Source organism: Kribbella sp. VKM Ac-2571, assembly GCF_004362255.1.
GTDB lineage: Bacteria > Actinomycetota > Actinomycetes > Propionibacteriales > Kribbellaceae > Kribbella > Kribbella pratensis.
The window spans coordinates 1-111,020 of sequence record NZ_SNWS01000010.1 but is presented as its reverse complement, the minus strand read 5'-3'; the positions used below and the strand labels follow the sequence as shown (position 1 = coordinate 111,020).

117 protein-coding genes, 1 pseudogene and 1 riboswitch (1 of these 119 running past the window's edge) are annotated in these 111,020 nt (G+C 68.3%); of the genes and pseudogenes, 60 read left to right on the top strand and 58 right to left on the bottom strand.

What is annotated here, in order from left to right; translation table 11 throughout:
- Positions 1-891, top strand: the 3' portion of a protein-coding gene (locus tag EV651_RS22560) for an ROK family transcriptional regulator (protein ID WP_133787215.1). It extends 363 nt beyond the left edge of the window; 891 of the gene's 1,254 nt are visible here — the last part of the coding sequence; its start codon lies off the left edge, out of view; the stop codon is at positions 889-891.
- 9 nt (positions 892-900) lie between these two features.
- Here the strand turns inward: EV651_RS22560 and EV651_RS22555 are convergent, their stop codons facing one another.
- Positions 901-1,893, bottom strand: a complete 993-nt coding sequence (locus EV651_RS22555; RefSeq protein WP_133787214.1) for a folate-binding protein YgfZ — start codon at positions 1,891-1,893, stop codon at positions 901-903.
- Between the two features lie 190 nt (positions 1,894-2,083).
- Here EV651_RS22555 and EV651_RS22550 point away from each other — a divergent pair, with 190 nt between their 5' ends.
- A complete protein-coding gene (locus EV651_RS22550; RefSeq protein ID WP_133787213.1) occupies positions 2,084-2,905 on the top strand; it encodes an LLM class flavin-dependent oxidoreductase in 822 nt (273 codons plus the stop codon).
- 155 nt (positions 2,906-3,060) lie between these two features.
- On the opposite strand, the gene EV651_RS22545 is transcribed toward EV651_RS22550, so the two are convergent.
- Positions 3,061-4,440: a cation:dicarboxylate symporter family transporter gene (locus EV651_RS22545; RefSeq protein ID WP_133787212.1), complete on the bottom strand. Its 1,380-nt coding sequence runs from the start codon at positions 4,438-4,440 to the stop codon at positions 3,061-3,063.
- A 130-nt stretch (positions 4,441-4,570) separates the two neighbouring features.
- On the opposite strand from EV651_RS22545, the gene EV651_RS22540 reads away from it, so the two are divergent.
- Together EV651_RS22540 and EV651_RS22535 are read left to right on the top strand one after the other, a co-directional pair.
- Entirely contained in the window at positions 4,571-5,827 is a 1,257-nt protein-coding gene (locus EV651_RS22540; protein ID WP_133787211.1) for a sensor histidine kinase, read from the top strand.
- The gene (locus EV651_RS22535) at positions 5,820-6,497 is read left to right on the top strand and encodes a response regulator (protein WP_133787210.1); all 678 of its coding nucleotides are present in this window, start codon (positions 5,820-5,822) and stop codon (positions 6,495-6,497) included. Before EV651_RS22540 ends, EV651_RS22535 begins: the two co-directional genes overlap by 8 nt.
- On the opposite strand, the gene EV651_RS22530 is transcribed toward EV651_RS22535, so the two are convergent.
- Positions 6,494-6,988: an FABP family protein gene (locus EV651_RS22530; RefSeq protein WP_133787209.1), complete on the bottom strand. Its 495-nt coding sequence runs from the start codon at positions 6,986-6,988 to the stop codon at positions 6,494-6,496. The two genes, EV651_RS22535 and EV651_RS22530, sit on opposite strands and share 4 nt — an antisense overlap.
- A gap of 165 nt (positions 6,989-7,153) precedes the next feature.
- On the opposite strand from EV651_RS22530, the gene EV651_RS22525 reads away from it, so the two are divergent.
- Positions 7,154-7,516: a DsrE family protein gene (locus tag EV651_RS22525; protein ID WP_133787208.1), complete on the top strand. Its 363-nt coding sequence runs from the start codon at positions 7,154-7,156 to the stop codon at positions 7,514-7,516.
- A 58-nt stretch (positions 7,517-7,574) separates the two neighbouring features.
- Here the strand turns inward: EV651_RS22525 and EV651_RS22520 are convergent, their stop codons facing one another.
- Together EV651_RS22520 and EV651_RS22515 are read right to left on the bottom strand one after the other, a co-directional pair.
- Positions 7,575-9,473, bottom strand: coding sequence for a hypothetical protein (locus EV651_RS22520; protein ID WP_133787207.1), 1,899 nt, complete (start codon positions 9,471-9,473; stop codon positions 7,575-7,577).
- Complete coding sequence (locus tag EV651_RS22515; RefSeq protein WP_238157125.1) at positions 9,473-10,030, bottom strand: hypothetical protein; 558 nt, start codon at positions 10,028-10,030, stop codon at positions 9,473-9,475. The genes EV651_RS22520 and EV651_RS22515 overlap by 1 nt, the downstream gene beginning before the upstream one ends.
- Before the next feature lie 162 nt (positions 10,031-10,192).
- Between EV651_RS22515 and EV651_RS22510 the strand changes: the two genes are divergently transcribed.
- Together EV651_RS22510 and EV651_RS22505 are read left to right on the top strand one after the other, a co-directional pair.
- Complete coding sequence (locus tag EV651_RS22510) at positions 10,193-11,344, top strand: molybdopterin-dependent oxidoreductase (protein ID WP_133787206.1); 1,152 nt, start codon at positions 10,193-10,195, stop codon at positions 11,342-11,344.
- Positions 11,341-11,781, top strand: coding sequence for a hypothetical protein (locus tag EV651_RS22505; protein WP_133787205.1), 441 nt, complete (start codon positions 11,341-11,343; stop codon positions 11,779-11,781). Before EV651_RS22510 ends, EV651_RS22505 begins: the two co-directional genes overlap by 4 nt.
- Here the strand turns inward: EV651_RS22505 and EV651_RS22500 are convergent.
- Positions 11,724-12,548, bottom strand: a complete 825-nt coding sequence (locus EV651_RS22500) for a 3-keto-5-aminohexanoate cleavage protein (protein ID WP_133787204.1) — start codon at positions 12,546-12,548, stop codon at positions 11,724-11,726. The genes EV651_RS22505 and EV651_RS22500 overlap by 58 nt on opposite strands.
- Positions 12,549-12,640: 92 nt before the next feature.
- Between EV651_RS22500 and dtd the strand changes: the two genes are divergently transcribed.
- Positions 12,641-13,066 (top strand): D-aminoacyl-tRNA deacylase, encoded by a 426-nt coding sequence (dtd, locus tag EV651_RS22495; protein WP_133787203.1) that lies wholly within the window; start codon positions 12,641-12,643, stop codon positions 13,064-13,066.
- 157 nt (positions 13,067-13,223) lie between these two features.
- Here the strand turns inward: dtd and EV651_RS22490 are convergent, their stop codons facing one another.
- The 7 genes from EV651_RS22490 to EV651_RS22460 form a co-directional block, all read right to left on the bottom strand.
- A complete protein-coding gene (locus tag EV651_RS22490) occupies positions 13,224-14,450 on the bottom strand; it encodes a choice-of-anchor P family protein (RefSeq protein WP_133787202.1) in 1,227 nt (408 codons plus the stop codon).
- 315 nt (positions 14,451-14,765) lie between these two features.
- Entirely contained in the window at positions 14,766-15,062 is a 297-nt protein-coding gene (locus EV651_RS22485; RefSeq protein WP_131294190.1) for a DUF1416 domain-containing protein, read from the bottom strand.
- Position 15,063: 1 nt separating this feature from the next.
- A complete protein-coding gene (locus tag EV651_RS22480; RefSeq protein WP_133787201.1) occupies positions 15,064-15,912 on the bottom strand; it encodes a sulfurtransferase in 849 nt (282 codons plus the stop codon).
- 12 nt (positions 15,913-15,924) lie between these two features.
- Complete coding sequence (locus tag EV651_RS22475; RefSeq protein ID WP_133787200.1) at positions 15,925-16,383, bottom strand: DUF4395 domain-containing protein; 459 nt, start codon at positions 16,381-16,383, stop codon at positions 15,925-15,927.
- A gap of 285 nt (positions 16,384-16,668) precedes the next feature.
- Positions 16,669-17,517 (bottom strand): RDD family protein, encoded by an 849-nt coding sequence (locus tag EV651_RS22470; protein ID WP_166658710.1) that lies wholly within the window; start codon positions 17,515-17,517, stop codon positions 16,669-16,671.
- A gap of 60 nt (positions 17,518-17,577) precedes the next feature.
- Complete coding sequence (locus EV651_RS22465) at positions 17,578-18,009, bottom strand: thioredoxin family protein (protein WP_133787198.1); 432 nt, start codon at positions 18,007-18,009, stop codon at positions 17,578-17,580.
- Between the two features lie 45 nt (positions 18,010-18,054).
- Complete coding sequence (locus EV651_RS22460) at positions 18,055-18,468, bottom strand: HIT family protein (protein ID WP_133787197.1); 414 nt, start codon at positions 18,466-18,468, stop codon at positions 18,055-18,057.
- 43 nt (positions 18,469-18,511) lie between these two features.
- Here EV651_RS22460 and arfB point away from each other — a divergent pair, with 43 nt between their 5' ends.
- Genes arfB through EV651_RS22440 form a run of 4 tightly spaced genes read left to right on the top strand, consistent with a single transcriptional unit; the run spans position 18,512 to position 20,745 of the window.
- Positions 18,512-18,925, top strand: a complete 414-nt coding sequence (arfB, locus tag EV651_RS22455; protein ID WP_238157124.1) for an alternative ribosome rescue aminoacyl-tRNA hydrolase ArfB — start codon at positions 18,512-18,514, stop codon at positions 18,923-18,925.
- 31 nt (positions 18,926-18,956) lie between these two features.
- Positions 18,957-19,577, top strand: coding sequence for a hypothetical protein (locus tag EV651_RS22450; protein ID WP_133787195.1), 621 nt, complete (start codon positions 18,957-18,959; stop codon positions 19,575-19,577).
- Positions 19,574-20,140, top strand: a complete 567-nt coding sequence (locus EV651_RS22445; RefSeq protein ID WP_133787194.1) for a hypothetical protein — start codon at positions 19,574-19,576, stop codon at positions 20,138-20,140. The genes EV651_RS22450 and EV651_RS22445 overlap by 4 nt, the downstream gene beginning before the upstream one ends.
- Positions 20,137-20,745: a hypothetical protein gene (locus EV651_RS22440; protein WP_133787193.1), complete on the top strand. Its 609-nt coding sequence runs from the start codon at positions 20,137-20,139 to the stop codon at positions 20,743-20,745. Before EV651_RS22445 ends, EV651_RS22440 begins: the two co-directional genes overlap by 4 nt.
- Here the strand turns inward: EV651_RS22440 and EV651_RS22435 are convergent.
- On the bottom strand, positions 20,708-22,072 hold the full coding sequence (locus EV651_RS22435; RefSeq protein WP_238157142.1) for a hypothetical protein: 1,365 nt from the start codon (positions 22,070-22,072) through the stop codon (positions 20,708-20,710). The two genes, EV651_RS22440 and EV651_RS22435, sit on opposite strands and share 38 nt — an antisense overlap.
- A 62-nt stretch (positions 22,073-22,134) precedes the next feature.
- A complete protein-coding gene (locus EV651_RS22430; RefSeq protein ID WP_133787192.1) occupies positions 22,135-22,374 on the bottom strand; it encodes a MoaD/ThiS family protein in 240 nt (79 codons plus the stop codon).
- Between the two features lie 160 nt (positions 22,375-22,534).
- Here EV651_RS22430 and EV651_RS22425 point away from each other — a divergent pair, with 160 nt between their 5' ends.
- Positions 22,535-23,248 (top strand): response regulator transcription factor, encoded by a 714-nt coding sequence (locus EV651_RS22425; RefSeq protein WP_133787191.1) that lies wholly within the window; start codon positions 22,535-22,537, stop codon positions 23,246-23,248.
- 23 nt (positions 23,249-23,271) lie between these two features.
- Here EV651_RS22425 and EV651_RS22420 read toward each other — a convergent pair whose 3' ends face one another.
- Positions 23,272-23,580 carry a hypothetical protein gene (locus tag EV651_RS22420; protein ID WP_133787190.1) on the bottom strand — a complete coding sequence of 103 codons (309 nt, stop codon included), beginning with the start codon at positions 23,578-23,580 and terminating at the stop codon, positions 23,272-23,274.
- 118 nt (positions 23,581-23,698) lie between these two features.
- A complete protein-coding gene (locus EV651_RS22415; protein ID WP_133787189.1) occupies positions 23,699-25,501 on the bottom strand; it encodes a bifunctional UDP-sugar hydrolase/5'-nucleotidase in 1,803 nt (600 codons plus the stop codon).
- A gap of 143 nt (positions 25,502-25,644) precedes the next feature.
- Between EV651_RS22415 and mshD the strand changes: the two genes are divergently transcribed.
- The 3 genes from mshD (at position 25,645) to EV651_RS22400 (ending at position 28,324) form a co-directional block, all read left to right on the top strand.
- Positions 25,645-26,553 carry a mycothiol synthase gene (gene mshD, locus EV651_RS22410; protein WP_133787188.1) on the top strand — a complete coding sequence of 303 codons (909 nt, stop codon included), beginning with the start codon at positions 25,645-25,647 and terminating at the stop codon, positions 26,551-26,553.
- A gap of 218 nt (positions 26,554-26,771) precedes the next feature.
- On the top strand, positions 26,772-27,401 hold the full coding sequence (locus tag EV651_RS42490; RefSeq protein WP_238157123.1) for a DUF6318 family protein: 630 nt from the start codon (positions 26,772-26,774) through the stop codon (positions 27,399-27,401).
- A 335-nt stretch (positions 27,402-27,736) separates the two neighbouring features.
- Positions 27,737-28,324 (top strand): PKD domain-containing protein, encoded by a 588-nt coding sequence (locus tag EV651_RS22400; protein ID WP_238157122.1) that lies wholly within the window; start codon positions 27,737-27,739, stop codon positions 28,322-28,324.
- A 158-nt stretch (positions 28,325-28,482) separates the two neighbouring features.
- On the opposite strand, the gene EV651_RS22395 is transcribed toward EV651_RS22400, so the two are convergent.
- On the bottom strand, positions 28,483-29,541 hold the full coding sequence (locus EV651_RS22395; protein WP_238157121.1) for an alpha/beta hydrolase: 1,059 nt from the start codon (positions 29,539-29,541) through the stop codon (positions 28,483-28,485).
- 128 nt (positions 29,542-29,669) lie between these two features.
- Here EV651_RS22395 and EV651_RS22390 point away from each other — a divergent pair, with 128 nt between their 5' ends.
- The 9 genes from EV651_RS22390 (at position 29,670) to EV651_RS22350 (ending at position 39,368) form a co-directional block, all read left to right on the top strand.
- The gene (locus EV651_RS22390; protein WP_133787185.1) at positions 29,670-31,829 is read left to right on the top strand and encodes an RNA degradosome polyphosphate kinase; all 2,160 of its coding nucleotides are present in this window, start codon (positions 29,670-29,672) and stop codon (positions 31,827-31,829) included.
- A gap of 20 nt (positions 31,830-31,849) precedes the next feature.
- Complete coding sequence (locus EV651_RS22385; protein WP_133787184.1) at positions 31,850-32,728, top strand: NUDIX domain-containing protein; 879 nt, start codon at positions 31,850-31,852, stop codon at positions 32,726-32,728.
- Positions 32,729-32,887: 159 nt separating this feature from the next.
- Entirely contained in the window at positions 32,888-33,352 is a 465-nt protein-coding gene (locus tag EV651_RS22380; protein WP_165546713.1) for a bifunctional nuclease family protein, read from the top strand.
- A 217-nt stretch (positions 33,353-33,569) separates the two neighbouring features.
- Positions 33,570-34,700: a phosphate ABC transporter substrate-binding protein PstS gene (gene pstS / locus EV651_RS22375; RefSeq protein WP_133787183.1), complete on the top strand. Its 1,131-nt coding sequence runs from the start codon at positions 33,570-33,572 to the stop codon at positions 34,698-34,700.
- Positions 34,701-34,988: 288 nt separating this feature from the next.
- Positions 34,989-36,053: a phosphate ABC transporter permease subunit PstC gene (gene pstC / locus EV651_RS22370; protein ID WP_133787406.1), complete on the top strand. Its 1,065-nt coding sequence runs from the start codon at positions 34,989-34,991 to the stop codon at positions 36,051-36,053.
- Positions 36,050-36,970: a phosphate ABC transporter permease PstA gene (gene pstA / locus EV651_RS22365; protein ID WP_133787182.1), complete on the top strand. Its 921-nt coding sequence runs from the start codon at positions 36,050-36,052 to the stop codon at positions 36,968-36,970. Before pstC ends, pstA begins: the two co-directional genes overlap by 4 nt.
- 20 nt (positions 36,971-36,990) lie before the next feature.
- Entirely contained in the window at positions 36,991-37,767 is a 777-nt protein-coding gene (gene pstB / locus EV651_RS22360; RefSeq protein ID WP_133787181.1) for a phosphate ABC transporter ATP-binding protein PstB, read from the top strand.
- A gap of 194 nt (positions 37,768-37,961) precedes the next feature.
- Complete coding sequence (locus EV651_RS22355; RefSeq protein ID WP_133787180.1) at positions 37,962-38,855, top strand: RDD family protein; 894 nt, start codon at positions 37,962-37,964, stop codon at positions 38,853-38,855.
- Between the two features lie 24 nt (positions 38,856-38,879).
- Entirely contained in the window at positions 38,880-39,368 is a 489-nt protein-coding gene (locus tag EV651_RS22350) for a hypothetical protein (protein ID WP_133787179.1), read from the top strand.
- Positions 39,369-39,374: 6 nt separating this feature from the next.
- Here the strand turns inward: EV651_RS22350 and EV651_RS22345 are convergent, their stop codons facing one another.
- The gene (locus EV651_RS22345) at positions 39,375-39,800 is read right to left on the bottom strand and encodes a DUF2752 domain-containing protein (protein ID WP_238157120.1); all 426 of its coding nucleotides are present in this window, start codon (positions 39,798-39,800) and stop codon (positions 39,375-39,377) included.
- A gap of 54 nt (positions 39,801-39,854) precedes the next feature.
- Here EV651_RS22345 and EV651_RS22340 point away from each other — a divergent pair, with 54 nt between their 5' ends.
- Positions 39,855-40,490, top strand: a complete 636-nt coding sequence (locus EV651_RS22340) for an RDD family protein (protein WP_133787178.1) — start codon at positions 39,855-39,857, stop codon at positions 40,488-40,490.
- A 2-nt stretch (positions 40,491-40,492) separates the two neighbouring features.
- On the opposite strand, the gene EV651_RS22335 is transcribed toward EV651_RS22340, so the two are convergent.
- The 3 genes from EV651_RS22335 to thiC form a co-directional block, all read right to left on the bottom strand.
- On the bottom strand, positions 40,493-41,050 hold the full coding sequence (locus EV651_RS22335) for a hypothetical protein (protein ID WP_133787177.1): 558 nt from the start codon (positions 41,048-41,050) through the stop codon (positions 40,493-40,495).
- Positions 41,047-41,646 carry a transposase gene (locus tag EV651_RS22330; protein ID WP_133787176.1) on the bottom strand — a complete coding sequence of 200 codons (600 nt, stop codon included), beginning with the start codon at positions 41,644-41,646 and terminating at the stop codon, positions 41,047-41,049. The genes EV651_RS22335 and EV651_RS22330 overlap by 4 nt, the downstream gene beginning before the upstream one ends.
- Positions 41,647-41,786: 140 nt before the next feature.
- Positions 41,787-43,409 carry a phosphomethylpyrimidine synthase ThiC gene (gene thiC / locus EV651_RS22325; RefSeq protein ID WP_133787175.1) on the bottom strand — a complete coding sequence of 541 codons (1,623 nt, stop codon included), beginning with the start codon at positions 43,407-43,409 and terminating at the stop codon, positions 41,787-41,789.
- Positions 43,400-43,536: riboswitch (TPP riboswitch) on the bottom strand. (Overlaps the previous gene by 10 nt.)
- A 40-nt stretch (positions 43,537-43,576) precedes the next feature.
- Here thiC and EV651_RS22320 point away from each other — a divergent pair.
- Together EV651_RS22320 and EV651_RS22315 are read left to right on the top strand one after the other, a co-directional pair.
- A complete protein-coding gene (locus tag EV651_RS22320; protein WP_133787174.1) occupies positions 43,577-44,323 on the top strand; it encodes a 1-acyl-sn-glycerol-3-phosphate acyltransferase in 747 nt (248 codons plus the stop codon).
- 125 nt (positions 44,324-44,448) lie between these two features.
- Positions 44,449-44,979: a hypothetical protein gene (locus EV651_RS22315; RefSeq protein WP_238157119.1), complete on the top strand. Its 531-nt coding sequence runs from the start codon at positions 44,449-44,451 to the stop codon at positions 44,977-44,979.
- An 87-nt stretch (positions 44,980-45,066) separates the two neighbouring features.
- Here the strand turns inward: EV651_RS22315 and EV651_RS22310 are convergent, their stop codons facing one another.
- The 7 genes from EV651_RS22310 to EV651_RS22280 form a co-directional block, all read right to left on the bottom strand.
- Positions 45,067-46,065: an inorganic phosphate transporter gene (locus EV651_RS22310; protein ID WP_133787173.1), complete on the bottom strand. Its 999-nt coding sequence runs from the start codon at positions 46,063-46,065 to the stop codon at positions 45,067-45,069.
- Positions 46,066-46,067: 2 nt separating this feature from the next.
- The gene (locus EV651_RS22305; RefSeq protein ID WP_133787172.1) at positions 46,068-46,700 is read right to left on the bottom strand and encodes a DUF47 domain-containing protein; all 633 of its coding nucleotides are present in this window, start codon (positions 46,698-46,700) and stop codon (positions 46,068-46,070) included.
- A gap of 138 nt (positions 46,701-46,838) precedes the next feature.
- Positions 46,839-47,147, bottom strand: coding sequence for a DUF202 domain-containing protein (locus EV651_RS22300; RefSeq protein ID WP_133787171.1), 309 nt, complete (start codon positions 47,145-47,147; stop codon positions 46,839-46,841).
- Between the two features lie 8 nt (positions 47,148-47,155).
- Complete coding sequence (locus EV651_RS22295; RefSeq protein WP_133787170.1) at positions 47,156-47,488, bottom strand: YidH family protein; 333 nt, start codon at positions 47,486-47,488, stop codon at positions 47,156-47,158.
- On the bottom strand, positions 47,485-48,759 hold the full coding sequence (locus EV651_RS22290; RefSeq protein WP_133787169.1) for a glycoside hydrolase family 3 N-terminal domain-containing protein: 1,275 nt from the start codon (positions 48,757-48,759) through the stop codon (positions 47,485-47,487). The genes EV651_RS22295 and EV651_RS22290 overlap by 4 nt, the downstream gene beginning before the upstream one ends.
- A gap of 1 nt (position 48,760) precedes the next feature.
- Complete coding sequence (locus EV651_RS41480) at positions 48,761-49,174, bottom strand: MarR family winged helix-turn-helix transcriptional regulator (RefSeq protein WP_238157118.1); 414 nt, start codon at positions 49,172-49,174, stop codon at positions 48,761-48,763.
- Complete coding sequence (locus EV651_RS22280) at positions 49,062-50,126, bottom strand: DMT family transporter (RefSeq protein WP_133787167.1); 1,065 nt, start codon at positions 50,124-50,126, stop codon at positions 49,062-49,064. Before EV651_RS22280 ends, EV651_RS41480 begins: the two co-directional genes overlap by 113 nt.
- Before the next feature lie 38 nt (positions 50,127-50,164).
- Between EV651_RS22280 and EV651_RS22275 the strand changes: the two genes are divergently transcribed.
- Positions 50,165-50,785, top strand: a complete 621-nt coding sequence (locus EV651_RS22275; protein WP_133787166.1) for a TetR/AcrR family transcriptional regulator — start codon at positions 50,165-50,167, stop codon at positions 50,783-50,785.
- Here the strand turns inward: EV651_RS22275 and EV651_RS22270 are convergent.
- Positions 50,782-51,447, bottom strand: a complete 666-nt coding sequence (locus EV651_RS22270; RefSeq protein WP_202870460.1) for a potassium channel family protein — start codon at positions 51,445-51,447, stop codon at positions 50,782-50,784. The genes EV651_RS22275 and EV651_RS22270 overlap by 4 nt on opposite strands.
- Positions 51,444-51,950 (bottom strand): acyl-CoA thioesterase, encoded by a 507-nt coding sequence (locus EV651_RS22265; protein WP_133787165.1) that lies wholly within the window; start codon positions 51,948-51,950, stop codon positions 51,444-51,446. Before EV651_RS22265 ends, EV651_RS22270 begins: the two co-directional genes overlap by 4 nt.
- A gap of 365 nt (positions 51,951-52,315) precedes the next feature.
- Between EV651_RS22265 and EV651_RS22260 the strand changes: the two genes are divergently transcribed.
- Complete coding sequence (locus EV651_RS22260) at positions 52,316-53,263, top strand: hypothetical protein (RefSeq protein ID WP_133787164.1); 948 nt, start codon at positions 52,316-52,318, stop codon at positions 53,261-53,263.
- Positions 53,264-53,311: 48 nt separating this feature from the next.
- Here EV651_RS22260 and EV651_RS22255 read toward each other — a convergent pair whose 3' ends face one another.
- Positions 53,312-53,935: a flavin reductase family protein gene (locus EV651_RS22255; protein WP_133787163.1), complete on the bottom strand. Its 624-nt coding sequence runs from the start codon at positions 53,933-53,935 to the stop codon at positions 53,312-53,314.
- An 87-nt stretch (positions 53,936-54,022) separates the two neighbouring features.
- Between EV651_RS22255 and EV651_RS22250 the strand changes: the two genes are divergently transcribed.
- Positions 54,023-54,991 (top strand): phosphotransferase, encoded by a 969-nt coding sequence (locus EV651_RS22250; RefSeq protein WP_166658708.1) that lies wholly within the window; start codon positions 54,023-54,025, stop codon positions 54,989-54,991.
- Between the two features lie 39 nt (positions 54,992-55,030).
- Here EV651_RS22250 and EV651_RS22245 read toward each other — a convergent pair whose 3' ends face one another.
- Positions 55,031-55,507 (bottom strand): VOC family protein, encoded by a 477-nt coding sequence (locus EV651_RS22245; protein ID WP_238157141.1) that lies wholly within the window; start codon positions 55,505-55,507, stop codon positions 55,031-55,033.
- A gap of 374 nt (positions 55,508-55,881) precedes the next feature.
- On the opposite strand from EV651_RS22245, the gene mgrA reads away from it, so the two are divergent.
- Positions 55,882-56,916: an L-glyceraldehyde 3-phosphate reductase gene (mgrA, locus tag EV651_RS22240; protein ID WP_133787160.1), complete on the top strand. Its 1,035-nt coding sequence runs from the start codon at positions 55,882-55,884 to the stop codon at positions 56,914-56,916.
- Here the strand turns inward: mgrA and EV651_RS22235 are convergent.
- The gene (locus tag EV651_RS22235; RefSeq protein WP_133787159.1) at positions 56,885-58,978 is read right to left on the bottom strand and encodes an autotransporter-associated beta strand repeat-containing protein; all 2,094 of its coding nucleotides are present in this window, start codon (positions 58,976-58,978) and stop codon (positions 56,885-56,887) included. The two genes, mgrA and EV651_RS22235, sit on opposite strands and share 32 nt — an antisense overlap.
- Before the next feature lie 139 nt (positions 58,979-59,117).
- On the opposite strand from EV651_RS22235, the gene EV651_RS22230 reads away from it, so the two are divergent.
- On the top strand, positions 59,118-59,771 hold the full coding sequence (locus tag EV651_RS22230) for a hypothetical protein (protein ID WP_133787158.1): 654 nt from the start codon (positions 59,118-59,120) through the stop codon (positions 59,769-59,771).
- Between the two features lie 221 nt (positions 59,772-59,992).
- Here the strand turns inward: EV651_RS22230 and EV651_RS22225 are convergent, their stop codons facing one another.
- A complete protein-coding gene (locus EV651_RS22225) occupies positions 59,993-60,961 on the bottom strand; it encodes a TAXI family TRAP transporter solute-binding subunit (protein WP_133787157.1) in 969 nt (322 codons plus the stop codon).
- Entirely contained in the window at positions 60,958-62,952 is a 1,995-nt protein-coding gene (locus EV651_RS22220; protein ID WP_238157117.1) for a TRAP transporter fused permease subunit, read from the bottom strand. The genes EV651_RS22225 and EV651_RS22220 overlap by 4 nt, the downstream gene beginning before the upstream one ends.
- Before the next feature lie 148 nt (positions 62,953-63,100).
- Here EV651_RS22220 and EV651_RS22215 point away from each other — a divergent pair, with 148 nt between their 5' ends.
- On the top strand, positions 63,101-63,766 hold the full coding sequence (locus tag EV651_RS22215) for a response regulator transcription factor (protein WP_012918592.1): 666 nt from the start codon (positions 63,101-63,103) through the stop codon (positions 63,764-63,766).
- 3 nt (positions 63,767-63,769) lie between these two features.
- On the top strand, positions 63,770-65,143 hold the full coding sequence (locus EV651_RS22210; protein ID WP_238157116.1) for a HAMP domain-containing sensor histidine kinase: 1,374 nt from the start codon (positions 63,770-63,772) through the stop codon (positions 65,141-65,143).
- A gap of 32 nt (positions 65,144-65,175) precedes the next feature.
- Here EV651_RS22210 and EV651_RS22205 read toward each other — a convergent pair whose 3' ends face one another.
- Positions 65,176-66,291 carry a TAXI family TRAP transporter solute-binding subunit gene (locus EV651_RS22205; protein WP_133787155.1) on the bottom strand — a complete coding sequence of 372 codons (1,116 nt, stop codon included), beginning with the start codon at positions 66,289-66,291 and terminating at the stop codon, positions 65,176-65,178.
- 191 nt (positions 66,292-66,482) lie between these two features.
- On the opposite strand from EV651_RS22205, the gene EV651_RS22200 reads away from it, so the two are divergent.
- Together EV651_RS22200 and EV651_RS22195 are read left to right on the top strand one after the other, a co-directional pair.
- On the top strand, positions 66,483-69,497 hold the full coding sequence (locus EV651_RS22200) for a glycoside hydrolase family 38 C-terminal domain-containing protein (protein ID WP_133787154.1): 3,015 nt from the start codon (positions 66,483-66,485) through the stop codon (positions 69,495-69,497).
- A gap of 117 nt (positions 69,498-69,614) precedes the next feature.
- On the top strand, positions 69,615-70,940 hold the full coding sequence (locus EV651_RS22195) for a cytochrome P450 (RefSeq protein ID WP_133787153.1): 1,326 nt from the start codon (positions 69,615-69,617) through the stop codon (positions 70,938-70,940).
- A gap of 159 nt (positions 70,941-71,099) precedes the next feature.
- Here the strand turns inward: EV651_RS22195 and EV651_RS22190 are convergent, their stop codons facing one another.
- Entirely contained in the window at positions 71,100-71,600 is a 501-nt protein-coding gene (locus EV651_RS22190) for a DUF5709 domain-containing protein (RefSeq protein ID WP_133787152.1), read from the bottom strand.
- 147 nt (positions 71,601-71,747) lie between these two features.
- Between EV651_RS22190 and EV651_RS22185 the strand changes: the two genes are divergently transcribed.
- A complete protein-coding gene (locus EV651_RS22185; protein WP_238157115.1) occupies positions 71,748-72,902 on the top strand; it encodes an aromatic acid exporter family protein in 1,155 nt (384 codons plus the stop codon).
- Positions 72,903-72,972: 70 nt separating this feature from the next.
- Positions 72,973-73,095: a hypothetical protein gene (locus tag EV651_RS43000; protein ID WP_255512232.1), complete on the top strand. Its 123-nt coding sequence runs from the start codon at positions 72,973-72,975 to the stop codon at positions 73,093-73,095.
- A gap of 228 nt (positions 73,096-73,323) precedes the next feature.
- Here EV651_RS43000 and EV651_RS22180 read toward each other — a convergent pair whose 3' ends face one another.
- On the bottom strand, positions 73,324-73,767 hold the full coding sequence (locus EV651_RS22180; RefSeq protein ID WP_133787150.1) for an OsmC family protein: 444 nt from the start codon (positions 73,765-73,767) through the stop codon (positions 73,324-73,326).
- A gap of 7 nt (positions 73,768-73,774) precedes the next feature.
- Positions 73,775-74,935, bottom strand: a complete 1,161-nt coding sequence (locus EV651_RS22175) for a phosphatidylinositol-specific phospholipase C1-like protein (RefSeq protein WP_133787149.1) — start codon at positions 74,933-74,935, stop codon at positions 73,775-73,777.
- Positions 74,936-75,146: 211 nt separating this feature from the next.
- On the opposite strand from EV651_RS22175, the gene EV651_RS22170 reads away from it, so the two are divergent.
- The gene (locus tag EV651_RS22170) at positions 75,147-75,764 is read left to right on the top strand and encodes a TetR/AcrR family transcriptional regulator (RefSeq protein ID WP_133787148.1); all 618 of its coding nucleotides are present in this window, start codon (positions 75,147-75,149) and stop codon (positions 75,762-75,764) included.
- A gap of 30 nt (positions 75,765-75,794) precedes the next feature.
- On the opposite strand, the gene EV651_RS22165 is transcribed toward EV651_RS22170, so the two are convergent.
- Both EV651_RS22165 and EV651_RS22160 read right to left on the bottom strand, forming a co-directional pair.
- On the bottom strand, positions 75,795-76,193 hold the full coding sequence (locus EV651_RS22165) for a DUF3592 domain-containing protein (protein WP_238157114.1): 399 nt from the start codon (positions 76,191-76,193) through the stop codon (positions 75,795-75,797).
- 195 nt (positions 76,194-76,388) lie between these two features.
- Positions 76,389-78,245 (bottom strand): DUF5107 domain-containing protein, encoded by a 1,857-nt coding sequence (locus tag EV651_RS22160; protein ID WP_133787147.1) that lies wholly within the window; start codon positions 78,243-78,245, stop codon positions 76,389-76,391.
- 35 nt (positions 78,246-78,280) lie between these two features.
- Here EV651_RS22160 and EV651_RS22155 point away from each other — a divergent pair, with 35 nt between their 5' ends.
- From EV651_RS22155 to EV651_RS22145, 3 genes are all read left to right on the top strand, one after another.
- The gene (locus tag EV651_RS22155; RefSeq protein ID WP_133787146.1) at positions 78,281-79,936 is read left to right on the top strand and encodes an FAD-binding dehydrogenase; all 1,656 of its coding nucleotides are present in this window, start codon (positions 78,281-78,283) and stop codon (positions 79,934-79,936) included.
- A 2-nt stretch (positions 79,937-79,938) separates the two neighbouring features.
- The gene (locus EV651_RS22150) at positions 79,939-80,478 is read left to right on the top strand and encodes a hypothetical protein (protein ID WP_133787145.1); all 540 of its coding nucleotides are present in this window, start codon (positions 79,939-79,941) and stop codon (positions 80,476-80,478) included.
- A gap of 80 nt (positions 80,479-80,558) precedes the next feature.
- Positions 80,559-81,728, top strand: a complete 1,170-nt coding sequence (locus tag EV651_RS22145) for a tannase/feruloyl esterase family alpha/beta hydrolase (protein WP_133787144.1) — start codon at positions 80,559-80,561, stop codon at positions 81,726-81,728.
- Here the strand turns inward: EV651_RS22145 and EV651_RS22140 are convergent.
- Together EV651_RS22140 and EV651_RS22135 are read right to left on the bottom strand one after the other, a co-directional pair.
- Positions 81,712-82,632, bottom strand: coding sequence for a serine protein kinase RIO (locus EV651_RS22140; RefSeq protein WP_238157113.1), 921 nt, complete (start codon positions 82,630-82,632; stop codon positions 81,712-81,714). The genes EV651_RS22145 and EV651_RS22140 overlap by 17 nt on opposite strands.
- Before the next feature lie 162 nt (positions 82,633-82,794).
- Complete coding sequence (locus EV651_RS22135) at positions 82,795-83,508, bottom strand: NIPSNAP family protein (RefSeq protein WP_133787142.1); 714 nt, start codon at positions 83,506-83,508, stop codon at positions 82,795-82,797.
- 166 nt (positions 83,509-83,674) lie between these two features.
- Here EV651_RS22135 and EV651_RS22130 point away from each other — a divergent pair, with 166 nt between their 5' ends.
- From EV651_RS22130 to EV651_RS22120, 3 genes are all read left to right on the top strand, one after another.
- Complete coding sequence (locus EV651_RS22130; RefSeq protein ID WP_238157112.1) at positions 83,675-84,469, top strand: sigma-70 family RNA polymerase sigma factor; 795 nt, start codon at positions 83,675-83,677, stop codon at positions 84,467-84,469.
- Between the two features lie 71 nt (positions 84,470-84,540).
- A complete protein-coding gene (locus tag EV651_RS42480) occupies positions 84,541-85,404 on the top strand; it encodes a hypothetical protein (protein ID WP_238157111.1) in 864 nt (287 codons plus the stop codon).
- Between the two features lie 47 nt (positions 85,405-85,451).
- Positions 85,452-86,366: a Ku protein gene (locus EV651_RS22120; protein WP_133787141.1), complete on the top strand. Its 915-nt coding sequence runs from the start codon at positions 85,452-85,454 to the stop codon at positions 86,364-86,366.
- Here EV651_RS22120 and EV651_RS22115 read toward each other — a convergent pair.
- The gene (locus EV651_RS22115; protein WP_133787140.1) at positions 86,363-87,013 is read right to left on the bottom strand and encodes a hypothetical protein; all 651 of its coding nucleotides are present in this window, start codon (positions 87,011-87,013) and stop codon (positions 86,363-86,365) included. The two genes, EV651_RS22120 and EV651_RS22115, sit on opposite strands and share 4 nt — an antisense overlap.
- 166 nt (positions 87,014-87,179) lie before the next feature.
- On the opposite strand from EV651_RS22115, the gene EV651_RS22110 reads away from it, so the two are divergent.
- Positions 87,180-89,270, top strand: a complete 2,091-nt coding sequence (locus tag EV651_RS22110) for a thiamine pyrophosphate-dependent enzyme (protein ID WP_238157110.1) — start codon at positions 87,180-87,182, stop codon at positions 89,268-89,270.
- On the opposite strand, the gene EV651_RS22105 is transcribed toward EV651_RS22110, so the two are convergent.
- On the bottom strand, positions 89,263-89,739 hold the full coding sequence (locus EV651_RS22105; protein ID WP_133787138.1) for a DUF1992 domain-containing protein: 477 nt from the start codon (positions 89,737-89,739) through the stop codon (positions 89,263-89,265). The two genes, EV651_RS22110 and EV651_RS22105, sit on opposite strands and share 8 nt — an antisense overlap.
- A gap of 87 nt (positions 89,740-89,826) precedes the next feature.
- Here EV651_RS22105 and EV651_RS22100 point away from each other — a divergent pair, with 87 nt between their 5' ends.
- Genes EV651_RS22100 through EV651_RS22085 form a run of 4 tightly spaced genes read left to right on the top strand, consistent with a single transcriptional unit; the run spans position 89,827 to position 94,093 of the window.
- Positions 89,827-90,408, top strand: a complete 582-nt coding sequence (locus EV651_RS22100) for a hypothetical protein (protein ID WP_202870459.1) — start codon at positions 89,827-89,829, stop codon at positions 90,406-90,408.
- A 30-nt stretch (positions 90,409-90,438) separates the two neighbouring features.
- Positions 90,439-91,983 carry an aldehyde dehydrogenase family protein gene (locus tag EV651_RS22095; RefSeq protein ID WP_133787137.1) on the top strand — a complete coding sequence of 515 codons (1,545 nt, stop codon included), beginning with the start codon at positions 90,439-90,441 and terminating at the stop codon, positions 91,981-91,983.
- Positions 91,984-92,009: 26 nt separating this feature from the next.
- The gene (locus tag EV651_RS22090) at positions 92,010-93,167 is read left to right on the top strand and encodes an FAD-binding oxidoreductase (protein WP_133787136.1); all 1,158 of its coding nucleotides are present in this window, start codon (positions 92,010-92,012) and stop codon (positions 93,165-93,167) included.
- Positions 93,167-94,093 (top strand): ornithine cyclodeaminase family protein, encoded by a 927-nt coding sequence (locus EV651_RS22085; RefSeq protein WP_133787135.1) that lies wholly within the window; start codon positions 93,167-93,169, stop codon positions 94,091-94,093. Before EV651_RS22090 ends, EV651_RS22085 begins: the two co-directional genes overlap by 1 nt.
- On the opposite strand, the gene EV651_RS22080 is transcribed toward EV651_RS22085, so the two are convergent.
- The 7 genes from EV651_RS22080 to EV651_RS42475 form a co-directional block, all read right to left on the bottom strand.
- Complete coding sequence (locus tag EV651_RS22080) at positions 94,090-94,833, bottom strand: SDR family NAD(P)-dependent oxidoreductase (protein WP_133787134.1); 744 nt, start codon at positions 94,831-94,833, stop codon at positions 94,090-94,092. The two genes, EV651_RS22085 and EV651_RS22080, sit on opposite strands and share 4 nt — an antisense overlap.
- A complete protein-coding gene (locus EV651_RS22075) occupies positions 94,830-95,309 on the bottom strand; it encodes an SRPBCC domain-containing protein (RefSeq protein WP_166658707.1) in 480 nt (159 codons plus the stop codon). The genes EV651_RS22080 and EV651_RS22075 overlap by 4 nt, the downstream gene beginning before the upstream one ends.
- On the bottom strand, positions 95,306-95,620 hold the full coding sequence (locus EV651_RS22070; RefSeq protein WP_238157109.1) for a helix-turn-helix transcriptional regulator: 315 nt from the start codon (positions 95,618-95,620) through the stop codon (positions 95,306-95,308). Before EV651_RS22070 ends, EV651_RS22075 begins: the two co-directional genes overlap by 4 nt.
- A gap of 77 nt (positions 95,621-95,697) precedes the next feature.
- On the bottom strand, positions 95,698-96,357 hold the full coding sequence (locus tag EV651_RS22065; RefSeq protein ID WP_133787131.1) for a hypothetical protein: 660 nt from the start codon (positions 96,355-96,357) through the stop codon (positions 95,698-95,700).
- A 110-nt stretch (positions 96,358-96,467) separates the two neighbouring features.
- Entirely contained in the window at positions 96,468-97,814 is a 1,347-nt protein-coding gene (locus EV651_RS22060) for an aromatic amino acid lyase (protein ID WP_133787130.1), read from the bottom strand.
- Positions 97,814-98,482, bottom strand: coding sequence for a hypothetical protein (locus EV651_RS22055; protein WP_238157108.1), 669 nt, complete (start codon positions 98,480-98,482; stop codon positions 97,814-97,816). The genes EV651_RS22060 and EV651_RS22055 overlap by 1 nt, the downstream gene beginning before the upstream one ends.
- Positions 98,479-98,826, bottom strand: coding sequence for a hypothetical protein (locus tag EV651_RS42475; RefSeq protein WP_238157107.1), 348 nt, complete (start codon positions 98,824-98,826; stop codon positions 98,479-98,481). Before EV651_RS42475 ends, EV651_RS22055 begins: the two co-directional genes overlap by 4 nt.
- Before the next feature lie 63 nt (positions 98,827-98,889).
- Here EV651_RS42475 and EV651_RS22050 point away from each other — a divergent pair, with 63 nt between their 5' ends.
- Positions 98,890-99,594, top strand: a complete 705-nt coding sequence (locus tag EV651_RS22050) for a hypothetical protein (RefSeq protein WP_133787129.1) — start codon at positions 98,890-98,892, stop codon at positions 99,592-99,594.
- Here the strand turns inward: EV651_RS22050 and EV651_RS22045 are convergent.
- The 3 genes from EV651_RS22045 to EV651_RS22035 all read right to left on the bottom strand — a co-directional run bounded on the left by EV651_RS22045 (position 99,591) and on the right by EV651_RS22035 (position 101,155).
- A complete protein-coding gene (locus tag EV651_RS22045; RefSeq protein ID WP_238157139.1) occupies positions 99,591-99,968 on the bottom strand; it encodes a pilus assembly protein CpaE in 378 nt (125 codons plus the stop codon). The genes EV651_RS22050 and EV651_RS22045 overlap by 4 nt on opposite strands.
- A 94-nt stretch (positions 99,969-100,062) precedes the next feature.
- The gene (locus EV651_RS22040; RefSeq protein WP_133787127.1) at positions 100,063-100,431 is read right to left on the bottom strand and encodes a hypothetical protein; all 369 of its coding nucleotides are present in this window, start codon (positions 100,429-100,431) and stop codon (positions 100,063-100,065) included.
- Positions 100,432-100,450: 19 nt separating this feature from the next.
- Complete coding sequence (locus EV651_RS22035; RefSeq protein ID WP_133787126.1) at positions 100,451-101,155, bottom strand: M15 family metallopeptidase; 705 nt, start codon at positions 101,153-101,155, stop codon at positions 100,451-100,453.
- Between the two features lie 177 nt (positions 101,156-101,332).
- On the opposite strand from EV651_RS22035, the gene EV651_RS22030 reads away from it, so the two are divergent.
- The 3 genes from EV651_RS22030 (at position 101,333) to EV651_RS22020 (ending at position 104,774) form a co-directional block, all read left to right on the top strand.
- The gene (locus EV651_RS22030) at positions 101,333-102,691 is read left to right on the top strand and encodes a sensor histidine kinase (protein ID WP_238157106.1); all 1,359 of its coding nucleotides are present in this window, start codon (positions 101,333-101,335) and stop codon (positions 102,689-102,691) included.
- Positions 102,688-103,428 (top strand): response regulator transcription factor, encoded by a 741-nt coding sequence (locus EV651_RS22025; RefSeq protein WP_166658733.1) that lies wholly within the window; start codon positions 102,688-102,690, stop codon positions 103,426-103,428. The genes EV651_RS22030 and EV651_RS22025 overlap by 4 nt, the downstream gene beginning before the upstream one ends.
- Before the next feature lie 239 nt (positions 103,429-103,667).
- The gene (locus tag EV651_RS22020; protein WP_133787124.1) at positions 103,668-104,774 is read left to right on the top strand and encodes a winged helix DNA-binding domain-containing protein; all 1,107 of its coding nucleotides are present in this window, start codon (positions 103,668-103,670) and stop codon (positions 104,772-104,774) included.
- On the opposite strand, the gene EV651_RS22015 is transcribed toward EV651_RS22020, so the two are convergent.
- On the bottom strand, positions 104,771-105,136 hold the full coding sequence (locus tag EV651_RS22015) for an MmcQ/YjbR family DNA-binding protein (protein WP_238157105.1): 366 nt from the start codon (positions 105,134-105,136) through the stop codon (positions 104,771-104,773). The genes EV651_RS22020 and EV651_RS22015 overlap by 4 nt on opposite strands.
- A gap of 43 nt (positions 105,137-105,179) precedes the next feature.
- Between EV651_RS22015 and EV651_RS22010 the strand changes: the two genes are divergently transcribed.
- The 5 genes and pseudogenes from EV651_RS22010 to EV651_RS21990 form a co-directional block, all read left to right on the top strand.
- Complete coding sequence (locus tag EV651_RS22010) at positions 105,180-106,256, top strand: esterase family protein (RefSeq protein WP_133787123.1); 1,077 nt, start codon at positions 105,180-105,182, stop codon at positions 106,254-106,256.
- Entirely contained in the window at positions 106,216-106,962 is a 747-nt protein-coding gene (locus EV651_RS22005) for an esterase family protein (protein ID WP_133787122.1), read from the top strand. The genes EV651_RS22010 and EV651_RS22005 overlap by 41 nt, the downstream gene beginning before the upstream one ends.
- Positions 106,963-107,115: 153 nt before the next feature.
- Positions 107,116-108,351 (top strand): RimK family alpha-L-glutamate ligase, encoded by a 1,236-nt coding sequence (locus tag EV651_RS22000; RefSeq protein WP_133787121.1) that lies wholly within the window; start codon positions 107,116-107,118, stop codon positions 108,349-108,351.
- Positions 108,352-108,355: 4 nt separating this feature from the next.
- Positions 108,356-109,225, top strand: a complete 870-nt coding sequence (locus EV651_RS21995; RefSeq protein ID WP_166658706.1) for an amidohydrolase family protein — start codon at positions 108,356-108,358, stop codon at positions 109,223-109,225.
- 13 nt (positions 109,226-109,238) lie between these two features.
- Positions 109,239-110,570 (top strand): annotated as a pseudogene (locus tag EV651_RS21990) (DUF222 domain-containing protein); the annotation flags it as partial.
- Positions 110,571-110,756: 186 nt separating this feature from the next.
- On the opposite strand, the gene EV651_RS42470 reads toward EV651_RS21990, so the two are convergent.
- Complete coding sequence (locus EV651_RS42470) at positions 110,757-110,960, bottom strand: transposase (protein ID WP_370353213.1); 204 nt, start codon at positions 110,958-110,960, stop codon at positions 110,757-110,759.
- Positions 110,961-111,020 lie beyond the last annotated feature (60 nt).

Genomic DNA, 111,020 nt, shown 5'->3' with positions numbered 1-111,020 from the left:
TACGTCGTCGACGGCATCGTCCGGGCCGTCGACGCGGCGGTCGGGGCGGACGGCATCAAGCGCGACCAGATCATCGGCGCCGGCGTGAGCCTGCCCGGCCAGGTCAGGCCGGACGCCGGGGTTTCGGTCTTCGCACCGAACTGGGACTGGCACGACGTCACGATCGAGGCGTTGCTCGCGGAACGCCTCGGCCTGCCGGTGTACGTCGACAACCCGCTGAAGGCCGTCGCGCTGTCGGAACTGTGGTTCGGCGTCGGCCGGGTGACCAAGAGCATGGCGGTGGTCAATCTCGGCACCGGGGTCGGCGCCGGCATCGTGATCGACAGGTCCTTGCTTCGCGGCGAGGCGAACAACGCGGGCGAGTGGGGACATACCTTGCTCCAGCTGGACGGCCGGCGCTGCCGGTGCGGCCGGCTCGGCTGCGTCGAGGCGTACCTGGGCGTGCAGGGACTACAGACCACACTGTCGGAGATCGACCAGGACCATGCCGCGCTGCGGGAGCCGCAGCAGCGCGGGTTCGTGGATGCCGTCGCCGACGGGCTGGCGCGGGGTGACAGTGCGCTTGACGAGCTTGCCCGCCGTACCTCTCACTACCTGGCAGCGTCGCTCGGTGACCTGGTGAACCTGCTGAACATCGCGCATATCACGCTGACCGGGTGGACCACTGCGGCCTTGGGCGACTGGCTGATCCCCGCGGTCCGCGCAGAGCTGCCGGATCACGTCCTGCCGGGGTCCCTGCCCGACCTCACCGTCGAGGCGTCCCGTGTTCCCGGCAATCCGGTCGCCCTCGGCATGGCCGCGTTCAGCCTCGAACGGTTCCTGGGCACGCTAGGCCTGGCCAGCCCCGCCAGCATCCCGTCCCCCGGCCGCCGCCTGCGCTCGCCCGTCTAGGTTTGCGGCTTACAGCCGGGCGCGAACGTGCAGGCCGGCCTCGGGGTCGACCAAGAGCTCTTGGGTCGCGGTCACGGTCGGCTGGTCCTCGGCGACGATCTCGAGCACGGCGGCCGGGTCGACGTTGCGCTTGATCAGGGCGAGGGCGATCGGGCCGAGCTCGTGGTGGCGGGCCGCGGAGCCGATCACGCCGACCTGCTTGTCCCCCACGCGGACGGCGTACCCGTGGGCCGGCAGGTGGTCGACGGAACCGTCGAGCAGCAGACGGACGATGCGGCGCGGCGGGCGGCCGAGGTTGTGGACCCGCGCGACGGTCTCCTGGCCGCGGTAGCAGCCCTTGTCCAGATGTACGCCGACACCGAGCCAACCGAGCTCGTTCGGGATCGCGCGCTCGTCCGTGTCGAGCCCGAACCGCGGCGCGCCCGCCTCGATCCGGAGCGCCTCGTACGCCCAGATCCCGGCCGCGGCACCCTTCAGCCCAGCCAGCTCGGCCCGCGGCAGGAACACTTCGTGCCCACCCAGCGAGTCAGCACCGCTACGGGTCAGATGCTCTCCTTCGGGAGCGCCTGGCCGCCAGATGATCGCGTAGTCGTCGGTCACGTCCGCGATCTCGACGCGGGACATGAACACCATCTTCTGCAGCCACTCCACCAACGCGGGAGCCGCGCCCGGCTCGGTGTGCAGCCAGAACGTCTCCCCGTCGTCGACGCCGTACATCACGTGCTCGACGTGCCCGGTCGGAGACAGCAGCAGCGCGGTCGTCGACGTACCGGGTTTGAGGCCTTCGAAGTACTGCGTGGTCAGTGCGTGCAGCCACGTCAACCGGTCCGGGCCGGTGATCGTGACCACGTCGCGGTGCGACAGGTCGACGAACGCCTCACCCGCGACCAGGGCCCGCTGCTCACGCAGGTCCGAGCCGTAGTGCGCCGCGACGCCGGCGTCGAGTCCGTCGGCCTCGACCGCGCCGGGCCGGTCCAGCAGGGGGCTGCGCATACGTGACATGTCACCAGAGTACGTCGGTCGGCGTACGGCGAACGCCTCCCCTCGTGGGATGTGGACAGACCCCCGCTGTCGCGATTCTGGAGTCATCCAACGACGGAGGGAGCAGGGCAATGAAGGAGCGAAGCGAGTTCATCATCAAACACAGCGCGACACGTGCCTCGTCCGCGCCCGCAGCGAAGCGAGGACGTGGATGAGTATGAGGCAGTTCCGGTTCGGTGTGGCGGGAAGTCCGACGACCGGTGAGGAGTGGGTGAAGACGGTTCGGCAGGCGGCGGATCTCGGGTTCCAGACCGTGCTGATGCCGGACGGACTGCAGCTCCCGGCGCCGTTCTCCTCGCTGGCGATGGCGGCCGCGGTCGCCGACATCCGGGTCGGCACCTTCGTCGCGGCCGCGCCGCTGCGGACGCCGCGACAGGCCGCCTGGGAGGCGCACACCCTGACCGTGCTCACCGACGGGCGGTTCGAGTTCGGCATCGGCACCGGCCGTCCGGTCGCGGAGCAGCAGACGGCCGAGGTCGGTCTGCGATGGGGGACGGCGCGGGAGCGGCGCGAGCAGGTCATCGAGACCCTCGACCTGCTGCGCGAGCTCGACGGCGAGCGACGTACGCCGATCATGCTGGCCGCCGGCGGGCCGAAGGCGCTCGCGCTCGCGGCCGAGCGGGCCGACATCGTCTCGCTGGCCAAGGACGCGACCACTCCTCGCTCGGAGGTTGCGGCCGTCGCGCGTGAGTTGCGTGAGTTGGCCGGGGCCCGCGCCGACGACATCGAGCTGGCGATGAACCTGCTCGCCGCCGGGACCCGCCCGCTGCCGCCCTGGACCAAGCGTGCCTCCGGCGTCGACCCCGACGAGCTCGAGGCGATGGACTCGTTGATGCTGCTCCGCGGCACACCGCAGGAGATGGCCGACGAACTCCTGCGCCGCCGCGACCAGATCGGCGCCAGCTACATCAGCGTCAACTCCGGCTACCTGGAGGACTTCGCACCGGTCATCGAACTGCTCGACGGGAAGTAGCGGACCGCCAGGCCATCACAATTTGGCGCCGCCGCGCACTCCGCCGGTTGGGGCGCCCGCGAAAGGGCGATTGTGATGGCCTGGGGATCCGCAAGTACAGCGCTGCCCGCCGGTCTGTGGTCCGGCGGGCAGCGCGTGGGAGGGGTGGGGATGGTCTAGCTATCGGACTGGCGAGCTTCGACGGCGGCGGGGGCGGGGGCGGGGGCGTCGCCGGCGTGGGTGTCACCGGCGGCGAAGGCGACCTCGTCGAACGGGTCGTTGCCGGCGAACACCTGCTCGGCCTGGTTCTTGTCGAACTCGCCGACCCAATGCCCGACCAGGACGGTCGCGACCGCGTTGCCGGCGAAGTTCGTCAGCGCACGGGCCTCGGACATGAACCGGTCGATGCCGACGATCAGACCGACGCCGTCGACCAACTCCGGGCGGTGCGACTGCAGACCGCCGGCCAGCGTCGCCAGGCCCGCACCGGTCACACCGGCGGCACCCTTCGACGCGACGATCATGAACAGCAGCAGGGAGATCTGCTGACCGAGCGAGAACGGCGTGTCCATGGCCTCCGCGATGAACAGCGACGCCATCGTCAGGTAGATCGCCGTACCGTCGAGGTTGAACGAGTACCCGGTCGGAACGGTGATACCGACGACAGACTTGTCGACGCCGAGGTGTTCCATCTTCCCGATCAGCCGGGGCAGGGCGGTCTCCGACGACGAGCTGGACACGATGAGCAGGAACTCGCGACCGAGGTAGCGCAGCAGCTGGAAGATCGAGATCCCGGTGACCATCCGCAGAATGGTGCCCAGGACAACGATCACGAACAGCAGACAGGTGATGTAGAAGGCCAGCATGATCTTCAGCAGGCTGACCAGCGCGGTCGATCCGGCCGCGCCGACGACGGCCGCGAGCGCGCCGAACGCACCGATCGGCGCCGTCCACATGATCATCGCCAGGATCTTGAAGACCAGCCGCTGGATGTGACCGATGCCGACCAGGATCGGCTGGCCTTTCGAGCCCATCGCCTGCAGCGCGAACCCGACGAGCAGCGCGACCAGCACGGTCTGCAGCACCTGGCCCTCGGTCAGCGAGGACAGCAGCGACTTCGGGATGATGCCGAGAATGAAGTCCGTCGTACTCTCGTGCGCGCCGGCGGCCTGCTTCTGGCCGGCCTCGCGGAGCTTGTCGGTCAGGTTCAGGCCCGAGCCCGGCTGCACGAGGTTGCCGACCAGCAAGCCGATGGCGAGGGCGACCGTCGACATCACCAGGAAGTAGACGAGCGCGAGACCGCCGACCTTGCCGACGCTGGCGGCCTGGCGGACCGAGCCGATCCCGATCACCAGCGTGCAGAAGATGATCGGGCTGATCAGCATCTTGATCAGGTTGACGAAGCCGGTACCGAGAGGTTTCAGCTCGACGGCGAAATCGGGGAACAGCAGGCCGACACCGATGCCGAGCAGGGCGGCGACGATGACGGCGATGTAGAGGAAATGGGTCCGGTCGTTGCGGACCGGAGTCGGACGGGGTTCGGTCGGGCTCGACATTGGTGGGACTTCCTTATCGGCCTGGCGGAGGGGTTGTGGGTAACTGTGACGTGACGCACAGGAGAAGTGCGCATTTCGTTCATATCGTTCGCAGTACGGGTCAGGGGCGGATTAGGGGCAAACTGTCCGCATGCGACACCGTCCGTGGGAGCTGCGCCGCCAGGTTCTCTGGCTGCAGAGCGTCACGGTCGCCGTCCTGATCGCGATGGTCTGGATCGTGATGGTCAGCCGGTCCCGCGCCCAGGCGGTCCGGGACGCGGCGGCCTCCGGTCTGTCCGCACCGAGCTGGTGGGAGCTGGCCTGGATCGACCTGCGCTCGATGCTCGGGATCGCGAGCCTGATGCTCGGCGTCGCGATCGCGGGTAACGCGCTCGTCACCTGGCGCGTACGTCGCGCGACGCGCGGCATGGGCACGCAGTCGCTGGCACGGATGCTCGACTTCTACGAAGGCGTCCTGCACGCGGCCCGCGAAGGACTCATCCTGCTGGACCTCGACGGCCGGGTGCAGCTCGCGAACGACGAGGCGCTGCAGCTCCTCGGCCTGCGCGAGGTTGCACCCGGTACGCCGTTGGAGGAGCTCCCTCTCGGTGCAGCTCTCGCCGAGTTGCTCGAGACCGGGCGGACGGCGTACGACGAGCTGCACCTCGGCGCGCAAGGCGTCGTCGTCGTGAACCAGCAGCCGTCCGGGCGCGGGCGGATCGTCACGCTGCGGGACCACACCCAGTTGCAGCGGCTGCTCGGCGAGCTGGACGCCGTACGGAGTCTGGCGGAATCGCTGCAGGCACAGAATCATGAGGCGTCGAATCGGCTGCACACCGTGGTCAGCCTGATCGAGATCGGGAAACCGGAACGGGCACGGGAGTTCGCTGTGTCGGAGCTGCAGTTCGCACAGGCGATGACGGATCGGGTCGTCGGCACGGTCGGCGATCCGGTGCTGGCCTCGCTGTTGCTGGCGAAGTTGTCGCAGGCACAGGAGCGCGGCGTCGTACTGGCCCTCGATCTCGGGCACGAGGCGCTGAACACCCGGCTGCCGGCGCAGGACGTTGTCACCGTGGTCGGGAACCTGCTGGACAACGCGATCGAGGCGGCACGGGGCGGTCCGGCGCCGCGGAAGGTCGAGTTCCGGGCGGCGACGACCGCGGACGCGGTGGACCTGATCGTGACGAACACGGGTGCCGCGTTGGGGTCGGTGGAGTTGGCGCACATGTTCGAGCACGGGTGGACGACGAAGGCCGAGCCGGGGCACGGGCTGGGGCTTGTACTAGTGCGGAGCACGGTCGAGCGGTGGCAGGGTTCGCTGATGGTCGATCCGGATTCCGAGCTGGACGAAGTACCCGCACTGACCGTGCGGGTCCGGTTGCCGCGGGCGGTGGGCGCGAGTGCCTGACCTACGCGTACTCGTCGTCGAGGACGATCCCGTCGCGGCGGAAGCACATCGCACGTACGTCGAACGCCTGCCCGGCTTCACCTGCGTGGGAGTCTCCGGTACGGCGGGGCGCGCGCTGCAGGTGCTTGCGCGGGGCAATGTCGACGTGGTGCTGCTCGACATGCACCTGCCGGACGGGCACGGACTGGACGTCGTACGGCGGATGCGGGCCGCTGGCAATCAAACGGATGTGGTCGCGGTGACGTCGGCGCGCGAGGTCGCGGCGGTGCAGGCGGCCGCGCGGATCGGGGTCGTTCAGTACGTGCTGAAGCCGTTCGCGTTCGAGACGTTGCGGGACCGGCTGTGGGCGTACGCACGCCAGCGCCGCGCGGCCGAGGCCGGCCAAGTCGTCGCGGACCAGGAAGAAGTGGACCGGCTGTTGCATCCGGCAACGACCTCGTCGGTGCCGAAGGGGCTGGCGGGAGGTGTGCTCGATCGCGTCGTACAGCTCCTCGCCGATCGCGAGGGCTGGACCGCGGAGGAGGTGGCGACGTCGCTCGGCACCTCGCGGATCACCGCCCGCCGGTACCTGGAACACCTCGCCGATCAGGGGCAGGCGCTCCGAACCCAGCGCTACGACGGCCGCAGCGGCCGACCGAAAGTCGAGTACTCCTGGGTGTCGGAGAGTTAGGACCGGACGAGGGTCGCCCAGAGGTGGGGCTGCAGGGCCTGGCCTTCGGCGGCCATGTCGTAGGCCCACAGGAGCTCGCCGTTGACGAGACCGTAGAGGCGATGGCCCGCGGTGACTTCCTTGGCCGTGACGGTGCGCGCCACCACATCGGTCTGCAGCTCGATCTTCGCGCCGTCGATGTCGCCGTACCAGATCTCGGCGATGCCGGTCGGGTGCGCGAGGATGACCTCAACCTTGTTGTCCGGCTGCGGACGCCAGAACCCGGTCTCGACGGCGAGCGGACGCTCCTTGGTGCCGTCCTCGCCGACCACGAACGTCTGGCTGACGTAGTGCAGGTACGGCTTGCCGTTGTGGGTGAAATCGATCTGCTGCCCGAACTCGAACTTCTCGATCGTCGGGTAGTCACCGTGCCCGCGGCCCTCCCAGCGACCGAGCAGCCACGCGAGCGGGATCAGGTCCGGGTGCAGGTCCTGCGGGATCTCGAACGCCATCGGGTCACTCAGTTCGCACTACGGCCGCGATACAGCCGGTAGACGACGAACGCCGAGAACCAGCCCATGAACACACAGACCAGGACCAGCAGCGTGGTGAAGACGACGTGCAGCACGTTGGTCAGTCTAGAGGATGGGTACGGCGGTTTCGGCTACGGTGGCGTGATGTCCCGCACGCTGGTGATCAAACTGACCGCAGGCGCCGAGGAACCCGAGCGCGCCAACCAGGCCTTCACCGTCGCCGCCACCGCGGTCGCGGCCGGCGCCACGGTCTCCCTGTGGCTGACCGGTGAGGCCGTCTGGTTCGCGGTCCCCGGGCGCGCGGAAACCTTCGAACTCCCGCACGCGGCACCCCTCGCCGACCTGCTCACCGCGGTCCTCGAAGGCGGCCAACTCACCGTCTGCACCCAGTGCGCCAAACGCCGCGACCTCAACGACGCCGACCTCCACCCCGGCACCCGAATCGCCGGCGCCCCCGCCTTCACCGAAGAAATCCTCACCGACAACACCCAAGCAATCGTCTACTAACAGCACAGTCCGCGGACTCGGAGAGCCCGCGGACTGTGCTGTTGGTTGTAGTAGGTGATCAGCGTTCGCGGCCTTCGCCGCCGCTTCGGCCGTCGTCGCCTCGGCCGCCGCGGTCGCGGTCCTGGCCGCGCTGCGCGGCTGGGGTGCCGGGACGGTCGGTTGCGAGAGCTGCCTTCTTGGGGTCGACCTTGCTGAGCGGCTCCTGGTCGCCTCGAGTGTGGTGGAACTGCGCCTGCTCGTGGGGCGGGAGATCCTTGCCGGGACCGCGCTGCTGCTTGTCCCCCTGGGCCTCTCGCGCCTCGGCGATCGCCGGGTCCTCGGCCGCCCGCTCCGGCGGACGCCACTGCGTGCCCTGCGCCTGGCTGGTCGATGGGCCCTCGGTGCCGGCCGACGCTTGGTTCTGGTCCGCGAACTGGACTCCCTCGGGTCCGACGGTGAAGGTCTGCCCCTCGACCCGGTCGAGGTTGACCGCCTGCGCCGACTGGGACCCGCCCTGCTCCTGGCCTTCTACATCCGGGGCGGACTGCTCCTGTCCCTGCTGCCCGCCGTTGATGGTCACACTCGGGCCGTTCTCGCCGGTCTGGTAGACGGTCCCGTCCCACTCCTGGTCGGCGTCAAGCTCAAGGTGCGAACCGTCCCGCTCGGTGTCCCACTCGACCACCCGCTCGTTGGTCGCGCCGGGCGAGCTCTGTTCGGCTGACTGATCGACGCCCTCCTGCTCCGCAGCAGGCTCCGTCTGGCGCACGTTGTCCGCCTCAGCCGACGGCTCGTCCACCGCCCTGTCCGCGTCAACCCCCGACTCCTCGAGCGCGTTGTCCGCCTCGGCCGACGGGTCGTCCACCGCGTTGTCCGCGTCGACTCCCGGCTCGGCTAGCTCGTTGTCCGCGTCGAGCGTGGGGTCCGTCTGCTGGCCGTCCTGCCCGAGGTCGTCCTGCTGGAACCGCTCGTTGTCGAGCGCCCCCTCCCCCGCCACGTACGGATTGACGCCCTCCTGCTCCGCGGCAGGCTCGGTCTGGCGCAGGTTGTCCGCCTCGGCCGTTGGGTCGTCCACCGCGTTGTCGGCGTCAACCCCCGACTCCTCGAGCGAGTTGTCCGCGTCGAGCGTGGGGTCCGTCTGCTGGCCGTCCTGCTCGAGGTCGTTCTGCTGGAACCGCTCGTTGTCGAGCGCCCCCTCCTCGGTCACGTACGGGTCGACGCCCTCCTGCTCCGCAGCAGGCTCCGTCTGGCGCACGTTGTCCGCCTCAGCCGACGGGTCGTCCACCGCGTTGTCCGCGTCAACCGTCGACTCCTGGTCGGCCTCGAGGTCCTGCTGCTCCTGCTGGTCCTCGGCGTTCTCCTCGTCCTGCTCACCGACGAGTTCCGAGGCCCCAGCCACAGCGCCGGCTGCCGCCCCTGCAGTGACCGGGTCGACACCGTCCTCGCGGTTCTTCTGGCTCTCCTGCTCTTCCCGCTTCCGACGCTCTTCGTCCGCCCGTTCGCGCTCCTGGTCACGTTGCCGGGCCGCGTCGTCCGCAGCGTTGTCGTTGTCGACCTGCTGGTCGTCCTCGGTCTCACGCTCCCGCGAGTCGGGAATCTTGTCGTTGTCGACGTCGGACAGCTCCCTGATGTCCCTGTCCGAGATGCCGTCGTTGTCGCGGTCGTCGTTCCGCTCGGCGTCCTGATCCCGCTGCAGCTCGTCGACACGGTCGCGCAGGTTCTCGTTCTGCGACCCGAGATCCCGGACCTCTTCCTCGGCTCGCGCGGCCTCGCGCTCCAGCCGGGCGGTGCGATCGCGGACGTCTTCGTTCGGACGGTCGGGGCCCCAGCGGTCCCGGATGATTACCGTCTCGATCCCCACCCGGCGCCGCTGCGACGAGGTCAGGAGCCTCCAGACGTCTCTCCCGACGTCCTTGAAGCGCTTCAGCTCCCTGGCGATGATGCGCAGGAGGTCTTCCGCTTCCAGTTGATCCTCAGCCATCAGGCCACCTCGCTGGCATAGACGGAATATCCGAAGCCGGCCGCGGTGTCCTCCGGCCCCGGCTGGGACGCGTACAGGTGGAACTCGGCTCCGGGTCGCAGCCAGACCGCCAGGTGCCGGCGGCGGCCGCGCCACTCCGGCGGAATGCGCAGGTCGTCGCCGGGCCCGACGTACACCGGCGGACCCCAGTAGCGACGGGCGATCTCGAGCTGGCCCGGCCAGTGCGCGTCGAGGCCTTCCTCGGCCTGCGGCAGCTCCGACGAACCGATCTCGTACGCCGACCAGCCGCTCCGCGGCGACTCCGGCAGTACGGCGTCCGGCAGCACGAGCATCACCGTCTCGCGCTGGGTGACCAGGCCCCAGGTGTACCGATCGGGATCGATGGTCCCCGGCGCCCAGGGACGCCAGCCGGTGGCGTCGGTGACGCGGTTGACCAGGGCACGGATCGCGTCCATGCCGGTGGCCGGCGGTCCCCAGATCGGTCGCCAGTCGACAACCTCGGCCAGATCGGCCATCGCCCGCTCGTCATCGTCGAACGACCGCTCCTGCGTCTTCACTCCGCCACTCCTTCCATCAAGTTTGCCCAGAGTATGCCCCGACCGGTGCCACCAACTCCGGTACAGACGCGGACCTGTGGATAACTGGTTCCGGGTACGCCGTTCGCGAGCAGTAACCGCCGTACGCCGTCCACACGTCTCCGGCTGGGTTCTAGTAGAAACATGAAGCTCCCGGCACCTCCGACGGAGAAGTCGTTCCCGTCGCCGCTGCACCACCCGCGGGTGGCGACGGTCATCGGCCGCTGGCTCGCGGTCGCCGTGACGGTCTGCTTCCTGACCGGCCTCTACAGCCACTTCGCCCAGGACACCCCGAGTTGGCTGCCGATCCCCAGCCGTCCGTCCTCGCTGTACCGCGTGACTCAGGGACTGCACGTGCTGAGCGGGACCGTCGCGGTTCCGTTGCTGCTGGCGAAGTTGTGGACTGTCTACCCGAAGCTGTTCGCGAAGCCGCCGTGGCCGCCGAGCCGAAAGGCGCTCGCGACGCTGCTGGAGCGGGCGTCGATCCTGGTGCTGGTTTCGGCGATGGCACTCGAGCTGTTCATCGGCTTCATCAACACCCTGCAGTGGTACCCATGGCCGTTCCCGTTCCGGCAGACCCACTACGCGCTGGCGTGGATCATCATCGGTGCCCTGCTGGTCCACCTGGCCGTCAAGCTCCCGTTGATCCGCGCGAACTGGCGGCGTACGGCCGAGAAGGTGCCGGACTCTTTGCCGCCGGCAATCACCGGGCTCACCCGGCGCGGGCTGTTCCGGACAGTGGCCGGCGCCGCGACGCTCGTCGGCATCACGTCGGTCGGGCAGTCGGCCCCGGCGTTCGGTCCTGTCGCCGTCCTGGCGCCGCGGAAGCCGAACCTCGGGCCCCAAGGCCTGCCGGTGAACCGTACGGCGGAAGCCGCCGGCGTCAACGGAATCGACGACAACTGGCGCTTCATGATCACGGGACCGCAGCAGCTGTCCTACTCGCTGGACGAACTACGGGCGCTGCCGCAGAGCCGGTCCGAGCTGCCGATCGCCTGCGTCGAGGGCTGGAGCCAAGGCGCCCGCTGGGAAGGCATCCGGATCCGGGACCTGCTCGAACTGTCCGGAGCCCCGGCGCATTCGAGAGTTCGGGTCGTCTCGATGGAGAAGGGCGGGTTCTATGCGACAAGTGAGCTGCCACCGGATTTCGCCGCCGATCCGCTGACGCTGCTCGCGCTCCGGCTGAACGGCGGTGAGCTTGCGCTCGACCACGGGTTCCCGGCGCGAATCATCGCGCCCAATCGCCCCGGGGTCCTGCAGACCAAGTGGGTGCATCGACTGGAGGTCATCTCGTGAAGACCCGGATCGGTTTGGCCGTCGCCGGTGTCGGTGTCGGACTGTGGGGACTCTGGCTGCTGCTCAACGCCCTGGACCTACCAGCGCTGATCCGGCTGCCGATCTGGCTGGGCGGGGCCGTCGTGGCCGACGACTTCTTGCTGGTGCCACTGACCGTCGGCGTCGGCTGGCTCTTCGCTCGATGGTCGGCCGGGCCCGATCGGCACCGTACGGTCGGCCCGGTGCGGACGACCTTGCTGTACGTCGGGATCACCAGCCTGATCGCCGTACCGCTGTTACTGCGGCAGGGCAAAGGTTCGAACCCGACCGTGCTCGCCCGCGACTACCTCCGCGACTGGCTATTGCTAGAGGCAACGATCATCGTTGCCGGGATCGCCGGCTACTTCTTCACGTTGAGAAGGTCGCGGGCCTCGTCCGGGGACATCGGCGGGCGCTGAGCGAGCGTCGCCAGGGCGGCGGCGCGTTCCACCAGCTCGGCGTTGTGCGTGACCGGGTGGCCCTTCGCCAGCGTCAGCGTGTCCTCCATGCCGACGCGGAGGTTGCCGCCCTTCGACAGTGCGGCCAGCGCGACCGTCAACGACGTACGACCGATGCCGGTGGCGGACCAGGACGTGACGGCGTCGGGGAGCGCGTTGACCGCGGCGACGAGTGCGTCCGCCGTACCGGGCATGCCGCCGGGGACGCCCATCACCAGGTCGCAGTGCACGCGTCCGCCGTACGGCAGGCCGTACTTGTCGAGGAGCCGGTGCAGCGCGGCGACGTGGCCGAGGTCGAACAGCTCGAACTCGGGAACGACCTCGCGCTCCTGCGTGAGCTGGAACAGCTGCGTGACGAACGGCCACGGGTTCATGAACACGTCGTCGCCGAAGTTGACCGTGCCCATGGTCAGCGAGCAGGAGTCGGGTACGGCGTCCAGCACGCGGAGGCGATCCTCGTACGGATCGGTGACGGCACCGCCCGTCGAGAGCTGCACGATCAGCGCGGTGTTCTCCCGGACCGCCGCGACGGTCTCGGTCAGCCGGCCGAGGTCAAGCGTGGGCTTGTGCTCACCGTCGCGGATGTGGATGTGGATCATCGCCGCTCCCGCGGCCTCGCAGCGCTTCGCCGTCTCGACCAGCTCGTCGAGCGTGGTCGGCAACGCCGGACAGTCCGCCTTCGCGGTCTCGGCACCGGTGGGAGCAACAGTGATCAGTGTCGACGCCATGGACGAATCCTGCCAGATCGCATCTCGAAACGGATATTTGCCGGTCGGAGGGTCCGATGACCGGACGATCTCCCGCACGAGAAGATGTTGTCATGAGAGCCGTAGTACAGCGAGTCAGTCGGGCGTCGGTCACGGTGGACGGCGAGGTGGTCGGGGCGATCGACGGGCCCGGGCTGCTGGTCCTGCTCGGCGTCACCCACGACGACAGCCCCGAGAAGGCCGCCGCGCTGGCCGCGAAGATCTGGACCCTCCGCATCCTCCACGGCGAACGCTCCGCCGCCGACGAACAGGCCCCGATCCTCGCCATCAGCCAGTTCACGCTGTACGCCGACACTCGCAAGGGTCGCCGCCCCTCCTGGAACGCCGCCGCCCCCGGCCCGGTCTCCGAGCCGCTCTACAACTCCTTCTGCACCGCCCTCGAATCCCTAGGCGCCAAAGTAGAACGAGGCACCTTCGGAGCCCACATGAACGTCACCCTCACCAACGACGGCCCCGTGACCATCGTCCTCGACGCCTGAGCTCAACTTTGAGAAGCCATCGACCAAAAATCCGCTCCGGAAATGGTCGGTGGCTTCTCAAAGTTGGGCGCAAACAACCGGCCCCCGGATCCTTGCGGGATCCGGGGGCCGGGAGTTCTGGGTCGGTGAGGTTCGACTCAGAGCGTGTCTGCTGAGATCAGCTGACGACGCCGGCGGCCGAGTGCGCGACGACAACCTTGGTGTTCAGGCTGTAGACGTCGACGACCAGCGCGTTGACCTCGATGTAGCGCTTCTGCCGCATGACCTGGTTGAAGGTCAGGCGAGCGATACCCGGGATGTCCAGGGTCTTGTTCTCGCCGGTCGGGACGGCGTAGCTCTTGCCGCCGACCTTGATGGAAGCGATCGTCGAGGACGAGCTGACGCCGCCCTTGCCGTCCTTGGTCTTCCACGCCGAGGCCGAGGACTCGATGGCGCCGATGGACAGGCTTCCGACCTTCACGCCCGCGACGTGCGAGGTGAAGTTGATGTAGGACTTCTCCGTGCCGATGGCGCCGTTCTTGGTGGTGTAGACACCGCCGACGTAGGCGACCTTCGGGATGTTCAGCTCGCCGACCGCGACCCGGACCGTCTTGCCCTCAGTGCCCTGGCAGGTGGTCTGGAGCGACGTGGCGTCGGAGACGACCAGCTTGTCGGCCGTGGCCTTGGTGCCGTAGGCCGAACCGATCACCAGTGCGGTCGCCGGCTTGGAGATCTCCGCGCGGGTCTTCAGCACCGCGACGTCGACGCCCTGCGGGATGTACTGGTTCTTCACCGTCGCGTGCAGCACGACCGCCTGCGCGTACGAGTAGATGCCGGACGCGGTCTTCACGCCGCCGACGCGGTTCAGAACGATGTAGCCCAGGCCCGGTACGGCGACCTTGGTGTTCGGCTTGGGGTTCAGCAGCGACGGCACCGTGACCGCGCCGATCCGCACGCCCGCGAAGGTGGTGCTGCCGGTGTAGGACAGCTGGCCCTTCGAGTACTTCGACGTGGTGGTGGTCTTCACGCCGGTCAGCGTGAGCAGGTTGCCGACGCGGATGTCGGCGGCCACCGCGTTGCTGGTGACGCCGGTGCCGCTGGCGTTGTTGAAGCTGTGCGTGTCGGTCTTCACCGAGCGCGCGATCGCCTGCCCGTTCACGTTCGCCGTGGCGATGTCGTTCTTGTCAGCCTTGTTGGCGTCCGTGGTGCAACCGAACTTGCTGATCACCTGCGGGCCACTGTTCGCCAGCCCGGATTGAACGTCGGTCCCGTACGCGTAGCCGCTGTAGCCGAAAACCGGCGAGGCGGACGCGGAACCCGACGTCAGCGCAATCGTAGAAGCCACGCCGACTACCGCCGCAACTCCGACGGCGGCGAGCTTCTTGTATCCGATGCGGGGTCGCATTGACCCCTCCTCCCTGAGTGATGACGTGACCCGAAGTGCGGGTCAGGACACAGACACAACTCAGCCGACTGCGGTAGGTGACGAGCCGACCGCGCTCCGAGACCAAACCGTTACCTTGCCGCTCGTTCCACGAGATTTCGCGGTCCCAGCCGTAACCCGGCTGCGATGACCCGGAAATCCTTGACCGGTTGGCGATCCCGGCACCTGTCCGGGCATGCCGAAGGGCCCGGACGCGCAAGGTCCGGGCCCTTCGGTGCTTACTTCAGGGTGGGCCACCGTCGGGTGGGGGTGGCACCATCAGTAACGATCGACTGCTCAGACGGTGACGGCCACTTCCGCGACCTCGCCGTACTGCGCGACCACCTGACGGTCGACCGGGTCGGCCTTCGGGGCCAGCGTGCGCAGCGTCCAGCTGCCCGGCGCCGCGAAGAACCGGAAGTGTCCGGTCGCCGAGGTCGGGACCTCGGCCGTGAACTCACCAGTGGAGTCCAGCAGCCGCACGTACGCGCCGCCGACCGGCTCCTCGCCACGCAGCACCTGGCCCTGGATCACGGCCTCCTTGTCGACGTCCACGCCCTTGAGGTCGAGTCCGCCCTGCTTGGCTCCGCACATGTCAGGCCTCCCCGGGCTCGTCGCCGAGAGCAACGGGTACGCCGACCAGCGAACCCCACTCGGTCCAGGAACCGTCGTAGTTCTTCACGTTCTCCTGGCCGAGGATCTCGTGCAGCACGAACCAGGTGTGCGCCGAGCGCTCACCGATCCGGCAGTAGGCGATGGTGTCCTTGCCGAAGTCGACGCCGGCGTCGGCGTACAGCTGCTTGAGCTCGTCGTCGGCGCGGAACGTGCCGTCGTCGTTGGCCGCCTTGCTCCACGGGATGTTCGCCGCGGTCGGGATGTGACCCGCGCGCTGCGCCTGCTCCTGCGGAAGGTGCGCCGGCGCCAGCAGCCGCCCGGCGTACTCGTCTGGGCTCCGCACGTCGACGAGGTTCTTCACACCGATGGCCTCGTTGACCTCGTCACGGAAGGCGCGGATCGTCAGGTCCGGGTCCTTCGCCTTGTACTCCGTGGCTTCGCGCTTCACGACCTCGTCGGTCAGCTCGCGGCTGTCCAGCTCCCAGCGCTTGCGGCCGCCGTCGAGCAGCTTCACGTCACCGTGGCCGTAGAGCTTGAAGTACCAGTACGCGTACGCCGCGAACCAGTTGTTGTTGCCACCGTACAGCACGACCGTGTCCTCGTTCTTGACGCCGCGGTCGGACAGCAGCGCCTGGAACTGGTCCTTGTTGACGAAGTCCCGCCGGACCGGGTCCTGCAGGTCGTCCTTCCAGTCCAGCTTGATCGCTCCGGCGATATGGCCGGCGTCGTACGCCGAGACGTCTTCGTCGACCTCGATCAGGACGACACCGGCGTCGTTCTTGTGCTCTTCGACCCAGTCGGCCGAGACGAGCGCGGATTCCCTGCTCATGTGTGCTGCCTCTCAGTTGGTAGCGGTGGTTGGCGTACGAATGCGGTGGATCAGCAGATAGGCCTCGCAGCCGAGGCAGAGCCCGACGGCCGCGTTCACGAACGCGGCGACCAGGGCGAATCCGGTGGCGACCACTCCCAGGACGGTCACGCCGTTCAGGTACCCGACCAGACCGGCGACCGCGAAGACGAGGCCGACCAACTGGGCGAACCGCGGCGGGGCCGCGTCCTCCAGCTCCTTCGGCGGGCCCAGCCGGGGCCGGACCAGCCGCTTGAACAGCAACCCGTACGGCGACGCGCTCACGCCGAACGCGACCGAGATCGCGAACACCACGGCTTGCACCGCGAGCGGCCAGGGGTTGTTCAGTACGAGCGTCAGCGCCAGGACGACCGTGGTCACGCCGGCCGCGAACCGGAGACCGCGCGGATCGACCTGTTGTGCCGCCTGTTGTGCCGTCTGTTGTTCGGACATGACGACTCCCGGTGAAGGAGGATGTCGAGCCGGAACCCGCCCGGGTCTGCGGGAGGCGACGTACGCGGAACCGTGCTCAGCAACCGGTTCCGCAGCGCTCGGGACGCCGCCTGGTCAGCGGCGACGACACAGCGATGAGCGGACGCGGCAGTTGTCCACTGCCCGTCGCTTCGTCAGCCATGTCGTGTAAACCACGTCACGAGAGTACGGAACCTGGGCAGGCACGCCACCCGTGGTCCCATCACGTGAGACAACTGATCAAACTGTGGACTCCACGCCCTGGAGTCAGACGCGGACCACGTTGGTCGCGGCGATCTTGTCGTGCAGCGCCTGCTTCTTGTCGTCCCAGAGCGGCCAGAGGTAGTTGAGCAGCAGCGCGAGGGAGGCGAAGAGGCCGACGACCGGGATCGAGCTCGCCATGTTCAGCACCAGGACGAGGGCGGATCGTTTCGCGGCGGCACCGCGCGGCGGCTTGCCCGGCACGTCCCGCAGCCGGACCGCGATCCCGGTCGCCATCTTGCCGGGAGTGCGGCCCTTCGCGACCAGGAACAGGTACTCGTAGACGAACACGACCAGCGCCCCCAGCAGGGAGGCCGGGATGGCCCACTTGAACACCTCGGGCGGCATCGAGACCGGAGTCGAGCTACCGGCACGAGCGGCGTCCAGGACGTCCTCCACCCAGGAGTTCATCACCTTGCTGGACTGGTAATAGAAGTACCCGGTCAGCGGCAAGGCGATGAACCAGGCGATGATCGAGTCGATGATGCGCGCGAACACACGGCGCCACCAACCGGACAGCATCTGACCGTCCGGGGTCATGCCGGACCCCTGGTAGCCGAAACCCTGGCTGCTCTGCGGGTACGCCGGGTAGCCGCCCTGCTGCGGGGCCTGCTGGCCGAACTGCGACGGTGACTGACCCGGCGACTGAGCCGATCCGCCGCCGTACACCTGTCCGTGCTCCGCGGGCTGCCCGTACTTCGGGAGGTCCTGCGTCTTCGACTGGCCGAACTGCCCCTGGAACGGGGGTGGGCCCTCCTGCGGGCGACGCTGATCCGTCCAGGCGTTGCCGTCCCAGTACCGCTGCTGGGTCGGGTCCTCAGGGTCGTCGTACCAACCTGCTACTTGGGAGCTCACCGGGAGAGTCTTGCCTAAGTCCCGGTTCATTGGCCATCCGGTGACACCTACCGGACGCTGTCAGCTCGGCTGGCGGTCGATCGCGACGGCCAGCGCGGCGATCACGTCCGGCTTCCGCGGTGCTCCGCTGGCCCGCTTCACGACGGCTCCGGTGCTGTCGAGCACCAGCGTCGTCGGCGTACGCAGGATGTCGAGCCGGCGTACCAACTCCAGGTGGGACTCGGCGTCCAGCTCTACGTGACGTACGCCGTCGACCATGCCCTCGACCTCGGCCAGCGTCCGCCGCGTGACACGGCACGGCGCACAGAACGCCGACGAGAACTGCAGCAGCGTCGCCCGCTCGCCCAGCTCCCCACCCAGCTCGGCGGCCGTCACGCGCTCCACGTCGTCCTCACTCTTCCCGCGAAACCGCCCATCGACCCAGGCCTTGAGCACACTGAGCACCACGCCGGCCACTACCGCCGCTACGAGTACCCACAGCCCCAGGCTCACAACTACCCACGGTACGTCGCCCCGTTCACAGTTCAACCGCCCGTTTCACGTGCTGAGAAGCACCTGCGGATCCACAGCGAGGCGGTGGACCGAACGTCCGGTCGGCCAAGGCAGGCAGTCGTCGCCGTCGCCCGGGTACCGCGGGACCACATGCAGGTGGAGGTGGTCGACACTGCGGCCGGAGCCCGGCCCACTGGCGTTCAGCACGCACACACCCGTCGCCCCGAGCCTCGCCACCATCTTCTGCGCGATGCGCTGAGCCAGGTCCATCACCAGAGTCAGGTCACCCGGCTGCGCGTTCAGGAGACCTGCGGTGGTGTGACGCCGCGGCACAACCAGGGTGTGCCCCGGAGCGATCTCCTCACCGGGCAGCGGGAGAAACGCGACCGCTGAGTCCTCTTTGGCGATCCAGCGGGCCGAGTCGGCAGAGATCAGGCCGCAGAAGACACAGGCATCCATCTGGTGATTGTGCTCCGGTCTAATAGGTCCTGTGGAGAGTGGAGTGACTGTGCGGGCGGGGGTGGTGATTCCCGAGGCCGAGTTGGCGTGGCGGTTCTCACGGTCGAGCGGACCGGGCGGGCAGTCCGTGAACACCACCGACAGCCGGGTCGAGCTGAGCTTCGACGTGGCGGGTACGTCGGCGTTGAGCGACGTACTGAAGACCCGAGCGCTCGAGCGGCTCCAGTCGCGGCTGGTCGACGGGGTGGTGACGATCGCCGCGTCGGAGTACAAGTCGCAGTGGCGCAACCGCGAGGCCGCCCGGGAACGGCTGGCCGTGCTGATCCGGGAGGCGATCGCTCCGCCGCCCCGGAAGCGGCGGCCCACCAAGCCGAGCAAGGGGTCCGTACGGCGCCGGCTCGACAACAAGAAGCGCCGCGGCGAGACGAAGCGACTCCGCGGACGGCCGGACGACTGAGACGGCCCTACTGCTGGTTACGCTTGCCTGCGTGCAGGAAACGGGGAGCGGGGGGCAGGAGCCGGAGGAGCTTCCGGAGTTCCAGGATCTCAAGGTGCGTGGCCGCTCGGTGCGGACGTGGACGATCAGCGCCGCCGCCGTACTGCTGGTGATCTCGGCGGCCTTCGGCGGGCTGAAGAAGGCCGGTGACGAGACTCCGCAGGTGGACGCCGGTACCGCGATCGACGCCGGCCAGTTCGAGGTCACCGTCCAGCGGGTCGTCACCGTGAAGGACCTGAAGCCGCTGTTCACCCCGGACGACGGCGGGGTGCTGATCGCGGTGGTGACCAAGCTCAAGGTCACCGACGACACCGGCACGACACCGCCGTCGGACCTGATCCGGCTGATCGGCGTACCCGGGGTGCAGGACACCGACCCGCCGCTCGGCACCACGAACCTTCGCGACGCGACCATGGACCCGGTGCTCACCCCGGACGCCGCCGAGGACGTCGCGTACGTCTGGAAACTGCCGAAGGCGAGCCGGTTCCCGACCGAGGTCAAGCTGACCGTGCAGGGCTACAAGCACGAGGACGAGTCGATCCTCGACCACCACGAGAAGTGGCTGCCGGACAAGATCGCCGCCGAAAGCACAGTCGCGGTGAAGGCCAAATGAGCCGGAAGAAACTGCTCAACGTCGGGCTGACGCTCGCCGTACTGGTCGCGATCGTCGGCTTGTACCGATTCACGCCGACACAGCAGGACATCCAGCAGCCGACCTCCGTGAAGGGCATCGTCGGGCGCGCGGTGCACACGCCGCGCTTCGACCTGACCGTCGACGACGTACGGGTCGGGAAGAAGCTCCGGATCCCGCGTTCCACGCCGGACCGCGACTCGCTGACCGCCTTCGTGGTGATCGACGCCGGCGTCACCGCGAAACGGGAGCCGATGCACATCTTCGGCGTCAAGATCCGCTCCGCCGACGGCATCACGTACCTCGGCTCCAACCGCAGCGGCCTCGACCGCGTCGACCTGACCGGCACCGAGTTCGCGCCCGACATCTCGGTCCGCGGCTCGTTCGTTGTCGAGATGCCGGCCGACAAGGTGCCCGGGGCAACATTGCTGGTGACGGAGAAGTCGATCCTGAACGACCTCGAGCCGCAGGTCACCGTGCCACTCGGCGACGACGCTCCTCAGGTACAGGACGTCGTTGACCTGACCGCTGCGAGCGAAACATGAGTGGTGCGCGCCGGGCTCGCCGTGGGTGGTTCCGGAAGAACACGGCCGCGCTGGCGACGCTGGTAGTGGCGATCCCGCTCGCCGGCTGGTGGACCACGCGCAGCGACTACAAGTCCTGGTACAGCAACGAGCCGCGCGATCCCGTCACGGTGTCTGCGGGCGGTACGTCGTACAACGGAGCTACTTGGTACGCCGCCAGCGTCGAGGAGAACCCGCAGCCGTCGGAGAAGGGTCTCGATCAGGACGCGCTACCCGAAGGCACCACGCGGATCCGGGTGTACTTCCGGCTGCAGGTCGACGACCTGTCCGCGCTCGAAGGGCTCGGCGGCTGCCAGGTCCATCTGCGGGCGCCGGACGGCCGGATCTGGGACGAGACCAGGATCGCCGACGACTACCAGGATCGTCCGACCGGCTGCAGTGGCGGCTCCGACGACGAGCCGTCGAGCTGGCGTGGCGCCGCGGCGCAGTACTACCTGAAGCCGGTCGCCGGGAAGCCGTTCGAGACGGTCGCGGTGTTCGTCGTACCGTCGTCCGTCGCCGGCAGCGTGCAGCCGACGATCACGTGGGCTACGAAGCTGCCTCAGTACCTGGCATTCCCGAGGTAGCGGCGCTCAGGTCGGTGACACCGTGGTCGCCGGCCGACTGCTCGTGGACCGCGCGGGTCCGCGGGGTCAGGTAGCCGGCCAGGCCGCCGATCATCCGGTCGTAGGCCGCGGCGAGCAGGCTGACCTGCAGCATGATCTTCAGACCGTCGGTGACCAGGTTCAGCGGCTCGTCGACGACCTGCCAGAACTGCAGCGTGTGCGGTCCGAGGACCCACACCTTCAGGGCGATCCACACGCCGCTCGCGGCGAACGTGACGACCGCCCAGGCCAGGAAGTACCCGAGCATCGGCCGCAGACCGGAGCGGACCACCAGCCGGAACGCCTCCAGGACAGGAGTCCAGCGGTCCTTCCAGTCGGCCATCACCGAGTTCCCGGCGACGCGGACGATCCGCGGCGTCTGCTGCCAACGGTGCGTGATGCGGTCGAACCGCCACCGCGGTTTGTCGAGCTTCCGCACGACGCGGCCGTAGATGATCGCCGTCATGGTGATCCACATCAGCGGAAGCACCGCGGCGTCCCAGAGGTCGGCGATACCGGCGGTGAGGAACCCGGTGACCGCGTCCCAGACCTCACGGACCTGGTTGACGCCCAGCACATGGTCGAGCACCCAGGCGTATCCGTCGTGCAGCCACTGCCAGACCTGGCGCTCCTTCAGCCACGTCATCGGCGGCGGGATGACCGACGTGGCCTGGTACGCGACGACAAAGATCCACAACGCCTCGAGGTACGTGACGAACAGCTTGCGGACCGGGCCTTCCTTGTCCTTCCGCCACTTCTTGAACGCGAAGCGGAGCAGGTACGCCGTGACGCCCAGGCCGATGAACAACCAGGTGGACAGCGACTGCAGCCCCTCCGATGGCTGCGGAACCGTACCGCCGCCCAGGACGGTGGCCGCGGTCTCGTTGACCTTGTGGACGGCCAGTTGGTACTCGTAGTCGAGCGCCTCGTTCTGCAGGAACTTGTAAGCGGCGTAGAAAGCCAGGAACGGGAGGAGCGCCGCAGCGAGCGCATCGAGCGGCCTGTGTTCATGGCCGGGCTCTACACCGTCCGGGGCAAGCATGCCCTCGGCAACGGCCCTGCGGTGGAACGGCAGCTCTCCGCGGAGGACCAGGAACATCGTCACGTACATCGCCAGCGAGACGACTACGAGCAGCGCCAGTACAGCGATGCCGGCTGCCTCAGCTCTGGCGCCTGCCTGGACGGCTACCCACTGCAGGCCGCGGTGCGCCAGCTGGGCCACCAGAAACACCGCGAGAAGGCGCGGCCACGCCTTGCCGAACAGAACCCCCGCACGCCCCACCGTAGTGAGCAGCGTCCCCGACTCCATCGCCACGGCGACGAATGTACCTGGCGAGAAGTCCTAGCGCCTGTCCTTGTGCCTGGCCTTGCTCAGCCGCCGGCGAAGGGTGGTAGGGCGTCGACGAGGGCGCCCTGGGTGAGCGGGGTGCCCGGCTCGGCGCGTTCGCCGTCCAGGAGGAAGGTGCAGATCGACAGCACCCGTGCCAGCTCCGGCCGGTCGGCCGACACCGTCGTGACCAGGTCGCGGATCGAGCCCGCCTCGGCGGTCGCCGACGACTCCCCGGCGGCCGAGCGGGCGGCAGCGAAGTACCTGATGGTCACTTCCGGCATCTGGTCCGCGCCTCACTAATCGGTTAAGTCTCGGCTATTATGTCAGCTTGCTGTTAGACCCAGTGTGTCCCAGGCCCCCGGCAACGACGCCGCCGGGGCCTGCCGTGCACGAGGCCCGGATCGCAGCCACCGGATCCGACGATCAGCACAAGGAGACAGCGTGAGCACGTTGCTTCTGCTGACGAACGCCCTGCAGGCCTCCACCGAGGTCCTGCCGTCGCTCGCCCTGCTCCCCCACCAGATCCGGATCCTGCCGACCGAGGTCTCCGCGCTGGTCGACGCGCCGGACGCCGACGCCGTGCTGCTCGACGCCCGCCGCGACCTGGTCGCCGTCCGGAGCGCCTCCCGGCTGATCCGCACGACCGGTATCGACGTACCGCTGATCCTGGTCGTCACCGAGGGCGGCCTGACCGCGGTCAACGCCGACTGGGGTGCGGACGACGTACTGCTCGACACCGCCGGCCCGGCCGAGATCGAGGCCCGGCTGCGGCTCGTCATCGGCCGTCTCGCTGCGACCCGCAACGACGAGCCCGAGTCCACGCTGATCCGCAGCGGCGACGTCGTGATCGACGAGGCGTCGTACACCGCGAAGCTCAACGGCCGGGCGCTCGACCTGACGTACAAGGAGTTCGAGCTCTTCAAGTTCCTCGCGCAGCACCCGGGCCGGGTGTTCACCCGGGAGCAGTTGCTCCAGGAGGTCTGGGGCTACGACTACTTCGGCGGTACGCGGACGGTCGACGTGCACGTACGGCGTCTGCGCGCGAAGCTCGGCCCCGAGCACGAAGCCCTGATCGGCACCGTCCGGAACGTCGGCTACCGCTTCGTGGTCCCGCCGGCGCCCGCGTCGCGCGAGCCTGCCGAAGTGACGTCCTGAGGTTCTTGGCCTGAGGTTGCTGGTCAGAAGAAGAACTTCAGCAGGGTGAAGGCCAGTGCGGCCGCCGTGCCAAGGGCCGCTTTCCAGGACCCGATGCCCTGCCGGAACGCGGCCACGAACACTCCGATCGTGATGGGCACCAGCATCACCAGCAGGGTGACGCCGGCCGCGTGAACCCCGACGTGCGACTGCGCCGTCAGGATCAGCCCCACCACGAACGCCAACGTCAGCCCGAGCCAGCTGGTGATCTGCACCGGCCCGTCCGCGCTGCGATGCCCGCGATGCGAAGTCCTGGGAGCCCGCCGGTGCGAGGTCGGAGCAACGTGCGCCATCGCTCACCTTCCGTAAGTGCCTGAGTACGCAAGGTACCAGGATCACTGACCAGAAGAAAAAAGCCGGTACGCCGCCTGGGAGACGGCGTACCGGCTCTCGTTCAGTCCGCCGTTGCGGTCAGGAACCGACGGAGATGCGGTCGGTCGCGACCGGCGTGTACGGGTCGTGAGCGGTCAGGTAGTTGGCGAACGCATCGATGTCCAGCCCACCGAAGTACTTGTTGGTCGCGGTGGTGAACGCCGGGAAGCCGTCGCCGCCGTCCGACAGGAAGTTGTTCGTGACGATGCGGTACGTCGTACCGTCGACGAGCGGCTGCCCGCCGATCTTGATCGAGCCGGCCACCACCTTCGAGCCCGCCGCGGCGGCCGGGTTCCAGGTGTAGGTGATGCCCGCGACCTGGAGCACCTTGAACTTCGGCGCGTCCGGGCCGTTCAGTCCGGAGAACTGCTGCTCCAGCAGGGCCTTGATCTGCGTCCCGGTCATATCCATCGAGACCAGGAAGTTGTTGAACGGCTGCACGGTGAAGGCCTTCCCGAAGGTCACCTCACCGTTGTTCGACGCCAGGTCGGCGCGGATGCCGCCCGGGTTCATGAAGGCCACGACCGGGGTCTTCGCACCGGTCACGACGCTCGGGTCGGCCAGCTGCGCGTCGGCGATCAGGTTGCCCAGCGGCGACTCGAGCGAGTCGTCGGGCGTCCGCACCACCGACGGCGTGGTGAGGTGACCGATCACCTTGTTCTCGATCGGGGCGACGAGCTGCTTGTACTTCGCGATCAGGGCCGCGGTCTTCGGGTCCTGCACGACGTCCTGGGTGATGATCTGGTTGTTCGCCAGCGTGTTCACCCGGTCGACGTCGCCGGTCGCGTTGTCGATGCTCAACCGGACGTCGGTCACGAGCCGGCCGAACGACGAGGCGCTGGTGACGAGCCGCGGGTTGTTGTCCTTGTCCGGCAGGGAGCAGTTGTAGCCCTGGTGGGTGTGGCCGGAGATGATCGCGTCGATCTCCGGGTCCAGGCCGGCGTTGATGTCGACGATCGGGCCGGAGATGCCCGGGCAGCTGTTGTACGCCTTGGCATCGACCGGGAAGCCGCCCTCGTGCAGCAGCACGACGATCGACTCCACGCCCTTCTTCTTCAGCACCGGGACCAGCGCGTTCGCGGTCTCGACCTCGTCCTTGAAGGTCAGCCCCTCGACGCCGGACTTGGTCACGATGTTCGGCGTGTTCTCCAGCGTCATACCGATGAAGCCGACCTTCTTGCCGTCCTTGAAGGTCTTGATCGTGTACGGCGCGAACAGCGTCTTGCGGGTGTTCTCGAAGAACACGTTCGCGGAGAGGTACTTGAACTTCGCGCCCTCGAACGGGTGCGCCGCGTCCGGGCAGGAGTTCTGGTTGTTCGCCCCGTCGCCGTCCGGCAGGCAGCCGCCGGTCTGCATCCGGAGCAGCTCGTGCCAGCCCTCGTCGAACTCGTGGTTGCCCACCGACGCAGCCTCGAGTCCCATCCCGTTCAGCGCTTCGATCGTCGGCTCGTCGTGGAACGCGGCCGACAGCAGCGGCGAGGCGCCGATCAGGTCACCGGCGGCGACCGTCACCGAGTCCTCCCCCTTCGCCTCCGCGGCCGCCCGGAGCTGCTTCAGATGGGTGGCAAGGTACGCCGCGCCGCCCGCCGGGATGCCGTTGATGTTGCCGCTGGACCCCGTCGCGGGCTCCAGGTTGCCGTGGAAGTCGTTGATCGCGAGCAGCTGGATCTGGCTGTGCGTCGGCTTCGGCTTGCTCGCCTGCGTCGCGTCCTGGGTCGCGGCTCCTGCCTGGCTCACGGATCCCCCCGCGGCCAACGCGAGCGCCACGGCCGTCCCGGCGGCGAGCAGTCCGACCGCCCGCCGTCCCCCCAACCGTGCCCTGCCTCGTGCTGTGATGGCCATATCTACTCCATCTACTCCGTCGTCTCGGTCACCGCTGTTTGCGGTGCCGCGAAATCCTCCGCGGTTCCGGGAAAGTTACCCGTGACGACGCGCCCTCGCCAGGACCTGAGCATGAACTGAACCGGACCTTTTACGGTATTCAGGTGACCCTCGAAGCCGTACCCTCACCGTTGCCCTCGGCCACTGCCGCCGCCGTCACGGAACTCGCCCGCGCCGCAGCACACAGCGACGGCGTCAACCCGCTCTCCGAACGCACCCTCCTGCACCTCGACGGCGAACACCCCGGCGACGTCCACGTCCTCGCCTACGAAGGCGATCCGGGCACCATCGAGGTCAGCGGCCTGCAGAGCGCCCGCAACCTGGTCGGGTACGGCGCACTGTCCCCCGACGGCTCCGCCGAACTCTTCGTCGCCCCGCCCGCCCGCCGCCAAGGCTTCGGTACGGCGCTCCTCCGCATGCTCCTCGACCACGGTGGTGCCCGTACTCGTGTCTGGGCCCATGGCCGCCGCCCCGGCTCCGACGAACTGGCCCACCGCCTCAACCTCGAAGTCACCCGGGAGCTCTACTTCCTCCGCCGTACCAGGGCTGACCTGCCAGAACCCGTCTGGCCCGACGGCATCGACGTACGGACGTTCGTCCCCGGTCAGGACGACGCCGCCTGGCTGAAGGTCAACGCGGCCGCCTTCGCCGACCACCCCGAGCAGGGCAGCTGGACGGCCGCCGACCTGGCAGAGCGCCTCCAGCAACCGTGGTTCGACCCCAACGGCTTCTTCCTCGCCGTCGACTCCACCACCGGCGCGATCGCCGGCTTCCACTGGACCAAGGTCGAAGACGGCATAGGCGAGGTGTACGTAGTAGGCGTCTCCCCCACCCACCAGGGCCAAGGCCTAGGCAAGGCCCTAACCCTCCAAGGCCTCCACCACCTCCAAACCACCCGCAACCTGGACGAAGTCGTCCTCTACGTAGACGGCACCAACACCGCAGCCAGAGCCCTCTACAACGCCCTCAACTTCGAGACCGCCGCCCTGGACGTCCAATACGCCCCCGCCTGACCCCCTGTGAACGACGTCACAACGAAGTCACCCACTCACTCCACGTCATAAACCCGACCCACCCCCGTCCCACCACCAACCAGGAGCCGCCCGAGCCTCTAACCCCCCAGCCGGACGGCTCCTGGCCCCACCCCCGTTATCCACAACCGCATCTTTTGACATCGAACCCAGCCCCACCCCGCCGTTACGATCGTGTCGACTACGGAGGGCTGACACACGTGACACACCGCAACAGGCCAACGCTCAAACTCCTGGCCTGCCTAGCCACCACCACACTCTTAACTTCCTGCGGCCAGGGAAGCCCCGAGGCAGGCCACCCCAACACGGCCCCACCACAGACGTCCTCGGCTGGCACGGCTCCCTCGCAAACCACGTCGGTTACACAGGCAAGCACCCCAGCAAGTACCGTTCCGCCGTCCCCGCCGATACGGCCGACAACAGCGAACGGACTCTCGTTAGCGGCTGCGGAAGAGTTCATCCGTCATTACATCGACCTGATGAACTATGCGTCTCAGACTGGTAATGCAGCGCCACTACTCGCCGCGAGCGATGCTGGCTGCGTGGGCTGCAAGCAATATGCGGGCTTCGCGACGAAGGTCAACGCCGCGAATGGTGGCCTTAGCGGGGACTATCTGGAGCGAGTAGCCGAGGTCAGCGAATTGATTCGCGGAAACGGTGGCCGTCTGCGTGGCTCGGCGGCTGTCACGGTCGGTGTGTACACGACGAAAGATTCGCCATCGGCTGTTCCTGCGACCAGCAAGGCGGCCAAATATACGGAGCAGGTAGCACTTTCTCCGAGCAAGGGGAACTGGGTCATGTTTGAGATCGAGCTCCAAGATCGCCGCTGATGCGTAAGACAAGCGTTCTACTCGTGGGCGTCCTGGCTGCGCCGATGCTCCTGATCGGAAACGCAGCGCACGCAACGCTGGAACGGCCACCCGGCCTCGTTGTCGCCGTTTCAGCTCCGCAACCAACTAAGCCGAAACCGACGAAGAAGGCGCCTAAAGCCACGGCGTCGACGGAGCGGGACCGACTGCGCATCGCAGCCGCGGAGCGGGAGCAACGATCACGGCTCGGTAGTGTTCTGCCAAAACCCGGAGCTACGACGCCGACGTCTACGACAACGCACAAGAGGCCGCAGAAGGAAGACCGGCGTGGACCTGACGCACGACGCGACCTCCGAATGAACGCCGGCATGTGCAAACCCTGGGATATGCGAGGAAAAGTCGAGGGGCCCAACGTCTGCACCCCCGACAAACCGGACGACACAAAGACGACGAAACGGGTGTTGCCGCGCTTGGTAGTACTGCCGCGGCCCCAGGATGTCAGGTGGGAGGAGGTTCGGTCGGAGACGAAGGACCTGACCTTTCCAGGGCTCTCGGTGAAGGTGCAGCCTAATGGGCGGACTCTGGTGAATCTGGACACCATCGTCTACACCGACGAGAACAAGGTCTCGACCGCGACCGTCACCCTGCTCGGATTCCCCGTGGTTGTCCAGGCAACGCCGGTCAGTTACACCTGGAACTTCGGTGACGGTAGCCCGGCGCTCACCACGAGCACGCCCGGCAAGCCGTACCCGTCGAAGGAGATCACCCATAAGTACCTGAAACGTGGTGCCGTTGGGCTCACCTTGACGACCGGTTACGCAGCGCGTTTCAACGTTGCCGGCACCGGTTGGCAGTACGTCGACGGCACCATTCCCGTCACTGGCCCAACCACTCCGCTGCAGGTCCGGGAGGCGGTGCCTGTCCTCGTAGACCCCGACCGCTGACCACGGGCCCTCTCGACAGACTTCGCCTCCCAGAGTCCGGACGGCGGTTCCCGACGGGCCGAGGGGGGCGGGTGGTTGGGGAGGGTTTCTGTCCGATTTGGGCAGGAAAACCTCCCCAGCTCGGCTCAGGAAGCGGGCGGGCGGTTGTCCGCGGGTGGTTAGTGGAGGGCTTCCTTTAGGTGGTTTGTGAGGTGGGTGTGGGCTTGGCGGGTGGTGCCGGGGACGGTTAGTAGGTTGGTGTGGCCGTGGGGGAGGGTGGGGTGGTGGGCGTGGGTCAGGTCGTTGCCGGCCGCGGTTAGGGCGGTGGCGTATTCGAGGCCTTCGTCTCGGAGGGGGTCGAAGCCGGCGGTGGTGAGGTAGGTGGGTGGGAGGCCGGTGAGGTCTTCGGCTCGGAGGGGCGAGACGATCGGGTCGGGGCGGAGAGTGGGGTCGGGGGTGTAGAGGTCGCGGTACCAGATGATGTCCTCCTCGGTGAGGATGAAGCCCTCGGAGAACAGGTCTCGGCTGGGGCGGCGCGCGACCAGGTCGACGGCCGGGTAGAGAAGGACCTGGAGCGCCGGCTGTGGGAGGCCGCGGCGCACCGTCTGCTGGGCGACGACGGCGGCCAGGTTGCCGCCTGCGCTGTCACCGCCGACGGCGACCAGACCGGGATCCGCGCCCAGGTCCTCGGCGTGGTCGACGGCCCAGGTGAACGCGGCGATCGCGTCCTCAGCGGCGGTCGGGGCGGGGGCTTCGGGGGCGAGGCGGTAGTCGACGGAGAGCACCCGTACGCCGGCGTCGGCGGCGATCGAGCGGCACAGCGCGTCGTGGGTACCGAGGTCGCCGACCACCCAGCCGCCCCCGTGGAGGTACACCAGCAGCCCACGGCCTGCGTCGCCACGGGGGATGTAGAGGCGGGCCTCCAGTTGGCCCGCGGCGCCGCGGACGGTCAGGTCGGTGACCCGGAGCAGGTCGGCGGGGGTGCCGGTGATCAGCTTGCAGAGGTTGCGGAAGCGCGTCCGGGCGGTCGCCGCGTCGGTCTTGGTTGTGCGTGGCAACAGGTTGTCGATGCGCAGGAGCAGCTGTACGTCGGGGTCCAGGGTGTTGCCGTCGATCTGGATCGGGGCGCCGGCCAGCCGTCGGCGGACAGCGGCGGGCAGCGCGTACACCGGAGTGAGGGCGTTCGCTTGTACGGCGGCCACCGTGTCACGCAGTACCGAGTCCAGTCGTAGGTTCACAAGGTGTGACGCTAGCAACCAGGTAGCAACCAGGTGTTGAAAACTGTCCCCGGAACCGGTCGACGGACATCGAAAAGGTCACATCCGGCAACGCGCGGACGGCTACCCGTTGTTAACCAAAGGATGGGATGCTGAGCGGTGTGGCTGGAGACTTGCTGGCATCGCACAACAGGGAGTACGACGTTGAACCGCCGTACGACATCAGTGCGGTCGGTGACCTCCCCGCGGACCGGTTCTCCGACCGGGAACTGAGCTGGCTCGCGTTCAACCAGCGGGTCCTGGAGCTCGCCGAGAACGACGGGATCCCGCTGCTCGAGCGGGCCAAGTTCCTCGCCATCTTCGCCAGCAACCTGGACGAGTTCTACATGGTCCGGATCGCGGGTCTGAAGCGCCGGATCGCGGCCGGGGTCGCGGTGAAGGCGGCCAGCGGCCTGCTCCCCCGCGAGGTTCTCGACCGCAGCCTGGCGAGGAGCCGGGAGCTGATGGACCGGCAGGCGGAGACGTGGCGGAAGTCGGTGCAGCCGGCGCTGACCGAGCAGGGCATCGACATCCTGCGCTGGGACGAGCTGGAGCACAGCGAGCGCGAGGACATGACCCGGTTCTTCCGGGAGCGCGTGTTCCCGGTGCTGACGCCGCTGGCGGTCGACCCGTCCCACCCGTTCCCGTACATCTCCGGCTTGAGCCTGAATCTCGCGGTCGTGGTCCGCAACCCGGACACCGGCGGTGAGCACTTCGCCCGGGTGAAGGTGCCGCCGCTGCTGCCGCGCTTCGTGAACGTCGCCGAGGGCCGGTTCGTGCCGCTCGAGGACGTGATCGCCACCCACCTCGGCCAGCTGTTCCCGGGGATGGAGGTCACCCAGCACCACACGTTCCGGGTGACACGCAACGAGGACCTCGAGGTCGAGGAGGACGACGCCGAGAACCTGCTGGCCGCGCTCGAGAAGGAGCTGCTGCGCCGCCGGTTCGGTCCGCCGGTCCGGCTCGAGGTGGAGGAGTCGATCGATCCGCAGGTGAAGGCGCTGCTGCTGTCCGAGCTGGGCGTCACCGAGGCGGAGGTGTTCGAGCTCCCGGGCCCGCTGGACCTGCGTGGCCTGTTCACCATCGCCGGCCTGGACCGGGCCGAGCTGAAGTACCCGGCGTTCGTGCCGTCGACGCATCCGCATCTGGCCGAGGTGGAGACCTCCAACCCAGCGGACATGTTCCACGCGCTCAAGCAGCGCGACGTGCTCGTCCACCACCCGTACGACTCGTTCTCCACCAGCGTCCAGCGCTTCATCGAGCAGGCCGCCGCGGACCCGCACGTCCTGGCGATCAAGCAGACGCTCTACCGGACCAGTGGTGACTCCCCGATCGTCGACGCGCTCATCGACGCCGCCGAGGCCGGCAAGCAGGTGCTGGTCCTCGTAGAGATCCAGGCGCGCTTCGACGAGCAGGCGAACATCAAGTGGGCTCGTCAGCTCGAGCATGCCGGCTGCCACGTGGTGTACGGCGTGATCGGCCTCAAGACGCACTGCAAGCTGTCGCTGGTCGTCCGTGACGAGCCGGACGGTCTGCGCCGGTACGCGCACATCGGCACCGGCAACTACCACCCGAAGACGGCCCGGCTCTACGAAGACCTGGGTCTGCTGACCAGCGACAAGGTGGTCACCGAGGACGTCGCGCTTCTCTTCAACCACCTGTCCGGCTTCGGTCGCAGCGCCGGCTACCGGCGGATCCTGGTGGCTCCTCAGTCGGTACGGCGGGGGCTCCTCGAGCGGATCGACCGCGAGGTGCAGCACCACCACGCCGGCCGCCCGGCGCGGATCCGGATCAAGGTGAACAGCCTGGTGGACGAGGCCCTGTGCGACGCGCTCTACCGGGCCTCACAGGCCGGCGTACCCGTCGACTTGTGGATCCGGGGCATCTGCACGATCCGGCCCGGCGTACCCGGTCTGTCGGAGAACATCCAGGTCCGTAGCATCCTGGGCCGGTTCCTCGAGCACAGCCGGGTGTTCCTGTTCGAGAACGGCGGTGAGCCGGAAGTATGGATCGGCTCGGCCGACCTGATGCACCGCAACCTGGACCGCCGGGTGGAGGTGCTGGTGCAGTTGAAGCAGCAGGACCACGTCAACGAGCTCGGCGAGATGTTCGACCTGGCGCTGGACGACGGCACCGGCTCCTGGTGGCTGCAGTCGGACGACACGTGGCAGGCCCGCCTCAGTGGGCCGGACGGTGAGCCGCTGCGGGACATGCAGGAGCGGCTGATCGCAACCCGCGGGCGGCGGCGGGCGTCCGAACCGATCGGTTAGCCACGTCTTAGGGTGATTCCATGACTAACCCGGCGACGGTTATCGCCGCGGGTGGTGTCGTGTGGCGAGAGCGCCGCGGCACCCGGCAGGTGCTGCTGGTGCACCGTCCCCGGTACGACGACTGGTCCCTCCCGAAGGGCAAGCTCAACGCGCAGGAGCACGTGCTGCTCGGTGCGCGCCGGGAGATCGAGGAGGAGACCGGACTGCAGGTCACCCTCGGCCCCCCGCTCGGCGTGCAGCGGTACCCGATCCGCAAGAACGGCGGGACTGCCCAGAAGCTGGTGCACTACTGGTCCGCCGTACCTGTCAGTGACAGCGACTTCGAGCCGAACGACGAGGTGGACCAGGTCAGTTGGCTCCCGGTCGACAAGGCCCGCGGCAAGCTCAGCTACCCGCGTGACGTGGACATCCTGGACGCACTCGACCAGGCGGTGTCTGTTGTAGCCACTGTCGTCGTGGTGCGGCACGCGGAGGCTCTGAAGCGGAAGGACTGGGACGGCAAGGACACCCTCCGTCCGCTAACCAGCGACGGTACGGCGGTCGCGCAGCGAATGACCGGCGTACTGGCCGCACTGGGCGCCAACCGGATCATCAGCAGCGACGCGGAACGGTGTGCCGCGACAGTCGCGCCGTACGCCGCCTTGCTGGACCGACGCATCCACCTGTGGCCGGAGATCTCCGAACGCGGGTACGACGCCGACCCGGACGGACTGCGCGGTCTGGCCGGGCGGGTGTGGAAACCGGGCAAGGTGACGGTCGTCTGCTCGCACCGGCCGGTCCTGCCGGCCCTCGCGCGCGAGCTCGGCCTGAAGGTCGGCAAGTTCTCCCCAGGTGCGTTTCTGGTCGCGCATCGGCTGGCCGACGGCCGGCTGGTGCACGAGCGCTTCGGTGCCCCGTGAGGCATCGGGTAGCCGCCGCGACACGGCTCGGTGACGATCCAGGCACAGCCGACGGGGTACCCGGGTGACACTGGAGGCGACGGGTATGTTCCTACCCGAGGAACCGGCGCCCCACCGGGTGCCGGTCTGAGGAGAGGTTCGGGGCGCACCATGACGATGATGCGAGAACTGACACTGATCGGGATCCGGATGGAATCGCCCAACCGGGCCCCGGTGATGATGCTGCGGGAGACCGAGGGCTACCGCTACCTGCCGATCTCGATCGGCTCGGTCGAGGCCACAGCGATCGCCTACGAGGAGCAGGGCCTGCGCCCGTCGCGGCCGCTCACCCACGACCTGATGCGCGACCTGATCGAGGCGTTCGGCGTGCACATCGAAGCCGTCGAGATCGTCGAGCTGCGCGACGCCGTGTTCTATGCCGAACTCGTGCTGGCCAACGGCGCCCGGGTCTCGGCCCGACCGAGCGACTCGGTCGCGCTCGCGGTCCGTCTCGGTACGCCGATCCGCTGCACCGAAGAGGTACTGCGAGAAGCCGGCGTCGCGACCCCCGAGGAGGAACAGGCCGAACTGGAACGCTTCCGGCAGTTCCTCGACGGCGTCGCCCCGGAGGACTTCTCCAGCTGACGTTACCGAAACGTGAGCAAGCAGCCGTTGAGATCGACGGAGAGTGACGGCTCTTAACTCAGTTCATCTAATGGCTGCCTGTCGGCACGCCAGCCGTCGCGCACGCTACCGGAACCGTTCACCGCTCGTTCACCAGCGACGGACCGGTCGGTCACCTGATCTCCCTACCGTCTGTGGAAGTTCAGAAGTCTGATTCCCGCAGAAGGGCAACACTCTCGTGTCCGTCAATCGCCTGTTCCGCGTCGGCTCCGTCGCCGTGGCCTCCCTCGGCGTCCTCGCCCTGAGCGCCTGTGGCAGTGACCCCGAGCCGGCCGGTTCGTCGAGCCCCGACTCCTCGACGTCGTCGGCCGGCGCCGAGTGCCCGAAGGGCACTCTGAACGCCGAAGGTTCCTCGGCGCAGAAGAACGCCATCGAGGAAGTCATCAGCAAGTACAACGAGAAGTGCGCCGACGTCACGGTGAACTACAACCCGACCGGCTCCGGCGCGGGGATCAAGCAGTTCAACGCGGGCCAGGTCGACTTCGCGGGCTCCGACTCGGCCCTGAAGACCGAGCCGAAGGACGGCGCCCCGGCCGAGAGCGAGGCGGCCGCGAAGCGCTGCCAGGCCAACCCGGCACTCAACCTGCCGATGGTGATCGGCCCGATCGCGATCGCCTACAACCTCGACGGCGTCAGCAAGCTGGTCCTCGACGGCCCGACCGCCGCGAAGATCTTCGCCGGCACGATCAAGACCTGGAACGACCCGGCGATCGCCAAGCTGAACGCGGGCGTCACGTTGCCGTCGGCACCGATCTCGGTGTTCTTCCGCTCCGACGAGTCCGGAACCACCGAGAACTTCACCAAGTATCTGAAGGCCGCGGGCGGTGGCGCGTGGACCAAGGAGCCGGCGAAGAAGTGGGCCGGCACGGGTGCCGGCAAGGAGAAGTCCGCCGGCGTCGCCGAGGGCGTGAAGAGCACCAAGAACGCGATCACGTACGTCGAGTGGTCCTACGCCGTCGACAACAAGCTGGGTGTCGCTCAGATCGACGCCGGCGCCGGACCTGTCGAGCTGTCGGCCGACTCCGCCGGTAAGGCCCTGGCCGCCGCGAAGGTCACCGGCACCGGCAACGACCTGGCCATGAAGCTGGACTACGCGACCAAGGCCCCGGGTGCGTACCCGATCATCCTGGTCACCTACGAGATCGCCTGCAGCAAGGGCCTCCCGGCCGAGAAGACCGCACTGGTGAAGAGCTTCCTGAGCTACTTCGTCAGCAAGGACGGCCAGGCGTCGCTGACCGACCTGAACTACGCGCCGCTCCCGGCCGAGATCCAGACCAAGGTCGAGGCCGCCATCCAGGCGATCAGCTGATCGAGACGCAGTACTGATGCGAGCCCCGGCCGATCCGAGTCATCGGAGCACGCCGGGGCTCGCCTCGTCAGTCAGACCCAGACGTGACATCACGACTCAGGCGCTTGGAGCAGCATCGAAATGAGTAGTCCAGACGGCACGGCACCGCCCGACCGGCCGGACGGCACCGCCGCCGAAGAACCGAAGATCGAGGATCTGGTTCACGAGGACGCCGGACCGACCCCGCGGTTCGGCGGCCTGGCCGCGGAACACGCCGAGCACGAAGCGGCACAAGCCGACGCCGAGGTGATGACCGAGTCCGGTGTCGAGGCCGCGGGTACGACGACCGCGACCGTGACCCCGACGGAGACCGGCGGCAAGCTCGAGCTCGGCCCGGTCGGGCACCTCGGCGACCGGCTGTTCGGCGGGCTCGCCCGCGGCTCCGGCGGCCTGGTGGTCCTGATCGTCGCCTTCGTCGGCATCTTCCTGCTGGCGCTGGCGATCCCGGCGCTGATCGATGACAAGAGCAACTTCTTGTTCTCCCGGATCTGGGAGCCGGGCGGCGACCAGCCGCGATTCGGCATCGCGGCGCTGTTCTACACCACCGTGATCAGCTCGATCATCGCGATGCTGATCGCGGTCCCGATCGCGATCGGCGTCGCGCTGTTCGTCACGTACTACGCCCCGAAACGACTGGCCGCACCGGTCGCGCACGCGGTCGACCTGCTGGCCGCCGTACCGTCGATCATCTACGGCCTGTGGGGCATCCTGTTCTTCGCGCCGATCCTGCGCCCCGTGATCAACGGCCTGTCCACGGCGCTCGGCTGGATCCCCTTGTTCGAGAAGCCGCCGGGCGACAACGTCGGCGTGGTCTTCACCGCGTCGGTGGTGCTGGCGATCATGATCCTTCCGGTGGTCACCGCGATCAGCCGGGAGATCTTCGCGCAGACGCCGATCGCGCACCGCGAAGGCGCGCTGGCGCTCGGCGCGACCCGCTGGGAGATGATCCGGTTGTCGGTGCTGCCGTACGGGCGTTCCGGTGTGGTCAGCGCCTCGATGCTCGGCCTCGGCCGGGCGCTCGGTGAAACCGTCGCCGTACTGATCATCCTGTCGGTGCCGAACGGCACCGACCCGTGGAACTCGTCGATCTTCGCCGGCGGCGAGACGTTCGCGTCGAAGATCGCCAACAACGCCGCCGAGTTCGACTCGCCGGAGAAGACCGGCGCGTACATCGCGGCCGGCCTGGTGCTGTTCGTCGTCACGTTCCTGGTCAACTCCGCGGCCCGGATCATCGTCGACCGCAGCGCCCCCGGCACCAAGCGCCCCCGCCGCAACCGCCGTGCCGGCGCCGCCACCGAAGGAGCCGCAGCATGAGTGTCGTGGCAGAGAACAAGCCGGCGTACGACGGGAAAGTCCTGGACCTGACCGGGAAGTCGGGCGCCCGGGCCTTCAAGAACACGCTGGCCACCGTGCTGATCGTGCTGGCCTTCGCGGTCGCGATGATCCCGCTGCTGTGGATCCTGTGGACCGTGGTCAGCAAGGGTTATCACCTGCTGCTGAGCGCGGACTGGTGGAGCCAGTCGCAGCGTGGCATCACGGTCCGGCGGGCCGGCGGCGGCGCGTACCACGCGATCATGGGCACGCTGATCATGGCCCTGATCACCGCCGTGATCGCGGTCCCGATCGCGATTCTCGGCGCGGTCTACCTGGTCGAGTACGGCAAGGGCACGCGAGCCGCCAAGGTCGTGAGCTTCATGATCGACATCCTCACCGGTGTCCCGTCGATCGTCGCCGCGTTGTTCGTCTACGCGGTCTGGATCACCGTGTTCGGCTTCAACCGCGTGGGTTTCGCGGTGTCGTTGTCGCTGGTGCTGCTGATGCTTCCCGTCGTACTGCGGTCCACCGAGGAGATGCTGAAACTCGTGCCGGACGAGTTGCGCGAGGCGTCGTACGCGCTCGGCGTACCGAAGTGGAAGACGATCCTGAAGGTCGTCGTACCGACGGCGTTCGGCGGCATCATCACCGGCGTGATGCTCGGTCTGGCCCGGGTGATGGGTGAAACCGCGCCGTTGCTGATCCTGGTCGGCTACTCCAAGAACATCAACCTGAACCCGTTCAACGGCTTCATGGGCGCGCTGCCGACGATGATCAACCAGGACCGCACCGAGTTGGCGTTGCCGAACGCCGCGGACCGGGTCTGGGCGGCGGCGCTCACCCTGATCCTGCTGGTCCTTGCCCTCAACCTGCTGGCCCGGCTGATCGCCCGGTTCAGCGCCATCAAGTCGAAATAGTCGAGAGGTTCTGAGTCGATATGGCTAAGCGCATCGAGGTCAGCGGCCTCAACGTCTACTACGGCGACTTCAAGGCCGTCGAGGACGTGTCGATGACGGTCGAGCCCCGCTCGGTCACCGCGTTCATCGGCCCGTCCGGCTGCGGCAAGTCCACGTTCCTGCGCACCTTGAACCGGATGCACGAGGTGATCCCCGGCGCCCGCGTCGAGGGCAAGGTGATGCTGGACCAGCAGGACCTGTACGGCGCGGGCATCGACCCGGTCGCGGTACGGCGGGTTGTCGGCATGGTGTTCCAGCGGCCGAACCCGTTCCCGACGATGTCGATCTTCGACAATGTTGCCTCCGGCCTGAAGCTGAACGGCGTCAAGGACCGCAAGAGGCTCACCGAGGTCGTCGAGTCGTCGCTCAAGGGCGCGAACCTCTGGAACGAGGTGAAGGACCGGCTCGACAAGCCGGGCGCGGGTCTGTCCGGTGGCCAGCAGCAACGACTCTGCATCGCCCGGGCGATCGCGGTCGAGCCCGAGGTGATCCTGATGGACGAGCCCTGTTCGGCCCTCGACCCGATCTCCACGCTGGCGATCGAGGACCTGATCGAGAAGCTCAAGGACCGTTTCACTGTCGTGATCGTCACGCACAACATGCAGCAGGCGGCGCGCGTTTCGGACCAGACTGCCTTCTTCAACCTGGCCGCGACCGGCAAGCCCGGCCGGCTGATCGAGATGGCCCCGACCAAGCAGATCTTCTCCAACCCGGCCGAAAAGGCGACCGAGGACTACATCACCGGCCGCTTCGGCTAGGTCCTGTCTGCTCCGTCGTACAAGTTATCCACAGCTGCGGGCCGGCGAATCGCCGGTCCGCGGCTGTATTTGATGTCAATTGGTGCAACTGTCCACAGATCGGGCGTTTCGCGTCTGCCATGCCCACCGCTGTGGCCCTCCGACCGCTAGCCTTTGCCCAGTAAACGCGGGTGAACTGTGACGAAAGGACCATCGTGAGCGACCAGAACGTACCCCCGGGCACCGGACCGGAGGACGGCCGGAACCAGGGACCGGGCGCGCCGGGTGGGCAGCCGTCCTATGGACAGGGCGCCCAAGGCCCCGGACAGAACCCGTACGGCACCCCGGGTGCGACCCCGCCGGGCCAGCCCGGCCAGCCGGGTTACGGCGCTCCGGGTCAGTACGGCCAGCAGCCGGGCGGTCAGCCTGGTCAGCCTGGCTACGGCCAGCAGCCCGGTCAGCCGGGTTACGGCCAGCCGCAGTACGGCCAGCAGCCGGGCCAGCCCGGTTACGGCCAGCCGCAGTACGGCCAGCAGCCGGGCCAGCCCAGCTACGGCCAGCCCGGCGGCTACCCGCAGGGTCCCGAGTACGGCCAGGTAGCGCAGGCCCAGAGCGGCCTCGTACAGATCCCGGGCATGGGCACCGTGAAGGTGGCGACGATCGGATCGCGTGCGCTCGCACGCATCATCGACAGCATCATCCTGTACGCGATCGTCGGCATCCTGTACTTCATCTTCATCGGCGGTACCGCTGCGGCCACCAACGACGGGACCGTCTCCGACGGCGAGACCGCCGGCATCCTCGGCGGGTTCTTCGCCTTCCTCGGCATCTCGGTACTGATCACGGTGCTGTACGAGTTGCTGCTGACGGCGTTCAAGGGCCAGACGGTCGGCAAGATGGTCATGGGCATCAAGGTCGTTCGCTCCGCGGACGGTCAGGTCCCTGGCTTCGGTCCGGCCTTCATGCGCTGGCTGCTGCCGATGATCGGCTCGTTCCTGTGCTACATCGGTGCGCTGCTCGTCTACCTGTCGCCGCTGTTCGACAGCTCCGGGCGGGTGCAGGGCTGGCACGACAAGGCTGCGAACACGCTGGTGATCGGGCTTCGGTAGTCGGCTGAGGACTGGGGAGGGGCTGTGCTGAATCCATTTGAGCAGGACTGGTGGGATGCGTGGAACTTGTGGAGCGCATTGGGCCAGGGGGTTCAGTTGCAGCCTCTCCCGCCGCCGGTGCCGCTGGGGCCCGGCGAGATCGCCCACGCGGTCGAACCTTGCGAGGTGCAACGGTTCGACGGCGTCCGGCTCGCCATCGGGAACGCCGACGGCTACGCGGCGGCAGCGCAGTGGCGCACGATCGACAACGGTACGGCGGTCCTGACGCGGCACAGGGTGCTGCTGCTCAACCGCTACGGCCAGCAGGACTTCGGCCTGGCTGCCGTGACCCGCATGTGGACCGAGCATGACGGGACCGTCCTCGCCTACGGGCAAACCGAGTACAAGCTGCGGGTGCCGCGGCCGGTCTGGTTCGACGTCATGTTGAACTACGTGGCCTTCGGCCGGCGGATCGATCTCGTGGTCCCGCCCTTCGTGCAGGCCGCGTGGCAGCGGGCCGGCCTGATCAGGTGACCGGCGTCAGAAATTCCGTAGTACGCCGAAAATCAGCAAGGCGCCCAGAGCAACCTTTGTGAGGGTTGCCACCGCCCGTGGGCTGAGGCGCTGCCGGGGCAGGTCGAGCCAGCCGGCGCGCGACAGCGACCAGGCCAGGACCTCGTAGCCGATGGCAACGCCAACGAGCGGGCCGAGGATCAGGACCGCGGCGTTGAAATGCCAGGCGGCGTTCAGATCGCCGTCGAGGAGTGCCGCGGCCATTCTGGTCGCGCCGCAGAACGGGCAGTCGAGACCCGTCAGCGTGTGCAGCGGGCACGGGATGCCCAGGCCGGACAGCCGGTAGATCCCGGCCAGCGCGAAGCCGCCGATCCCCACTCCGGCCAGGCCCCAGACGCGGCGATCGACAGGCTTCACCGGTCCTTGTGGACGGGGCATCACCGCGAACGTCACGCCCCAACGGTACCCGCGATACGGTGGAATCGATCGACTGGGAGACGGGTTCCGATGAGCACACCGACGCCGCCTGACGACAACCGGCCGCAGGACCAGCCGTACGGAGACGCCCAGCCGGGGTACGGGTACGGTCAGCAGCAGCCGGGCTACGGATACGGACAACAGCCACAGCACCATCCCCAGCAAGGGCCGTACGGGCCGGGCTACGGGCAGCCGTACGGCTCCGGCTACGGCGCTCCGATGCCTCCCCTGGCGGACTGGGGCCCTCGGGTCGCTGCGTCGCTCATCGACAGCCTGATCCCACTGGCACCGCTCCTGATCGGGTTCGGCGCTCTGATCGCGAACGTCGCGGCGCGCGAAGGCAACCCCTACCCGGACGACAACCCGCAATGGTGGGCGACCATCCTCTTCCTGGTGGGCTGCGTCGCCAGCATCGCGCTCGGCCTGTGGAACCGGGTCTTCCGGCAGGGAAAGTCCGGCCAGAGCGTGGGCAAGAGCGCGCTGAACATCAAGCTGATCGACGCCGTGACCGGAGAGCCGATCGGAGCCGGCCGGTCGTTCCTCCGCGACTTCCTCAGCGGCCTCTTCAACAACGCCTGCTTCCTGAACCTCCTGTGGCCCCTGTGGGACGAGCAGAAGCAGACATGGCACGACAAGGTCGTGAACACCTACGTGGTGCGCACCTGACGTCAGTGCGAGCGGAGGAGACCGGCGCAGGCCACTGCCCACAGCACACTGCTGAAGGTGCCGATGATGAAGCGTTCGGCAACGGCTTGCGGGGTGACCGAGGCAGGCTGATCGGGACTGCGGAGTTCGGGGTACCTGGCCAGTCCCTTGATCGCCAGCACCACAGCGATGCCTTCGGGCCAGCCGGCGACCAGCGAAGCGTAGATGGCCATTCGCTCGAGTGCACCGATCAGCGCGCCGCCTCGCAGTACCTCCCCGGCCTTCTGCGTCGACTGGGCGCGTGTGTTCCCTCGGTCGGCGAGCGCCAGGACGGAGGTCGTCAGCGGCCCGCCCCCTGTCACTGCCAACGCTCCGGCCAGCAGGAGCAGTACGTTCCACCAGCGCTCGGCCCAGCCGGACACGCCATGCCCCGCGAGCAGCAGTACGCCGACAGCGGCGAGGCAGGCCAGCATGAGCCCGCTGATGACGATCTCGAGGGTGGAGCCGGACGACCTGGGCACCCAGGCGAGTACGGCGAGGACCAGGGCGGCACCGGTCAACGACAGGACCAGCGCCGTCACGCAGCTGCCCCGGCACCGAGAAGATCCGCGGCGAGCACCCGTCCGCGCTGTTCCTCGGCGAAGCCCGCGGCCTGGGCACGTTGCGTCACCGCCGACTGGCTGATGCCGAGTTTCACGCCGATCTCCCGCCTTGTGAGTCCTTCGCCCAACAGGTCGGCCACTGCCCAGCCACGGTCACTGCGCCGCCGCAGCACGGACGCCATCAGCCACAGCACCGTCTCCACCTGCTCTGCCCTGCGGGAGTCCGCTCCGACCACGTTCACGTGGTGCTGACTGGACTTCGCCCGCGTCACCGCCTCCCGCGCGAACACGAACGCGTCGCCGCTTCCGGCCCGGGTACTGCGTGGCAGCGGCTCGGTGACCTCACCGACGCCGAGTCCGACGTACCAGTTGTCCGACCGGAGCAGCTCGACGATCACGTCGACGGTCGGACGGGCCTCCGACAGCACGCCCTGCACCTCGTCGCCGGCGGTCCGCTCGAACTTCCGCAGCAGTCCGGTCCGCCGCGGCCGGCGGTTCAGGGAGTTGAGTAGCTCGGGTACGAGATCGCTCGTGCTTCGGCTGCCGCGCTGATCTACCGTGAGAACGAAGACCATGCCCTGCACCTCCTTCCGAACGGGTTAAGGCTACAGTCTTATTCACGTAGAGTGAAGGCCAAAACCTGAATCGGTTCAGCCAGTTACTCCCCGTATCCGGCCCGGAGCCCGATTCGCGCCGGGCCGGACGGGTTTTGTACTCAGTCCGTGATCGGCAGGTAGAGCTTCTGGTCGCCGGCCTTGAAGGTCTCCGACATCTCCGCGAAGCCGGCCTCGATGGCGTCCGCCGACGTCAGGCCGTGTTCCTCGGCGTACGCGCGGATGTCGGCGGTGATCCGCATCGAGCAGAACTTCGGGCCGCACATCGAGCAGAAGTGCGCGGTCTTCGCGGGCTCGGCCGGCAACGTCTCGTCGTGGAACGACCGAGCCGTGTCCGGATCCAGCGAGAGGTTGAACTGGTCCTCCCAGCGGAACTCGAACCTTGCCTTGGACAACGTGTCGTCCCAGGCCTGCGCGCCCGGATGCCCCTTGGCCAGATCGGCCGCGTGGGCGGCGATCTTGTAGGTGATCACGCCGGTCTTCACGTCATCACGATCGGGCAGGCCGAGATGCTCCTTGGGCGTGACATAGCAGAGCATCGCCGTACCCAGCCAGCCGATCTGGGCCGCGCCGATCGCCGACGTGATGTGGTCGTACGCCGGTGCCACATCAGTTGCCAACGGCCCCAACGTGTAGAACGGCGCCTCCCCGCACAGCTCCTCCTCGAGCCGGACGTTCTCGGCGATCTTGTGCATCGGCACGTGTCCGGGGCCCTCGATCATCACCTGTACGTCGTGCTCCCAGGCGATCCGGGTCAGCTCCCCCAACGTCCGCAACTCGGCGAACTGCGCCTCGTCGTTGGCGTCCGAGATACAGCCCGGCCGCAAACCGTCCCCGAGCGAGAACGTCACGTCGTACTCGCGGAGAATCTCGCACAGTTCCGCGAAATGCGTGTAGAGGAAGGACTCCTGGTGGTGCGCCAGGCACCACGCGGCCATGATCGAGCCGCCACGCGACACGATGCCGGTGATCCGCCGCGCGGTCAGCGGCACGTACCGCAGCAGTACGCCGGCGTGCACGGTCATGTAGTCCACACCCTGCTCGCACTGCTCGATCACGGTGTCGCGGTACACCTCCCACGACAGCGCCGCCGGATCGCCCTTGACCTTCTCCAGAGCCTGGTACAGCGGCACCGTCCCGATCGGCACCGGCGAGTTCCGCAGGATCCACTCCCGCGTCTCGTGGATGTTCTTCCCGGTGGACAGGTCCATCACGGTGTCCGCGCCCCACCGGGTCGCCCAGACGAGTTTCTCAACCTCTTCCTCGACCGAGCTGCTGACGGCGGAGTTGCCGATGTTCGCGTTCACCTTCACCAGGAACTTCTTCCCGATGATCATCGGCTCGCTCTCCGGGTGCTGCCGGTTCGCCGGGATCACCGCGCGTCCGCGCGCCACCTCGGCCCGGACGAACTCGGGATCGAGCCCTTCCCGCAGCGCGACGTACCGCATCTCCTCGGTGATCACCCCGGCCCGCGCGTGCCCGAGCTGGGTCCGCGACTCGCGCCCGGCGATCCACTCGCGCCGCAACGCGGGAAGACCGGCCTGGACGTCGATCCGCGCCGACGCGTCGGTGTACGGACCGGACGTGTCGTACAGGTCGAAGTGCTCGCCGTTGGTGAGATTCACGCGGCGCGCCGGTACCCCGAGCTCTCCGCGATAGATCTTCTCCGAGCCCGAGATCGGGCCCGTGGTGACGGCCGGGCGGATCGTGCTGACATTCACCATGCTGCTGCTCCCTACGCCGGAATTACCCGGACAGGTTCGGCGGTCGGCGGCGCCGGGTTCCAGTGTTTGATTCCTGGCCCAGCCGCCCTCTCAGCCCACTACGGTGCGAGCTCCCGCGATCTCCAGTTGTCACCGCACACCCTAGACGAAGCCTGTAAGTTCTAGAGATGCGAGATCTTGTGTACCCGCCCGTCGTCGCTTTCGCGAAGACCGCGTTCAAGGTGCTGGACCTGAAGATCCGCCTGACCGGCGCCGAGAACGTGCCGCGGACCGGCGGGGCATTGATCGCGCTCAACCACATCAGCTACGTCGACTTCATCCTCGGCGGGTACGGCGCACTTCCGGCCAAGCGGCTCGTCCGGTTCATGGCGAAGGAGGTGCTGTTCCGCAACCGGTACTCCGGCCCGTTGATGCGCGGAATGCATCACATCCCGGTGGACCGGGACGCGGGTGCCGCGTCGTACCAGCACGCCCTGGACCATCTCGCCGCGGGCGAGGTCGTCGGTGTGTTCCCGGAGGCGACGATCAGCCGGTCGTTCGAGCTCAAGGAGTTCAAGTCCGGCACGGTGCGGATGGCGGCGGAGGCCGGCGTACCGGTGCTGCCGATGATCCTGTGGGGCACGCAGCGGATGTTCACCAAGGACCACCCGCGCGACTTCACCCGGCACCGGCCGATCTCGATCAGCATCGGCGCGCCGATCACCGTGACGCGTGACGACGACCCGGCCGAGGCGACCGCGCACCTGCGGTCCACGATGGCCGGGATGCTGGACGAGACGATCCGCGCCTACCCCGAACAACCGGCCGGTGCCTGGTGGTTGCCGGCCGCGTACGGCGGCAGCGCGCCGACTCCCGAGGAGGCCCAACGGCTGGACGCCGAGGAACTCGCCCGGCGGGCAGCGAAACGTCAGTAGACCGGACCAGACCTTGACCCTCGGGCAGTTACGAGGGTACGAAGTCTGTCGTTGACGGAACAGGAACCTGGGGGGTCCCTGTACGGCGGGCGGCTGCGGTGGCTCGCGTACTAGAGCTTGCGGGGATGGTTTTGTTCGATTCATCGGAAGAACTGCACTTGTTCGACCCGGGGGCGCTGACACCCGCCCCGCACGTGTCCGAGCACATCCCGGATGCCGGGGCGTTCTTCGTCGACTGGGCGACCCGCGGGCTGTCCGCGGAGCGCGCCCGGGAGATCGAGTCGGCAGTGAACGGCCGGCGCAACCAGAACGGCTGGTTCCCGCTCGAGTCGCTGGACACCATCGGTCGCAAGGGTTTCTGGCGTGGCCCACTGACCTACCTGGCCCGGATGACGGCCGACGACACGCGGATCGTGCAGGAGTGGGCCACGGACGGCCTCGGCGGCAACCAGTCGAACCGCATCGAGGCGACCGTCGACCACCTGCTCCACCAGCAGGGCCACGCGGCCGCGGCCACCTGGGCGGTCGCCGTCCGCCCACGCACGTACCTGGACCCAGAGGTCCTCGGCGACCGCCTCCTGGCCGCCTGGGAGTACAACCTCGGCTCCATCCGCGCCAAGGACGTAGCCAAGTCCGTACGCCGCTGGAACCGCTAGAGGCGTCTTCAGGCTGCTGTACGGCGGGCAGCCGCCAGACCGCCCGTCGTACAGCTCAATGGAACTGCGGAATGAACCGGTTCGGACTTACTCGAGGATCAGGTGGGCGAGGCCGTAGACGGCGGCGGCGACGATGCCGGCGGCGGGGATGGTGAGGATCCAGGCGGTGACGATGCCCTTGGCGACGCCCCAGCGGACGGCGGACAGGCGCTTGGTGGCGCCGGCGCCCATCACCGCGGAGGTGATCGTGTGGGTGGTGGAGACCGGGGCGTGCAGGCCGATCGCCATCACGTACAGCACGGTGGCGGCGATCGCCTCGGAGGCGAACCCGCGGGCCGGGTCCAGGTGGATGATCCGCCGACCCAGGGTCCGCATGATCCGCCAGCCGCCGGAGTACGTACCGAGCGAGATCGCGGTCGCGGCCGACAGCTTCACCCAGATCGGGATGCCGTCATGGGCGTTCGCGTGGCCGGTGGTGAGCAGCGCGAGGAAGATGACGCCCATCGTCTTCTGCGCGTCCTGCAGGCCGTGGCCGAGCGCCATTCCTGCCGCCGAGACCGACTGCGCCATCCGAAAGCCGCGCGTGGTCCGGCCGGGGTTGCTGTTGCGGAAGATCCACAGGATCGCGGTCATCAGCAGGAAAGCGCCGACGAAGCCGACGGCGGGTGACAGCACCATCGGTATGACGACCTTGTCGACGATTCCGGACCACAGCACGGTGCTGCTCGAGGCGAGTCCGGCGCCGACCAGGCCGCCGATCAGGGCGTGCGACGACGAGCTCGGCAGACCGAAGTACCAGGTGATCAGGTTCCACGTGATGGCGCCGACCAGCGCCGCGATCACGATCACCAGTCCGTGCTGCCCGGCCGGTGCCGTGATGATGCCCTTGCCGACGGTCTCGGCCACTTCGGTTCCGGCCAGGGCGCCGAGGAAGTTGAAGACCGCCGCCATTCCCAGCGCGACCCGCGGCGTCAGCGCCCGGGTGGACACCGACGTCGCGATCGCGTTGGCGGCGTCGTGGAAGCCGTTGGTGTAGTCGAACGCGAGCGCGATGACGACGACGGCGATGACGAGCGCGAACTCCACGCTCAGCTCTCCTTGACGGCGATCTGCTCGACCGTGTTGGCGACGTGCTCGAAGGCGTCGACCGCCTCCTCCAGCAGGTCGACCACGGTCTTGAACTTCATCACCGTCAGCGCGTCGAACTCGCCGCTGAACAGCTTCGCGATGAGCCGGCGGTGGACCGCGTCACCGGTGTTCTCCAACCGGTTGATCTCGATCCAGTACTCCGCCAGGTCCTTCATGGTCCGCAGCTTGGGCATGTTCTCTGCCGTCAGCTGGGCGGCCCGCTGCAGCACCTCGATCTGCTCGGCCACCTCCTCCGGCAGCTTCTCCAGGTTGAACAGGTGGACGGCGTCGACGGCCTCCTCCATGAAGTCCATGACGTCGTCGAGGTCGGAGGCCAGCCGGTAGATGTCCTCGCGGTCGAACGGCGTGACGAAGGTGGAGTTGACCCGGCGGATGATCGAGTGGGTCGTCTCGTCAGCCGCATGCTCCGCGTCCTTCATCTGGGCAGCGATCTGGTGGCTCGATGAGAGCCCGGTCCCCGCCGTACTGCCGAGCAATTCCGCCAGGATCCGCGATCCCTCGACGAGGTGGTTCGCGGACTCGGTGAAAAGGTCGTAGAACGTCGGGTCGTTCGGACGCAGACGTAACGGCACTTCAAGCTCCGGATGAACGAGGGACAAACCGTGAACATGCTAGGGGGAACCAGCGGTTGACGCGGCATCCGCCCCGATCAACGTAGCGCGTCACGGTGAACGGTGTTTGCGAGGCGCACGGCTGGTAACCGATTGGTTTCAGCGTGTGATCACGGCGTACAGGTCGAAGAGCCCGACCACGAGCACCAGACCGGCCGCGACCCGGAGCACGTTCTGGTGGCCGAGAGCATGGACCGCACCCCCCTTGGTACGGCGGTAGACGGCGCTCACCGCCGCCCAACAGCCCACCGACAGCACGAGCACGACGATCCCGAAACCGGTCCGGACATCCGACGAGCCGTGGCCGGAGGCAAGCAGCAGGACGCCGTTGGCAACCAGTCCGAGCGCCGTACGCCGCCACGCCAGCAGGGTCCGCTCCGGCTGACGGCCTGGATCCGGTGTGCTCATCGCCACATTCACCGCCAGAGCGAGAACAGCAGGCCGATCAGGCCGACCACGGCGATCGTTGCTCCGAGCATCAACGGCAGCCTGGTCACGGGGAGTGCGCCGCCGCGACGGATCGCGGTGAGGTTGAGCTGCCAGCGCCGGAACGCTCCTGCGGTCGTGACGATTCCGGCGATCACCAGGACGATGCCGATGATCCGGGCCGGCCAACGGTCCGGTCCGAGATCGAGGAACTGGACTGCGGACAGCCCGCCGGCGTAACAGGCGAGGGAGGTCCGTAGGTACGCCAGGTAGGTGCGTTCGTTTGCCAGCGTGAAGCGGTAGTCGGGCTCGTCCTCCGTCATCCGCAGCTCACCAGGCCGTTGTCCTGTTTCAATGTCAGCACACGGCGCACGCTACTCGTCAGCTGCGCAGCAAAGGACTCGTCCTGCTCGGCCTTGGCAACCAGCGCCGACACCATCTCCGCGGTCAGCCCGGCCTTGGCGTTGATGACAATGTCGCCGCCGGCCGCCACGAACCGCGTGGCGCGGTCACCGGCCGGGACCGCGGCGACCTCCGCCGCCGCGCCGACGTCGTCGGTGATCACGACTCCACGCCAGCCGAGATCGCCGCGCACCATGCCCTGGATGACGGTCGGCGAGAACACCGCGCGGTTCTTCGGGTCGATCTTCGTGTACGTCACGGTCGAGATCATCACCATCGACGTACCGGCCTTGATCCCGTCCGCGAACGGCTGCAGGTCGGCATCGCCGCGGACGGTGACGTTGTCGACGACCCCGGAGGAGAAGTCGGTGTTGCCGCGTACCCGCCCGAGGCCTGGGAAGTGCTTGACCGACGTCGCGATGCCCGCGTTGCGCATGCCCTGGACGAACGCTGCTACTCCCTGACCCGCTTCCTCCGGCGTGTCGCCGTACTCACGGTCCAACTGGCCGATCGGTGCGTTCTGCGACTTGAGCGAGCTGGGTACGACGTCGGCGACCGGCGCGAGGTCGACGTTGACGCCGGCCTCTTTGAGCTGGCTGCCCCACTGCTCGGCCTGTGCGGTGAGCTTGGAGTTCGACCAGGTGCCCTGCACCGTGGCCGCAGGGATGCGGTCGAACCCGGAGCCCTTGAGGCGCTGGATCTGGCCGCCCTCCTGGTCCGCGGCGATCAGGGGGCGGACGCCCTTCACCGTCGCGGCCGAATTCACCGCGGCCATCGCCGTACGGGTGTGCGAGAGGATGCCGCCGTTGCCGATCAGGAACACGCTGCCGGACTTCTGCTGCCGTACGACGGAACGCTGGGCGGACGTCATACCGGTGGAGTTGATCCCGGTCATGATCAGCTGTGCGGCTTTCTCCCGCAGGCTCAGGGCCTGCAGCTTCTGGTCGACGCAGCCCGCCGCGCTGGACGGCGGTTGCGACGTCGGCGGCTCGGCCGGAGTCGCTGTGTCGCTGGGTGAGTCGCTGGGTGTGTCGCTAGGCGTATCGGTAGGTGTGGCCGCCGGGGAGCTCGGGGCGGTGACCGAGATCGAGGACGACGGCGCTGTGCTCGGCCCGGCGGTCGGGGAACCACCGTCACCACAGCCGGTCGCGGCGAGGGCAGTCAGCGCGATCAGCGTGACCGGACGCCTCATCTCAGTTTCGCTCCCAGGCCGCGCGGTCGATGGTGTCACCGGAATGCCGGGCCAGTGTCGCGCAGACGTCGTACAGGTGCTCGACCTGCTCGGGGCTGAGCGCGTCGAAGATCGCCTTGCGGACCTCCTCGACATGACCGGGTGCCGTGTCGACCAGCTTCTGCCGGCCGAGCTCGGTGAGGATCGCGACCTGGCCGCGACGGTCGGACTCGATGCCCTCGCGCTTCACCCAGCCGTTCTGCTCGAGCCGGTTGACCGCGTGCGAGAGCCGGCTGCGGGAGCCCTGTGTGGCGACCGCGAGTTCACTCATCCGCAGCCGGTTGGCAGGTGCCTCGGACAGCCGGACGAGAATCTCGTAGTACGTGTGCGGAATTCCGGCGTCGCGCTGCAGTTGCTGCTCGATCCGGCTGCTCACTACGCGCTGCGCCGCGATGTACGCACGCCAGGCGTGCGCCTCTGTCTGGTCCAGCCACCGGGGTTCCGCCATCCCCGCAGCGTACTTGTTCACCGAGCCGGATCAGCAGTACTGCGGCCGCACACACCAGCATGCCGACGACGGCGAGCGCGCCGATCGTCTCGTGGAACAGCAGGAACGCGAACACCATCGTGGTCGGCGGCACCAGATAGAGCAGCGAACTGATGCGCGTCGCACCGGAGAGCTTGAGGTTGACCAGGTACAGCCCCCAGCCGCCGCCGGTTGCCAGCAGCACCAGCCAGAGCACCGCGCCGTAGAAGCCCGGCTGCTCAGGCACGGTCAGTCGCTGGGTCGCCGCGGCCAACGCGGTGAACAGGACTGCCGATACGAGGCTCTGGATTGCCAGTGCGTCCAGCGAGTTCGTCGCCGGCTTTCGTTGGCGATCCAGGCAGGTCCCCGCGACCAGGCCGAGGAGACCGCCGATCGGGACCAGGAAGAGGAGCGGTGAACCGTGGCCGGCACTGAGGTCGTCGGCCACGACCAGACCGACGCCGAGCAGACCGAGGAGCAGTCCCAGCCATTGGCGCCCGCTGACCCGTTCGCCGAGCAGCGGCCCCGCGACTGTCGCGATCAGGATCGGCTGGAGCGATCCGATGAGCGCTGTGACGCCGGCCGTGATGCCGTGCTCGATTCCGGTGAAGATCAGGCCCAGGTAGACGAACTGGGTGAGGACCGCCATCCACACCTGGCTCACGAGGTCCCGGCGGGAGATCCGCGGCCGCCGGATCGCCAGCACCGCGGCGGCGATCGCGCCCGCGACCAGGAACCGCCAGGCGAGCAGGTCGAACGCGTTCGTGTATTGCGTCCCCCAGCGCGCGCCGATGAAACCGCAGCTCCAGAACACGACGAACCCGGTCCCGGCCGCCAGCGTGAGCGCCTTGTGCGTGATCATGACAAGACGGTAACCATACCGGTCGGTATACTGTCAGTATGCTCGACCACCAGGTGAGATTGATCGTGGACCGCGAGGTCCGCGCGGCGCCCCGGCTGACCCCGGCCGGCGAGCGCATCCTCGCGGCCGCGTCGACGCTGTTCTACGAGCAGGGGATCCGGACAGTCGGAGTCGACGCGATCGCCGCGGCCGCGGACGTGACGAAGAAGACGTTGTACGACCGTTTCGGGTCGAAGGATCGGCTGATCGCGGCGTACCTGGAGGAGCGGGACCGCGCCTGGCACCGGTTCCTGGACGAACAGCTCGCCGCGCGGAATCCGGCGACGCCCGAGGCGGTGATCCTGGTGCTGTTCGCCGCGCTGACGGACTGGCTGGCCGGATCGCGGAACGGGTGCGGATTCATCAACGCGAGCGTGGAGCTGGCTGCGCCGGACCATCCGGCGATGCCGGTGATCGTCGGCCAGAAGCGGTGGATGCGGTCCGAGTTCGAGGCACAGGCGACGGCGGCCGGCTTTGCGGACGCGGGTGAGCTGGCCGATCGGCTGCTGTTGCTCCACGAGGGTGCGCTGGTCAGTTATCGGGTCGCGGCGATGACCTCGGCGCCCGAGGTCGCGGCCCGCGCGGCCGCCGACCTGCTGGCCGGGTGGCCTCGGGTCTAGGTGTTGCTTCGTTTCGTGATGGTCAGGCCGACGAGGCGGGACACGACCATGGCGACGTACCCGAGGCCGGCGAGCTGTTCGAGCATCACGACCGAGCGTCCCCAGGACGTGATCGGGACGATGTCGCTCAGGCCGGTGCTCGACAGTGTGGTGAAACTCAGGAACAGCAGTTCCATCCAGGTGCGATCGTTGGCCGGGTCAACGGCTGCGGTGAAGCTGCCTGGGACGAGGACCTGGACGAACACGTACAGATAGGCGAAACCCCAAGCCACCAAGGTGAAAGTGGCACCCGTCGCGAAGAGTTCGTCGACACTGACCTCGTGGTCGGAAAGCATGTACCGGAGCAGGCTGTACGCCGCATAGAAGTAGAAGGCCGCATGCAGGGCACCGGAGATCGCGACGATCGGTTCGGTCGGGTTGAACGCGTCGAGCAATGACAGCATCACCGCCGGGATGCCCAGGCAGACGCTGACCCAGGTCAGTCCTGGGGTCGCGCGAACGGAGAAGACCGCGAGCACGAGTACGACGATGCCGAGGATCTCGAACGCGACACGGCCGGAGCGTGACCCCTCCATCGCCGGATACACGAGTACGCCGAGCAGTTGCACCACGAGCAGCACCGCGGACGGGTTCCGCCTGGCGTGACCCAGCACGCTGGTCATGCCTGCTCGCGGGAGGCGATGATCGCTGCGCGGCGGGCCAGCCGGTGACTCCGGCGGATCTCGGCCTCCCGCAACCGCCGACGGTCCTCGTCCGTCTCCGGAACCGCCTGCGGCACCTGCCGCGGCTTCCCATCCTCGTCGACGGCCACGAACACGAGGTACGCCGACGCCACGTGCACCTGCGGACCGACGGCGTCCCACCGATCGGCAGTGATCCGTACGCCGACCTCCATCGAGCTCCGCCCGGTCCAGTTCACCTGCGCGCTGAAGTGCACGACATCACCGACCCGCACCGGGACCAGGAACACCATCTCGTCCATCGACGCGGTCACCGCGGCCCCGCCAGAGTGCCGCGCCGCCACCACACCGGCCACCGAGTCGACCAGCGTCATGATCACGCCGCCGTGCACGGTGCCGAGCAGGTTCGTCTCGTTCTGCGCGGTGATGTGCGACAACGACAACCGCGTCTCCGAGATCGGCCGCGACAACACGCTGCTGGTCATACAACTCCTCGACTCACTCCAACTGAACCTGCGGCAGCGTATCCCGCCCCTGACAGCTCATCCGCCCTGAGCAACACGACCGGTTATCCCGTCATGCCCGACTAGCGGGGCGGCCGACCGGCTGGGCGACGGCGAGGCGTGGGGACAGGCGCTGGGGACTGAGAACAGGCAATACCAGGTGCCCACCCACCATTGCCTGTCGCACGACCCCAGGGGGCTGATCACCGCCCACCCGTCGGACAGGAGAGCCGGATAACCGGGGCCTTTTGCCTTCGGCGCGACTCCCACTTGTCCACAGGGCTGGATTGGCGTGCTCGGCGACGGCTCGATCCTCGTACTTTCTCTGCCGACAAGGAGGACCGACGATGCCCATCGACACCACCGAACATGCCCAAGGCAACAACTCCCCTCATTCCAGCTCTCCCGACCTGGTGCTGCCGCCGCTGTCCAGGCGGCAGGCCGATCGGCTCGTGCATCTTGCGTTGCGTACGGCGGCCGACCTCGGCCTCGCCGTCAGCTACCAGGGCGGCGCCGCGCTCGTGCCCACCGACAGCTCCGCCGACAACCCGGTGCTCGGACTCAGCAACCTCGCGCGCATCCTCGCTCACTTCGACGAGGACGGCTGGCCGGTGCTGATCGAGGAACACTTCCGCCAACTCCTGGAGCAGCTTCGCCAAGGACCACCGAAACCACCGGACGATCCCGAGCGCGAGCTGATCCAACGGCTCGTCCCTCGCGACGCGCTGCCGCCCGACTGGACAGCCGACCGCCCGGATTTCCTCCCCGGCCTGATCTCCGTCCCGTGTGCGGAGGCCGACGGCATCGTGACCATGTACCTGGAGCCGGCCGACCTGGGCCTCACCTGGTCGGACGCCGAACGCTTCGGCCTCGCCAACCTCCGCCGCCTCGAGGATCAGGTCGAGTACGTCGATCACGACGACCTCCGCATCACCTTCGTCTCCGGGACCGCCTTCGCGGCCTCTCGTGCGCTGGTCCTCGACACCGTCCTGCGTGAGTCCTTGCACATCGAGCACGCACCCTACGGTGTGCTCGCCGCGGTCCCGGCCCGGGACACGTTGCTGCTCCACGTGATCGAGGGCCTGAGCGTCATCCCGGCGCTCGGTGTCCTGCTGAACGTCGCCGCCCGCTGCTACGCCCGTGATCCCGGCCCGCTGTCACCGGAGGTCTACCTGGTGACTCCCGACTTCACCTGGCACCCTGCGACGACCGCCCTACCCGACCACACGCCACTGCGACTGTCCCCAGCGCTCGAGACACTCACGAAGCTCCTCGCGACCCGGGAGGAAACCTGAGTCCCGCGGATGACAGCTGCCCGGAGCAACTATCAGGAACCAGGAGCCCTACTCACCAGGAGGTGTGAAATGCCCAGGCCAGTCGGAGTAGCGGATGCGGGTGATCGAGCGGACCTCGCCGATCGTGGACCACTCGTCCTTGCCGAGCCGGGCGAGCGGGCGCAGGCGCCGGACGTCGGGGTGGTCGCCGTCCAGGACGGCGGCGTCGATCGCGACGTGCCGGACCTGACCGATGACGAGGGTGCAGTCGCCGAGTTCGAGGGTGGTGTGCAGCGTGCACTCGATCGCCACCGGCGACTCCGCGACCCGCGGTACGGCGACCGTCCGGGACGGCTCGGTCGTCACCCCGATCGCGTCGAACTCCGAGACCTCCGGGGGGAAGTTCGTCCCGGACGCGTTCACCTGTTCGTAGAGCGGCTCGGCGGCGAAGTTCACCACGAACTCGCCGGTCGCCTCGACGTTGTTCAGGCTGTCCTTGCGCCCCACCGAGGTGAACTGCACCATCGGCGGCTGGACGGACGAGACGGTGAAGAACGAGTGCGGCGCCAGGTTCAGCACGCCGTCGGCGGATCGGCTCGACACCCACGCGATCGGGCGCGGCACGACCACGGAGTTCAGCAGCGCATAGAACTCCCGCCGCCCGACGGTCTCCGGATTCACATCGACACGCACGCCCGCAGTACATCAAACTCGGTGGATGCCGCCGTACCCCGCCTCGCGGATCCGGGCGGCGGTTGGCGCGGACGACGGAGATGTGCATTGGCTGCGGAGCTCGACTTCCTGGACCAGGTGGCTGCTGTGGCGCGGCGTCACGGCGTCGGCCCCGATGAGTTGAAGGAGGTCGCCGGCGGGGTGGCCAACCGCGGCTTCGTGCTCGGGGACGAACTGTTCCTGCGGGTGTGCCGGCCCGGGTACGAGGCCGATCTGCTGAAGGAGACGCACGTCGTGCCAGCTGCTCGGTCCGTCGGAGTGCTGACACCCGCGATCGTGGAGTACGACGACACCCGCCGCCTGATCGCCGCGCCGTACGCGCTGATGGAGCGGGTCCACGGCACCGAGCCCACCGAACTCCCCACCGCCCTCGCCAAACAACTAGCCCACCTCCACCAACTCAAGCGCGATCCGGCATCCACAACGAGCCACACAAAGCCAGCCAGCGCAGAACCCGCCGGCGCGGACTGGGGCGGTGTGACGGGTGGGATGGTTGGGGCGGGGGTCTTGAGGGTGGCTGAGGATGGGTGGGGGGATCCGTGGCGGACGATCGACGAGCTGGCTGATCGCGGGTACGTCGATCCGGGGACGGCGCGTTGGCTGACCGGGTGGTTCACGCGGCTGGCGGAGCGCATCGATGAGAGTCGGCCGAAGGTGCTGATCCACGGAGATGTTGCCGCTCACAACCTTCTCGCCGGCCCGGACGGAGACCTCCGCGCACTCATCGACTGGGGCGACGCAGCCTGGGCGCCCCGGGCCATGGACTTCGCGAAGCTCCCCCTGACCCAGGTCGCCGCGCTCCTCCCGGAGTACCTCCGACACGCCCAGTCACCAGAGACCGAGGAGGAACTCGCCGCGGCCGTCCTCTGGTTCCACCTCTTCTGGGGTCTCGCCAAACTCCCCGCCGCCCCGTGGCCCGGCCAACGCCACTGGACCGCGCCCAACACCAGCCGCCTACTCAACATCCTGCACTTCTTCACCACCTCTCCCCCAGCGCCCTGGTCACGACTCACCTAGGGTCAACGAGTGGCGTGAGCAGCAGGGTTCGAAGAAAGCTCAGCCGTCTCGGCCCTGCCAGGTGGTCACACAGGCTTCGTTCCCCTCCAGGTCGGCAAGCACCCAGAAAGCGGGGGCACGCGTCGCGGAAACAAGCCGTCCACCAGCCGCCAGCGCCATCTCGACGCGCCGCGATGCCTCGTCGTGCGGAACACAGATGTCGAAGTGGATGCGATTGCGCTGCGGACGCGGCTCGTCCATCTGCTGGAACCAGATCGCCGGGCCCTGCCCGACCGGGTCGACGAGCGGATCCTCCGGTCCCTCGGCACCCGCCTCACCGGTGTAGCCCAGCACCGCCCTCCAGAACGGCCGAATCCCGGCGATGTCCAGGGCATCAAGAGCGATCTCCAGAACCTGGACGGATCGCGCTGCCCCCGTTCCGATTTCAGGCCCCGTCACAAACCCGGACCTGTCCGCAGTGGCGGAGATCCGAAGCGCGAGTTCGACATCCAAGGTGGTGACCGCTGCGTGCTCCAACGACTGCAGAGTGAAGACGACCCGATCGGGGCGGGCATCGACCCGAAGGTGCTGGTCGGCGTCGTCGCCGCACACCGCGACAGCGTCCGCTGCCAAGCCGATCGCCCGAGCCAACGACCCGACCGGGACCGACGTTCGCAAAGTGCCCAGCAAGAAGCGCCACCCAGAGTCCTGGACCGCCTCCGAGGCTTCCGGCCGACTCAATATCCGTTCCATGGCCACATCCTCGCAGCCTCCGCCGTCAGCCCTCCGGCCGCTCCTTCTCAACCAGTCGCTACCAGTCAGAAGGCGGGGTTCTTGGTGTCAGTGATGCGGTTTCTGCTTGAAAACAAGGGGGTTTGCACTTGTTGTGACATGAGGCAGACTGGGGTTCCGTGACTGACTACGAGGCGGCTGCGAGCCGGTACGACGATCAGATGACCTACCGGCGGACGGGCCGGAGTGGACTGCAACTCCCGGCGATCTCGCTCGGGCTGTGGCACAACTTCGGCGACGACAAGCCGTTCACGACGCAGCGGGACATCCTGCGGCGGGCGTTCGACCTCGGCGTCACGCACTTCGACCTGGCGAACAACTACGGCCCGCCGTACGGGTCGGCCGAGACCAACTTCGGGACGCACTTCGCGCGGGACTTCAAGCGGTACCGCGACGAGCTGATCATCTCGACCAAGGCCGGGTACGACATGTGGCCGGGGCCGTACGGTCAGGGCGGCGGCTCGCGGAAGTACCTGCTCGCCTCGCTCGACCAGTCGCTGAGCCGGATGGGTCTGGACTACGTCGACATCTTCTACTCGCACCGGTTCGACCCGGACACGCCGCTCGAGGAGACGATGGGCGCACTCGACGCGGCCGTCCGCTCGGGCAAGGCGCTGTACGCCGGCATCTCGTCGTACTCGGCCGACCGGACCCGGGAGGCGGCACGGATCCTGCAGGAGCTCGGTACGCCGCTGCTCATCCACCAGCCGTCGTACTCGATGCTGAACCGGTGGATCGAGGAGGACCTGCTGGACGCGGTCGGTGAGCTCGGGGTCGGCGTGATCGCGTTCTCGCCGCTGGCGCAGGGCGTGCTCACCGACCGGTACCTGGGCGGCATCCCGTCCGACTCGCGCGCGGCGCAGGGCAAGTCGCTCAACCCGGACTCGCTGACCGAGGAAACGCTCAAGCACGTCCGCGCGCTGAGCGAGATCGCCAAGGAGCGCGGTCAGTCCGTCGCCCAGCTCGCGCTCGCGTGGACGCTGCGCGACGACCGCGTCACCAGCGCGCTGATCGGCGCCTCCAGCGTCGCGCAACTCGAGGACAACCTCGCTACGGTCCGCAACCTCACGTTCAGCCAGGAAGAGCTCGACGCCATCGACAAGGACGCAGTCGAGGCCGGCATCAACCTCTGGAAGCGGAGTTCCGACGCCTGAGCCGCCGGACCAGCATCATCCCCAGTACTGCCACCAGCACGGCCGCCCCACCAAGACCGGCTGGACGCCAGTACGACGAAGCGCCCGTGGCAGCTTTGGTTGCCGCGGGCGCTTCGTTGGCCGGCGCCGAAGGTGTCACAGCCGCGGCCTGAACCGCAGTCAGGCTCACGTCATTGCCGTCGCCACCCCGGTAGGTGACGGCGTACCTCTTCCCGCCCACCGTCACCTCCGTGCCTTCGGCCACTCCGGCGAAGGCACCGGTCACAGGGTCCGAGCCGGCGTTGTCGATCAGAGTGATCTGAGGACCCGCACCAATCCCCGCCCTGGCCAGCTGCAGTGTCCCGGCGAGTGACACCGCGCCGGCGACCCTCACTGGCTTCCCACCGGCGATCAACCGGCCACCTGGACTCTGCGCGAAGTCCCCACTTACGGTGAACGAACCACCGAGCACGCCGGTGTTCACCAGCTTGCCGCCCTGGAAATCGCCTGCGAGCGTTGACTTTCCTGCCAGCGTCAGGACCGCCCGCGTGCCGGACGTGATCGCCGTACCGGCGACCGTTGTGAGATTGCGAAGCGTCTGGTCTCCGGCTGTTGTCAGGTCCAGCCGAGCCCCAGCGCGGGTGAGGGCGACGGCGCCGCTCGAGCGCAAGGTCCCGGCGGTCAGAACCAGAGTGCCTCGGGAGATCGTGGTCGGGCCCGTGTAGGTCAGGTGCCCAGTCAGCCGGGTCGTGGCAGCGCCGGCCTGGGTGAACGCACCGCTTCCGCTGATCTTCGACAGTGAGATCGTCTCTCGGGAGTTACCCACAATCAGTGAACCGTCGTTGACGACCTTGAACAGCTCGGCCTTCGTCAGCAGGCTTCCGTCGCCCTGCGCACCGCCGAGCCGGAGTACGGCGCCGCGCTGGATCGTCGTCGAGCCGTCGTAGTACTGGTTCGCCGCGAAGGTCACATCGTTGCCCGGGACACCCTTGATCACGATGTCGCCCGCACCCGGCGCCTTGAGCGTGTCGTGGAAGACACCACCGCCGATCGGCGCACCCAGCGTCACCGGGCCGTTGTAGGCGAAGGTGAGCTTCGACCGGGACCGCGCCGCCAGCAAGTTGATGTAGACCGTGTCCGCCGTACCAGGCATGAAGATCTGATGCGTCGTGCCGTCGCCCCATTGCACGTCGGCGCCCTTGATGTTGGTCCCGCGCTTGTTGCGATCGTGCGGGATCTTCCGCCAGTTGAGCGCCGGGTCGCTCAGCGACGGGTCGGTGTCGCCGCCTCGGTCGGAGTAGCTGTACTGACCGGTGAGCACGACCTTGCTCCCTGGGCGCGACTGCACGTTGATGTCGCTGCCGTACTCACGCTGGTAGAACTTCTGCCGCAGTACGACGGTCTGGTCCAACGGCGTGTCGATCGTCCAGGTCCCCTGGTTGAGGATCGCGCGAGCATTGGGCAGTGCGACCGCGGACTCAGGCTTGCCGGCGGCCGTCCCGGTCCCGTTGTCGATCACTCCCGAGAACGGCTGAGTGCCGGCAAGATCGAGCGTGCCCCACAGGAAGCGAGGCTGGGTGACCAGGCCGGAGCCGCTGATCGTGCCGAGGTTGAAGGTTCGGGTCAGCGAGAGCCGAAGCGTGCCGTTCACCTCGATGTTGTCCTGGTTGAGCTGGTAGCCGGGCGTGTTGTAGGGGAACCGCCCGATCAGCCCGGCGCCGCCGCCGTTCCCGTACTGAAGGGTGGCACCGCGATCGACGATCACCGACGGTGGATCCGGCGTGCGGACGACGACGTACGGGTGATTGCCGCCCAGGATGCTGACGCGCTGCCGCTGACGAGCCCTGGGCAGCGTGAAGTCGCTGTCCTTGGTGAGGACGAGGGTGCCAGGTCCGGTGATCCGCAGCGTGCCCTCGCCGCTGATCACTCCGTCGTACGTCGTCGTCCCGGGTGGAAGCGTGACGACGGCGTCGCCGCTGAGCGTGACGTTGTGTCCAGCCAGGATGTCGGGCGTGATGTCGCCTGCCGACGCGGCGGATCCGGGGTACAGGAGTGTGGCCAGCAGGAGCGGAGTCGCGAGCACCGGGTCAACCTACGCGAACCCGAACCTGGTCGCAGGGGCTCACGGATTGCGGACGGCGTGGTTACGGAGCGGGGTGGGACGGTTGCGGATCGGCAGGGATGGGCACACGCTGGAAGGAGACCTTCTGGAGGTGGTTGCCATGACCGCTTCGACGCTCGAAATGGCCCTGACCTACGAACACGCCCGGATTCGGGAGCTGGCCGAGCCGGCTCACCACCACGATGCTGCGCACCCTGAGCACCGGCATCAGACGGACTGGTTCTACGCGATCGCGGCCCAGCACCTGGCCGCGGCCGAGGATGTGCTCGTCCCGCATGTCCGTCGGCTGCCCGACGGGGACGACTTGGTCACCAGGTACGTCGGCAACGCGAAGGAACTGGAACGCTCGCTGCGCTTCCTCAAAGGACGGCAGTACGGCGACAGCCGCTTCGTGGATCTCCACCACCGCGACCTGTGGCAGCAGATCGACCGGCTGCTCGACGAGCACGAGACGATGGAAGCGACGTACAGCCGGCAGATCTCGGACCAGCTCGACGACCCGGACGTGAACACGCTGACCGAGGACCTGCTGGAGGCGGAGGAGGTCGCGCCGACCCGGGCGCATCCGTACTCACCCCACACCGGCATGGCCGGGCGGCTGGCGCACCGCATGTGGCGGATGGCGGATACCGCTTGGGACAGTGCCGAAGGACGCGTTGTACCGACCAAGTACCACGCGCACCCGAAGCGTGACTCCGCGCTCTCCCACTACCTCTACGGCACCCCGATGCCGGAGGAGGAAGAACCCCGCTAGACGGAAAGAGACCCGGCCTCGGCGGATGCCTCCGCCGAGGCCGGGCCCGGTCTGCCGGCTCTCACTGCGCCTGGTTGTGGTAGCCGGCGTGCGGGTCCCGTCGCCGCTGCGCCTGGTGTGCGGATCCGGGGCCCTGCGTCCTCCCCCGCTGCGCCTGGTGTGCGGGGGAGGACGGTCTGTGAGCTAGGTCACCGCAACATCTACCGGTACCCAGCAGGTAGTCATTTGAGGCTCTCGATCGCCTTCTTCGCGCCGGGGTGCAGGGGCACCGGATCGGTCTTGTCGGCGTTCTCGAGCTTGATGCCCTTGGCAGCCGCGTTCACCGCGACCAGCGCATCCATGTTGTCGTAGACAACCTTGGTGAGCTGCTCCGCGAGCTCGTCCTTCATGTCCTTGCGGACCAGCAGCACGTTCGGCACGATGATCGTCGCCACGTCGGCCGGCTGCTTGTACGTCGCCGCCGGGATCGGTGCCTGGGAGTAGATCGAGCCGTACTTCTCCTGCATCTTCGGCAGCAGATCCGCGATCGGCAAGAGCTTGACGCCCTTGCCCATGCTGGTGAACAGGTCGGTGATGCCGCCGGTCGGCAGTCCACCGGACCAGACCAGAGCGTCGATCGACCCGGACTTCATCGCGTCCACCGATTCCGGCAGCCCGAGCCGCTGCGCGGTGACGTCGCTGGCCGGGTTGAGGCCGGCAGCCTCGATCAGCCGGCGCGCGATCACCTCGGTGCCGGAGTTCGGCGAACCGGTGGAGACCCGCTTTCCCTTCAGGTCCGCGATCGAATTGATTCCCGCGGACGTCCGTACGGCGACCTGCGTGTAGTTGTTGTACAGCCGGGTGAGCGCGACCACATCCTGCTTGGTCTTGAAGCTGTTCACGCCGTTCACGGCATCCGCCGCCGAGTCACCGAGCGAGAACGCGATGTCATAGTTCCCACCGACCAGGCCCTGGATGTTCTGCACCGAGGCGCCGGTCTCGCTGGCCGTCGCGCGATAGCCGGACATCTTCTGTGAGATCACCGAGGCCAGCGCACCACCGAGCTGGTAGTACACCCCCGTCGTGTTGCCGGTGGCAATCGTCAGTCGGCCGCCGGATGCCGTTCCGGAGCCGGACGGTTCCCGCTGACCGCCACAGGCCGCCAGCGACAGCACGGCGACCAGTGCCACAGCAACAGTTCGGAGTCTCATGAGGCAAGGGTTCCTTCCTCGGCAGAGGCCTGGCGTTGCCGCCGGACCAGGTTGATGACGACGGCAACAAGTAGCAAACAGATTCCGGCGGTGATGGTTACGGGCGCGAGGTAGAGCAGCAGCGCGGCGGCCGGTACGCAGATCGCCCGCTCGAGCCAGGTCGCCCGGACGAACACCCAGCCGCCGGTGACGACGGCGAGCGCGGCCACGGCCAGCATCGACACCACCGTGGTCCACACCATGCCGACGAACGACCCCTGCCCGAGCAGATGCGCACCGTTGTCGGTGAGGACGAACGCGAACGGCACCAGGAACGCCGGCAACGTGTACTTCCACGCCTGCCACATCGTCGGTATCACCTTGCCGCCGGTGATCGCGGAGGTCGCCACCGCGGCCAGCGCGGTCGGCGGCGACACCTCGGACAGTACGGCGTAGTAGAAGATGAACATGTACGCCTCGGGCCGCGTCACGCCGAGGTTGATCAGCGCCGGCGCGATGATCACCGCCGCGATGATGAACGAGGCGGTCACCGGCACTGCGAGGCCGAGGATCAGGACGGCGAACCCGGACAGCACCACGGTCAGGATCAGCACCACCGTGTGGTTGTCTGTCAGCCCGCGCGCTGCGTCGACGATGATCTCCGCCAGGTTCAGTCCGAGACCGGTCTGCGTGGTGACCGCGACGATCACGCCGGCGGTCGCGCAGGTCGCCGCCACCGGCAGCACCGAACGGGTGCCCTGGGCAAGCGCCTTGAACAGCGGCCTCCCGGTCAACCGGTGCTCACGGTCCAGGAACGACAACCCGAACTGGATGATCACCGCGTAGACGACGGCCTTGAACGGCGGTACGTCGACCGCCATGAAGGCGATGATCACGAACAACGACAAGAAGTGGTACCCGAACCGCAGCAGCAACCGCAGCGCGGAGTCCTGAGAGGTCTCCGCCGCCGACGTCTCGTGCTTGCGGGCGTCGATCTCGATCGCGAGCAGGATGCCAAGGTAGTACAGCAGCGTCGGAATCACCGCGAACCCGAGGACCTTCAGGTACGAGACCTGCAGGAACTCCGCGATGATGAACGCTGCCGCGCCGAGGGTGGGCGGGGACAGGATCGCGCCGATCCCTGACGCGGCGAGCATTCCGCCTGCCGGTTCGGCCGGGTACCCGGCCCGGCGCAGGATCGGCCACGACACGGTGCCGAGCGACACGGCGGTCGCCGTACCGGAACCCGAGACGGTGCCGAGCAGGAAGCCTGCCATCGTGACCGTGCGGCCGGGCGCCGTCCGGCTGCGTTTGAAGAGGGCGAACGACAGATCGATGAAGAACTTGCCTGCGCCCGAGTAGTCGAGCACCGCGCCGTAGATGGTGAAGAGCACGATGTACGACGCGGCGACCGTCAACGGCGTCCCGTAGAACCCCGCCGTACCCATCGTGAACTGCGCGATGATCGCGTCGAAGTTGAAGCCCTGGTGTGACAGCGACCAGGTGTAGGGCAGGTAGCCGCCGTAGTACGCGTACGCGATGAAGACCAGGCTGAACGCCGGAAGCACCCAGCCGGTCGTACGACGGCACGCTTCGAGCAACAGGATCAGCAACACAGCCCCCGCCGCCACGTCCAACGCGGAAGGAGCCTGCCGGCGCTCGAGGTACCCGTCGAAATCGAAGAGCGGGTAGACGCACACCGCCAGCGCGACGAGGGCCAGGATCCAGTCCGCCACACCCGGGTCGTCGTGCGACCGCGCCTTGAACGGATTGATGAACGCAGGCACCCGGAAACCGCGGTAACACAGCAACGTGATCGGCAGGATCGCTGCGAGAAAGATCACCAAGTAGAACTGTGTGCCCTGTGGTAGAGGAGCGAACACCTGCACGAGCACGCCGACACTGATGATTGCGCACCAGACCGAAATCACCCGATCCAGGGCAGGCCGAAGCCGCCGAGCGGGCCGTTCCTGCTCGTACTCGGCCAGTTCTTCCTCAGAGGGCACGGTCACGCTACCCCCGCTGCCAACACCGACAGTCATCTACCGGTTCCCTCCTGTGTCCGGAAGGCTAATGTTGCCGAACACTGCGTGGAGTCGCGTGATTACGTCTTTACCAAGATCTGACACATCGGGCCGTGACCTGGCCTACGATCACCGCATGAGTGGCGCGGTCCGGATTCTGCTGGTCGAGGACGATCTCGATATCGCCAATGCCCTGATACCGGCTTTGCGGCGGTACGGCCTGATGGTGACCCATGTCCGCACGGCCGCGGACGCCCTGGCGGCGGATCCCGGCGACCTGGTGCTGCTGGACCTCGGGCTGCCGGACGGGGACGGTATCAACGTGTGCCGGCAGATCCGGACGGTGTCCGACGTGCCGGTGATCGCCGTGACCGCGCGCGGCGAGGCGGCCGACCGGGTGCGCGGCCTGCGCAGCGGCGCCGACGACTACGTGGTGAAACCGTTCGCGATTTCCGAGCTGCTGGCCCGCATCGATGCTGTACTTCGTCGTACCGGCCTCTTGCAGCCCCGCCCTCGGGTGACCGTCGGCGACCTGACCGTGGACATCGAGGCCCGGACTGTTCAGGTGGCGGACAAGCCCATCAGTCTGACCCGCAAGGAGTTCGACGTGCTCGCAGTGCTGGCCGCGCACCACGGCCGGGTGGTTCCCCGTGAACAGGTCGCGCTGTACGCCTGGCAGTCGGTCTTCGAGGCGTCGTCGCGCACCATGGACGTGCACGTCGCCAGCCTGCGCGCCAAGCTCGGCCGGCCCGAACTGGTGCAGACCATCCGCGGCGTCGGCTACCGCCTCGGTTCGGACTGACCGTTGCGCCGTCGACTGCTGCAGTCCCTCGTCCCGATGGTCGTCGCACTGGCGATCGTCGCCGTGATCCCGCTGGCGAACTTCATCGCCACGAGCAACTCACGCACGCTCTTCCTGTCCCGCAGCAACGACGCCGACTGGTTCGCCGCGATGGCCGAGTCCCCGTTGCAGACCGGCGACATCGCGAACCTGCGTGAGCTCGCGGTGCGGTACCAGGAGCTCTACGACACCCCGGTCTTCGTCGTCGACGTCGACTCCCGCGTCGTCGCCACGTCGGTGTCCGGTGTGGACGTGAAGGAAGAAGACATCGCGACCGCCCTGCACAGCACGCTTGCGGGCCGTCTCCCACCCGAGCCGCCGGCGCTGTGGCCGTGGGCCGCCGGCGAGATGATCGTGTCCCGCCCGGTCGTCAACAACGGCAGCGTGCTCGGCGCCGCCGTACTGCGGGTGCCGACGGACAAGGCCCGTGACCAGGTGCAGCGCGGCCTGCTGCTGCTTCTCGGCGGCCTGCTGATCAGCATCGGCGCGATCATCATCGGTATCGTCCGGCCGATCACCCGCTGGGTGCTGCGGCCGCTGCAGGACCTCGACAACGCCACCCACCAGATCACCCGCGGCGCGCTCGACACCAGGGTCTCGACCGACGGTCGTGCACCGGAGCTCCGCCGGCTGGGCGACAGCTTCAACTCGATGGCGCTGAGCCTGCACCAGGCCCGGCAGCGCGAGCGCGAGTTCGTCGCCGACGCGTCGCACCAGCTCCGGACGCCGCTGACGTCCGCCCGGATCCACATCGAGGGCCTGTCCCGGCTGTCGCCGACCGCGCGGTTCGCGCTCAGCGACATCGACCGGCTCGGCCGGATCGTCCAACGGCTGTCCCGGCTGGCCGGCTCCGACCGCCCGTCGGCGGATGCCGACGGCAACGAAGAGCCGCTGGACCTGGCCCAGGCGGTGAAGGAGCGACTGGTCGGCTGGAAGGCCGTGTACTCCGCCGACGACCTGGAGCTGATCATCGGCGAAATGGTCCCGGGCGGCGTCGCGCCGGAGCTCGAGGTCGACGACATCCTCGACGTACTGCTCGACAACGCCTCCAAGTACGGCGCACCGCCGGTGGAGGTCTCGGTCACCCGCGACGGCACCGAGGTGGTGCTGTCGGTCCGCGACCACGGCCTGGGGCTCGGATCGCGGGACCTGAAGAAGGTCGGCGAGCGGTTCTGGCGCAGCGCGCACCACCGCGAGATGCCGGGTACCGGTCTCGGCCTGGCGATCGTGCGCTCCGAGGCGGCCCGGGTCGGCGGCCGTGTGGTCGCCCGGCCGCCGATCGGCGGCGGCCTCGTGATCGAGGTCCGCGTCCCGCTGATCGACGACTACGACGCCTGAGCAGTACCGCTCCAGTACCGCTCCAGTACCGCTCAGATGTGATTCTGGCGGTACCAGCGCTCCGCGGCCGGATGCAGCGGGACGGGCATGGTCGCGATCGCCGAGCGGGGGTCCAGCGCGCCGGCCTCGGGGTGGCCGCCGGTCCCCGGGCTGGCTCCGGGTGACGGGGTGCCCTTGATCAGGTCGTTCTGCCGGCGGAACAGGGTGTTGAGCGTCCACCACGCCCACGAGTCCGACAGGTCCTGCTTCGCGATCAGGTAGTTCGGGATCGCCAGCGTCGGCACCGAGCTGGCCAGCCCGTACTGCGACGGCGGGATCGCGGACACCAGGAAGCCGCCGAACTCCTTCAGTGCGATCGACTCCGCCACCGCGCTGATGTCCAGCAGCCGGAACCCGATGGTCTTCTGCAGGGCGGCGATCGGATCGGTCGGGACGCCACCGCTCCAGAAGAACGCGTCGATGGAACCCCTGGTGGCGGTGCCGCGGGGCTGCACCGCGGCCACCATCTCCTCGAGGGTCAGGTTCTTCCGGATCACGTCGACCTTGCCCGGGTCCAGGTCCGGGTTCTTCTGGATCAGCTCGGCCTTGGCCCTGTTCAGGATCATGTTCGCGACGATCTCGGTCCCGGAGTCCTTCGGACCGACGCCGACGACCATCTTCCGGTTCGGGTCGGCCTTGCTCGGGAACAGGTCGTCGAGCTTCGACGCCTTCGACGCCATCGGTACGACGATGTGCACGTAGTTGTCGTAGACGCGGGCGAGCGCGGTGAACCGCAGCGGGCCGGTGCTGAAGTCACCGGTGCCCTCGTACGCCGCGAGCGCGGAGTCCGACGTACAGAATCCGAGGTCGGCCTTGCGGCCTGCCACCCTGTTCAGGTTGTCCACCGACCCGTCGCTGACGATCGGTTTCAGCTCCATGCCGGTCACCTCGCTGACCAGTGCGCACAGCGCCGTCCCGAACTTGTTGTAGACGCCGTTCAGGTTCCCGGTCGAGAACACTGCGGCCTCCGACGGCGCAGGTTCGTCCGCGCGGCCGCGCGAGCAGCCGGGCAGCAGCAGTCCGGACGCCGCGGCGGCACCGAAACCGAGCACGCTGCGCCGCGTCAGACCGGTCGGCCGGGATGGGGACAGCAGGCGGGGGCGATCCATGCAGGACAACCTAGACAACAATGAGGCCTTGGGGGTAGCCGTGTCGGCGGCCTGCAATCCAACCGCTACTCACAGAGATTCACACAGCAAGTGACAAACTGCGTCTGGACGCATCCGGGGTCGGTGTGACAGCGTTGTCATCGGTGCGGCCCGGTCGGCCGCGTGAGGATCCTTTCCCGGAGGCTGATTTCGTGCACGACGACCGTCAACTCATCGAGGAGCGGCTGAAGCGCGCCCTGCGGGAGCGGCTCCGCCCCGCGATCTACGGCGCGGCGGTCCCGCTGGACATCGAGGTGTGGCACGCACCCGGTGAGCCGGTGTCCCCCGCCGAGGCGCTGGCCCAGACCTACGAGCCGGCCGAGATCGGGCTGCGGTGGGGTCCGGCCTGGGGCACCGCATGGTTCAAGTTCAGCGGTCAGGTGCCGGCCGAGTGGGCCGGCAGCGAGATCGAGGCGGTCATCGACCTCGGCTTCAGCGGCGGCCCCGGCTTCTCCGCGGAGGGCCTGGTGCACACCACCTCCGGCCGGCCGCTGAAGGGCCTGCACCCGCGGCAGACCTACGCCCCGCTGTCGATCCTCGGCCCGGACGGTACGCCGGCATCGCCGGGCGACCGGATCGAGTTCTACGTCGAGGGCGCCGCGAACCCGGAGATCCCGCTCGACAACGCCTACGCGAAGGTCGACATCGGCGCCAAGCTCGGTGAGACCCCGATCTACCAGCTCACCCGCGCCGACCTGGCCGTGTTCAACGCCGAGGTGTGGGACCTGATCCTGGACCTCGAGGCCCTCGACGGCCTGCAGCGTGAGCTGTCGCTGCAGGACCCGCGCCGCAAGGAGATCCTGCGGGCGCTCAGCCGTTCGCTGGACGCGCTCGACTACGAGAACGTGGCCGGCACCGCCGCGGACGCCCGCGCCCAGCTGACCGACGTACTGAGCCGGCCGGCGCACGCGAGCGCGCACCAACTGTCCGCGGTCGGGCACGCGCACATCGACTCCGCGTGGCTCTGGCCGCTGCGGGAGACCCGCCGCAAGGTGGCCCGGACGGTGTCCAACGTCGCCACGCTGGCCGAGGAGTACCCGGAGCTGGTCTTCGCGTTCTCACAGGCCCAGCAGCACGCCTGGGTGAAGGACAACTACCCGGAGGTCTGGGAGCGGCTGAAGAAGGCCGTTGCCGAGGGCACCATCGTTCCGGTCGGCGGCATGTGGGTCGAGTCCGACACCAACCTGCCCGGCAGCGAGGCGCTGGCCCGGCAGTTCGTGCACGGCAAGCGGTTCTTCCTGGACGAGTACGGGATCGACACCCAGGAGGTCTGGCTGCCGGACTCGTTCGGCTACACCGCGGCGCTGCCGCAGCTGGTGAAGCTGTCCGGCTCCAAGTGGTTCCTGACCCAGAAGATCTCCTGGAACAAGGAGAACAAGTTCCCGCACCACACCTTCTGGTGGGAGGGCCTCGACGGGACCCGGGTGTTCACCCACTTCCCGCCGATCGACACCTACAACTCGGACCTGTCCGGCCGTGAGCTCGCGCACGCGCAGCGTAACTTCCAGGAGAACGGCGCCGCGACCCGGTCGCTGGTTCCGTTCGGGTACGGCGACGGCGGTGGCGGCCCCACCCGCGAGTTCGTCGCGACCGCGCGCCGGGTGGCGAACCTGGAGTCCTCGCCGAAGGTGACCATCGAGTCCCCGACCGAGTTCTTCACCGCCGCCGAGGACGAGTACCGCGAGCACGCACCGGTCTGGTCCGGTGAGCTCTACCTGGAGATCCACCGGGCGACGTACACCTCGCAGGCGAAGACCAAGCAGGGCAACCGGCGCAGCGAGCACCTGCTCCGCGAGGCCGAGCTGTGGAGCACGGCGGCCGTCGTCGCGGGCAAGCTCGACACGTACCCGTACGAGGACCTCGACCGGCTGTGGAAGGTCGCGCTGCTGCACCAGTTCCACGACATCCTGCCGGGCTCCTCGATCTCGTGGGTGCACCGCGAGGCGGAGGCGACGTACGCGCGGGTCGCCGAGGAGCTGAACACGATCATCGCCAAGGCGCAGCAGGCGCTGGCCGGCGAGGGCTCCGCGCAGATCGTCTTCAACGCCGCGCCGCACACGCGCAACGGCGTGGCCGGGCTCGGTGCGGGTATCGCGGCCGGCGAAGGCCAGGCCGTCTCGGTCGAGAACGGCGTACTGGACAACGGCGTCATCCGGGTCACGATCGACGAGCGTGGCCTGATCACCTCGCTGTACGACGTCGAGGAGCAGCGCGAGGTCATTGCGCCGGGTGCCGTGGGCAACCTTCTGCAACTGCACGTGGACACCCCGAACCACTGGGACGCGTGGGACGTCGACTCGTTCTACAAGAACAACGTCCGGGACGTCACCGAGGTCGACAGCGTCGACTTCAGCACCGCCGACGGCGTCGCGACCGTGGTCGTGAAGCGGTCCTTCAACCGGTCCACGGTGACCCAGACGCTGCGGGTCCGCCCGGGCGTGAAGCGGGTCGACATCGAGACCGAGATGGACTGGCACGAGGCGGAGAAGTTCCTCAAGGCGGCGTACCCGGTCGACGTGCACGCGGACCGCTCGGCGTCCGAGACGCAGTTCGGGCACATCTTCCGGCCGACCCACCAGAACACCTCGTGGGACGCGGCGAAGTTCGAGATTGCGGCGCACCGCTGGGTGCACGTGGGCGAGCCGGGGTACGGCGTGGCAGTGGTCAACGACTCGACGTACGGCCACGACATCAACCGGACCGCGCGGGAGGACGGCGGTACGACGACCACCATCCGCACCTCGCTGATCCGGGCGCCGCGGTTCCCCGACCCGAAGACCGACCAGGGCGTGCACACCGTGAACCACGCGCTGGTGGTCGGCGCCGGGATCCCGGAGGCGATCAAGGAGGGCTACTGGATCAACCTCCCCGAACGCGTCGTCACCGGCGCCGAGGGCGTCGGTCCGGTCATTGCCGTGGACAACGACAACGTGATCGTCGAGGCGGTCAAGCTCGCCGACGACCGATCCGGTGACGTGATCGTCCGGCTGTACGAAGCTGCCGGCGGTCGCGCTCGCGCCACCGTCACGCCGCTGTGCGAGGTGGCCTCGGTCACCGAGGTCGACCTGCTCGAGCGGCACCTGGCGGACCAGCACCTGTTCGGCAACGGAGTCCCGATCGAGCTCCGCCCGTTCCAGATCCTGACGCTGCGCTTCAAGCGTTCCTGACGCCGCACCCTCTGAAGGCCCGCCCGAACCCCCTCGGGCGGGCCTTCGCCTTTCCGCCGCCGGGCGTTCACCCGACTGACGTAGCGTGGAAGGACAGGTTCGATCGGTGGAGGTGGCATGGCCCGGACCCCGTTGCTCGGTTCCCGGACGCTCGATCGGCAGACCGCACGCACGCTGCCGCCCGGGCCGAAGCTGCCGACCCTCGCGCAGACGGTGCTGTTCGCGAGTCACCGCAGGACGTTCTTCCCGCGGATGCGGGACAAGTACGGCGACGTGTTCACGATCCGCCTGGTGCCGTCGAGCCGGGTGTGCGTCGTACTGAGCCGCCCCGATCACATCCGGGAGGTGTTCGGCAGCCCGCCGTCGGTGATGCACGCCGGCGAGGGGAACATGGTGCTGGAGCCGATCATGGGTTCGCACTCGTTGCTGCTGCTCGACGACGAGGACCATGTGCGGATGCGCAAGCAGCTGATGCCCGCGTTCTCCGGTGCGGCCCTGCGCGGGTACGCCGCGATGGTGCTCGAACTCGCCCGGGCCGAAGTGGCGAAGTGGCCCGTGGGGAAGCCGTTCAAGGTGCACCAGCGGATGCGGAACCTGACGCTGGAGATCATCCTGCAGGTGATCTTCGGCGTCACCGACGCCGACCGGCTGAACACGCTGCGCCCCTTGCTGGACAAGATCGTGTCGGTGTCGCCGGTGATCATGCTCGGTGGGTTCTACCCGCCGCTGCTCCGGGTGCGGCCGTGGAAGACCTACCTGGACACGCAGAAGCGGGTCGACGAGATCCTGTACGACGAGATCGCCGCGCGCCGCGAGACGTTCGCCGGGCGCACCGACGTACTCTCGCGGTTGCTTGCTGCGGGCAACTGGTCGGACGTGGAGCTGCGTGATCAGCTGGTGACGCTACTGCTGGCCGGGCACGAGACGACCGCGACCGCGCTGGCGTGGGCCTTCCACGAACTGGCGCGCCGGCCGGCGGATCTGGCGTTCGGTCAACATGCTGCCGACGCCGGCTCCGACGACGAACTCGAGGCGATCGTCAAGGAAGCGCTGCGGCTGCATCCGGTCGTGTACCAGGTCGGCCGGCGCCTCACCGAGACCACCGACCTGGCCGGCTACCGACTGCCCCGCGGTACGACGATCATGGCCGCGATCGGCCTGGTCCACCGCGACGCCGAACACTTCCCGCAGCCGCAGGAGTTCCGCCCGCAACGCTTCCTGTCCGACGATCCGCCGGCACCGGGCACCTGGATGCCGTTCGGCGGCGGGGCCCGGCGATGCATCGGCGCCGGGTTCTCCCTGATGGAAGCCACCGAGATCCTCCGCGCCGCTGTCGGCGCCTACAACTTCCAGGCCCCGCACCCGGAACCCGAACCGGCCCAGGCCAAGAACGTCACCCTGGTCCCCCGCCACGGCGCCGAGATCCTCGTCACCCGCCGCTAGCCCGCCGCACCAGCACGCCGGGAACCTCCCGGCCTCTCATGGGTTAACCCACCAGATGCGGGGTTCGCCCACCGGATCCCGGACGCGAACCCAGCATCTCGTGGGTGAACCCACCAGATGCGGGGGCGCGTACGTCGGGGGTGGCGGCGGGGATCCGGGTCAGTCCTCCAGGTCGCCGACGTCTCCCAGGTCGACGTCGCGGTAGTTCTCGAGGTCGGACTCGTCGTCGTCCTCGAGTTCGAACCCGTCGTCGTCCACCACGTGGACGGCGGCTTCCTCGGCGCCGGCGGCGGCGCCGTCGATGCCGACGTCCTCGGCGAACAGCTCGCTGTCGTCGTCGCTGTGTGCACCCTCGTCGGTGGCGACCAGGCGGCCGGAGCGCTCGGTGCCGACCTGCGGGCCGCCGACGTCCTCACCGTCCTCGGCGTACGGGTCGGTGTCCGGGACCTCCTGGGCGATCCGCTGGTCCAGCGTCTCGCCCTGGAGCGCCTCGTCGGCCGTCGTGCCGAAGCCTTCGCCCGCGGACCACTTCTCCGGCGGCGAGTACCCCTCGTCGAGCAGGTCGTCCACGCCGCGGTCGTTGAGCGTGTCCTCGGCCTGCAGCTGGTCCTCGTCGTCCACGGAGTAGCTGCCGTAGTCCTCACGGTTGTTGTCGGTCATGCCTCCACCTCGCTCCGCTCGGCTCCGGCCTGCCCGACAAGGTCGACTGTGTCGTTTGTTCGCTCGCTTCGCTCGCTCATGAGGCAACACTGAACCGCAAGGCGCCGCTGAATCAAGCTGGCGCACCTATCCCGCAGAATGGGGCGCGTGGATCCGGTCAGGTTGACGTTGGACCAGCTGCGGGAGCTGCGCGACGACATCGCGCCGCAGGCCGCGCGGCGGTCCCGTGCCTCGATCCGCCGGCGGATCGAGCGCTGGCGCAGCCGGGTCTTCTTCATCGCCCAGTGTGCGCTCGCCGCCGGTGTCGCCTGGGCGATCGCGCGGTACGTCGTCGGCCACAAGCAGCCGTTCTTCGCCCCGGTCGCCGCGATGGTCTGCCTCGGCTTCAGCTTCGGCCAGCGTCTCCGCCGGGTCGCGGAGGTGATGGTCGGCGTGGCGGTAGGGGTCGGCGTCGGCGACCTGTTCGTGAAGGTTTTCGGGACCGGCGTACTCCAACTCGTCTTCGTGATCGCGCTCGCGATGAGCGTCGCCGTACTGCTCGGCGCCGGGAACCTGATGACCACCCAGGCCGGCGTCCAGGCCGCGATCGTCACCACGCTGCTGCCCAACCCCGGCGCCGGCTTCAGCCGCTGGCAGGACGCGGCGCTCGGCGGGCTGGTCGCGCTGGCGGCCGCCACGATCGCGCCGGCCGCGGCCATCAGACGCCCTCGGCAACAGGCGGCCGGCGTCCTGAACGAGCTGGCCGAGATCCTGGTCGAGACCGCCGACGGCCTGCGCCATCGCGACGAGGAGGCCGTCACCGACGCCCTCCGCCGGGCTCGTGCGAGCGAGTCCCGGCTCGACGACCTGCGCGGCGCCGCCGAGGAAGGGGTCGCGGTCGTCCGGCTGTCCCCGTTCCGCCGCCGGCACCGCGGGCGGGTCCAGGAGATCGCCGATCTCGTCGTACCGCTGGACCGGGCGATCCGGAACACCCGGGTCCTGGTACGCCGGTGCGCGGTGTCGGTGTGGCGCGACGAACGGATGCCCGACGAGTACCCAACGCTGCTCGAACGCCTGGCCGACGGCACCCGCCTGATCGGCGAGTCCCTGTTCGAACCGGCCGCCGACGTCGCCGCGCACCGCGTGCTGGGCGAACTGGGCCGCCGTACGGCGCAGATGCCGCTGCCGATCGGACTGTCCGCGGTCGTCGTCCTCGGTCAGCTGCGCTCCACGATCATCGACCTGCTCGAACTGACCGGGACCTCGTACGACGACGCCCGCAAGCTCGTCCCTCTGCGGCTGGACGGACTCGACGAGAAGTAGCACGACCCAAGTGACTCAGGTCACATCGAGGATTCCCGTCATACCTTCCGGCCCTCGGCGTCTCACCGGCATGACGATCCACCGACTGATGAGCACGATGGCCACCGAGCAGGTCCGCCAGCTCGAGGACCTGTTGGCCGTCGACAGCACCCAGACCACAGACGACCGGACCGACGCCGCCGCCGAGCAGTAAGGCGCCAGCCGGACGAACGGACCCGGGCGGCGCACCCGGACGGTCTGGCCCACCGAGCCAGACCGCACGGAAGTCGCACATCAAACGCAGAGGCGCCCCAGTGCGAGGCGCCCCCGGATCCGTTACCGGTGCACCGCCACAGAGGTGCACCTCACCACCCGTCGACCGTCCTGACACCGTTTGCGCGAGGTTCAGGCCGGTCGGCGGGTGGTTTTGTTGGCAAGAGGGTCAGGTGGCAACCGTGATCTCGGTGGTCACCGAGTTCGCGATGAAGCACTCCCGGTGCGCGAGGTGGTGCATCCGCTCGAGCGTCTCGGTGTCCGGCTCGGCGCCGTTCCAGACAATCTTCGGGTTCAGCGTCACCTCGGTGATCGCGAGCCGGCCGTCCGCGTTCTTCGCCATCACACCGACCGCGTGGTCGTCGTACGCGTCGACCACCATCCGCTTGCGGGCCGCGATCGCCAGGAACGTCAGCATGTGGCAGGACGACAGGGCCGCCACGAACGCCTCCTCCGGGTCGACCGGGCCCGGATTGCCCAGGTACTTCGGGTTCGCCGAGCCAGGCACCGTGATGCCGCCGTCGAAGCGCCACTCGTGGTCGCGGTCGTAGGTGTCATAGGTGAACTCGTGCTCACCACGGCTCCAGCTCACGTCAACCACGTGCTCCGACATGTTCAGATCACCTTCCGACGACATCTCCATGGCACCACTTCGGTGCTGTCACAGGGTTGCATCGTACAGCGGTGTGCCCGGGCAGCTTGGCGACGAAATCGCTGTCGTACCGCGCGGCCATACCCGCGACCGGCCAGTCCGTCGTCACGACCTGCGCACCGCTGGCCAAGGCGATGCCGAGCCGGGTGTAGTCCTTGTCGCGGATCGTCGCCATCGGCTCGTCCGACCGGGTCCGGATCAGGTAGCCCTTCGACACCAGCCGCTGGATCTCCGCCTGGTTCGCGCCCCGCGGGTCGTTCACCTGCGTGATCGCCGCGTCCGGCTCGCCCTCGGGACCCTGGGTGAAGACCGCCCGGCCCTCGAGGTTCTGGTGACCGGTCCGGTAGAGGTCGCGGATCGCGCCCGGGCCGCCGTTGTCGAAGTAGAACAGCACCTGACCGCGGGCCTCGTCCAGCGTCGGCCAGCCTTTGGTCAGGACCGACTGCTCCAGCGTCAGACCGGGCTTGCGGACGTCGTCCGGCGTCAGCAGCTCCTTCTCGGAGAACACCGACCGGATCTCTTGGTCAACACCCTCGAGGTTGGTGGCGTCCCACGGCGGCGACTGGACGCCGCCGGCCGCGACCACCTTCGGGTCGGACTGCTTGAGCTCGAGGTTGATGGTGATCGGCACGTGGTTCGGGTGCTGCTCGGACCACGACCTCACCTGCTGCAGGCACAGGACGAACGTGTCGCAGGTGGTGTTGTAGTCGAAGTCCGGGACGTGCATGACCTTGATCCCGGGACGAGCCATCGCCGGGTCGGTGAGCGGCTCCTGCCCGGTCAGCTTCCGGATCAGCGGATACGTGTACAGGCCGCCGGCCGGGTCCGGGAGCAGGTCGAGTTCGAGCGTGCGGACGTTCTGGTCCTCGAGCTGCTGCGTGATCGGCGCGTGCGAGTACCAGAGGTCGACCGAACCGGGGTTCTGGGCCTGCTGGACCTTCTGCTCGGCCGGGCTGAGCTCGCGGTGGTACGAGTTGTGCGACCCGATCATCTGGACCTGGTTGAACCGCAGACCCGAGCCGTTCGCGGCGGACGCGGAGTCTTCCCGGGTGAGCGCCGTACCGGCGACCCCGGAGGCGGCCAGCGCGACCGATGCGAGGCCGACGACAGCGGATTTGTTGATGCGCATACGAGTTACCCCTCCTCCTCATGAGCCCTACTGAATGCCGCGACTCCGTCGCGGCGGGTCATGGGGCTGTGACTCCCGTCCTTCCCTCGTCGCTCCGGTCGCTGCGCTCCCTCCGCTCCTCAGTCCAGGACGGGAGGCCCCATGACCAACTGTCGGCAATCTGTCACAAAGAGGTGGCAACGTTGTCCCTCGGAGCGTGGACAATGAGTGAATGGTGACTTCGGGGGCTTATCCGCTGCGCCGGACGCCGACCCAGGACCGGGCGAGCCGGCAGGTCGAGCGGATTCTGGACGCGGCCTGTGCCGAGGTGGTCGAACGCGGGTACGACGCGGCGTCGACGAGTGGGATCGCGAAGCGGGCCGAGATCGCGGTCGGCAGCGTGTACCGGTACTTCCCGGACAAGCGCAGCCTGATCCAGGCGATCGAGCGGCGGAACCAGGCCCGCTACACCGACGCGGTGCGCGAGCGGCTGGCCGACGTGACGAACTGGCGGGCGGCGGTCGACGTCACGCTGGACACGTTCCGGGAGATGCACCGGACCGACCCGGGCTTCAAGGCGGTCGTGCTGAGCGGGCTCGGCGATCCAGAGCTGGAGGCGAAGCCGGGCGAGTTCGACGACCAGCACGCCGGCGAGTTCGCGGAGCTGCTGACGGCGCGCTTCGGCGCGCGGGACTCGCGGGACTTCCGCCTGGCCGTGACGCTCAGCATCACGATGGGCGAGGCGCTGGCGCACCTCGCGGACCGGCTGTCCGCGGACGAGGCGGACTACGTTCTGGATCAGGGCCGGCCGGTGCTCTACAACCTGCTCGCCCCGCATCTTCCTGCTTGAGCCGGAGAGGAGGCTCAAGCAGGTGAACCGTCAGGCCGCCGTGGCGGAGAACGGCCCCAGGGTCGGCCAGTGGCTGACCCGGCCGGCCAGGCGGGCCCGGCGGGGCGTCCGGACGTCGTACGCGACGATGACCCGGTCACCCTTGGCGTAAGTAATACGGCTCCCGACCGGGAACTTGCGAGCGACCTCGTACGGTCCCTCACCCCGGCGGGTGTAGTACTCGACGATGACCTCGGTGTAGATCGCCGGGGCACCGCTCTGCAGTTGGCCGCGGACCGGGCCACGCACCCGGATCACTCGTCCCGCGGTCTTCTCTTCCGTGCCGGTGGGGAGTTCGTTACGCCGCAGACCGGCCAGAACCTCGGTCACGATGAAGGTCGCGACCACCAGCACCAGGCCGAACCCACCGAGTACAACGATCGTCAACATGGCACTCACCCCCGACGCGTCGCCCGCGAGCGACGCGGTCGTTTGTCGAAACTGCCCTTGCGCGGCGTTTGCCGCTCACCCGGTGAGACGCCACCGGATTCCACTTGGTTCCAGGTAAGTACAAAAACCTTTCTACAGGACCATAGTAGAGTCCGGTGGAGCGGTGTTTCTAGAGGTAGAGTTGACCTGAAGTTGTCAGTTTCCGCCCATTCCGAACTGGTACTGCGGCGGAACTGGCCGTTGTGTGCCGAGTGCCTCCTCCGCGGCCAGCCAGTAGTCGGTCAGCGGGTTCGCGCCCTCCCGTACCGTGGCGAGCTGGATTCCGGCAGCGAGCAGTTCGTGCGCTGTGGCCGGGTCACCGGTCTCCAGCGCGTGCCGGACACGCAGCAGCTGGATCCGCGGGTCGTCAGGCGCGTGCTCGAGCATCCGCTCCGCCCGCTGCACGTCGGTGTCCAGCGCGGCCGCGATCGCCTCCACGACCAGCGGCACCAGGTCGGGCAGGAGCTCGACGGCGCGCTCGTAGTACTCCAGCTCTCCCGTGACTACACCGAGGTTGCGTAGCGCCCAGGCGTTGTCGCCGGACTCCCGCCACGCCTCGATCGCACCGTCGACGTCTCCGTCGTAGTGCCGCGCGACGCCCCGGTGGTACCAGACGAGCCAGTTGTCCTCGGCCGCTTCCAGCAGGTCCCGCCACGCCACCAGAGTCCCGTCCGGTACGTCGTCAACCGCCGGCAACTGCCCGTCGAGCAACGGCAGCCACGCCTGCTCGCGGGACGTCATCGTGTCCTCGCTGAACGGCGTACCGTCCGAGACGCTCCAACCGGTCCGCTTGAGCTCCAGCGCACCCCAGCCCGATCCGACCGCCAGCCGCTCGACCGGCACGGCATCAACAACTCCCAACCACGCCCGCTCCCTCCCACGCAGCCCATCAAGCAACGGTTCGAGCGCTGCTGCTCCCCCGGCTCGCGCTGTCTTCCAGTCCTGGGAGTGCGCGACACCGGGGTCCATCGAGAGACGTCCATACGCCTCCAGCCAGTGCCATGAAGTCCCGGCAGGCAGCTTCAGGTGCTCCATCTGCGTGCGCGCGAGCCCGGCCTGAATCTCGGCGTACCCGTCGCCCTCCAGCCCGGGCGACAGCCACTCCTGCCACCGGTGTCCGCCGTCGCCTTGACCCCAGACGAAGAGCTTGCGTCCCTGCAGCCGTTCGGTCGACGCCTGCACGAGGCCGTTGCCGGAGCCGTCCACCGACGCGATCCACGACCGTTCGTCCGGCAGGGGCTCGAAGAAGTAGTCGATGGCGCGCGGGTGCCGCATCGGATAGGTCAGATCTGTCGTCACGTCGACCAGGTCCAGTCGGCTGCCGTAGCCGAACTGCCAGGCCTGGTCCGCGGGTACGAGGACGCGACGGTCCGGCGACTGCGGTACTGCGATGTTCGACCACCAGTACGCCGGGACCTCGACGTCGGACGGGTTCTGCAGCCGTACGCCGACGTACAGGAACTCCGAGTCCTCCGGGAGCCAGAAGTCGAGTTGGGTGACGAGGTTGCGGGTGCGTTCGAGCTCCCACAGCCGCAGGACCGGCGTACCGTCCGGGCCTTCGACGCGGGCCGCGTGCATCGGGGCGCACGTCCCGGTCCAGTGGCCGGTGCTTCCGACGTTCCACTCGACGCCGCCGGCGAACCAGGCGTTGCGCAGCGCGAGGTTCGCGGGCTGGAAGACCGGGTTGCGGTAGAGCAGCTCGGTCCCCTTGTGGACGAGCGAGTACAACCTGCCGCCGAGGCTCGGCAGGACGGTCGCACGGACGTGGTCGTTCTCCAGCACCAGAGCAGGCAGCGCTGTCTCCACGAGGGTCCGGTCGTAGCCGTCCTGGTTCAGGCACGGCAGCGGGCTGTGCAGACGCCCGTACTCGATGTTCTCCCGCAGGTCGGCGGGGAGCTCGGCGATGTTCTCGACGTGGTGCGGCTCGCGCTGGGTGCGGAGCGGTGCGAGCGGGTTCTCCGGACCGATCGAAGCTGCAGAAAGTACGACGTTTTGAACAGAAAGGATCGTCACTGCCCCATGATCCCAAGTGCGCTATACATGTCGCCATGGACGCTGATGTGATCGTCGTCGGGGCGGGGCTGGCCGGGCTGGCCGCGACCGCCGAACTGGCCGACGCGGGCCGGAAGGTACTGCTGCTCGACCAGGAACCCGAGGCGTCGCTCGGCGGCCAGGCGTTCTGGTCGTTCGGCGGTTTGTTCTTCGTCGACTCTCCGGAACAACGCCGGATGGGCATCAAGGACTCCCACGGGCTGGCGATGCAGGACTGGTTCGGCTCGGCGGGGTTCGACCGGCTGGACGACGAGGACAAGTGGGCGCGGCAGTGGGCGGAGGCGTACGTCGACTGGGCGGCCGGCGAGAAGCGTCCGTGGCTGCACGCGCAAGGCGTGCGGTTCTTCCCGGTCGTCGGCTGGGCCGAGCGCGGCGGGTACAACGCGGACGGCCACGGGAACTCGGTGCCGCGCTTCCACATCACGTGGGGCACCGGGCCGGGCCTGGTCGCGCCGTTCGAGCGCCGGGTGCGAGAGGCCGTCGGGAAGGGGCTCGTCGAGTTCCGGTTCCGGCACCGGGTGGACGAGCTGACGGTGACGGGCGGTGTGGTCGACGGCGTCGCGGGCAAGGTGCTCGAGCCCAGCGACGTACTGCGTGGCGTGTCGAGCTCGCGGACCGAGGTCGGTGACTTCCAGCTGACCGCGCAGGCCGTGATCGTCACGTCCGGCGGGATCGGCGGCAACCACGACCTGGTCCGCTCGCAGTGGCCGAAGCGGATGGGCGAGCCGCCGAAGCGGATGATCAGCGGCGTACCGGCGCATGTGGACGGGCGGATGCTCGCCATCACCGAGCGGGCCGGCGGCCGGTACGTGAACCGCGACCGGATGTGGCACTACACCGAAGGCATCCAGAACTGGGACCCGATCTGGCCGCAGCACGGCATCCGGATCCTGCCCGGGCCGTCGTCGCTGTGGTTCGACGCGACCGGGAAACGGCTGCCGGTGCCGCTGTTCCCCGGGTTCGACACGCTGGGGACGCTCGAGCACATCATGACGACCGGGTACGACTACACGTGGTTCGTGCTGACCCAGAAGATCATCGAGAAGGAGTTCGCGCTCTCCGGCCAGGAGCAGAATCCGGACCTGACCAACAAGGACGTCCGGGGTGTCCTCGGGCGCGCCCGCGGCGGTGCGACCGCGCCGGTGCAGGCGTTCCTGGACAAGGGCGCCGACTTCGTTGTCCGCGGCAACCTTCCGGACCTGGTCCGGGGGATGAACGACCTGACCGGCGAGAACCTGATCAAGCTCGACGACCTCGAGCGGCAGATCGTCGCGCGGGACCGGGAGCTGACCAACACGTTCACCAAGGACCTGCAGGTAACGGCGCTGCGCGGCGCCCGCAACTACCGCGGGGACAAGCTGATCCGGGTCGCGTCCCCGCACCGGATCCTCGACCCGAAGGCCGGCCCGCTGATCGCCGTACGGCTGAACATCCTGACCCGCAAGTCTCTCGGCGGTCTGCAGACCGATCTGGAGTCGCGCGTCCTGCGTGCCGACGGCACCCCGCTCCCGGGTGTCTACGCCGCCGGCGAGGTCGCCGGGTTCGGTGGCGGTGGCGTCCACGGCTACCGGTCGCTCGAAGGCACCTTCGTCGGCGGTTGCCTGTTCACCGGCCGTACGGCGGGACGCGCAGCCGCGAAGGCGGTGTCCTGAGCATGGCCAAAGTGATCTACCGCGGCCGGCCGATCGCCCGGAAGTGGTACCTGCCGCCTTTCATCTTGTGGGGTCTGGCGACCACCGGGCTTCTGCTCACGTCGAAGGTCGACCTCGATCGCACGCAGGTGAACATCTCGGTGATCGGTCCGGGTTCGTTGTTCGCGATCTGGTGGCTCGGCATTCTGGTTCGCAATTGGCGCGGCACTGTCGTCCTGACCCGGGAGACCCTGCGGATCGGCCCGGACAAGGTCGCGGTGGCCGACATCGAGCCCGAGTGGGTACGCCTGCTGGCCGCGAGAGCCGATCCGGAGCTTGCCGTCCGGGTCGGCGGGGAACCGGAGCTGCCGGCGGACCGGCTGTCCGACCGGCGCCACGGGCTGGTGCTGGGCGGCGTGTTCGGGTCGACGGCCCACGACGATCTGGTCACGCTCGAGGTCAGGAACAACCGGACGGGACGATTCGACCGGGTGAGCGTTCCGACGCGCGATCGGCGCGGGTTGCTGGCAGGTCTGGTGACCGCACTGGAACGACGCGAGTAGTACGGGGCCCCAGGTCGGTACGGCGTGGTGTGTTTCGTCAGCCCATACCCGGCGAAGGAGGCGACTTCTAACGTGACGGCATGCGCCGCTTCCTCGCCTTGTCCGCCGCTGTCATGCTGCTCACGGGTCTCATGACAACGCCGGCGAATGCCCACCGACCGGTCCGCGTTCCGGGTGCCGAGTATCAAGAGGTCGCCCATCTGAACGACCTGACCACGGCCGGCACGGTCGCGTCGGGTCACACGAATCCAGCCGACTACGCAGGCCTCACGCACTCGGGTCTGCCGCAGCAGTCCGGCGTACCTGGGGTGCAGGTCGACGGGTACTTCCCGGACAACTCGCACACCAACACCAACCACGGGTGGAACCACGACTCGCAGTTCGTGATCCGGCTGCCGCGGACGTGGAACGGCGGACTCGTCGTGTCCGGATCACCCGGCGTGCGGGCGCAGTACGCGAACGACAAGGCGATCTCGGACTACGTGCTCTCGCTGGGATACGCGTACGCCGCGACCGACAAGGGCAACACCGGCGCCGCGTTCTACACCGACGGCCTGCGTCCCGGCGACGCGATCGTCGAGTGGAACGTCCGTACGACGCAACTCGCGCGAGCCGCCCGCGCCACCGTCTCGCAGTACTACGGTCGCCCGGCGCGCGAGGTGATCGCCGCGGGGATCTCGAACGGCGGCTACCTGGTCCGTTGGCAACTCGAGAACCACCCGGAGCTCTTCACCCGCGGCGTGGACCTGGAAGGCACGCTGTGGACGGCCGACGGGCCGAACCTCTTCACGTACTTGCCTCAGGCAATCAAAGGATACGAGCAGCACGACCCGGCTGCCATCGTCGCGGCGGGCTTCGATCCGCGCTCGGACTTCCTCTGGGACTACCACTACACGGTCTACTGGAAGCTGACCCAGCGCATCTACGCCGCCGAGCTCGACCCGACGTACACCGGGAGCGAGGCCGACTACGACTACGCCCAGCGGCCCGACGCGCACCGGGCAATCAAGCGGATCGCGCTCACCGGCAAGATCAAGAAGCCGCTGATCACCATCCAGGGCACGTACGACAGCCTGCTCCCGATCACCCAGGATTCCGACGTGTACGCCGAGATGGCCCGTGGCACCGGCCTGCACAAGTACCAGCGGGTCGATGCAGGCAACCACGTCGACGGCCTCGTCGACACCTACCCCGACCAGCTGGTCCCGCTCGTCCCCCTGCTGCAGAAGGCAATCAGAACACCATCGTGAGGAGGTCGGCGAACAACTCCTGTTCGTCGATCTCCAGGCCGCGGTTCGTGAACCACGCGGCCATGTTGTGGCAGTCGCGGAGCAGGAAGTCCATGCCCTTCGGGTTGCCGACGATGTCGACGACCTGCGGCAGGTCGATCATCACGATCCGGTCGGCCTGGGCCAGGACGTTGTACGGCGAGAGGTCGCCGTGCGCCAGCCCGGCCCGGGCCAGTTCACGCATCCCGCCGCGGAGTTGCTCGAAGTACTGACCGAGCAGCTCCTTCGACGGCCGGACCTGAGCGAGCCGTGGCGCGGCACCGCCCTCGCCGTCGTCGATGAACTCCATCAGCAGCTCGGTGCCGTCCACCTGGACCGGGTACGGCACCGGGACGCCGGCCTTCCACAACCGGTTGAGGGCGTCCCACTCGGCGTACGCCCACTGCCCGGCCGCGACACTGCGGCCGTGCGCGGTCTTCTTGTGCATCGCCCGGCTGTCGCGGCTGTTGCGGGTACGGCGTCCTTCGACGTACGACGTACTGCGGTGGAAGGACCGGTGCTCCTCGGTGCGGTACCGCTTCGCGGCCAGCAGTGAGGATTTCGCCGGGTTGTCGCCGATGGCTTCGACGGCCCGTTCGACCAGGAAGACGTCGGCTTCCTTACCGGTTTTGAGGACGCCGAGCTCGGTATCGATCGCGGCCTGTTCCGTCACAACCCAGGAAGGGCGTGGTTCCGGGCCGCGAGAGCCGCGCTCGACGTCCAGCCAGGTGGACCACCGCTGATCCGGTCCCAGTTCCTCGTCGACGGAGTGGAACTTGAAGACGAAGGCGTCGGACGGATCCGGTTGGGACTCGTCGTGGGTCAGATCTGCCCAGCGCGAGTCGAGGTCGGAGAAATCAGATGAGAGTTCGTACTCTGCAGACAACTGGTGTGCTCCTGAACAAAGAAGGTGAACTGACGCGGACATGCCGCAGCACAGTGATGGCCATCCGTCAGCCCTCCTTAGTCCAGGCAGCGTTCGCCGCCGCTCGGTCAACCCAGGATGCCCGCCCGCTCCGGGCCCCGCAACGTATTTACCGGAACAGCTTTACCGGAACTGCGATCGCGCGGTCGGGCGCAGCCGCAGCTCCTGGGCCGGTTTCGCCGACCGGCAGACCAGTTCGGGCAGCACCCGCCGCTGCCAGACGCGCGACTCCGTGAGCCGCCGGCGATGTTCGGCGTACGCCCTGTCGTCGGCGAACCGCGCGAACCAGGCGAGCGCCACCTCGTCCCGCAACGGCAGCTGCGGGAAGTTGTTCTCGGCAACCAAACTCTCGAGGACCGCGACCGGCGCGGCTCCGGTGTCGGTGAGCACGGGCGCGACCTGATCGGTGAAGAACTCGACGAACCCGTCGTCCTCGGCGCCGCGGTGGTAGACCGCGCCACCGACTACTGACGTCGCAGACGCGTCCGGTCGCGGCGCGTCGAGCGCCGGGTAACCGGCCTCGAGCCGGACGGGCTTCAGCAGCAGGGCGTTGTCCGAGTCGATCATCGTCGCGTTCGCCGCCGCGGCGTGCGCGCGCCAGACCGGGCCGTAGTAGAACGCGTTCAGCGCGTCCGCCCGCGCGGGCAGGTCGCGGAACCCGCGGATCCAGACGAACCGGTCCGAGTCGTCCAGATCGCGGAACTGACCGACGATGTGCATACCGGTCTGTTCCTGCCCCTCCACGAGGTAAGTGTCGAAGACTTCGATCAGGTTGTCCCGTTGCCCGGGGTGCAGCGTGTACTGGCGCAGGTCGACGACGGCGCAACACTCGTTCATGAGTGCGAGCAAACCACTGAAACCTGACAGTTACTGTCAGGCGACAAGCGTTTCAAGCACCCGTAACAGTCGGGTACTTGAAAGCTCGGGCCGAGTTTGATCTGGTGGAGCTAGTGGTTCAGCCCCTGCCACCGAGCATGTACGACGACACGACGAGGTATCTCCCGTGACGATCGCAACTGCAGAACGCACCAAGCAGACCATCGCCGACGCCACCCACGAGCTGCTGCTCGAGGCGGACAGGGTCCCGGATCCCCGGCACCAGGCGTGCCTCGACGAGGTCGTCCTCCTGAACGCGCCGGTGGCGAGGTCGATCGCCTCGCGGTACCGCAGCAAGGGCGTCGACGCCGACGATCTCGAGCAGGTCGCGTACCTCGGCCTGGTGAAGGCCGTCAACGGCTACAAACTGGAGGCGTCGACGGCGTTCCTGTCGTACGCCGTACCGACGATCCGCGGTGAGCTGAAACGGTACTTCCGCGACTGCGCCTGGACGATCCGGCCGCCGCGCCGGGTCCAGGAGATGCAGGGCAACATCGCCGCCGCGGAGCCCGAGCTGATCCAGCGGCTCGGTCACGTGCCGACCGACGAGGAGACCGCGGAGGCGCTCGGCACCGACCCGTCCGAGGTCGCCGAGGCCGCCTCGGTCCGCGGCTGCTTCAGCACGCTCTCGCTGGACGCACCCGGTACGTCGGACGGCGGGACGAGCCTGCTGGAGACGGTCGCCGACGCCGAGGACGGCTACGACCTGGTCGAGAACGTCCACACCCTGACACCGGCAGTCGCGAACCTCGGTGAGCGGGACAAGCGCATCCTCCAGTTGCGGTTCTGCAACGGCTTCACCCAGGAGGAGATCGGCCAGGAACTCGGCGTCAGCCAGATGCAGGTCTCCCGCCTGCTCCGCGGCATCCTCGAAACCCTCCGCGCCGAACTGGCCGTCCAACGGGGCCCGAGCGGCTGCTGACATAGGACGTCCGAGGGCGCCGCGCAGTAGACGCAGGGCCCTCGGACGTCCTATCAGGTAGCGTCGGCTCCGTGGACTTCGAGGAGGCGGCCGATGCGGTCTATGCGGCGCCGGCGGCCGACTTCATTGCTACTCGCAACGAGCTGGCCAAGCAGCTGAAGGCCGGCGGCGACGCGATCGGGTCGACCCGGCTGAAGGCGCTGCGCAAGCCGACGGTCGCGGCCTGGCTCGCGAACCTGGTGGCCCGCAAGCTGCCCGACGAGCTCGACGACCTGCTCGCGCTCGGCGACGAGTTCCGGGAGGCGACCGCCGATCTCGACGGCGAGCGGCTGCGGGAGCTGACGCCGAAGCGTCACCGGTTGCTGGACAAGCTGTCCAAGGAGGCTGCCCGGCTGGCCGCCGACGAGGGTCAGAAAGTCAGCGCGGATGTCGGCCAGAAGCTGCGCGAGACGCTGGACGCCGCGCTGGTGGATCCGGCCGCGGGCGACGCCGTACGCGAGGGCCGGTTGAGCAGTGCGCTGCGGCACGTCGGCTTCGGTGTCGTCGACGAGAACGGCGAACCGTCCAACGTCACCCCGCTCACCGACGAGCGCCGCCAGGCCGCCCGCGACCGCCGGAAGGCCCAACGGGCGGAAACCGAGACCGCCGAGGAAGAGCGCGCGGCAGCCAAGCGCAAGAAGGCAGAGGAGGACGAACGCGAGGCGGCGGAGCGCGCCCTGGCCAAACAGGCGTTCGAGGAGGCCGTCGCGGCCGCTCAGGCCGCCGAGGCGAAGGTCGAGGAGCTGGACGCCCAGCTCGACAACGCTCGCGAGGAACTCTCCGAGGCCCAGGCCCGGGTCCACCGCATCGGCGCCGAACTCGACGAGGCCCGCCGAGCCGCCCGCGACGCCCAGAAGGAAAGCCGCGAGGCCCGGAAGCGCTACAACCGGCTCTGAACTGGGTACCGGCCGGGGCGACCAGGAGGTACCGGAAGGAGCCGGCGATGGCAAGGGCGATCTGGAGCGGGTACATCAACTTCGGACTTGTTTCGGTACCGGTCGGGATGTACAGCGCGACCAAGGAACACGAGATCGACTTCCACCAGTTCCAGAAGGGCACCTCGGACCGGATCCGGTACAAGCGGGTGAACGAGCGCACCGGCCGTGAGGTCCCGTTCGAGAAGATCGTGAAGGGTCACGACGTCGGCGGCGGCGAGTACGTGATCGTGGAGCCCGAGGAGCTCGACGACATCGCGCCGGGCAAGTCCCGGTCGCTGGAGATCGACACGTTCGTGGATCTGGACGAGATCGACCCGATGCACTTCCAGAAGAGCTACTACCTCGGCCCGTCCGATGCCGAGAACGCCTCGTCGTACGCGTTGCTGCGAGACGCGCTGGCGAAGACCAACCGCGCGGGGATCGCGAAGTTCGTGATGCGCGGCAAGGAGTACCTGGCGACGATCCGGGCCGACGAGAAGGTCCTCGTGCTCGAAACGATGTTCTTCGCCGACGAGATCCGCGACCCGGACGAGGAGCTCGGCGAGCTGCCGCGCAAGACCGGTTCCGGCAAGCAGTTGTCGATGGCGGTCGACCTGATCGAGGCGATGAGCGGCGAGTGGAAGCCGGCGTCGTACCAGGACACCTACACCGAGCGGGTCAAGGAACTGGTCAAGACCAAGCATCAGGGCAAGGAGGTCGTCTACTCCGAGGAGGAGCCGCAGGCGACGAACCCGACCGACCTGGTGGCCGCCCTGCGCGCCAGCGTCGAGGAGGCCCGCAAGGCCCGCGGAGCGAAGAAGAAGACCACGGCAAAGAAGACGACGGCCAAGAAGTCAACTGCCAAGAAGACCGCGGCGAAGAAGTCGACCGCGAAGAAGTCCGCGGCCAAGAAGACCAGCCGGAGCAAGAAGGCTGCCTAGTTGTTGCTGTTGCCCAGGAGGTAGCGGCCGGGGTTGGCCGGTGCGCCGGCGTCCAGCCAGCGGTTGAAGCCGTCGGGGTTGCGGCGCTCGAACTCGTCGAGGCAGATCCGGCGGACCTCGGCGACGGCCTGCCGGTCGCGCGGATCGGCGCCCTGGGTGAGCTGCGTGGCGGTCTCGGACCAGACTCCGCAGAGCTCCTCGATGGAGAGCGGACACTGCAGCGATGCGATCAGCTCCTCGTCCGCAGCGAGCTGAGTCTCGGTCAGGCGGACCAGTTTGCGCTGCTTACGCGACGGGCGCAGGCGCGGGGCCCGATCGGGTACGGCGAGGTCGATCAGCACGAACAGTGCGGCCAGGATCAGCGCCGACACCATCCCGAGTGCACCCCATGCGAGCAACCGCACCAGGCCCGGCAGGCACAACACCGCTGCGGCGGCCGCGCCCGCGACCAGGGCCGCCGAGCTGTACGGCGCATCGTCCGTCACGTGCCGCACCACCGCGGCCAGCGGCCAGACCAGCGCGAACACCACGACCAGCAGGATCGACGCGGCGAGCGGACCGAGCAGCAGGACGCCCGCGAGCGCGCCGGCTGTCCCGACTCCGAGACCGGCCGCGATCCCCACCCGCCGTACCCAGGAAAGCTGCATCACCAAGGCTCACTCACCGTCACCACACCCCACAGAGTCCCCCTCCCACCGAGAACGAACAACCCCCAAGCACGGTTCCCCGGGCGACAGCGGATGAACCCGGGGTGACCTGTTCAACTTGTGGGCGGAGCTGTGTTCCGCGGGCCGATCCCGGATCATGGATGAAATGAGGACCTTCGCCGAACGCGTCCGCGGCCTCGCCCCGGCCCCGTGGGAGCACGACGCAGAGCTGCTCCGAAGCCTGTACGACGCTCAGCTCGGCAGCCGGCACGCGGACCTCGCGGCCCGCTGGATGCAGTCCCAGGGCACCGGCTTCTACACGATCGGCTCGGCCGGTCACGAGGGCAACGCGGCCGTCGCCGCCGCCCTGGAGCCGACCGACCCGGCCCTCCTGCACTACCGGTCCGGCGCGTTCTACCTGACCCGCGCCGCGCAGTGCGGCTCGAAGGAGGGCCTGCGCGACATCCTGCTCGGTGTCGCGGCGGCGACCAGCGAGCCGATCGCGGGCGGCCGGCACAAGGTGTTCGGCCGGCACGAGCTGTCGGTGATCCCGCAGACGTCGACGATCGCCTCCCACCTGCCGCGGGCGATGGGCGTCGCGTTCTCGATGAACCGGTCGGCGAAGCTCGGCGTACCGTCCCCGTGGCCGTCCGACGCGATCGTGGTGACCAGCTTCGGCGACGCGTCCGCGAACCACTCGACCGCGACCGGTGCGATCAACGCTGCCCTGCACGCGTCGTACCAGGGTCTGCCGATGCCGTTGCTGCTGGTCTGCGAGGACAACGGGATCGGAATCAGCGTGCGCACCCCGGACGGCTGGATCCGGCAGGCGTACGGCTCGCGTCCTGGCCTGCGGTACTTCGACGCGGACGGCACCGATCTGGACGCGGCCCTGTCGATGGCGACCGAGGCGGCGACGTTCGTACGGCGGAACCGGCGCCCGGCGTTCCTGCGGTTGCGGACGGTTCGCCTGCTCGGCCACGCTGGCTCCGACGTCGAGGCGGCGTACCGGTCTCCGGCTGAGCTGGCCGCGGACGAGGAGCTCGACCCGCTGATCGGTACGGCGCGCTACCTGCTCGGAGCCGGCTACAGCGCCGAGGAGATCATCGACCTGTACGACGAGAAGCACGCCGAGGCGCAGCGGATCGCGGCCGAGGTCGCGGGCCTCCCCCAGCTCACCTCGCCCGAAGTCGTCGCCGCGCCCCTGCGTTTCCCCGAGCCGGAAGCGGTCGCCGCCGCATTGCCGCAGCGGACGCCCGTCGCGGAACCCTTGACGCTCAGCCAGTCGATCAATCGCGCGCTGAGCGACGTACTGGCGTCGTACCCGGAGGCGATGGTCTTCGGTGAGGACGTCGGCCGCAAGGGTGGTGTGTACGGCGTGACCCGAGGGCTGCAGAAGGCGTTCGGTCCGCCCCGCGTCTTCGACACCCTGCTCGACGAGCAGTCCATCCTGGGGCTCGCGCTCGGCGCCGGCGTCTCGGGCCTGCTGCCGATCCCCGAGATCCAGTACCTCGCCTACCTGCACAACGCCGAGGACCAGCTCCGCGGCGAGGCTGCGTCGCTGAAGTTCTTCTCGCAGGAGCAGTACGCGAACCCGATGGTGCTGCGAATCGCCGGCTACGGGTACCAGAAGGGCTTCGGCGGCCACTTCCACAACGACGACGCGCTCGGCGTACTGCGGGACATCCCGGGGATCGTGATCGCGTCGCCGTCCCGTCCGGACGACGCGGCCGCGATGCTGCACGCGTGTACGGCGGCGGCCCGGTCGTCCGGCACCGTCAGCGTGTTCCTCGAGCCGATCGCGCTCTACCACCGGCGGGACCTGTACGAGGACGGCGACGAGCAGTGGCTGGCGCCGTACCCCGACGAACCGGTGCCGATCGGGCGCGGCCGGACGTACGGCGACGGCACCGAGCTGACCATCGTCACGTTCGGGAACGGCGTACCGATGAGCCTGCGGGTGGCGGCCCGAGTGCCGGGGATCCGCGTCCTCGACCTGCGCTGGCTGGCGCCGTTGCCGGTCGAGGACTTGTTGCGCGAGGCAAACATCACCGGGCGGGTGCTGGTCGCCGACGAGACCCGCCGGTCCGGCGGTGTGTCCGAGGGCATCCTGGCCACACTGATCGACCACGGGTACGCCGGACGGCTGGCCCGGGTCACGAGCTACGACTCGTACGTCCCGCTCGGCGCCGCCGCGCACGAAGTACTGCTCAGCGAACAGACCATCGAGAACGCGGCCCGCGAACTTCTCAGCTGAACAGCCGCTGCCAGAGGGACTTCTTCCTCGGGCGGTGCTGCTCGGAGGGCTGCGGACGCGGGTCGCGTGCGGGGCGTTCCATCCGCCACTGGGCGATGATCACGTCCTCGTCCACCGGGCCTGTCGGCACGACCGGGCCGGTGGTGTCGCGGATGCTGAGCCGGATGCGCTTGTTGAGGTCGGCGAGGTACTCGCGGACCTCGGACTCGCGACGCATCCCGCGAACCTTCTCGTGGACCTGCTGCTTCTCCTTGCGGAGCAGGACGGCCGGTGGCAGCAACGCCTCGGCCTCGATGTCCTCGCGGCGGAGGAAGTCCTTCACCCACCAGTCGGGGTCGTGCTGGTCTGCCAGCTTCAGTGGTTTGCCGGCGCCGGGCAGGTTGTCGAACTCGCCCTGGTTCTGAGCGAGCTTGATCTGCGACTCGACCCAGTCCTGGTTACTCATCCCCGGTGGTCTGCGCTTGGTCATGGCCACACCTCGCCTGTCATCATCGACAGCTTCTCCGTCCGAACAGAATACTGGCTTGTGAATGCAATCACAAGGCATACTTCTGCTGTGCAGCTGACCGACGAAGAGATCGCGGCGATGACGCCGCAGGAGCGGCGGGAGCTGATCGTGCGGCTCGCGCCGCGGCCGCCCGGGCTGCCGTCGCGGCGGACGATCGACCGGATCCGCAAGTGGCGGACGGTCCTGATGCTGGTCTGCGCGGCCGCTCTGATCCCCTGGACCGTGTACCTGGCCGCCACGCTGCCCAGTCACTACGTCGCGCGGAACTGGGTCGCGACCTGGGTCGGGTTCGACATCCTGCTGCTGACGATGCTGGTGCTGACCGCGCTGGCCGGCTGGAAACGCAAGCAGTTCGTGTTCCCGACGGCGTTCGCGTCCGGCGTCCTGCTGATCTGCGACGCCTGGTTCGACGTGATGACCAGCCAGCGCGGCGGCGACCTGACCCAGGCGCTGCTCAGCGCACTCCTGGTCGAGTTGCCCCTGGCCGTCGTACTGATCGCGGGCCCGCTCCGCCTGCTCCGGTACATAGCCATCCGGCACGGCATGATCCACCCGGATTCCCGGCTGTGGCGGATGCCCATCCCGATCCCGGACCTCTACGCCGACCACAAGGTCCCGCCGCCGAATTAGGGTGGAGGCCCACTACGAGGAGGTAGCCGCATGGCCGGTGAGGTGCTGTCCGTTGTCGGTGGCGAACGAGTGGCGGAAGCGGTACGGCGTACTCCGTCGACCAACCCCGCGCAGCTGAGCGACGTCGTCGGGACGGTCGGCAGTGCGGGGCCGGAGGTGTTCGTGCGGGCCGCCTCAGTCGCACAGTCCGCGCAGGCCGGCTGGGCCGCGACCCCGGCGCCGCATCGCGGCCAGGTGATCTCGAACGTGGGCCGGCTGATGTCTCTGAACAAGGAGCGCCTCGCCGCCCTCGTCACGCGGGAGATCGGGAAGCCGCTGGGTGAGGCGCTCGGCGAGGTGCAGGAGATCATCGACACCTGCGACTTCTTCCTCGGCGAGGGCCGACGGCTGTACGGGCAGACGGTGCCGTCGGAGATGCCGGACAAGCAGCTGTTCACGTTCCGCCGACCGATCGGCACCGTCGCGGTGATCACGGCCGGCAACTTCCCGGTCGCGGTCCCGTCCTGGTACATCGTCCCGGCGTTGCTCTGCGGCAACACGGTCGTCTGGAAGCCGGCGGAGTACTCCGCTGTCGTCTCGGACGCGTTCTACGAGATCTTCGCGCATTCCGGCGTACCGGCCGGGGTGTTCAACCTGGTGTACGCCGACGGACCGGACACGTTCACCGGACTCGAGCGGGCGTTGGAGGCCGGGCTGATCAGCAAGGTCGGATTCACCGGGTCGAGCGCGGTCGGCACGCGGATCGGCGAGTTGTGCGGCCGTCACCTGCAGACGCCGTGCCTGGAGCTCGGCGGCAAGAACCCGATGGTGATCACCGAGGACGCGGAGCTGGACCTGGCAGTCGAGGGCGCGTTGTTCTCCGGCTTCGGTACGGCGGGACAGCGGTGCACGTCCTTGGGGACGGCGATCGTGCACCGGTCCGTGTACGACGAGTTCCTGGACCGCTTCGGGCAGGCGACCGCGGAGGCGGCGATGGGCGACCCGACGCAGGACGTGCTGTTCGGGCCGTTGCTGGACGAGAAGTTCGCGGCGGGGTTCGAGAAGTCGCTGGGGTGGATCGCGGCGCATCACCGGGTGATCGGCCGGACCGGACGGGTCACGGCGGACAACCCGCGGCCCGGGTTCGTCGGCGATCCGGCGGCCGGGTTGTTCTACCACCCGACGATCGTCGCCGGGGTACGGGCGGACGACGAGTTGTTCCTGAACGAGACGTTCGGGCCGGTCGTCGGCGTCACGCCGTACTCGACGCTGGACGAGGCGATTGCACTGGGCAACAAGTCGGGGTACGGGCTGTCCAGCTCGATCTACACGACCGACCCGAACAAGGCGTTCCGCTTCGCGCAGGGGATCTCGGCGGGGATGGTGAGCGTCAACAACTCGACGTCCGGCGCCGAGGCGCACCTGCCGTTCGGCGGAAACGGGAAGTCCGGCAACGGCTCCCGGCAGAGCGGGATGTGGGTCCTGGACCAGTTCACCCGCTGGCAGTCCATGAATTGGGACTACTCAGGCAAACTGCAAAAGGCCCAGATGGACACCGAGACGGTCGAAGCCGACCTGACGTACCAGCTCCCCTGACCGCCCCGATCTACTGGAGGAGGTTGATGGTGGCTGGGGTTGCCGACGTGGTGGTTGTTGGTGGCGGGGTGATGGGGACGAGCATCGCGTTTCACCTGGCCGAGGCCGGCGTGCGGGACATGGTGTTGCTGGAGATGAACGAGCTCGGGTCGGGGTCGACCTGTAAGGCGGCCGGCGGAGTACGGGCGAACTTCTCGGACGAGGTGAACATCGCGCTGGGCGCTCGCAGTCTCGAGGCATTTGCGCGGTTCGGTGAGCGGCCTGGTCAGGAGATCGATCTGCACCAGGTCGGGTACCTGTTCTTGCTGGACAGTGCGGAGCAGGTCGAGCATTTCCGCGAGAGCACCGCGTTGCAGAACAGGTTGCAGCAGAGCTCGGGCATCCCTACGCGGATGGTCTCCGTCGACGAGGCGATCGCGCTGGCGCCGGTCGTTGCAGCGGAGGGGCTGGTCGGTGCGTGTTTCTCGCCGAGCGCGGGGCATTGCACGCCGGAGTCCGTCGTACTGGGATATGCATCGGCTGCCCGGCGGCTCGGAGCGCGGTTGGTCACCGGGTGCGAGGTGCTGGGGATCGAGGCTGCCGGCAACCAGGTGACGACGGTGCGGACGAACCGTGGTGAGATCCGGACCGGGACGGTGATCTGCGCGGCAGGTGCTTGGTCCGCGCAGATCGGTGAGATGGTGGGCGTCGAGCTTCCGGTGGTTCCGTTGCGGCGGCAGATCGTTGTCACCGAGGCCGTCCAAGGTCTGCCGGCCGAGCTGCCGATGACGATCGACTTCGGTACGACGTTCTACTTCCACCGTGAGGGGCCCGGGCTGCTCGTCGGCCTGTCCGATCCCGCCGAGGAGCCCGGATTCCACCTCAACCGGACGGATACGTGGATCCCCCGGCTGACCGAGGCCATGGCACGACGGGCGCCCTCGCTCCTCGACGTCGGGCTGACCGGCGGTTGGGCCGGCCTGTACGAGGTCACGCCCGACCACAACGCGTTGATCGGCGAGGCGGACAACATCTCGCGATTCCTTTATGCGACAGGGTTCTCCGGCCATGGCTTCCTGCAGGGGCCTGCTGTCGGTGAGGTGATTCGCGACCTCTACCTGGGCCGGGAACCGTTCGTCGACATCACTCCACTGAGCGCCGACCGCTTCCGGTCCACCGTCCGCCCCGAGCGGAACATCGTCTGATGACAGCTCTCCTCACCCGGTCGGATGTCCTGCAAGCGCTCGACGTACCTGCTGTGCTCGACGTATTACGTGCCGGGTTCCTCCAGTCCGGTGATATCGAGCCGCTGCGGATCCGCACCGATCTGCCTGGTCCCGGTACGGCGACAGCGCTGCTGCCGGGCGTGATTCCGGGCATTCCGGCGTACACCGTGAAGGTCAACGCCAAGTTCCCCGGTGCCACGCCGGCACTGCGCGGTATGGTGTGTCTCCACGACCTCACCGACGGCACCCTCCTCGCCCTCCTCGACAGCTCCACCATCACCGCCTGGCGCACCGGCTTGGCAGCCACGCTCGCCACGGACGCCCTGGCTCCAGCAGGAACAGTCGGCATCATCGGCGCCGGAGCGCAGGCAGCGATGACACTTGCCGGGTTGGTCGCCCTCCGCCGAGTCGACCGCCTCGTTGTGCATGACGTCGTACCAGACAGGGCCTCGGAATTCCTTGCCCAGCAAGGGATTCCGGGTGTTGTGGTGAGCAGCCCGCAGAAGGTGGCTGCGGCGGCGGGGGTTGTCGTGCTGGCCACCTGGTCACGGGAGCCGTTGCTCACCGCGGCTGATGTCCGGCCGGGTTCGCATCTCACGACGTTGGGAGCTGATGAGCCTGGGAAGGTGGAGCTGTCCGCCGATTTGCTGACGGCGGCCCGCGTGGTCGTCGACGACCGCAGCCTCGCCGCGCAAATGGGTGCCTTGGGCAACGTCGGGCTGTCCGCCGATGCGGCGCACGCGACCTTGACCGAAGTACTGAACGGAGTCGCCGCCGGCCGCCGGTCGGCGGAAGAAGTCACCGTGTACGCGCCCGTTGGACTGCCTTGGCAGGATCTCGCGGTTGCCTGGCCGGTGTATCAGGCCTCGAAAGGCGACGTCCGGACGGTCGACTTCCTAAGTTAGTTGACGACGGCGCCGGCGGTGAGGTTGATCGCCGTGCCGGTGATCGAGCGGGCCTGGTCGGAGGCTGCGAAGGTTGCGATGGCGGCGACATCGGCGAGGGTGGCGGCGCGGTTCAGCATGGTCTGGGCGGCGGTGTGTTCGGCGACCTCGCGGCGGAAGTCCTCCGGGTAGGTGTCCGGGTTCGATTCCGGGATGCCGTTGGTCTGCAACGTGATCACCCGGATGCCGTGCGGGCCGAGCTCGCGCGCCAGGCTGCGGCGCATCGCCTCGACGGCACCGAACCCTGTCTGGAACGCGCCCAGGTTCGCGACCGGGTCGCCGTTGCCACCGAACGTCAGGATCACGCCGGACCCTTGCTCGACCATGCGCCGGGCGGCCGCGCGGGACGTGAGGTAGAAGGTGCGCAGCATGTTGCGCACCGGCTCCTCGACGTCTGCGAGGGACATGTCGATCAGCGGCGTACCGAAGTACTGGGTATGGCCGATCAGGTTGAACGAGATGTCGATCCGGCCGACCGCGGCGGCGTGATCGTCGACGGATCGTTCGTCGAGGGCGTCGACGACGGCGATCTCGGTCTTGCCGCCCGCGGCGCGGATCTCGTCCGCGACCCGCTCGAGGCGTTCCGCCGTACGTCCGGCGAGATGGACGGCCGCACCCTCGGCGGCGAACGCCTTGGCGACCGCGCCGCCGATCGGGCCGGCGGCGCCGTACACGATCGCCTGCTTGTCGTTGAGCATCATGAGCTGGACTCCTTTGCCAGTTGGGTGACGAGGTCGTCGAGTTGCTGCATCGAGGCGCGGATGCCGCGCTCCATGCCGCCGTCGACGTACAGGTCGCGGTCCTCGACCGCGAAGAACACGGTGTTCTGCGTCAGCGTGGTGACCCCGTCGGCCTCGTCGAAGGTGATCAGATTCAGGTAGACGGTCCCTGGTGCCTGGTCGAACTCGTACGTCTGCACGATGCGCTCCGGCGTCGGCTCCCCGTGGTACAGCCCGTGGAACACATAGCCTTTGCCGTCGCTGTCGTACTGCGTCCACCGCCAACGACCGCCGTGCTGCGGGTCGAGCTGGTTGACGACCAGCTCGAGCTCGGCCGGCCCCAGCCAGCGCTTCACCAGGTCGGGCTCAATGTACGCGCGGAACAGCAACTCCCGCGGCGCCCGGAACTCCCGGATGATGACAACCTGCGGCACGCCCGGCTCAGCGATGACCTTCACGACTCCTCCAACAGGTCGTCGAGCAGATCGTCCAGACGGTCGAAGCTCTCCGCCCAGTAAGCGCGGTAGTCCATCAGCCAGCCGACGGCCGTGCGGAGCGGCTCGGCCTCGAGGTGGCTGAGCCGGGCCGTCGCCCGTTGCGAGCGGCTGATCAGCCCGGCGTGCTCGAGCACCTTCAGGTGCTTGGACACGGCCGGCTGCGACATGCTGAACGGCGCCGCGAGCTCGGCGACCGTCGCGTCCCCGTGCTTGAGCTGGGCCAGGATCGCCCGGCGGGTCGGGTCGGCGAGCGCCGCGAAGACGTCCGTCAATCCATCTTCATAACCAAGTGGTTTCAAAACCATATGGTTAAGAATGGATGCGGACCGCCCCGATTGTCAACAGGGCGTCAGGGCGTTCGCTCCCAGTTGGCCGGGTCACACCAGGCCGGGTCGATGCCGCGGTCGATGCAGTACTGCCGGAGGAGTTCCTCCCGGGTCGACGGGCGATTGGTCGGCAGCGACCGCTTCACGGTCGCCGTACTGGTGGTCGTGCGGACCGGCTTCGGCGTGGTCCGCTCGGTGGTCTTGGTCGCGGTCGGCTTCCGAGTCGGACGCTGGGTCGGCCCCTGGGTCGGCTTCTGAGTCGGCCGGGAAGTCGGGCCCTCGCTCGGCACCAGGATCGTCCGCGGCACCGGCGTCGGCGTTGACGTCGCCCGCGGTACGACGGGACTCGTCGAGCTGACCGCCGGACCCGCGGACGGCGATTCCTCGGCGAACTTCACCGCCGCCGGATCATCCGATCCCCCGAACTGGCCGATGACGAGCACGGCCCAGAGGTTGACCCCGGCGAACACGATCATCGCCGCGGCGGCGGCGTACGCGGCGCGGCGGGACGGAGCGCCGTACCGGCCGATCGGGCCGAGGACCGGCTCACCCTTGCCGTCGACCCAGAACTTCCACCCCTCCGGCGCCGGCGGCCAGGACGGATCCGGGCGCCAGGTCTTCGGCGGGACCCAGCTGCGCCGGGGCGGGGACGGCCAGTTCGGCGGCACCACGAACCGCTTCATGAGAACTCCTCCACTCGCCGACGCCGATCCCCCGCACCAGGCCAACGACGCAGACCCGGTCCGGGCTACTTGCGGTTTCGCCACGACCCGCGTGTCGCCTCGCTTTTCGATCAACCAGCTCCCAGCACCTCGGTGAGGAGTCTGGTCAGGTCCGCGCCGAACGGACGGTCCGCGTCGATCGGAGGTACGACGGCGTCGACCGCCCGCATGATGTCTTGAAGCTCCGCCGGGATCTGGCGGGCCGAGAGCGCGAAGGCCTGCCGGACGGCGAGCAGTTCGCACGCGGTCGTCTCGCGGGTCAGGCGGATCGCTTCGCCGAGGTTGCCGACCGCCTCCCAGGAGAACGTCTGCACGTCCTCCTGACCGTTGGACGTCTCCGCCGTACTGATTGCCGTAGGCAACGTCAGGCGCCGGAACCGGTGGGTGGTCGCGACGGCGCGTTTGTGAACGGCGACCAGCCCGGCTTGCGGGCCTGGTTCGCGGGCGAGTTGCGCGGTGAGGCCGGTGACGCCGGGATCCAGCAGGCGGTGCAATCGTGCAGTCGAGACCTCGGCTGCGTGCGCCAACGCTGCCGTCAGATGGTCGCAGTGCGCGGCGAGATCGAGCCCGTGAAAGCCGGCGGTGCCGACGAACTCGCCGTCGAGGTACGCCGGGGAGTCCGTCACGCTCGTGAACGCCCGGTCCACCGCGTCCTCCAAGTGCTGCAAGGTCCGCCGAACATGTGCGTTCACGTGCCCGGCAACCCGGAACGACACCGGCGCCTGCAGGCTCCGCGGCTCCGGCTCGGGACCTGCCAGCTCTCGAAGTCTTGCGAACTCGGTGGCCAGCAGGTCGTCCCCACGCGCCGCGAGCTGTTGATACGGATCCCGATTGGCTGCTATGGCTGCAATCGCCCCGGCCGCGACGGCGCTGAGTTGATCCGCCAACCGGTGCGTTCTGGTTGCGTGGAGCGCGGCTCGGCCGGTCGCCCCGGGGATGCCGGCCAGCAAGGCGATGCCTTCCTTGAGACCGGGATCCAGGGAGGCGAAGGCGTGCGCAAGCGGAATGATCTCGCCTGCGGAGCCGGCGCCTTCGGCGGGGATGTTCGGCAGCGGGCCGGTGTTGATGAGGGCAACCAACTGGTGGAGCAGTTCGATCGAGACGGCGGCGTCGCCGGTGAGGAAGGTTTTCAGGCGGCCGATGAGGACGGCGCGGGACTCGTCCGGCGGGAGCCAGGGTGGGCCGCCGACTGCTCTGCCCAGCAGGAGATTGCGTTGATGGACACGCTGCTCGGCTTCCGTGAGGCGGACCTTGCTGAGGTTGCCCATGCCGGTGTTGACGCCGTACACGGGTCTGCCGGATGTCAGGGTGTCGAGGGCCGCGGAGCGGGTCGCGGCCACGCGGCCGAGGAGGGCGGGTGCCAATTCGATCGGTTCCGGGCTGGCCGGGTCCAGGTCAGAGGGGTCGTTGACGATCATCAGTGGAACCTGAGCATGGTGCCTGCTTCGGCGGCTTCGGCTCGGCGGAGGATCAGGTGGGCGATCGCGACGTCCAGCAGCGACAGGCCGCGATGCCAGAAGAGGTTGCGTTCGGCATCGTTCTCGCGGCCGGGCTTGCGGCCCGCGACGATCTCCCCGATCTCGGCGTACAGCGTCCCCGGCGACAGCCGCCCGCTGTCCACGTGTCGGCGGAGCGATCCGAACCGCCCGGACTGCGCTTCCCGCCAGTCGTCCACAACCACCTTGTCGATCACGTCGAGCAGATCGACCTCGACCGCCGAGACAGTGCCGTACGGTACGACGAACGCGCCCGGTCGGACCGCCGCCGTCCGCAGCAGCGGCTCGGGCTCGGTGAGACGAGTCGCTTCGACCAGTACGTCGGCGCCGTCGAAGGCCTCCTCCGCTGTCGCGCACACCCGGACCGGCGTGGTCAGTTCGGCGGAGAGCTCAGCGGCGAACTTCTCCCGGGACTCCGGCCGCCGCGACGTTACCCGGATCTCGTCGAGGTCGAGAAGGTCGTCGAGCATCGTCACGTTCCACCACGCCGTACCGCGGGCGCCGGCGTGCGCGAGGATCTTGCTGTCCCGGCGGGCCAGGTGCCGGGCGCCGACCGTCGTCATCGCGCCGGTCCCGGCCGCGGTGATCATCGTCGCGTCCAGGACCGCAATCGGGAATCAGCTGTTCGGGTTGAACAGTGTCCCATCGCGAGTTCGCTCGGCAGGCCCTTCTGGTAGTTCGGGACGAAGTCGCCGACCACCTTCACGCCGCTGATCCCGTGCTCGCCGAGACCGTCGAGGTGCCCGCGGAGGACGTTGAAGTGGCCGATCCCGCCGTTGCTCGGCATCAGGTGCATGCGCGGCTCGAAGCTCGTCCGGCCCTCGCCGTGCTCGCGGACGGCGTCCTCCACGGCGTCCACGATCTCCAGCCGGGTCAGCCCCAACGCGTCGATGTCGGGGCCGCTGAGGAAGCGCAGCCAGATCCCGTCCGTCACGTGGCTCCTTCGGTTGCCGTCGATCGATACTTTAGTTTCAGGCCGTCACGCTACGTTCGGGACATGGGGTCTACGACTGCGGATCGGACGGTGATCGGCCACTCCGCGACGGACAAGACGGTGCTGTTCGGCGGGTTGCCGCTGGTCGGGCTGGTGCTCGGATTCTTCCTGCCGCGGATCGCCCACTGGGCGTCCGGACGGGAGTGGGTGCCGTTCCACGGGCCGCTGAAGCTGATCGCCGCGTGGGACAGCTGGTGGGTCGTGGTGATCTGCGTGGTCGTCGGACTCGTGGCCGGCGTACTGCTGGCCGGGATGGCGCTCGACGACACCTTGAAGATGACGATCACCGGCCAGTCGGTCGAGTTCCTGAAGAACCAGAAGACCGTGACGGTGCCGCGGGTGAAGGTTGCGGTGGCGTTCCTGGACGGGAAGGAGATCGTCCTCCAGGACGCATCGTCGCGTGAGCTGGCCCGCGAGAAGCACGACCAGCTGAAGTCCGAGGCGAAGCGGATCCCGGCAGCCTTCCGCGCCCACGGCTATCCGTGGTCGGACTCCGGTGACCCGCACGAGTCGGAGTTCCGGCGCTGGGTCGAGGGTGACCCGGACCTCTCGCCCGCGGCCAACGCGCTCCTCCGGGCCCGCTCCAAGGCCTTCGATCAGGGCGACAAGGGCAAGGCCGACCTACGAGAGCTCCGCAGCGACCTGGCCAACCTCGGCTACAGCGTCAAGGACAAGGACAAGAAGCAGTACTGGCGGGCAACGTCCTAAGCCCCGAGCAGGTGGATGACTGCTTCGGCGTACGCCTGTTCGGCGTCGGCGGAGGTGTGGGTGCTGGTGGTGAGGGTGACTTTGTAGCCGTCCGGGGTGGCTTCGAGGGACTTGAAGTGCGAGCCGAGGAGAGCACGGAGCTGCTCCTCGCGCGGGAGCCAGATGACTTCGCGTTGCTCGATGCTGTCCAGGGCCCACTCGGTGGTGCCGTTGAAGCCGATCACCTTGCTGCCCTGGTAGTCGTGCACCTCGACGGTCATGTCGCTCACCACGAACACGTCGTCGTCCATGTCCCGGTCCGGTACGACGAAACGGTCCCCGGCCGCCGGTGTCCACAGCACCCCGGCCTTGCGCAGTCGTCCGGCCTGCTCCATCGTGATCACCCCTCCATCCTCCCCACGGCACGCAAACTCCGCAGGTCCACGCGAGCCGCGACCACCGAGTGCGGCTCGCGCGGAGGACGGAGAGTCAGCGTGCGAGGGCGGTGCGGAGCTCGTCGGCGCGGTGGGCGATGCGGTCGCGGCACTCGGTGGTGAGCGGCAGGTCGATCAGCGCGGTCGCCTGCAGATGGCTGAGGCCGAACTCGTCGCGCAGACGCCGTACGGCGGTCGCACGGTCGGCGGATGCCCGCAGTACCGCTGCCACCTCGTCACGACGCTCGAACGCGGCCAGGATGCCGTCGTAGATCTCCAGCTGCGTATGCGCCGAGCGATCCGGCTCAGTGGTCGTGGGCTCGGGCCTGTCGCCGGTCCGGATCACCTGGCGCCACAAGGCGGGTACGGCGAGCCGGGCGCGGGTGTAGCGCCGGGTGAGCGGCTGTGCGTAGGTCATGGTCATCTCGGTTTTCCCCCTTGTATCAATCTGCCTTGGCCACGGCGTGCGGTTCCCGCGGCGGGCACTTCGTGCCGGGCGTTGTGAGCGCCTCGAAGTGCCAGGGTTCGTTGTCGTAGCGGCGGCACACGCCGTACCGCCAGCCGTTCTTGTTCAGCCACGTCATGGCGGCCGCCGGACCGATGTCCACGGCCTTGCCCTGCACGTGGGCGGAGTACTTCGGCGGCAGCACCCATCGCGTCGCCACCTTGTACGACCCGTACTTCTTGATCGCCTCGTTCAGCAGCCGCTGCTGCTTCGCCGTGCTGCGCCGCGCGGAGGTGATGCTGATCGTGACACCGTCGGCCTTCGCAGCCACGATCGCCTTCGCCAGCCGCGACCTCAGCTTCGGCGACAGCCCGTCGATGCTCTCCTCACCAGATACCGGCGTGGACTTCTTCGTCGGCTTCTTCGAGGGCGTCGTCGTGGTCTTCGGCGGCACGGTCGGCGTCGTACGGCGGGACGGCGTCGGAGTCACCCGCTTCGTCGTGGTGGGAGGTCCGCCGATCGCGGGCGCGCCGACCGTCGACACCACCGGCTCCTTGTCCGCACCCAGGCCGAGCACGTCACCGACCTGCGCGTGCCACAGCAGCAGCGCTCCGATGACCGCACCGATCCCGACCACACCGATCACGGACAGCAACCGGGTCCGCGCCATAGCGTTCCGGCGCGGCGGCACGTCGTGACTCATGGGGTACAGCCTCTCGGATCCGGGTGTGGCGGCACATCGGTCCCAGGGACCGTTCTGACGTCCCATCCGTAGCCCCTGAGTATCAGTTCGGACGCTGAGCCTCCTCCAAAAGTTGGAGAGACCACCCCTCCGGGCAGATGAAGCTTTGGCAAACACGGTCTGACTACGCTGGGCGACATGATGAGTGTCTGGCGCCGATTGTCGCAGGGGCAGCAGGACTTGCTGCTCGCCGCGGTCATCGGGCTGGGCTGGTTCGCCGTACTGAACCTCATCAACGGCACCGGCCTGCGCCCGCACAACCCGGCCGTCTCGGTCGTCACGGGTGTCTTCCTGGTCGCCACGGTCGCCCTCGTCCGGCGGATCCCGCGCACGATGCTCGTGGCCGTCTCCGTGCTGTACCCGTTCCTGTACGCCGCGGCCGGCACCGGCCTCGCGGCGCAGCTCGGCCTGACGATGTTCGGTCAGCCCGAGATCAGCGACGCGGCGTTGCAGTCGGAGATCCACCTGGTCCCGCTGCTCGTCGTCGGGTACCTGGCGGCGTCGGCCGGCGTACGGCGGTTCACCTGTCTGTTCTTCACGATGGGCAGCCTGGCCGGGTTGATGATCGGGCTCCCGACCGTGGTCGCGATCGTCCTCAGCCATGTCAACCGCGACATCCTGCGCGGCGATCGGTACCAGAGCCTCCCGCGGGACGTGCCGAGCCTGTACTCGTACATCGACGTGTCACTGTTCGTGTTCGCGGAGGCACTGATCTGCGGGATGGTGCTGCTCGGCGCGGACGCCCGCCGCCGCCGGAAGTCGGTGGCCCTGCTCGAGCAGCGGAACGCCGAGCTCGTCCGGTTGCGCGCGGTCGAGGCGGAGCGGGCCGCCGTGGCGGAGCGGACCCGGATCGCCCGCGACCTGCACGACGTGATCTCGCATCACGTGAGTGCGGTCGTGATCCGGGCGCAGGCGGCGGACCGGGTGGCCGACGAGCGCCCCGAGGTACTGCGGGAGGCGATCCGCTGGATCATTGCCAGCGGCAAGGAAGCGCTGACCGCGATGCGGGAGACGGTGCGAGTGCTGAACACCGCCTCGCCGCAGATCGCCGGCGACACCGGGTCCGGCGGCGGCACCGCGCCGGTGCCGGACCTGGCCGACGTGGCACGGATGGGTGAGCGGCTGAAGGCCGTCGGGATCGACGTGACGATGGAGCTGCCGCCGAGGCAGCGGCAGCTCACGTCGGCGACCGACCTGACCGCGGTGCGGATCATCCAGGAGGCGCTGACGAACGTGATGGTGCACGCCAAGGCGAGCGCCGCGCGGGTGACCTGGCAGAGTGGACCGCAGGGCGAGCTGCTGACCATCGACGACAACGGCAACGGCGGGCCGCCGCCCGTGAACGTGCTGGAAACCGCGCGCCGCAAGGAGAGCGGCCGCGGCAACGGACTGATCGGGATGCGGGAACGGGCCACAGCGGTCGGCGGCACCCTCGCCGTCGCGGCCGGCCCCCTGGGTGGATGGAGAGTGCAGGCATGGCTGCCGCCGCAGAAGTGAGCGATCCGATCCGGATCCTGGTCGCCGACGACCAGGGCGTGATCCGGATGGGCCTGGCGATGATCCTCGACCACGAGCCGGACCTGACCACGGTCGCGCAGGCCGAGAACGGCGAGGAGGCGCTCCGGCTGATCGAGCAGCACGACCCGGACGTCGTCCTGATGGACATCCGGATGCCCGTGATGGACGGTCTGGTGGCCACCGAGCGGATCACGACCGCCAACCGCGAGACCGGCCGGGCGCGTCCCGCCGTACTGGTGCTGACCACGTTCGACGACGAGGCTTATGTCCTGGCCGCCGTCCGTGCCGGAGCGTCCGGGTTCCTGTTGAAGGACACCGATCCGGATCTCCTGGTTTCCGCCGTACGGGCGGTGCACCGCGGCGATTCGCTCGTCGATCCGGCCTCGACCCGTGTCCTGCTCGAGCGCTGCATGGAGCTGGAGCGTCAGGTCGACGGCGGTACGGCGACCAGCAAGCCGGCGCAACCGGATGCGCGCTGGGCCGGGCTGCTGTCGCACCTCAGCGAACGGGAGCGCGAGATCCTGGTCTGGATGGCCCGCGGGCTGTCCAACCGTGACCTCGCGACCAAGCTGTTCGTCAGCGAGACCACGGTCAAGACCCATGTGAGCTCGGTGCTGTCGAAGCTCGGCCTGTCCAGCCGGGTCCAGGCCGTCGTCGTTGCCTACGAGGCCGGAGTCGTCCGGCCGGGCGAAGCGGATGTGCGCTGGGATTCCTAGGTCGTGGGGGGTTCCTAGGTAAACAGCACGATCCCGACCGCCACCACGGCCAGCAGAATCACAACGGTCACAGCTTGGCTCAGCACCGACGCCTTCTGGCGCCGGGGTAAGAAGTCCCCAGTCATGCTCCAAGCGTTGCTCGCGAAACCTCGCCACCCATCGGCCGTCAGGATGGTTCTGGTCTACTACCTGAGGATGACTGGTCCAGGACTGCGCGCCGTCTTTCGTAGGCTTGGGCGATGAACGCCTCGACCCCGGTCCGTGTGCTCGGCCGTCGTGACCTGAACCGCGCCCTCCTCCAGCGTCAACAGTTGCTGCGCCGGGAGAGCGGCCCGGTCGCCGAGTTGATCGAGCGGCTGGTGGGTCTGCAGGCGCAGGCCCCGCTGGCGCCGTACGTCGCGCTGTGGTCGAGACTCAAGGGCTTCGACCCGGCCGAGTTGTCAGCGCTCATGACCGCACGCGACGCAGTTCGTACGTCGCTGATGCGGGCCACGATCCATCTGGTCACGGCCGAGGACTGCCTGCGGTTGTGGCGGCTCGTGCATCCGGTCGCGGATCGTGGGTTTCGTGGCGCTTTCGGCAAGCAGTTGGCCGGGGCCGATATCGACGCCATTGTTGCGTTCGGCACTGATTTACTGAGCCGGGAACCGTACAGCCGCAGCCGGCTCCGTGAGGTGCTCGGCGAGCGCTGGCCCGACTGGGACGCGAACGCGATGGCGTACGCCGTCAGCTATCTGACCGGCACGGTCCAGGTCACGCCACGCGGAGTGTGGGGTGAGACAGGGCCGGCCGCGCTGCAGACGATCGAGAGCTGGCTGGGCCGATCGCCGGTGCCCGATCCTTCGATCGACGCCCTCGTCCTGCGGTACCTGGCGGCGTTCGGGCCGGCGAGTGCGGCCGACGTACAGATGTGGTCAGGGCTGACGAAGTTGCGTGAGGTCCTGGACCGGCTCCGGCCCGGGTTGCGCGTGTACGCCGACGAGGACGGGCGGGAACTGTTCGACGTACCGGACGGTCCGTTGCCCGACGCGGAGACGCCCGCGCCGGTGCGGTTCCTTCCGGAGTACGACAACCTGCTGCTGTCGCACGCGGATCGGCGGCGGGTGAACCCGTCGGGGCGGCCGGTGCCGCTGCCACCCGGGAACGGCGCCGCGATGGGCACCGTCCTGATCGACGGCGACTACACGGCCGACTGGCGTCATCACCGTGGCACCGATCCGAGTCTGCGGGTCACCACCCACGGCCCGGTCACCGCCGCCGAGACCGAAGCCATCGAGGCCGAGGCCGTGGAACTCCTCGGCCTGATCGGCAGCAAGGACACGCCGGTCGTCGTGACCTCCGCCTAGGGGGTTCCGAAGTACTCGGCGCGGACCTTCTTGGGGACGCACATCGCCCAGGCGTCGAGGATCAGCTCGCGGAGTTCGTCGTACTCGACGGCTGCCAGGTTGAGCTCGATCCACTGGAAGCGTTCATCGGACGGGCGCGGCGGGAGGAACTTGGCCGGCTCGGCGGCGAGCGCGGCGGCGCGTTCCTCGCGCGGGAAGCCGAGGCCGATGGTCTGCTCGTCGGCCGCGACCGCGAGATAGACGATCTGGCCGACGCGGAACTTGATCCGGTCCCGGACCAGCACCTCGTAGCTGCGCGGAAGGTCCGCGGTGATTTCGCGGATATCGGTGAGATCGACCACCTTCCCACGATAGAACGCCATCACTGACAGCTCTTGTCAGTGTTTACGTCGCTACGGTAGTTGGATGCCTGCACACATGAGCGCGGTCGAGGGAGCCGAGGTGGTGTTCCGCCTCGATGACCCCACGCATGCGTTCAGCGGCGTCCGGCTGTGGCAGGAGCTGGGCCTCGCGGCGGAGCTGCTCGAGTTCAAACCGGTCGACTACGGCTGGGAGCTGCGGTTGCCCCGGCCGTCGGTACACCGGATGGAGTACCTGTTCGACATCGCCAACCTCGGCACGCGAGCGGATCCGACCAATCCACGGACCGTCGACGGAGCGTTCGGGCACCACTCCTGGCTCCCCTTGCCCGGGTACGTCGAGCCCGGCTGGCTCACCGTGCAGCCGATCCCGTCGACGCTCACCGCGATGACCGTCGAGTCCCCCGTCGGGCAGGTCAACGTGCAGGTCTGGGCGCCGGAGGGCATCGCACCGTCGTTCGACCTGCCTCTCCTGCTCGCCCACGACGGTCCGGAGTTCGCCGCGTACGCCGGTCTGGCGCAGTACGCCGGCGCGATGATCGCCGAGTCCGCGCTGCCGCCGTTCCGGCTGGCCCTGATCGAGCCGACCGCGCGCAACCTCTGGTACGCCGCGAACCCGCAGTACGCCAGGTCTTTGACGCAGTACGTCGTACCGGCTGTGCGGGCGCAGTACCAGAGCCGTCGGCCCGTGATGATGGGGGCGAGCCTGGGGGCGCTCGCGGCGCTGCACGCGGAGTGGAGCTTCCCGGGGACGTTCGCCGGGCTGTTCCTTCAGTCCGGGTCGTTCTTCACGCCGGAGACCGATCCGCAGGAGTCGAACTTCGAGTTCTACGCGGAGGTGACCGAGTTCGTCGCGCAGGTGCTGGCGGCAACGACGGCGCCGAGCACGCCCCGGATCGGGATCACCGCGGGGACGACCGAGGAGAACGTGCACAACAACCGGGTGATGGCGGCGCGGCTGGCCGAGCTCGGGCTGGACGTGACGCTGGACGAGACTCCCGACATGCACAACTTCACAGCCTGGCGAGATGTGCTGGATCCTGATCTGACGGATCTACTGCGACGGACCTGGGGTGGGGCTGATGGAACGGGAGCAGGTCGAGTTGGAGGCGCCGGGGCTTGACCGCCGCGGAACGCTGATCCGGTACGGTCATTTCGGCCGCCCGGTGCTGGTCTTCCCCAGCGAGCAGGGACGCGCCTGGGACTACGAGAACAACGGCATGGTCGACGCGGTCGCCTCACTGATTGAGGCCGGGCGGGTCAAGCTGTACTGCGTCGACTCCTACGACCACGTGAGCTGGTCGGACCGCAGCATCCAGCTCGAGGACCGCGCCCGCCGGCACGAGCTGTACGAGTCCTGGATCGTGAACCAGGTGGTGCCGACGATCGGGTCGGACTCGCCGGGGGCCGGTGACATCATCACGACCGGCTGCAGCCTCGGTGCGTTCCACGCGCTGAACTTCGCGTTCAAGCGGGCCGACCTGTTCCCGGTCGCGATCTGCCAGTCGGGCAACTACGATGCGGCCAGCTGGCACGCGTGGGGAGAGCGCGGCGAGGCGACGTACTTCAACAACCCGGCCGACTACCTTCCGGGTTTGTCCGGTGATCACCTGGAATGGTTGCGCAAGCGGCTGTTCATTCTGCTCACCGTGGGTCAGGGTGACTGGGAGACCAACCCGACCGGCTCGCTGCCGTCGGCCCGCGCGACTGATGCTGTCTTGACTGAGAAAGGCATCCCGCATGAGCTGGACATGTGGGGGTACGACGTAGCACACGACTGGCCCTGGTGGCAGCAGCAAATCGCCCACCACCTGCCCCGATTCTGCTGAGGAGACCCACCCCCACCTCCCCTTCGAGGAGACCCACCATCCCCTCCCCTTTGAGGAGACCCAACACCCCTTCTTTCCTTCCTTCCCTGGACTCAAGGAGCTCCACCACCACCTCCCTTTTTTTCTTTCCTTCCCTGGACTCAAGGAGCTCTTGTGGCTGATCGTTCGCGTCATCTGATCGGGTTGTTGCTGGGCGCCGAGGAGGACTGGCCGCAGGCGTTCGAGGCGTTGCTGCAGCGGGTCGGGCCGGTGGCGATCGACGGGCACGAGCACGAGTTCGGGTCCCGGCGGCTCACCATCGAGCCGTTCGACCTGAACGATCCGGTGCGCGTCGGGCTCGTGATCGACCGGCTCGCGTACTGGTACTACCATCCGCGCGAGTGGCTGAAGAAGGCCGCGCTGATGAACGGCACGTACCTGCTGAACTCCCCGTTCACGTTCCAGTCCATGGAGAAGCATTCGGCGTACTGCGCGATGCTCCGCCTCGGCCTGAAGATCCCGCGGACCGTGCTGGTGCCGTACAAGAACCCGCTCGACAACGTGCGCTGGGCGTACACGTCCGCGACGTACAACCGGCCGTTCGACCTGGACGCGATCGCCGACGACCTCGGGTACCCGCTGTACATGAAGCCGTTCGACGGCGGCGGCTGGCGAGGCGTGTCCCGGATCAACAACCCCGACGACCTGCATCGCGCGTACGACGAGTCCGGCGAGATGCTGATGCACCTGCAGGCGACGATCGAGTACGACAAGTTCGCGCGAGCGCTGTCGATCGGCGCCGAGACGATGGTGATGGACTTCCGCCCGGACGAGCCGATGCACAACCGGTACGCCGTCTCGCACGACTTCCTCAGCCCCGCCGCCGGCCACGAAACGGTCGCGATCAGCCGGATCGTCAACGCGTTCTTCGGCTGGGAGTTCAACTCCTGCGAGATGCTGGTCAAGGGCGACTCGGTGCACCCCATCGACTACGCCAACGCCTGCCCGGACGTCGCGGTCACGTCCTTGCACTACTACTTCCCGTGGGCGCTGAGCGCTCTGGTGAAGTGGTCGGTGTTCTGCCTGGCGACCGGCCGGCGTTCGTCGGTGGACCTGCACACCGAGCGGTACTTCGAGATCGCGGACGACTCATCTCTGGACTACGACGCCAAACTGAACGCGTACCTGGCCCTCGCGGACGAGCACTTCGAAACCGCGAAGTACCACGAATGGTGCGCCGCCCATCTGGGCGACTTCGACCTGCGGGTCCGGGACTGGGTGGCCGGCCCCGATTTCGCCCGGATACTCCAGGAGACCGTCGCCGCGACGTACCCACCGCACGAACAGGACAAATTCATGGCCCACTTCAAGGGCCTCACTGACCTCTGGGTGGCCGATCAGGCAGGCTAGGGGCGTGCGTGATGCGGATGTGCCGACCTGGTGGCGGCGGCTTGGGCTCGACGGACTGGTGGACGTGCATGTGCATTTCCTGCCGGACCGGGTGATGAACGCGGTCTGGGCGTACTTCGACCAAGCGACCGAGCACTACGGGACCGATTGGCCGATCACCTACCGGACCTCGGTCGAGGAGCGGCTGAAAACGCTGGATTCGCTGGGGGTACGGGCGTTTCCGGCGCTGGTCTATCCGCACAAGCCCGGTATGGCCGCGTCGCTCAACGCGTGGGCGCGGGACTTCGCTGCTGTGACACCTGGGTGTGTGGCGAGCGGGACGTTCTTCCCCGAGCCTTCAGCGGCCGGGTATGTCCGCGAGGCGTTGGACTTGGGCACCCGCATCTTCAAGGTGCATGTCCAGGTCGGCGACTACGATCCACGGTCCGGTGAGCTCGACGACGTATGGGGCCAGTTGGCGGAGGCCGGCGTACCTGTCGTCGTCCATTGCGGATCCGGGCCGATCCCCGGAAGGCACACCGGCCCCGGGCCGATGGGTGAGGTACTGCGACGGCATCCTCAGTTGACCGCGGTGATCGCGCACCTCGGAATGCCGGAGTACGCCGAGCATCTCGCGCTCACGTCGTACCCGAACGTGCATCTCGACACCACGATGGCGCTGACCCCCTTCACCGAGTCCTTGATGCCGTTCCCGCGCGACCTGGTGCCCCGACTGGCCGATCTGCAGGACCGCATCGTCCTGGGCTCCGACTTCCCCAACATCCCTTACGAGTACGCCGTCCAACTCGCCGCCCTGGAATCACTGGAACTGGGCGACGACTGGCTACGCGCCGTCTGCTGGGCCAACGGCGCCCGACTACTCAGTTGCCCATAGCAAGATCCACAAGATGTTTCGGCTGTGGATAACAGAATCCCTTGAAAATAAGGGCCTCTGGCTTCAAAAACTGTCGGTGGGGGTGTCTAGGCTTTGCTACATGGACAAGCCGGCCGAGTTGATGAGCGACGCGGAACTGGCGCGTGCTCTCGACCAGGCCGACGCCGACCTGGCGCTGCTTGAGACGCGCCGGTTGCGGCTGGTCGCGGCGATGGACTCCTCCGGGTACGCGGAACGGGTCGGTGCCCGTGACATGGTGCAGTACCTGGAGTTCCGCTACCGCCTCGACCGCTCCCGCGCCTTCCGCGACGTCCGCCTGGCCCGCGCGCTACCCAAGTATCCAGCCGTCACCGCCGCCCTCCCCGACCCCGATGTGCCGGACGACGGTTCCGTGCCTGAGGTGCTGTTGCGGCCGGCGCAGGCCGAAGCAATCGTCACCGCCTTGGAAAAGGTGCCAACGACGGTGCCGGTGGCCGATGTCGAGTTCGCCGAACAAGAACTCGTCCGCCTCGCCCGACACCTGTCCCCGACCGACCTGCGCAAAGCCGCCGAACAATCCCGCGACATCCTCGACACCGACGGCCCCGAACCCGAAGAACACAAAACCGCCGCCCGCGAAACCTTGACGTTGAAGACCGCCGACCGCGGCGTCAAGTTCACCGGCTACCTCGCCAACGAAAACGCCGAACTCCTCCGCACGATGATCACCGCCGGCGCACGCCCCCACAAAACCCTCGACGGCGAGCGCGATCCACGCTCCCGCGAAAAGCGCCAAGCCGACGCCCCCACCACCACGTTGACCCTGGCCGCCACGGCTTTGGACGCCGGCATCCCCTCCCCCACAATGTCGCGCCCCACGATGCCCCACCGGACCGCGCCTGGCACCACCACTGCGGGCAAAACGGACACCGCCACGTCGAGCGCCAGCGACCCAGATACCTCAGCGGCGGAGACACCGAACGAGCCCACGAGCGAGCCCACGAACGATCCGGGCAACGCCGCAGACAACGCCGCGGACAACGGTGCCGACAACGTTGCGGACCGCGGTGCAGTAGCTGGCCAGGCTTGCGATGGCGTGGGTGGTTCGCGTGGTTATGTCGTCGACACAGTGCCCGGGTTCGGCGCGAAGGCGAACATCACCGTCACCATCGACTTCCAAGACCTCAAGGCAGCCACCGCCGATGCGATCGGGCACACCGTCTACAGCAACGGCCTGTCCGCAGCCACCATCCGCCGCCTCGCCTGCGACGCCAAAGTCATCCCGATCGTGCTCGGCTCCAACTCCGAACCCTTGGATGTCGGCCGGTGTGAGCGGCTGGTCACCCGGGCGATGCGCCGTGCCCTGAACACCCGCGACCGCGGCTGCGTCATCTGCGGAGCACCCCCAGTCATGTGCGACGCACACCACCTGATCTCCTGGATCGACGGCGGCGAAACCAAAACCTCCAACCTGGCCCTCGTGAGGCTGTCGCACGAATCCTCGTGGCCGGGGTCGAGGTTGGTGCCGTGTTCGGCGGTCCGGGCCTGCCGGTCAGGCGGGGTTTGTTTGCTGCAGCTTGAGGAGGTTGTGGACTGTGCAGATGAGGCGCCATTCGCTGTGCACGGCTGGAAGGCTGCGCCGGGCGAAGCGCCGGAATCTGAGGTTGTGTTTGATGTTGCCGAAGACGGGTTCGATGCTCGAGGCCCGTTTCTTGTAGAGCTCGGCGCTGCCGGGTTCGGCGAGTTTGGCGTCCATTGCTTTGCGCGCGATCGTCGGGTCGGTGGCTTCGCCACGGACGTGGGCGAGCATGGCGTT

What these genes read in the sequence shown, in the direction of transcription:
- EV651_RS22145 (WP_133787144.1), top strand. Translation starts at nt 80,559, where the DNA reads ATGCGCCGCTTCCTCGCCTTGTCCGCCGCTGTCATGCTGCTCACGGGT.
- EV651_RS22290 (WP_133787169.1), bottom strand. Translation starts at nt 48,759, where the DNA reads ATGAGGCGTCCGGTCACGCTGATCGCGCTGACTGCCCTCGCCGCGACC.
- dtd (WP_133787203.1), top strand. Translation starts at nt 12,641, where the DNA reads ATGAGAGCCGTAGTACAGCGAGTCAGTCGGGCGTCGGTCACGGTGGAC.
- thiC (WP_133787175.1), bottom strand. Translation starts at nt 43,409, where the DNA reads ATGGTGAATGTCAGCACGATCCGCCCGGCCGTCACCACGGGCCCGATC.
- EV651_RS22510 (WP_133787206.1), top strand. Translation starts at nt 10,193, where the DNA reads ATGAAGCTCCCGGCACCTCCGACGGAGAAGTCGTTCCCGTCGCCGCTG.
- EV651_RS22545 (WP_133787212.1), bottom strand. Translation starts at nt 4,440, where the DNA reads ATGTCGAGCCCGACCGAACCCCGTCCGACTCCGGTCCGCAACGACCGG.
- EV651_RS22155 (WP_133787146.1), top strand. Translation starts at nt 78,281, where the DNA reads ATGGACGCTGATGTGATCGTCGTCGGGGCGGGGCTGGCCGGGCTGGCC.
- EV651_RS22525 (WP_133787208.1), top strand. Translation starts at nt 7,154, where the DNA reads ATGTCCCGCACGCTGGTGATCAAACTGACCGCAGGCGCCGAGGAACCC.
- EV651_RS22400 (WP_238157122.1), top strand. Translation starts at nt 27,737, where the DNA reads ATGAACGCCGGCATGTGCAAACCCTGGGATATGCGAGGAAAAGTCGAG.
- EV651_RS22530 (WP_133787209.1), bottom strand. Translation starts at nt 6,988, where the DNA reads ATGGCGTTCGAGATCCCGCAGGACCTGCACCCGGACCTGATCCCGCTC.
- EV651_RS22265 (WP_133787165.1), bottom strand. Translation starts at nt 51,950, where the DNA reads ATGACCAGCAGCGTGTTGTCGCGGCCGATCTCGGAGACGCGGTTGTCG.
- EV651_RS22440 (WP_133787193.1), top strand. Translation starts at nt 20,137, where the DNA reads ATGAGTGGTGCGCGCCGGGCTCGCCGTGGGTGGTTCCGGAAGAACACG.
- EV651_RS22445 (WP_133787194.1), top strand. Translation starts at nt 19,574, where the DNA reads ATGAGCCGGAAGAAACTGCTCAACGTCGGGCTGACGCTCGCCGTACTG.
- EV651_RS22300 (WP_133787171.1), bottom strand. Translation starts at nt 47,147, where the DNA reads ATGAGCACACCGGATCCAGGCCGTCAGCCGGAGCGGACCCTGCTGGCG.
- EV651_RS22275 (WP_133787166.1), top strand. Translation starts at nt 50,165, where the DNA reads ATGCTCGACCACCAGGTGAGATTGATCGTGGACCGCGAGGTCCGCGCG.
- EV651_RS22170 (WP_133787148.1), top strand. Translation starts at nt 75,147, where the DNA reads ATGGTGACTTCGGGGGCTTATCCGCTGCGCCGGACGCCGACCCAGGAC.
- EV651_RS22030 (WP_238157106.1), top strand. Translation starts at nt 101,333, where the DNA reads ATGATGAGTGTCTGGCGCCGATTGTCGCAGGGGCAGCAGGACTTGCTG.
- EV651_RS22270 (WP_202870460.1), bottom strand. Translation starts at nt 51,447, where the DNA reads ATGACCAGCGTGCTGGGTCACGCCAGGCGGAACCCGTCCGCGGTGCTG.
- EV651_RS22490 (WP_133787202.1), bottom strand. Translation starts at nt 14,450, where the DNA reads ATGCGACCCCGCATCGGATACAAGAAGCTCGCCGCCGTCGGAGTTGCG.
- EV651_RS22475 (WP_133787200.1), bottom strand. Translation starts at nt 16,383, where the DNA reads ATGTCCGAACAACAGACGGCACAACAGGCGGCACAACAGGTCGATCCG.
- EV651_RS22090 (WP_133787136.1), top strand. Translation starts at nt 92,010, where the DNA reads ATGGTGGCTGGGGTTGCCGACGTGGTGGTTGTTGGTGGCGGGGTGATG.
- EV651_RS22320 (WP_133787174.1), top strand. Translation starts at nt 43,577, where the DNA reads ATGCGAGATCTTGTGTACCCGCCCGTCGTCGCTTTCGCGAAGACCGCG.
- EV651_RS22050 (WP_133787129.1), top strand. Translation starts at nt 98,890, where the DNA reads ATGGGGTCTACGACTGCGGATCGGACGGTGATCGGCCACTCCGCGACG.
- EV651_RS22385 (WP_133787184.1), top strand. Translation starts at nt 31,850, where the DNA reads ATGACTAACCCGGCGACGGTTATCGCCGCGGGTGGTGTCGTGTGGCGA.
- EV651_RS22280 (WP_133787167.1), bottom strand. Translation starts at nt 50,126, where the DNA reads ATGATCACGCACAAGGCGCTCACGCTGGCGGCCGGGACCGGGTTCGTC.
- EV651_RS22480 (WP_133787201.1), bottom strand. Translation starts at nt 15,912, where the DNA reads ATGAGCAGGGAATCCGCGCTCGTCTCGGCCGACTGGGTCGAAGAGCAC.
- EV651_RS22205 (WP_133787155.1), bottom strand. Translation starts at nt 66,291, where the DNA reads ATGGATCGCCCCCGCCTGCTGTCCCCATCCCGGCCGACCGGTCTGACG.
- EV651_RS22555 (WP_133787214.1), bottom strand. Translation starts at nt 1,893, where the DNA reads ATGTCACGTATGCGCAGCCCCCTGCTGGACCGGCCCGGCGCGGTCGAG.
- EV651_RS22295 (WP_133787170.1), bottom strand. Translation starts at nt 47,488, where the DNA reads ATGACGGAGGACGAGCCCGACTACCGCTTCACGCTGGCAAACGAACGC.
- EV651_RS22380 (WP_165546713.1), top strand. Translation starts at nt 32,888, where the DNA reads ATGCGAGAACTGACACTGATCGGGATCCGGATGGAATCGCCCAACCGG.
- pstC (WP_133787406.1), top strand. Translation starts at nt 34,989, where the DNA reads ATGACCGAGTCCGGTGTCGAGGCCGCGGGTACGACGACCGCGACCGTG.
- EV651_RS22175 (WP_133787149.1), bottom strand. Translation starts at nt 74,935, where the DNA reads ATGCGCATCAACAAATCCGCTGTCGTCGGCCTCGCATCGGTCGCGCTG.
- EV651_RS22460 (WP_133787197.1), bottom strand. Translation starts at nt 18,468, where the DNA reads ATGGATGCCTGTGTCTTCTGCGGCCTGATCTCTGCCGACTCGGCCCGC.
- EV651_RS43000 (WP_255512232.1), top strand. Translation starts at nt 72,973, where the DNA reads ATGACGATCCACCGACTGATGAGCACGATGGCCACCGAGCAGGTCCGC.
- EV651_RS22430 (WP_133787192.1), bottom strand. Translation starts at nt 22,374, where the DNA reads ATGCCGGAAGTGACCATCAGGTACTTCGCTGCCGCCCGCTCGGCCGCC.
- EV651_RS22040 (WP_133787127.1), bottom strand. Translation starts at nt 100,431, where the DNA reads ATGACCATGACCTACGCACAGCCGCTCACCCGGCGCTACACCCGCGCC.
- EV651_RS22015 (WP_238157105.1), bottom strand. Translation starts at nt 105,136, where the DNA reads ATGGCGTTCTATCGTGGGAAGGTGGTCGATCTCACCGATATCCGCGAA.
- EV651_RS22115 (WP_133787140.1), bottom strand. Translation starts at nt 87,013, where the DNA reads ATGCAGCTTTCCTGGGTACGGCGGGTGGGGATCGCGGCCGGTCTCGGA.
- EV651_RS22420 (WP_133787190.1), bottom strand. Translation starts at nt 23,580, where the DNA reads ATGGCGCACGTTGCTCCGACCTCGCACCGGCGGGCTCCCAGGACTTCG.
- EV651_RS22550 (WP_133787213.1), top strand. Translation starts at nt 2,084, where the DNA reads ATGAGTATGAGGCAGTTCCGGTTCGGTGTGGCGGGAAGTCCGACGACC.
- EV651_RS22095 (WP_133787137.1), top strand. Translation starts at nt 90,439, where the DNA reads ATGGCCGGTGAGGTGCTGTCCGTTGTCGGTGGCGAACGAGTGGCGGAA.
- EV651_RS22330 (WP_133787176.1), bottom strand. Translation starts at nt 41,646, where the DNA reads ATGGTCTTCGTTCTCACGGTAGATCAGCGCGGCAGCCGAAGCACGAGC.
- EV651_RS22225 (WP_133787157.1), bottom strand. Translation starts at nt 60,961, where the DNA reads ATGAGACTCCGAACTGTTGCTGTGGCACTGGTCGCCGTGCTGTCGCTG.
- EV651_RS22540 (WP_133787211.1), top strand. Translation starts at nt 4,571, where the DNA reads ATGCGACACCGTCCGTGGGAGCTGCGCCGCCAGGTTCTCTGGCTGCAG.
- EV651_RS22035 (WP_133787126.1), bottom strand. Translation starts at nt 101,155, where the DNA reads ATGAGTCACGACGTGCCGCCGCGCCGGAACGCTATGGCGCGGACCCGG.
- EV651_RS22060 (WP_133787130.1), bottom strand. Translation starts at nt 97,814, where the DNA reads ATGATCGTCAACGACCCCTCTGACCTGGACCCGGCCAGCCCGGAACCG.
- pstB (WP_133787181.1), top strand. Translation starts at nt 36,991, where the DNA reads ATGGCTAAGCGCATCGAGGTCAGCGGCCTCAACGTCTACTACGGCGAC.
- EV651_RS22260 (WP_133787164.1), top strand. Translation starts at nt 52,316, where the DNA reads ATGCCCATCGACACCACCGAACATGCCCAAGGCAACAACTCCCCTCAT.
- EV651_RS22085 (WP_133787135.1), top strand. Translation starts at nt 93,167, where the DNA reads ATGACAGCTCTCCTCACCCGGTCGGATGTCCTGCAAGCGCTCGACGTA.
- EV651_RS22500 (WP_133787204.1), bottom strand. Translation starts at nt 12,548, where the DNA reads ATGGCGTCGACACTGATCACTGTTGCTCCCACCGGTGCCGAGACCGCG.
- EV651_RS42470 (WP_370353213.1), bottom strand. Translation starts at nt 110,960, where the DNA reads ATGGACGCCAAACTCGCCGAACCCGGCAGCGCCGAGCTCTACAAGAAA.
- EV651_RS22215 (WP_012918592.1), top strand. Translation starts at nt 63,101, where the DNA reads ATGAGTGGCGCGGTCCGGATTCTGCTGGTCGAGGACGATCTCGATATC.
- EV651_RS22150 (WP_133787145.1), top strand. Translation starts at nt 79,939, where the DNA reads ATGGCCAAAGTGATCTACCGCGGCCGGCCGATCGCCCGGAAGTGGTAC.
- EV651_RS22005 (WP_133787122.1), top strand. Translation starts at nt 106,216, where the DNA reads ATGGAACGGGAGCAGGTCGAGTTGGAGGCGCCGGGGCTTGACCGCCGC.
- EV651_RS22045 (WP_238157139.1), bottom strand. Translation starts at nt 99,968, where the DNA reads ATGGAGCAGGCCGGACGACTGCGCAAGGCCGGGGTGCTGTGGACACCG.
- EV651_RS22135 (WP_133787142.1), bottom strand. Translation starts at nt 83,508, where the DNA reads ATGAACGAGTGTTGCGCCGTCGTCGACCTGCGCCAGTACACGCTGCAC.
- EV651_RS22020 (WP_133787124.1), top strand. Translation starts at nt 103,668, where the DNA reads ATGAACGCCTCGACCCCGGTCCGTGTGCTCGGCCGTCGTGACCTGAAC.
- EV651_RS22110 (WP_238157110.1), top strand. Translation starts at nt 87,180, where the DNA reads ATGAGGACCTTCGCCGAACGCGTCCGCGGCCTCGCCCCGGCCCCGTGG.
- EV651_RS22065 (WP_133787131.1), bottom strand. Translation starts at nt 96,357, where the DNA reads ATGAAGCGGTTCGTGGTGCCGCCGAACTGGCCGTCCCCGCCCCGGCGC.
- EV651_RS22390 (WP_133787185.1), top strand. Translation starts at nt 29,670, where the DNA reads ATGCTGAGCGGTGTGGCTGGAGACTTGCTGGCATCGCACAACAGGGAG.
- EV651_RS22435 (WP_238157142.1), bottom strand. Translation starts at nt 22,072, where the DNA reads ATGGAGTCGGGGACGCTGCTCACTACGGTGGGGCGTGCGGGGGTTCTG.
- EV651_RS22415 (WP_133787189.1), bottom strand. Translation starts at nt 25,501, where the DNA reads ATGGCCATCACAGCACGAGGCAGGGCACGGTTGGGGGGACGGCGGGCG.
- EV651_RS22485 (WP_131294190.1), bottom strand. Translation starts at nt 15,062, where the DNA reads ATGTGCGGAGCCAAGCAGGGCGGACTCGACCTCAAGGGCGTGGACGTC.
- pstA (WP_133787182.1), top strand. Translation starts at nt 36,050, where the DNA reads ATGAGTGTCGTGGCAGAGAACAAGCCGGCGTACGACGGGAAAGTCCTG.
- EV651_RS22080 (WP_133787134.1), bottom strand. Translation starts at nt 94,833, where the DNA reads ATGATGCTCAACGACAAGCAGGCGATCGTGTACGGCGCCGCCGGCCCG.
- EV651_RS22105 (WP_133787138.1), bottom strand. Translation starts at nt 89,739, where the DNA reads ATGACCAAGCGCAGACCACCGGGGATGAGTAACCAGGACTGGGTCGAG.
- EV651_RS22195 (WP_133787153.1), top strand. Translation starts at nt 69,615, where the DNA reads ATGGCCCGGACCCCGTTGCTCGGTTCCCGGACGCTCGATCGGCAGACC.
- EV651_RS22055 (WP_238157108.1), bottom strand. Translation starts at nt 98,482, where the DNA reads ATGATCACCGCGGCCGGGACCGGCGCGATGACGACGGTCGGCGCCCGG.
- EV651_RS22010 (WP_133787123.1), top strand. Translation starts at nt 105,180, where the DNA reads ATGCCTGCACACATGAGCGCGGTCGAGGGAGCCGAGGTGGTGTTCCGC.
- EV651_RS22165 (WP_238157114.1), bottom strand. Translation starts at nt 76,193, where the DNA reads ATGTTGACGATCGTTGTACTCGGTGGGTTCGGCCTGGTGCTGGTGGTC.
- EV651_RS22315 (WP_238157119.1), top strand. Translation starts at nt 44,449, where the DNA reads ATGGTTTTGTTCGATTCATCGGAAGAACTGCACTTGTTCGACCCGGGG.
- EV651_RS22120 (WP_133787141.1), top strand. Translation starts at nt 85,452, where the DNA reads ATGGCAAGGGCGATCTGGAGCGGGTACATCAACTTCGGACTTGTTTCG.
- EV651_RS22340 (WP_133787178.1), top strand. Translation starts at nt 39,855, where the DNA reads ATGAGCACACCGACGCCGCCTGACGACAACCGGCCGCAGGACCAGCCG.
- EV651_RS22190 (WP_133787152.1), bottom strand. Translation starts at nt 71,600, where the DNA reads ATGACCGACAACAACCGTGAGGACTACGGCAGCTACTCCGTGGACGAC.
- EV651_RS22230 (WP_133787158.1), top strand. Translation starts at nt 59,118, where the DNA reads ATGACCGCTTCGACGCTCGAAATGGCCCTGACCTACGAACACGCCCGG.
- EV651_RS22520 (WP_133787207.1), bottom strand. Translation starts at nt 9,473, where the DNA reads ATGGCTGAGGATCAACTGGAAGCGGAAGACCTCCTGCGCATCATCGCC.
- EV651_RS22180 (WP_133787150.1), bottom strand. Translation starts at nt 73,767, where the DNA reads ATGTCGGAGCACGTGGTTGACGTGAGCTGGAGCCGTGGTGAGCACGAG.